109 protein-coding genes and 1 pseudogene (2 of these 110 running past the window's edge) are annotated in these 114,084 nt (G+C 67.7%); 66 read left to right on the forward strand and 44 right to left on the reverse strand.

Translation table 11 applies throughout. The features are described 5' to 3' along the window. Positions 1-3,423, reverse strand: partial view of an NAD-glutamate dehydrogenase gene (locus tag HGB39_RS11355; RefSeq protein ID WP_005568934.1) — the 5' portion only. Its footprint begins 1,287 nt before the window's first position; 3,423 of the gene's 4,710 nt are visible here — the first part of the coding sequence; its start codon is at positions 3,421-3,423; the stop codon falls past the left edge of the window. A gap of 230 nt (positions 3,424-3,653) precedes the next feature. On the opposite strand from HGB39_RS11355, the gene HGB39_RS11360 reads away from it, so the two are divergent. From HGB39_RS11360 to hutG, 4 genes are read left to right on the forward strand one after another with little or no spacing between them, the layout of a single operon-like run. Beyond that, on the forward strand, positions 3,654-5,090 hold the full coding sequence (locus tag HGB39_RS11360; RefSeq protein WP_005568936.1) for a purine-cytosine permease family protein: 1,437 nt from the start codon (positions 3,654-3,656) through the stop codon (positions 5,088-5,090). A 59-nt stretch (positions 5,091-5,149) separates the two neighbouring features. Then, positions 5,150-6,826: a urocanate hydratase gene (gene hutU / locus HGB39_RS11365; protein WP_005568938.1), complete on the forward strand. Its 1,677-nt coding sequence runs from the start codon at positions 5,150-5,152 to the stop codon at positions 6,824-6,826. 47 nt (positions 6,827-6,873) lie between these two features. After that, positions 6,874-8,097: an imidazolonepropionase gene (gene hutI / locus HGB39_RS11370; RefSeq protein ID WP_005568940.1), complete on the forward strand. Its 1,224-nt coding sequence runs from the start codon at positions 6,874-6,876 to the stop codon at positions 8,095-8,097. After that, on the forward strand, positions 8,094-9,056 hold the full coding sequence (gene hutG / locus HGB39_RS11375; RefSeq protein ID WP_064080738.1) for a formimidoylglutamase: 963 nt from the start codon (positions 8,094-8,096) through the stop codon (positions 9,054-9,056). Before hutI ends, hutG begins: the two co-directional genes overlap by 4 nt. Positions 9,057-9,076: 20 nt before the next feature. Here hutG and HGB39_RS11380 read toward each other — a convergent pair whose 3' ends face one another. Further along, positions 9,077-9,910, reverse strand: a complete 834-nt coding sequence (locus tag HGB39_RS11380) for an alpha/beta fold hydrolase (protein WP_005567813.1) — start codon at positions 9,908-9,910, stop codon at positions 9,077-9,079. 232 nt (positions 9,911-10,142) lie between these two features. On the opposite strand from HGB39_RS11380, the gene cspE reads away from it, so the two are divergent. Then, a complete protein-coding gene (gene cspE / locus HGB39_RS11385) occupies positions 10,143-10,346 on the forward strand; it encodes a transcription antiterminator/RNA stability regulator CspE (protein WP_005244612.1) in 204 nt (67 codons plus the stop codon). A 125-nt stretch (positions 10,347-10,471) separates the two neighbouring features. Here cspE and HGB39_RS11390 read toward each other — a convergent pair whose 3' ends face one another. Continuing rightward, positions 10,472-10,849, reverse strand: a complete 378-nt coding sequence (locus HGB39_RS11390; RefSeq protein WP_043790314.1) for a hypothetical protein — start codon at positions 10,847-10,849, stop codon at positions 10,472-10,474. A 183-nt stretch (positions 10,850-11,032) separates the two neighbouring features. On the opposite strand from HGB39_RS11390, the gene HGB39_RS11395 reads away from it, so the two are divergent. From HGB39_RS11395 to HGB39_RS11405, 3 genes are read left to right on the forward strand one after another with little or no spacing between them, the layout of a single operon-like run. Then, positions 11,033-12,184, forward strand: coding sequence for an acyl-CoA dehydrogenase family protein (locus HGB39_RS11395; protein ID WP_005567810.1), 1,152 nt, complete (start codon positions 11,033-11,035; stop codon positions 12,182-12,184). Between the two features lie 12 nt (positions 12,185-12,196). Then, positions 12,197-13,345: a CaiB/BaiF CoA transferase family protein gene (locus HGB39_RS11400; protein ID WP_005567809.1), complete on the forward strand. Its 1,149-nt coding sequence runs from the start codon at positions 12,197-12,199 to the stop codon at positions 13,343-13,345. Between the two features lie 37 nt (positions 13,346-13,382). Continuing rightward, positions 13,383-14,045, forward strand: coding sequence for an IclR family transcriptional regulator (locus HGB39_RS11405; protein WP_005258667.1), 663 nt, complete (start codon positions 13,383-13,385; stop codon positions 14,043-14,045). Positions 14,046-14,052: 7 nt separating this feature from the next. Here the strand turns inward: HGB39_RS11405 and HGB39_RS11410 are convergent, their stop codons facing one another. Beyond that, positions 14,053-14,943: a LysR family transcriptional regulator gene (locus tag HGB39_RS11410; protein ID WP_005571950.1), complete on the reverse strand. Its 891-nt coding sequence runs from the start codon at positions 14,941-14,943 to the stop codon at positions 14,053-14,055. A 205-nt stretch (positions 14,944-15,148) separates the two neighbouring features. On the opposite strand from HGB39_RS11410, the gene HGB39_RS11415 reads away from it, so the two are divergent. From HGB39_RS11415 to HGB39_RS11425, 3 genes are read left to right on the forward strand one after another with little or no spacing between them, the layout of a single operon-like run. Then, positions 15,149-16,624 (forward strand): sodium:solute symporter family protein, encoded by a 1,476-nt coding sequence (locus HGB39_RS11415; RefSeq protein WP_005258664.1) that lies wholly within the window; start codon positions 15,149-15,151, stop codon positions 16,622-16,624. 48 nt (positions 16,625-16,672) lie between these two features. Further along, on the forward strand, positions 16,673-17,302 hold the full coding sequence (locus HGB39_RS11420; protein WP_005258663.1) for a TetR/AcrR family transcriptional regulator: 630 nt from the start codon (positions 16,673-16,675) through the stop codon (positions 17,300-17,302). After that, the gene (locus HGB39_RS11425) at positions 17,299-18,258 is read left to right on the forward strand and encodes a C-terminal binding protein (protein WP_005571954.1); all 960 of its coding nucleotides are present in this window, start codon (positions 17,299-17,301) and stop codon (positions 18,256-18,258) included. Before HGB39_RS11420 ends, HGB39_RS11425 begins: the two co-directional genes overlap by 4 nt. 29 nt (positions 18,259-18,287) lie before the next feature. Here HGB39_RS11425 and HGB39_RS11430 read toward each other — a convergent pair whose 3' ends face one another. Continuing rightward, positions 18,288-19,070 carry a class II aldolase/adducin family protein gene (locus HGB39_RS11430; RefSeq protein ID WP_005571956.1) on the reverse strand — a complete coding sequence of 261 codons (783 nt, stop codon included), beginning with the start codon at positions 19,068-19,070 and terminating at the stop codon, positions 18,288-18,290. Between the two features lie 357 nt (positions 19,071-19,427). Here HGB39_RS11430 and scpC point away from each other — a divergent pair, with 357 nt between their 5' ends. Further along, on the forward strand, positions 19,428-20,963 hold the full coding sequence (gene scpC, locus HGB39_RS11435) for a succinyl-CoA:acetate CoA-transferase ScpC (RefSeq protein ID WP_054246013.1): 1,536 nt from the start codon (positions 19,428-19,430) through the stop codon (positions 20,961-20,963). Positions 20,964-20,999: 36 nt separating this feature from the next. Here the strand turns inward: scpC and HGB39_RS11440 are convergent, their stop codons facing one another. Then, entirely contained in the window at positions 21,000-21,584 is a 585-nt protein-coding gene (locus HGB39_RS11440; protein WP_005258658.1) for a TetR/AcrR family transcriptional regulator, read from the reverse strand. A 97-nt stretch (positions 21,585-21,681) separates the two neighbouring features. Here HGB39_RS11440 and HGB39_RS11445 point away from each other — a divergent pair, with 97 nt between their 5' ends. From HGB39_RS11445 to HGB39_RS11455, 3 genes are all read left to right on the forward strand, one after another. Further along, positions 21,682-23,079 carry a cytochrome P450 gene (locus tag HGB39_RS11445; protein WP_005566588.1) on the forward strand — a complete coding sequence of 466 codons (1,398 nt, stop codon included), beginning with the start codon at positions 21,682-21,684 and terminating at the stop codon, positions 23,077-23,079. Between the two features lie 71 nt (positions 23,080-23,150). Beyond that, a complete protein-coding gene (locus HGB39_RS11450) occupies positions 23,151-24,674 on the forward strand; it encodes an MFS transporter (RefSeq protein WP_005566587.1) in 1,524 nt (507 codons plus the stop codon). Further along, positions 24,664-25,257: an acyl-CoA-like ligand-binding transcription factor gene (locus tag HGB39_RS11455; RefSeq protein WP_005258654.1), complete on the forward strand. Its 594-nt coding sequence runs from the start codon at positions 24,664-24,666 to the stop codon at positions 25,255-25,257. The genes HGB39_RS11450 and HGB39_RS11455 overlap by 11 nt, the downstream gene beginning before the upstream one ends. Positions 25,258-25,267: 10 nt before the next feature. On the opposite strand, the gene lhgD is transcribed toward HGB39_RS11455, so the two are convergent. Beyond that, complete coding sequence (lhgD, locus tag HGB39_RS11460; protein ID WP_005566586.1) at positions 25,268-26,473, reverse strand: L-2-hydroxyglutarate dehydrogenase; 1,206 nt, start codon at positions 26,471-26,473, stop codon at positions 25,268-25,270. Between the two features lie 42 nt (positions 26,474-26,515). On the opposite strand from lhgD, the gene relB reads away from it, so the two are divergent. The 10 genes from relB (at position 26,516) to HGB39_RS11510 (ending at position 35,282) form a co-directional block, all read left to right on the forward strand. Further along, positions 26,516-26,788 carry a type II toxin-antitoxin system RelB family anti-toxin gene (relB, locus tag HGB39_RS11465; protein ID WP_005244633.1) on the forward strand — a complete coding sequence of 91 codons (273 nt, stop codon included), beginning with the start codon at positions 26,516-26,518 and terminating at the stop codon, positions 26,786-26,788. Positions 26,789-26,868: 80 nt separating this feature from the next. Then, positions 26,869-27,438 carry an ATP-dependent Clp protease proteolytic subunit gene (locus tag HGB39_RS11470; protein WP_005566585.1) on the forward strand — a complete coding sequence of 190 codons (570 nt, stop codon included), beginning with the start codon at positions 26,869-26,871 and terminating at the stop codon, positions 27,436-27,438. Between the two features lie 146 nt (positions 27,439-27,584). Then, positions 27,585-29,891, forward strand: coding sequence for a carbamoyltransferase HypF (gene hypF, locus HGB39_RS11475; protein WP_005566584.1), 2,307 nt, complete (start codon positions 27,585-27,587; stop codon positions 29,889-29,891). Between the two features lie 44 nt (positions 29,892-29,935). After that, positions 29,936-30,685, forward strand: a complete 750-nt coding sequence (locus tag HGB39_RS11480; RefSeq protein ID WP_005566582.1) for a sedoheptulose 7-phosphate isomerase — start codon at positions 29,936-29,938, stop codon at positions 30,683-30,685. Next, on the forward strand, positions 30,682-31,374 hold the full coding sequence (locus HGB39_RS11485) for a D-sedoheptulose-7-phosphate isomerase (protein WP_005566580.1): 693 nt from the start codon (positions 30,682-30,684) through the stop codon (positions 31,372-31,374). Before HGB39_RS11480 ends, HGB39_RS11485 begins: the two co-directional genes overlap by 4 nt. Next, positions 31,371-32,471, forward strand: a complete 1,101-nt coding sequence (gene hypE / locus HGB39_RS11490; RefSeq protein ID WP_005566578.1) for a hydrogenase expression/formation protein HypE — start codon at positions 31,371-31,373, stop codon at positions 32,469-32,471. Before HGB39_RS11485 ends, hypE begins: the two co-directional genes overlap by 4 nt. Positions 32,472-32,497: 26 nt before the next feature. Further along, the gene (locus tag HGB39_RS11495; RefSeq protein ID WP_005244643.1) at positions 32,498-32,770 is read left to right on the forward strand and encodes a HypC/HybG/HupF family hydrogenase formation chaperone; all 273 of its coding nucleotides are present in this window, start codon (positions 32,498-32,500) and stop codon (positions 32,768-32,770) included. 25 nt (positions 32,771-32,795) lie between these two features. After that, complete coding sequence (gene hypD / locus HGB39_RS11500; protein WP_005258643.1) at positions 32,796-33,923, forward strand: hydrogenase formation protein HypD; 1,128 nt, start codon at positions 32,796-32,798, stop codon at positions 33,921-33,923. A gap of 24 nt (positions 33,924-33,947) precedes the next feature. Then, a complete protein-coding gene (locus HGB39_RS11505) occupies positions 33,948-34,745 on the forward strand; it encodes a DUF6390 family protein (protein WP_043789823.1) in 798 nt (265 codons plus the stop codon). 36 nt (positions 34,746-34,781) lie between these two features. After that, entirely contained in the window at positions 34,782-35,282 is a 501-nt protein-coding gene (locus tag HGB39_RS11510; RefSeq protein ID WP_005566573.1) for a hypothetical protein, read from the forward strand. 17 nt (positions 35,283-35,299) lie between these two features. On the opposite strand, the gene HGB39_RS11515 is transcribed toward HGB39_RS11510, so the two are convergent. The 5 genes from HGB39_RS11515 to HGB39_RS11535 form a co-directional block, all read right to left on the reverse strand. Continuing rightward, the gene (locus tag HGB39_RS11515) at positions 35,300-36,067 is read right to left on the reverse strand and encodes a DeoR/GlpR family DNA-binding transcription regulator (RefSeq protein ID WP_005244647.1); all 768 of its coding nucleotides are present in this window, start codon (positions 36,065-36,067) and stop codon (positions 35,300-35,302) included. A gap of 11 nt (positions 36,068-36,078) precedes the next feature. Continuing rightward, positions 36,079-38,307, reverse strand: coding sequence for a 4-hydroxythreonine-4-phosphate dehydrogenase PdxA (pdxA, locus tag HGB39_RS11520; RefSeq protein ID WP_043789828.1), 2,229 nt, complete (start codon positions 38,305-38,307; stop codon positions 36,079-36,081). A 76-nt stretch (positions 38,308-38,383) separates the two neighbouring features. Continuing rightward, positions 38,384-39,043 (reverse strand): SDR family NAD(P)-dependent oxidoreductase, encoded by a 660-nt coding sequence (locus tag HGB39_RS11525; protein WP_240482721.1) that lies wholly within the window; start codon positions 39,041-39,043, stop codon positions 38,384-38,386. Positions 39,044-39,069: 26 nt separating this feature from the next. After that, positions 39,070-40,296 carry a sialidase family protein gene (locus HGB39_RS11530; RefSeq protein ID WP_005566567.1) on the reverse strand — a complete coding sequence of 409 codons (1,227 nt, stop codon included), beginning with the start codon at positions 40,294-40,296 and terminating at the stop codon, positions 39,070-39,072. Between the two features lie 60 nt (positions 40,297-40,356). Further along, the gene (locus HGB39_RS11535; RefSeq protein WP_043789819.1) at positions 40,357-41,931 is read right to left on the reverse strand and encodes an ABC transporter substrate-binding protein; all 1,575 of its coding nucleotides are present in this window, start codon (positions 41,929-41,931) and stop codon (positions 40,357-40,359) included. 288 nt (positions 41,932-42,219) lie between these two features. On the opposite strand from HGB39_RS11535, the gene HGB39_RS11540 reads away from it, so the two are divergent. The 8 genes from HGB39_RS11540 to HGB39_RS11575 all read left to right on the forward strand — a co-directional run bounded on the left by HGB39_RS11540 (position 42,220) and on the right by HGB39_RS11575 (position 49,354). Then, positions 42,220-43,266: an ABC transporter permease gene (locus HGB39_RS11540; RefSeq protein ID WP_240482720.1), complete on the forward strand. Its 1,047-nt coding sequence runs from the start codon at positions 42,220-42,222 to the stop codon at positions 43,264-43,266. Continuing rightward, positions 43,263-44,210 carry an ABC transporter permease gene (locus tag HGB39_RS11545; RefSeq protein WP_005565469.1) on the forward strand — a complete coding sequence of 316 codons (948 nt, stop codon included), beginning with the start codon at positions 43,263-43,265 and terminating at the stop codon, positions 44,208-44,210. The genes HGB39_RS11540 and HGB39_RS11545 overlap by 4 nt, the downstream gene beginning before the upstream one ends. Position 44,211: 1 nt before the next feature. Next, a complete protein-coding gene (locus HGB39_RS11550) occupies positions 44,212-45,027 on the forward strand; it encodes an ABC transporter ATP-binding protein (RefSeq protein WP_005244654.1) in 816 nt (271 codons plus the stop codon). Next, entirely contained in the window at positions 45,024-45,881 is an 858-nt protein-coding gene (locus HGB39_RS11555; protein WP_005565468.1) for an ATP-binding cassette domain-containing protein, read from the forward strand. The genes HGB39_RS11550 and HGB39_RS11555 overlap by 4 nt, the downstream gene beginning before the upstream one ends. Beyond that, entirely contained in the window at positions 45,881-46,837 is a 957-nt protein-coding gene (locus tag HGB39_RS11560; RefSeq protein ID WP_005565466.1) for an aldo/keto reductase, read from the forward strand. Before HGB39_RS11555 ends, HGB39_RS11560 begins: the two co-directional genes overlap by 1 nt. Positions 46,838-46,851: 14 nt before the next feature. Then, a complete protein-coding gene (locus tag HGB39_RS11565; RefSeq protein WP_005565464.1) occupies positions 46,852-47,616 on the forward strand; it encodes an HpcH/HpaI aldolase family protein in 765 nt (254 codons plus the stop codon). Positions 47,617-47,737: 121 nt separating this feature from the next. Next, positions 47,738-48,310, forward strand: a complete 573-nt coding sequence (locus tag HGB39_RS11570) for a hemerythrin domain-containing protein (protein WP_005565463.1) — start codon at positions 47,738-47,740, stop codon at positions 48,308-48,310. A 96-nt stretch (positions 48,311-48,406) separates the two neighbouring features. Continuing rightward, positions 48,407-49,354, forward strand: coding sequence for a ScbA/BarX family gamma-butyrolactone biosynthesis protein (locus HGB39_RS11575; protein WP_081276465.1), 948 nt, complete (start codon positions 48,407-48,409; stop codon positions 49,352-49,354). On the opposite strand, the gene HGB39_RS11580 is transcribed toward HGB39_RS11575, so the two are convergent. After that, positions 49,351-49,998, reverse strand: coding sequence for a ScbR family autoregulator-binding transcription factor (locus HGB39_RS11580; RefSeq protein ID WP_005244660.1), 648 nt, complete (start codon positions 49,996-49,998; stop codon positions 49,351-49,353). The two genes, HGB39_RS11575 and HGB39_RS11580, sit on opposite strands and share 4 nt — an antisense overlap. 35 nt (positions 49,999-50,033) lie before the next feature. On the opposite strand from HGB39_RS11580, the gene HGB39_RS11585 reads away from it, so the two are divergent. Then, positions 50,034-51,011: an NAD-dependent epimerase/dehydratase family protein gene (locus HGB39_RS11585; protein ID WP_043789082.1), complete on the forward strand. Its 978-nt coding sequence runs from the start codon at positions 50,034-50,036 to the stop codon at positions 51,009-51,011. A gap of 14 nt (positions 51,012-51,025) precedes the next feature. Here the strand turns inward: HGB39_RS11585 and HGB39_RS11590 are convergent, their stop codons facing one another. Next, positions 51,026-52,051, reverse strand: coding sequence for a LacI family DNA-binding transcriptional regulator (locus tag HGB39_RS11590; protein WP_005565459.1), 1,026 nt, complete (start codon positions 52,049-52,051; stop codon positions 51,026-51,028). A 130-nt stretch (positions 52,052-52,181) separates the two neighbouring features. Here HGB39_RS11590 and HGB39_RS11595 point away from each other — a divergent pair, with 130 nt between their 5' ends. The 7 genes from HGB39_RS11595 to HGB39_RS11625 all read left to right on the forward strand — a co-directional run bounded on the left by HGB39_RS11595 (position 52,182) and on the right by HGB39_RS11625 (position 58,548). Continuing rightward, positions 52,182-53,201, forward strand: coding sequence for an asparaginase (locus HGB39_RS11595; protein ID WP_054246001.1), 1,020 nt, complete (start codon positions 52,182-52,184; stop codon positions 53,199-53,201). A gap of 11 nt (positions 53,202-53,212) precedes the next feature. After that, a complete protein-coding gene (locus HGB39_RS11600; RefSeq protein WP_005244664.1) occupies positions 53,213-54,094 on the forward strand; it encodes a polysaccharide deacetylase family protein in 882 nt (293 codons plus the stop codon). 83 nt (positions 54,095-54,177) lie between these two features. Further along, positions 54,178-55,530 (forward strand): MFS transporter, encoded by a 1,353-nt coding sequence (locus HGB39_RS11605; RefSeq protein ID WP_005569799.1) that lies wholly within the window; start codon positions 54,178-54,180, stop codon positions 55,528-55,530. Between the two features lie 31 nt (positions 55,531-55,561). Then, positions 55,562-56,344: an SDR family NAD(P)-dependent oxidoreductase gene (locus tag HGB39_RS11610; protein WP_005569800.1), complete on the forward strand. Its 783-nt coding sequence runs from the start codon at positions 55,562-55,564 to the stop codon at positions 56,342-56,344. Positions 56,345-56,354: 10 nt separating this feature from the next. Then, entirely contained in the window at positions 56,355-57,092 is a 738-nt protein-coding gene (locus tag HGB39_RS11615; RefSeq protein ID WP_005569801.1) for an SDR family NAD(P)-dependent oxidoreductase, read from the forward strand. Then, positions 57,092-57,730, forward strand: coding sequence for a hypothetical protein (locus tag HGB39_RS11620; RefSeq protein ID WP_005569803.1), 639 nt, complete (start codon positions 57,092-57,094; stop codon positions 57,728-57,730). Before HGB39_RS11615 ends, HGB39_RS11620 begins: the two co-directional genes overlap by 1 nt. 26 nt (positions 57,731-57,756) lie before the next feature. Further along, entirely contained in the window at positions 57,757-58,548 is a 792-nt protein-coding gene (locus HGB39_RS11625) for a hypothetical protein (RefSeq protein WP_005569805.1), read from the forward strand. Positions 58,549-58,557: 9 nt separating this feature from the next. On the opposite strand, the gene HGB39_RS11630 is transcribed toward HGB39_RS11625, so the two are convergent. The 11 genes from HGB39_RS11630 to hypA form a co-directional block, all read right to left on the reverse strand. Next, the gene (locus tag HGB39_RS11630; RefSeq protein WP_005569807.1) at positions 58,558-58,812 is read right to left on the reverse strand and encodes a HypC/HybG/HupF family hydrogenase formation chaperone; all 255 of its coding nucleotides are present in this window, start codon (positions 58,810-58,812) and stop codon (positions 58,558-58,560) included. A gap of 3 nt (positions 58,813-58,815) precedes the next feature. Continuing rightward, entirely contained in the window at positions 58,816-59,328 is a 513-nt protein-coding gene (locus HGB39_RS11635) for a hydrogenase maturation protease (RefSeq protein ID WP_005569809.1), read from the reverse strand. A gap of 7 nt (positions 59,329-59,335) precedes the next feature. Continuing rightward, positions 59,336-59,455: a DUF6893 family small protein gene (locus tag HGB39_RS40195; RefSeq protein WP_009477683.1), complete on the reverse strand. Its 120-nt coding sequence runs from the start codon at positions 59,453-59,455 to the stop codon at positions 59,336-59,338. Next, positions 59,452-60,909 carry a hypothetical protein gene (locus HGB39_RS11640; RefSeq protein WP_005569811.1) on the reverse strand — a complete coding sequence of 486 codons (1,458 nt, stop codon included), beginning with the start codon at positions 60,907-60,909 and terminating at the stop codon, positions 59,452-59,454. Before HGB39_RS11640 ends, HGB39_RS40195 begins: the two co-directional genes overlap by 4 nt. Next, on the reverse strand, positions 60,906-61,553 hold the full coding sequence (locus tag HGB39_RS11645) for a DUF6084 family protein (RefSeq protein WP_005258626.1): 648 nt from the start codon (positions 61,551-61,553) through the stop codon (positions 60,906-60,908). The genes HGB39_RS11640 and HGB39_RS11645 overlap by 4 nt, the downstream gene beginning before the upstream one ends. Beyond that, complete coding sequence (locus HGB39_RS11650; protein ID WP_005258619.1) at positions 61,550-62,194, reverse strand: DUF5947 family protein; 645 nt, start codon at positions 62,192-62,194, stop codon at positions 61,550-61,552. Before HGB39_RS11650 ends, HGB39_RS11645 begins: the two co-directional genes overlap by 4 nt. Then, a complete protein-coding gene (locus tag HGB39_RS11655) occupies positions 62,194-63,150 on the reverse strand; it encodes a NifU-related iron-sulfur-binding protein (RefSeq protein ID WP_052024027.1) in 957 nt (318 codons plus the stop codon). The genes HGB39_RS11650 and HGB39_RS11655 overlap by 1 nt, the downstream gene beginning before the upstream one ends. Positions 63,151-63,160: 10 nt before the next feature. Next, positions 63,161-64,954 carry a nickel-dependent hydrogenase large subunit gene (locus HGB39_RS11660; protein ID WP_005258616.1) on the reverse strand — a complete coding sequence of 598 codons (1,794 nt, stop codon included), beginning with the start codon at positions 64,952-64,954 and terminating at the stop codon, positions 63,161-63,163. A gap of 57 nt (positions 64,955-65,011) precedes the next feature. Further along, complete coding sequence (locus tag HGB39_RS11665; RefSeq protein ID WP_005258614.1) at positions 65,012-66,067, reverse strand: NADH-quinone oxidoreductase subunit B family protein; 1,056 nt, start codon at positions 66,065-66,067, stop codon at positions 65,012-65,014. A 160-nt stretch (positions 66,068-66,227) separates the two neighbouring features. Then, entirely contained in the window at positions 66,228-67,055 is an 828-nt protein-coding gene (gene hypB, locus HGB39_RS11670) for a hydrogenase nickel incorporation protein HypB (RefSeq protein ID WP_005569815.1), read from the reverse strand. 5 nt (positions 67,056-67,060) lie between these two features. Then, positions 67,061-67,390, reverse strand: coding sequence for a hydrogenase maturation nickel metallochaperone HypA (gene hypA / locus HGB39_RS11675; protein ID WP_005244680.1), 330 nt, complete (start codon positions 67,388-67,390; stop codon positions 67,061-67,063). 140 nt (positions 67,391-67,530) lie between these two features. On the opposite strand from hypA, the gene HGB39_RS11680 reads away from it, so the two are divergent. Next, a complete protein-coding gene (locus HGB39_RS11680) occupies positions 67,531-68,793 on the forward strand; it encodes an ATP-binding protein (protein WP_005254498.1) in 1,263 nt (420 codons plus the stop codon). Positions 68,794-68,832: 39 nt separating this feature from the next. Here the strand turns inward: HGB39_RS11680 and HGB39_RS11685 are convergent, their stop codons facing one another. From HGB39_RS11685 to HGB39_RS11700, 4 genes are all read right to left on the reverse strand, one after another. Beyond that, positions 68,833-69,981, reverse strand: a complete 1,149-nt coding sequence (locus HGB39_RS11685) for an acetyl-CoA C-acetyltransferase (RefSeq protein ID WP_005569816.1) — start codon at positions 69,979-69,981, stop codon at positions 68,833-68,835. Positions 69,982-69,994: 13 nt separating this feature from the next. Then, entirely contained in the window at positions 69,995-70,609 is a 615-nt protein-coding gene (locus tag HGB39_RS11690; protein ID WP_005569817.1) for a TetR/AcrR family transcriptional regulator, read from the reverse strand. Positions 70,610-70,708: 99 nt separating this feature from the next. Continuing rightward, positions 70,709-71,509: an SDR family oxidoreductase gene (locus HGB39_RS11695; protein ID WP_005569818.1), complete on the reverse strand. Its 801-nt coding sequence runs from the start codon at positions 71,507-71,509 to the stop codon at positions 70,709-70,711. After that, the gene (locus HGB39_RS11700; RefSeq protein WP_064080033.1) at positions 71,506-72,726 is read right to left on the reverse strand and encodes an acyl-CoA dehydrogenase family protein; all 1,221 of its coding nucleotides are present in this window, start codon (positions 72,724-72,726) and stop codon (positions 71,506-71,508) included. The genes HGB39_RS11695 and HGB39_RS11700 overlap by 4 nt, the downstream gene beginning before the upstream one ends. A gap of 48 nt (positions 72,727-72,774) precedes the next feature. Here HGB39_RS11700 and fadD3 point away from each other — a divergent pair, with 48 nt between their 5' ends. From fadD3 to HGB39_RS11725, 5 genes are read left to right on the forward strand one after another with little or no spacing between them, the layout of a single operon-like run. Then, positions 72,775-74,322, forward strand: coding sequence for a 3-[(3aS,4S,7aS)-7a-methyl-1,5-dioxo-octahydro-1H-inden-4-yl]propanoyl:CoA ligase (gene fadD3 / locus HGB39_RS11705; protein ID WP_005572149.1), 1,548 nt, complete (start codon positions 72,775-72,777; stop codon positions 74,320-74,322). Further along, the gene (locus HGB39_RS11710) at positions 74,319-75,191 is read left to right on the forward strand and encodes an enoyl-CoA hydratase (protein ID WP_005254492.1); all 873 of its coding nucleotides are present in this window, start codon (positions 74,319-74,321) and stop codon (positions 75,189-75,191) included. The genes fadD3 and HGB39_RS11710 overlap by 4 nt, the downstream gene beginning before the upstream one ends. After that, positions 75,192-76,352 carry an acyl-CoA dehydrogenase family protein gene (locus HGB39_RS11715; RefSeq protein WP_005572147.1) on the forward strand — a complete coding sequence of 387 codons (1,161 nt, stop codon included), beginning with the start codon at positions 75,192-75,194 and terminating at the stop codon, positions 76,350-76,352. Continuing rightward, positions 76,349-77,317, forward strand: coding sequence for an acyl-CoA dehydrogenase family protein (locus HGB39_RS11720; RefSeq protein ID WP_005572145.1), 969 nt, complete (start codon positions 76,349-76,351; stop codon positions 77,315-77,317). The genes HGB39_RS11715 and HGB39_RS11720 overlap by 4 nt, the downstream gene beginning before the upstream one ends. Next, positions 77,314-78,363, forward strand: a complete 1,050-nt coding sequence (locus HGB39_RS11725) for an acyl-CoA dehydrogenase family protein (RefSeq protein ID WP_064080032.1) — start codon at positions 77,314-77,316, stop codon at positions 78,361-78,363. Before HGB39_RS11720 ends, HGB39_RS11725 begins: the two co-directional genes overlap by 4 nt. Positions 78,364-78,414: 51 nt before the next feature. On the opposite strand, the pseudogene HGB39_RS11730 reads toward HGB39_RS11725, so the two are convergent. Then, a pseudogene (locus HGB39_RS11730) lies at positions 78,415-79,228 on the reverse strand (HAD family hydrolase). 66 nt (positions 79,229-79,294) lie between these two features. Between HGB39_RS11730 and HGB39_RS11735 the strand changes: the two are divergent. Next, positions 79,295-80,176 carry an aldo/keto reductase gene (locus tag HGB39_RS11735; protein ID WP_043792921.1) on the forward strand — a complete coding sequence of 294 codons (882 nt, stop codon included), beginning with the start codon at positions 79,295-79,297 and terminating at the stop codon, positions 80,174-80,176. Between the two features lie 68 nt (positions 80,177-80,244). Here the strand turns inward: HGB39_RS11735 and HGB39_RS11740 are convergent, their stop codons facing one another. Beyond that, on the reverse strand, positions 80,245-81,420 hold the full coding sequence (locus tag HGB39_RS11740) for a cytochrome P450 (RefSeq protein ID WP_005572074.1): 1,176 nt from the start codon (positions 81,418-81,420) through the stop codon (positions 80,245-80,247). A 141-nt stretch (positions 81,421-81,561) separates the two neighbouring features. On the opposite strand from HGB39_RS11740, the gene HGB39_RS11745 reads away from it, so the two are divergent. The 5 genes from HGB39_RS11745 (at position 81,562) to HGB39_RS11765 (ending at position 87,348) form a co-directional block, all read left to right on the forward strand. Then, positions 81,562-82,413, forward strand: coding sequence for an SDR family oxidoreductase (locus HGB39_RS11745; RefSeq protein WP_211281111.1), 852 nt, complete (start codon positions 81,562-81,564; stop codon positions 82,411-82,413). After that, complete coding sequence (locus tag HGB39_RS11750) at positions 82,410-83,138, forward strand: acetoacetate decarboxylase family protein (protein ID WP_064080031.1); 729 nt, start codon at positions 82,410-82,412, stop codon at positions 83,136-83,138. The genes HGB39_RS11745 and HGB39_RS11750 overlap by 4 nt, the downstream gene beginning before the upstream one ends. 156 nt (positions 83,139-83,294) lie before the next feature. After that, positions 83,295-85,328, forward strand: a complete 2,034-nt coding sequence (locus tag HGB39_RS11755) for a neutral/alkaline ceramidase (protein WP_005572079.1) — start codon at positions 83,295-83,297, stop codon at positions 85,326-85,328. A gap of 147 nt (positions 85,329-85,475) precedes the next feature. After that, entirely contained in the window at positions 85,476-86,324 is an 849-nt protein-coding gene (locus HGB39_RS11760; protein ID WP_005572080.1) for an ACT domain-containing protein, read from the forward strand. A 52-nt stretch (positions 86,325-86,376) separates the two neighbouring features. Next, positions 86,377-87,348 carry a YVTN family beta-propeller repeat protein gene (locus HGB39_RS11765; protein ID WP_005572083.1) on the forward strand — a complete coding sequence of 324 codons (972 nt, stop codon included), beginning with the start codon at positions 86,377-86,379 and terminating at the stop codon, positions 87,346-87,348. A gap of 2 nt (positions 87,349-87,350) precedes the next feature. Here the strand turns inward: HGB39_RS11765 and HGB39_RS11770 are convergent, their stop codons facing one another. Then, complete coding sequence (locus tag HGB39_RS11770; RefSeq protein ID WP_005572084.1) at positions 87,351-88,550, reverse strand: MFS transporter; 1,200 nt, start codon at positions 88,548-88,550, stop codon at positions 87,351-87,353. A gap of 155 nt (positions 88,551-88,705) precedes the next feature. Here HGB39_RS11770 and HGB39_RS11775 point away from each other — a divergent pair, with 155 nt between their 5' ends. Next, complete coding sequence (locus tag HGB39_RS11775; RefSeq protein WP_005254473.1) at positions 88,706-89,149, forward strand: MarR family winged helix-turn-helix transcriptional regulator; 444 nt, start codon at positions 88,706-88,708, stop codon at positions 89,147-89,149. A gap of 41 nt (positions 89,150-89,190) precedes the next feature. On the opposite strand, the gene thpD is transcribed toward HGB39_RS11775, so the two are convergent. Genes thpD through HGB39_RS11795 form a run of 4 tightly spaced genes read right to left on the reverse strand, consistent with a single transcriptional unit; the run spans position 89,191 to position 92,322 of the window. Further along, positions 89,191-90,105: an ectoine hydroxylase gene (thpD, locus tag HGB39_RS11780; RefSeq protein ID WP_005572086.1), complete on the reverse strand. Its 915-nt coding sequence runs from the start codon at positions 90,103-90,105 to the stop codon at positions 89,191-89,193. Between the two features lie 37 nt (positions 90,106-90,142). After that, on the reverse strand, positions 90,143-90,820 hold the full coding sequence (locus HGB39_RS11785) for a GntR family transcriptional regulator (RefSeq protein ID WP_005572088.1): 678 nt from the start codon (positions 90,818-90,820) through the stop codon (positions 90,143-90,145). Beyond that, on the reverse strand, positions 90,807-91,547 hold the full coding sequence (locus tag HGB39_RS11790; protein WP_005254470.1) for a maleate cis-trans isomerase family protein: 741 nt from the start codon (positions 91,545-91,547) through the stop codon (positions 90,807-90,809). The genes HGB39_RS11785 and HGB39_RS11790 overlap by 14 nt, the downstream gene beginning before the upstream one ends. Positions 91,548-91,581: 34 nt before the next feature. After that, positions 91,582-92,322, reverse strand: coding sequence for a maleate cis-trans isomerase family protein (locus HGB39_RS11795; RefSeq protein ID WP_037197713.1), 741 nt, complete (start codon positions 92,320-92,322; stop codon positions 91,582-91,584). A gap of 83 nt (positions 92,323-92,405) precedes the next feature. Here HGB39_RS11795 and HGB39_RS11800 point away from each other — a divergent pair, with 83 nt between their 5' ends. The 4 genes from HGB39_RS11800 (at position 92,406) to HGB39_RS11815 (ending at position 96,763) form a co-directional block, all read left to right on the forward strand. Next, complete coding sequence (locus HGB39_RS11800; protein WP_005572091.1) at positions 92,406-93,380, forward strand: D-2-hydroxyacid dehydrogenase; 975 nt, start codon at positions 92,406-92,408, stop codon at positions 93,378-93,380. A gap of 36 nt (positions 93,381-93,416) precedes the next feature. Further along, a complete protein-coding gene (locus tag HGB39_RS11805) occupies positions 93,417-94,787 on the forward strand; it encodes an amidase (RefSeq protein ID WP_005572092.1) in 1,371 nt (456 codons plus the stop codon). Positions 94,788-94,928: 141 nt separating this feature from the next. Next, on the forward strand, positions 94,929-96,419 hold the full coding sequence (locus HGB39_RS11810; RefSeq protein ID WP_005572093.1) for a protein kinase family protein: 1,491 nt from the start codon (positions 94,929-94,931) through the stop codon (positions 96,417-96,419). Further along, complete coding sequence (locus tag HGB39_RS11815; protein WP_005572094.1) at positions 96,416-96,763, forward strand: YidH family protein; 348 nt, start codon at positions 96,416-96,418, stop codon at positions 96,761-96,763. The genes HGB39_RS11810 and HGB39_RS11815 overlap by 4 nt, the downstream gene beginning before the upstream one ends. On the opposite strand, the gene HGB39_RS11820 is transcribed toward HGB39_RS11815, so the two are convergent. From HGB39_RS11820 to HGB39_RS11855, 8 genes are all read right to left on the reverse strand, one after another. After that, positions 96,737-97,639 (reverse strand): formylglycine-generating enzyme family protein, encoded by a 903-nt coding sequence (locus HGB39_RS11820; RefSeq protein WP_052024060.1) that lies wholly within the window; start codon positions 97,637-97,639, stop codon positions 96,737-96,739. The genes HGB39_RS11815 and HGB39_RS11820 overlap by 27 nt on opposite strands. A 75-nt stretch (positions 97,640-97,714) precedes the next feature. Next, complete coding sequence (locus tag HGB39_RS11825) at positions 97,715-98,656, reverse strand: HAD family hydrolase (RefSeq protein WP_005572096.1); 942 nt, start codon at positions 98,654-98,656, stop codon at positions 97,715-97,717. A gap of 5 nt (positions 98,657-98,661) precedes the next feature. Then, positions 98,662-100,200, reverse strand: coding sequence for an arylsulfatase (locus HGB39_RS11830; protein WP_005572097.1), 1,539 nt, complete (start codon positions 100,198-100,200; stop codon positions 98,662-98,664). Positions 100,201-100,308: 108 nt separating this feature from the next. After that, positions 100,309-100,962, reverse strand: coding sequence for a hypothetical protein (locus tag HGB39_RS11835; RefSeq protein ID WP_005572098.1), 654 nt, complete (start codon positions 100,960-100,962; stop codon positions 100,309-100,311). 61 nt (positions 100,963-101,023) lie between these two features. Continuing rightward, positions 101,024-103,225: a maltose alpha-D-glucosyltransferase gene (gene treS / locus HGB39_RS11840; protein ID WP_005254454.1), complete on the reverse strand. Its 2,202-nt coding sequence runs from the start codon at positions 103,223-103,225 to the stop codon at positions 101,024-101,026. 98 nt (positions 103,226-103,323) lie between these two features. Further along, positions 103,324-103,704, reverse strand: coding sequence for a DUF1937 family protein (locus HGB39_RS11845; protein WP_005254453.1), 381 nt, complete (start codon positions 103,702-103,704; stop codon positions 103,324-103,326). A 46-nt stretch (positions 103,705-103,750) separates the two neighbouring features. Then, positions 103,751-104,539 carry an alpha/beta fold hydrolase gene (locus HGB39_RS11850; protein ID WP_005254451.1) on the reverse strand — a complete coding sequence of 263 codons (789 nt, stop codon included), beginning with the start codon at positions 104,537-104,539 and terminating at the stop codon, positions 103,751-103,753. Between the two features lies 1 nt (position 104,540). Next, entirely contained in the window at positions 104,541-105,059 is a 519-nt protein-coding gene (locus tag HGB39_RS11855) for an RbsD/FucU domain-containing protein (protein ID WP_005572099.1), read from the reverse strand. Positions 105,060-105,311: 252 nt separating this feature from the next. Between HGB39_RS11855 and HGB39_RS11860 the strand changes: the two genes are divergently transcribed. The 8 genes from HGB39_RS11860 to HGB39_RS11895 all read left to right on the forward strand — a co-directional run. Further along, positions 105,312-106,070, forward strand: a complete 759-nt coding sequence (locus tag HGB39_RS11860; protein WP_005572101.1) for an SDR family NAD(P)-dependent oxidoreductase — start codon at positions 105,312-105,314, stop codon at positions 106,068-106,070. Between the two features lie 125 nt (positions 106,071-106,195). Beyond that, positions 106,196-107,833 carry a GMC family oxidoreductase gene (locus tag HGB39_RS11865; protein WP_054246093.1) on the forward strand — a complete coding sequence of 546 codons (1,638 nt, stop codon included), beginning with the start codon at positions 106,196-106,198 and terminating at the stop codon, positions 107,831-107,833. After that, positions 107,830-108,339, forward strand: coding sequence for a hypothetical protein (locus tag HGB39_RS11870; protein WP_005562977.1), 510 nt, complete (start codon positions 107,830-107,832; stop codon positions 108,337-108,339). The genes HGB39_RS11865 and HGB39_RS11870 overlap by 4 nt, the downstream gene beginning before the upstream one ends. 60 nt (positions 108,340-108,399) lie before the next feature. Beyond that, the gene (locus tag HGB39_RS11875) at positions 108,400-109,185 is read left to right on the forward strand and encodes a GntR family transcriptional regulator (RefSeq protein ID WP_005566868.1); all 786 of its coding nucleotides are present in this window, start codon (positions 108,400-108,402) and stop codon (positions 109,183-109,185) included. Next, positions 109,178-110,998 carry a putative nucleotidyltransferase substrate binding domain-containing protein gene (locus tag HGB39_RS11880; protein ID WP_005566866.1) on the forward strand — a complete coding sequence of 607 codons (1,821 nt, stop codon included), beginning with the start codon at positions 109,178-109,180 and terminating at the stop codon, positions 110,996-110,998. The genes HGB39_RS11875 and HGB39_RS11880 overlap by 8 nt, the downstream gene beginning before the upstream one ends. Continuing rightward, a complete protein-coding gene (locus HGB39_RS11885; protein WP_052023980.1) occupies positions 110,977-111,639 on the forward strand; it encodes a 3'-5' exonuclease in 663 nt (220 codons plus the stop codon). Before HGB39_RS11880 ends, HGB39_RS11885 begins: the two co-directional genes overlap by 22 nt. 199 nt (positions 111,640-111,838) lie before the next feature. Next, positions 111,839-113,302, forward strand: a complete 1,464-nt coding sequence (locus HGB39_RS11890; protein ID WP_005566862.1) for an APC family permease — start codon at positions 111,839-111,841, stop codon at positions 113,300-113,302. A 44-nt stretch (positions 113,303-113,346) separates the two neighbouring features. Beyond that, positions 113,347-114,084, forward strand: the 5' portion of a protein-coding gene (locus HGB39_RS11895) for an aldehyde dehydrogenase family protein (protein WP_005566861.1). The gene runs 702 nt beyond the window's last position; only the first 738 of its 1,440 coding nucleotides appear in the window; its start codon is at positions 113,347-113,349; its stop codon lies off the right edge, out of view.

Below are 114,084 nucleotides of genomic sequence, written 5' to 3' on the forward strand. Positions count from 1 at the left end.
AACCTTGATGTTGACCTCGTGGTCGGAGCAGTCCACGCCCGCCGAGTTGTCGAGAGCGTCCGTGTTGATTCGCCCTCCGGTGCGGGAGAATTCGATGCGTCCCAGCTGGGTGAAGCCGAGGTTGCCGCCCTCACCGACCACCCGGGCCCGGACGTCGGAACCGTCGACGCGGACGCCGTCGTTCCCCTTGTCCCCCACGTCGAGATGGGTTTCGGTGGCCGCCTTCACGTATGTTCCGATGCCGCCGTTCCACAGCAGATCCACCGGTGCCTGCAGGATCGCGCGGACGAGGTCCGGTGGGGACAGTTCGGTGGTCCCGGGGCTCAGTCCGAGTGCGCGCCGCGCCTCCTCGCTGATCGGAACACTCTTCCTCGACCGTTCCCACACACCGCCGCCTGCGCTGATCAGGCCGGGCGCATAGTCCGCCCACGACGACCGCGGCAGCGCGAAGAGCCGTTCCCGTTCCGCGAACGATGTGGCTGCGTCGGGGTTCGGGTCGAGGAACACGTGCCGGTGATCGAATGCGGCGACGAGCCGGATGTGCGGGCTCGCCAGCATTCCGTTGCCGAACACGTCGCCGCTCATGTCGCCGATCCCGACGGCCGTGAATTCCTGCGACTGGGTGTCGACACCCATTTCGCGGAAGTGCCGCTTCACGCTCTCCCACGCGCCCCGGGCGGTGATGCCGAGCGCCTTGTGGTCGTAGCCGACGGATCCACCCGACGCGAATGCGTCACCCAGCCAGAACCCGTACTGTGCGGCAACGTCGTTGGCGATGTCGGAGAACGTCGCGGTGCCCTTGTCCGCGGCGACGACGAGGTACGTGTCGTCGCCGTCGTGCCGCACCACTCTCGGCGCCGGGATCACGGCACCGGTCGCGAGGTCCACGTTGTCGGTGACGTCCAGCAGTCCGCTGATGAAACTGCGGTAGCAGCGAACGCCTTCGGCGCGTTGGGCGTCGCGATCGCGGAGCGGGTCGCCGGTGGGAGCGGGCGGGCGCGCGACGACGAACCCGCCCTTCGCGCCGACCGGCACGATCACCGAGTTCTTGACCGCCTGCGCCTTCACCAGGCCGAGCACCTCGGTGCGGAAGTCCTCCTTGCGGTCGGACCACCGCAGGCCTCCGCGCGCCACGGCGCCGAACCGCATGTGCACGCCCTCGACCCACGGCGAGTAGACGTAGATCTCGAAGCGGGGCCGCGGCTGCGGCAGTTCCGGGATCCGCTGCGGATCGAATTTGAACGACAGGACCTGACGTTCCCGGCCCGGGCGGGCGTAGCGGTTGGTGCGCAGCGTCGCCAGGACCACGTTCAGGTAGGCGCGCAGGATGCGGTCGGCGTCCAGGCCGAGCACGTCGCCGATCGCCGCTTCCAGCGAGGCGATCAGTTCGCCACACTCCTCAGCGCCGCCCGGATCAGCGCCGTCCGGATCAGTGCCGTCCGGATCGAACCTCGCGGCGAACAGCCGGATCAGCGCCTGGGAGATCTCCGGATGATCACCGAGGACCGTCGCGATGTGGTTCTGGCTGTAGGGGAATCCACCCTGCCGGAGGTACCGCGCGTAGGCCCGCAGCACCTCCACCTCACGCCAGTCCAGGCCCGCGCGGAGTACGAGTTCGTTGAAGCTGTCCGTCTCGGCGCGAGATGCCCAGGCCGCGGCGAACGTCTCCGTGAAGCGGCGCGGCAACGCGTCGTCCACCGGCCCCGGCAACGCGTAGCGGATCCTGAACTCGTACATCCAGCACACCGTTCCGCGACTGTTCGCGACCGTGTAGGGCCGCTCGTCGAGGACCGCGACGCCCATGCTCTGCAGGATCGGGAGAACATCGCTGAGCGAGGCGGATGCACCGCCGACGAAGAAGGTGAAGCGCCAGTCCGGCGCGTTCGCGTCGAGCCGCGTGTCGATCGCGCCGTCCGTCAGCCTCTCGAACACCACCAGATCGGCGTGGGCGCGCCGGGCGTCGAAGTCGTGCTTGTACACCTCCGGGAAGTGCTCCGAATAGTGCGCGAGGAGTTCGCGTTCGGCGGTGGCGAGTTCGTCGTGGAACCGGTCGTCCCAGGTCCGGCAGACCCGGGAGATCCGACGCTGGATCTCCAGTCGCCGGGTGTCCGTCACCTCGGTGTCCGCCGGGACCCGCATCGTGAAGTGCACCATCGCCAGCGGGTACTCGGACACGTTCGTGGTGTATTCGACTGCGGTGCCGTCCAGTTCGTCCAGCAGGACGCGCTGGGTCGCCAGACGCGTCCGCGTGTTGTACCGATCGCGGGGAATGAACACCAGCGCCGACATGCTGTCGCCCGGGACGTCCGTGCGCAGGAAGAGGTGAATGTGCTCGCGCGCGGTGATGCCGGCGACCTCGGTGAGGGCCGAATGCAGCGAATCCGGGCTCGCCGCGAACAACTCGGTCAGCGGCAGCGCCTGCACGACCTGCAGCACGGCCTGTCCGGAGAACGAGTCGATGTCGAAACCGGCACGATCGAGCAGGGCCCGCACCCGGCGTCCCGCACCCGGGATGTCCAGGACGTTCTCGTGCCTGCCCGCGGGGGTGAACGCGCCGACGAAGCGGTGCTCCACTCCTCCGGCCCGAACCCCGACCACCGACGGGTACGACGACCGGTGCACGGACACCGGAAGCGCCGCCTGCCCGATCGCCAGGACGGGACCGGGTTCCGTGGCCGGCGCCCGATCACCCTCGCGGTCGTGGAGCACGCCGAGACTCTCCTCGGGTGCGCCGTCGGCGCCGTACCGCGCGTACCCGAGGACGGTGAAGTTGCCCGCCTCGCACCACCGCAGGAAGTCGGCGGCCTCGCGGACTTCTTCGGACAGCGAGTCCTGCCCGGTCTGCGAGTCGAGGTGTTCGGAGACCTGGATCTGCAGTTCGCGCATGCGCGCCAGATCCCGGTCCACCCGGCGCACGTCGGCGAGGACGGTGTGCAACGCCTCGACCAGCGCCGCGACGACGGAGTCCGCGGTGTCGGAGCGCAGTCCCACGTGAATCCACGACTCCGTCGTCCCCGAGTCGCTCACAGGCGAGAGGTCGGTGAGGGTGCCCGACTCCGCGCGGCGGGCGACGAGGACAGGATGCAGCGCCTCCTCGATCGGGGCGCCGACCCTGGCCGCGGTCAGCAGTACCGATTCGACGAGCAGTGCCATGTCGTCGGTGACGATCTGCACCGCGGGCCCGATCCCGCTGGGGTCTGCGGCGTCGATTCCGCGCACCACCGCGGTCCCGGGGTTCCGGTGTCGCCCGGTCTCGAGATGCGTGTTCGCGATGCGATCACGCGCCTGCGGATCTGCGCCGTCGGCGGTGGGATGACCGGCGGTGCGGAGGTAGAGGTCGCGGAAACGCTGGGGCGCTTCCGGAGCGGAAAACTGCTGTTCATCGCGCTCGAGCGAATGTGAGGACGTCGAAATTACTCTCATGTCAGTACCTTCCGTCGGAAGCATCGACACTCCCGACTGGTGCAATGGCGGGCCGGCACGCCTCTCGGCTGGGTCCTTGGAGAACGCTTGACAGGGGGTTGTCTATACAGGACTATACATCTAAGGCGATAAAAAACGTGAGTCAGAGCACACTGGATTCAGGACATGGGATAGAGCACCCGGGACCGACCCAGCAGCGCCGGACTCGTCACAGAGAGACAAACAGGCCTATGACACACGAGGGACCTCCCGAGATCAGCCTCGCGCCGGAGCGTCGCACCATCGACGTCGTTCCGGACGACGAGCGCCACGGATCTCCGCGCAGCCAGTTCACGCTCTGGTTCGGCGCCAACATGCAGATCACCGCGATCGTCGACGGCGCCCTCGCGGTCGTCTTCGGCGCCGACGCGCTGTGGGCCATCGTCGGCCTGCTGATCGGCAATCTCTTCGGCGGTGCCGTCATGGCGCTGCACTCCGCCCAGGGACCGCGCCTCGGCCTGCCCCAGATGATCTCGAGCCGGGCCCAGTTCGGCGTTCTGGGCGCCGTGCTGCCGCTGATCCTCGTCGTCCTGATGTACCTCGGTTTCGCCGCCACCGGCAGCGTGCTCGCAGGTCAGGCCGTGAACGAGATCCTCCACATCGACAACCCGACGGTCGGCATCCTCATCTTCGGCGCGATGACCGCGTTCGTGGCGGTGACCGGATACAAACTCATCCATGTGGTCGGCAAGATCGCGACCGTCGTGGGCATCATCGGATTCACCTATCTCGCGATTCGCCTGTTCGCCGAGTACGACGTGGCCGCGTTCGTCGGGAACAAGGGCTTCGACATCGTCACGTTCCTCCTCGCGATCTCGCTCGGCGCCGGCTGGCAGCTGACGTTCGGACCGTACGTCGCGGACTACTCCCGCTACCTGCCGCGCTCGACGAGCGAGCGCAAGACGTTCTGGTCGACGTTCGCGGGCAGCGTGATCGGCTCGCAGTGGTCGATGACGCTGGGCGCACTCGTCGCCGCCGTGGCCGGGGATGCGTTCCTCAGCGACCAGGTCGGCTTCATCGGCGAACTCGCCGGACCCGCCGCGATCGCCCTGATGATCTACCTGGTGATCCTGGTCGGGAAGCTCACCGTCAACTGCCTCAACGCCTACGGCGGGTTCATGTCGATCCTCACCACGGTGACCGCCTTCAACGGACAGTCGCGCATCTCGTCCCGGGCCCGCACCCTGTACATCATCGGGTTCGTCGCGATCTCGATGCTCATCGCGATCGGCGCCAGCGCCGACTTCCTCAACAACTTCAAGAACTTCGTCCTCGTGCTGCTGATGGTCTTCACTCCCTGGAGCGCCATCAACCTGATCGACTACTACCTCATCTCCAAGGAGCGCGTGGACATTCCGGCGCTGTACGACCCGGCGGGCCGCTACGGCCGCTGGAACAAGACGGCGATGATCTGTTACACCGTCGGCGTTCTCGCGCAGATCCCATTCCTCGCCCAGAAGCTCTACACCGGACCCGTCACGGAAATGCTGGGCGGCGCGGACATCTCGTGGATCGTCGGCATCGTCTTCACCGGCGCCATCTACTACCCGCTCGCGCGGCGCAGCAGCAACCCACCCCCGTCGATGATCTATCCGGCCAGTACCGCCATGGCGGATTCGCGACTGTGAATCACGCTGACACCCAGACTTTTCCTTCTTCCTCGTTCGACCATCAAGGAGTACACGACATGACCACCACGACGCCTCCGGTTTCCGGACCCCGCCACGTGTCGGCGCCCCGCGGCACCGAACTGACGACACTCGGCTGGCAGCAAGAAGGCGCCCTGCGCATGCTGATGAACAACCTCGACCCCGAGGTCGCCGAGCATCCCGACTCCCTCGTCGTCTACGGCGGCACCGGCAAGGCCGCGCGCAGCTGGGAGGCGTTCGACGCGATGGTCCGGACGTTGAAGACCCTGAAGTCCGACGAGACGATGCTGGTGCAGTCCGGAAAGCCGGTGGGCGTGTTCCGCACCAGCGAGTGGGCGCCCCGAGTCCTCCTCGCGAACTCGAACCTGGTGGGCGACTGGGCCAACTGGGAGGAGTTCCGCAAGCTCGACGCCCTCGGCCTGATCATGTACGGGCAGATGACGGCCGGGTCGTGGATCTACATCGGCACGCAGGGCATCCTGCAGGGCACGTACGAGACGTTCGGCGCGGTGGGCCGGAAGCGCTTCGGCGGTTCGCTCGCGGGCACCATCACGCTGACGGCCGGGCTCGGCGGCATGGGCGGCGCCCAGCCCCTCGCCGTGACGATGAACGACGGCGTCGCGATCTGCGTCGACTGCGACGTCACCCGCATCGACCGCCGGATCGCGCACAAGTACCTCGACACCAAGGCCACCGACATCCACGACGCCCTGCGTCTCGCGATCGAGGCCCGCGACGCGAAGCGCCCGCTGTCGATCGGCCTCGAAGGCAACGCCGCGGAGATCTTCCCCGAACTGCTCGCCATGAACGCCCCCATCGACATCGTCACCGACCAGACGTCGGCACACGACCCGCTGTCGTACCTGCCGCTCGGGGTCGATTTCGCCGACATGAAGGCGATGGCCGACAAGGACCCGGTGAAGTTCACCGAGGACTCCCGCGCGTCGATGGCACGGCACGTCGCCGCGATGGTCGGCTTCCTCGACAAGGGTGCCGAGGTGTTCGACTACGGCAACTCCATCCGTGACGAGGCCCGCAAGGCCGGCTACTACCGCGCGTTCGACTTCCCCGGATTCGTGCCCGCCTACATCCGTCCGCTGTTCGAGGAGGGCCTCGGCCCGTTCCGCTGGGCCGCGCTGTCGGGTGACCCGAAGGACATCGCCGCCACCGACAAGGCGATCCTCGAACTGTTCCCCGAGAACGAGCACCTCAAGCGCTGGATCACGATGGCGGGCGAGAAGGTGGCGTTCGAGGGCCTGCCGGCCCGGATCTGCTGGCTCGGTTACGGCGAACGGCACAAGGCCGGCCTGAAGTTCAACGAGATGGTGGCGTCCGGCGAGCTGTCCGCGCCCGTCGCCATCGGCCGCGACCACCTCGACTCCGGATCCGTCGCGTCCCCGTACCGCGAGACCGAGTCGATGCTCGACGGCTCCGACGCGATCGCCGACTGGCCGCTGCTCAACGCACTCGTCAACACCGCGTCGGGGGCGTCGTGGGTGTCCATCCACCAGGGCGGCGGCGTCGGCATGGGACGGTCCATCCACGCCGGTCAGGTGTGCATCGCGGACGGCACCGATCTGGCCGCCGAGAAGCTGGAGCGGGTCCTGACCAACGATCCCGGCATGGGCGTCATCCGGCACGCCGACGCCGGATACGACCACGCGATCGACGTCGCCAAGGAGCGCGGCGTGCGCGTGCCGATGTCCGAAGGATGACCGCAGGCCCGAGCGACCGTATTTTCGAACCACTGGAAGGAACAGCAGTGACAGCGAACACCTCCCGCTCCACAGTGCTGACCGGCATCGGCACCCTGGTGACCAACGACCCGACAGTGGGGGAAGGTCCGCTCGGGCTGATCCGCGACGCCGCCGTCGTCTTCGACGGCGGCGTGGTGGCCTGGGTCGGCCGCGCCGACTCGGCGCCTGCCGGCGACGTCGGGCACGATCTCGACGGCCGGGCGGTGCTGCCGGGCTTCGTGGAGAGCCACTCGCACCTCGTGTTCGGCGGGGAACGCGCGGAGGAATTCGCGGCGCGCATGGCGGGACAGCCGTACGCGGCGGGAGGTATCCGCAACACGATCGAGGCGACGCGGAACGCGACCGACGAACAGCTCGAGGCGAACACGCGGCGGTTGCTGGACGAGTCCCTGCGGTCGGGCAGCACCACCGTGGAGTGCAAGACCGGGTACGGGCAGACGGTCGCGCACGAACTGCGCAGCACGACGATCGCGGCGTCCCTCACCGACGAGGTGACGCTGCTCGCCGCTCACGTTCCGCCGCCGGAATACGCGGGGCGCGCCGACGACTACGTCGCCATGGTGTGCGCGGAGATGATCGACGCCTGTGCACCGCAGGCGAAATGGATCGACGTGTTCTGCGAGACCGGCGCGTTCGACCGCGATCAGGCACACGCGGTTCTCACCGCCGGAATGGCGAAGGGGCTCATCCCCCGCGTCCACGGCAACCAGCTCCGCGAGGGCCCCGGAGTCCAGCTCGCCGTCGAACTGGGGGCCGCGTCCGTCGACCACGTCTGCTACACCACGCAGGCCGACATCGATGCGCTGGCACAGAGTTCGACGGTGGCCACTCTCCTGCCCGGCGCCGATTTCTCGACCCGGAACAAGTACCCGGACGCCCGGGCCCTGCTCGACGCGGGGGTCACGGTGGCGCTCGGTGCGGATTGCAACCCCGGCACCAGCTACACCACCAGCCTGCCGTTCTGCATCGCGATCGCGGTGCGGGACATGCACATGACCCCGGACGAAGCCGTCTGGGCGGCGACCGCGGGCGGTGCCCGGGCACTGCAACGTGCCGACGTCGGGGTCCTGCGCCCCGGAGCGCGGGCCGATGCCCTCGCCCTCGACGCACCGTCGTACCTACACTTGGCCTACCGGCCCGGCGTCCCCCTGGTCCGCGATGTGTGGCGGGGCGGCGAACTCGCCTGGTCCGCGCACACCGGTCACGAGAAAGCGAGGGCCCTGCGATGATGGAGAACCTGCTGATTCCCCCACCCCCCTGGATCGGCAGGGTGGACGGCACGTCGAGTCACCACCTCCGCTGGCACCAGGCGGTCACGCCACTTCACGACGACTCCGAACCCGGCGCCTGCGTGTTCGTCGGCTTCTCGAGCGACGAGGGCGTGGAGCGGAACAAGGGTCGCCGCGGGGCGGCCCGCGGGCCGGACGCGCTGCGGGCCGCGCTGGCGTCGATGGCGCTCGCCGAGCCGCTCCGCGCGTACGACGCCGGCACCGTCGCGGTCACCGACAATCGTCTCGAGGCCGGGCAGATGGCGCTCGGCTCCGTGGTCGCCGCGACGCTCGACGCCGGCCAGTTCCCGGTGGTCCTCGGCGGCGGCCACGAGGTGGCCTACGGGACGTACCTCGGTCTGGCACAGGCAGCCGTCCGCACACCCAAGCGGCGGATCGGGATCCTGAACCTGGACGCCCACTTCGACCTGCGGTCCGATCCGGTCCCCAGTTCGGGCACACCGTTCCGGCAGATCCTCGAACAGGAGCACGCGGCGGGCACCGCCCTGCAGTACTCCGTGCTCGGCATCAGCCAGCCGAGCAACACCACCGCGCTGTTCGACACCGCACGCGGATACGACGTCCGGTACCTCCTGGACGACGACTGCTCGGTCTCCGACCGGCACCGGGTGGCCGTCTTCGTCAGCGAGTTCCTGTCGGACGTCGATCTCGTTTACCTCACCATCGACCTCGACGTCCTTCCCGCCGCCGTCGCACCGGGAGTGAGCGCTCCCGCCGCGTACGGCGTGCCTGCGGAGACGATCCAATTCGTCTGCGACGCCGTCGCCGCCAGTGGCAAGCTCGCCGTGTGCGATGTGGCCGAACTCAATCCGTCGTTCGACATCGACAACCGCACCGCCCGCACCGCGGCCCGGTTGATCCATCGGATCGTCACGAAGCGGGTTCCCATCGTCCGCTGAGGTCGCCCGGAACCGTCCGCTCAGCGCTCCCGCAGCACGGCGCGCAGACGGGTGACGAACGAGGCCGGGTCCTCGGCGAAGCCGATGTGGCCGCCGGGGAACATTGTGGGATCGACGCCCAGTTCGGTGGCGAGCGCCCGCGACGTACGGTCGCAGAGCTGACCACCGGACTCCTCGCCGATCCCGACTACGACGCGGGTGGGGGCCGAGCGCAGGGCGGTGATGTCCGGGCACCAGCGGGTGGTCGGGCGCAGCATGTGCGCGTGCTGGAAGTATTCGTCGGCCTCGGTCTGCGGATCCCGTTCGCCCGCGAACATCTGCTGGAACACCTCCTCGGGCAGGTGGATGTTCGCCAGGGCCAGGAACTTCCTCCACGCCCCCACGACGTCCCCGGCGAGGTGCGCGTCGATGATGTCGTCGGTCTTCACCCGCAATTGCTCGCGGTCGGCGAGGAGCTCGTCCAGCGGCGGCTCGTGGGCGATCACGGTGTGGACCAGCTCGGGGTGCGCCTGCACGAGCGCGAGCGCGCTGACGGCGCCGCCACTGGAGCCGAACACCACGGCCGGGCCTGCGTCGAGGTGCATCAGGAGCCGGGCGAGGTCGTCGGCGCGCATCTCGGGGGTCGAATCGCGGTCGCGGTCGTCGACCGGGCTGCGGTGGATGCCCCGCGGGTCCGTCGTGAGCACGGTGTAGTCGGACGAGAGCAGATCGGCGGCGGGCGCGCAGGAGTCGGCGTCCATCGGGGCGCCGACGAGCACGACGACGGGGCCCGTGCCCCGTACCTCGTAGTACAGCCTGGCACCGGGGACGTCGAGGGTCCGGGCATCGGCGGTGGCGGTCGATGTGGGATTCATCGAGTTCTCCTCGTTCGGGGTGGTGATTCTCGGTCGCAGGTAGGACCGCCGCCGACGGGCAGAATCATCGGTTGTCGAGGAAAATTTCTTCCGCAGACCTGGTACGGCGCCCAGGATCCGAAGGAATCGTGGGCGTACCACTGGAAGCACGCGCGCCTTGATGACAGGATATATCCACGCGAACGGGATCTCGATGTGAGTTCCCGGGCGGCAACTGCAGGGAGTGAACGGTATGGCGCAGGGTGTTGTGAAGTGGTTCAACAGCGAGAAGGGCTTCGGATTCATAGCGCCGGACGACGGCAGCGCGGACGTGTTCGTTCACTACTCCGAGATCTCGGGCAGCGGCTACAAGTCGCTGGAGGAGAACCAGCGGGTGGAATTCGAGGTCGGACAGGGCCAGAAGGGCCCGCAGGCCCAGAATGTCCGGGCCGTCTGACCGACGCCCCGATGACACTGTGACGATGTCGCACATGACACTGTGACGATGTCGCAGATGACACTATGACGACGAGGTCGCACCCGAGCGGTGCGGCCTCGTTGTCGCAGTAGGCCCCGGGACAGCTATCTCGAGAGGCCGAAGCTTCCCACCTGGTTGCCGTTGACGTACACGGACCCGGTGTAGGTCCCGTCTGCGTTGGGGGACATCCTGTCGGTCAGGAAGCCCAGACCCGATGGGCTGTAATCGATGACGGTGTCTCCGTTCCCGTCCTGCGAGGTCGTGCCCGCGAGTCCGGTCAGACCGAACGCGAAGTTGTTGACGACCGTGCCGCCCTGGAACGTCTTGCCCTTCCAGATCAACTCGCCCGCCGGCGTGGTGGTCGTTCCCTGATAGGTGCCGGACGGCACGGCGGCGGGTTCCGCCAGGCCCGTCCCCGCGCCGGCGAGAACGGCGCCGATCATCGTTCCTGCGGTGACTATCCCTCGTGCAATCGCGCGCATGATGCCTCCCTCTACCGTGCCGCGCGGGATGTGCGCTGCCCGTGCGGGGTCGAGTACCCGCCTTCCGTGCCGTGGACACCGGCACCCCTGGACAAATCCGACGGTCTCCTTCATAGTCGATATGCCACCAGGTGGCATTGCCATTTCACTAGGTGGCAATTTGATCTTTCGATAGGAGTTTCCGTGACCGATCAGCTGCTCGATGCCGCCGAGTTCCGCTCCACAGTGCGTGGGTTCGCCAACCGTGAGATCCATCCCGGCGCGGCGTTCCGCGACGAGACGCGGGAGTTCCCGGCGGAGTTGGTGAAGCGACTGGGCGAACAGGACCTGATGGGCATCTCGGTGCCCGAGGAGTTCGGCGGTCTGGGCCTGTCCACGAAGACACAGCTGATCGCCATCGAGGAGGTGGCCCGCACCGACGCCGCCCTCGCCTCGATCTACACCGCGCACTACCTGGGGCTCGAGCCGATCCTCGTCGGCGGAACCGAGGAGCAGAAGCGCCGGTGGCTGCCCCGGCTCGCGTCCGGTGAACTGCTCGCCGGGTTCGCCCTCACCGAACCGGACGCCGGCTCCGACATCGCCTCGATGCGCACCACGGCGCGGCGCGAGGACGACGGGTGGCACCTGTCCGGTTCGAAGACGTACATCTCCAACGCCAAGGAGGCCGATCTGGTCGTCCTCTTCGCCAAGACCGATCCATCTGCAGGCTTCCGCGGCATCACCGCGTTCGTCCTCCCCCAGGGCACCCCCGGCGTGAGTTACTCGGAGCCCCAGGACAAGCTGGGCATCCGGTCCGCCCCCACCTACACCGTCTACCTCGACGACGTGGTGCTTCCCCACGACGCCGTGGTGGGAACGGAGGGCCGCGGCGGCAACATCGCGCTCACCGCCCTCAACCGCGCCCGCGTCGACGTGGCGGCGATGGCCAACGGAATCGCCCTGCGCGCTTGGGAACTGGGCCGATCCTACGCCGCCGAGCGCAAGCAGTTCGGACACCCCATCGCCGAATTCCAGGCGATTCAGCTGCTACTGGGTGCATGCGACGCGCAACTCGTCGCCTCCCGCGTCACCGCGGACTGGGCGGCGGACGTGAAGGATGCCGGGGCCGACCTGCGCCGCGCCGCGTCCGTGTCGAAGTACGTGGCCACGGAGGCCTGCTTCTCGATCGTCGACCAGACCGTGCAGATTCACGGCGGTGCCGGTTTCATGCGCGAATCCGAAATCGAACGCCTCTACCGCGACTGCCGGATCCTCCGGATCTTCGAGGGCACCTCGCAGATCCAGCTGCTCACCATCGCCTCCAACGCACCGTCCCCGCGCTCGACCGACTTCTGAGAAGGGCCCGTCATGCCTACCCTGCCTCCCCTCGACGGCATCCGCGTCGTCGATCTCTCCCGCGTCCTGGCCGGACCGTACTGCACGGCGCTGCTCGCGGACGCCGGCGCCGACGTCGTCAAGATCGAACCCGCCGCCGGCGAGGACTCGCGGCACCTGGGCCCGTTCCGCGACGGCGAGAGCATCTATTTCAACGTGCTGAATCGCGGAAAACGCTCGCTGGCACTGAATCTCAAGAACGACGCGGATCGGACGGTGCTGTTCGATCTCCTCGACACGGCGGACGTTCTCGTCGAGAACTTCCGGCCCGGGGTGACCGCCCGGCTCGGCATCGACTACCAGACCGTCCACGCCCGCAACCCCCGGCTCGTCTACGCGTCCATCTCCGGCTTCGGGCAGGACGGGCCGCTCGCGGGTTCGGCCGCCTACGACCTCGTCGTGCAGGCGATGTCGGGGGTCATGAGCATCACCGGTTCCCCCGAATCCGGGCCGACCCGGCTCGGCGAATCGTTCGGCGACCTCGTCGCGGGACTGTTCGCGGCGTGGGGCATCAGTTCCGCCCTGGTCGGCACCCGGGAATCGGGTGTGGGGCAACACCTCGACGTCGCCATGTTCGACAGCATGCTGGCCATGCTCCCCACCGCACACAGCCAGTTGCAGGCATCGGGGGTCGCGCCGATGGGCGTGGGTAATCGCCATCCGGTCTCCACCCCGTTCGACACGTACCGGGCGTCGGACGGCCTGTTCGTGCTCGCCGTCGCCAGCCGGTCCGGATTCGAGAAGCTCGCCCACACCATGGACCGTGCAGACCTTCTCGGCGACAATCGTTTCGCCGACGACACGTCCCGCACCGATCACGAACCGGCACTGCGCGCGGAGATCGAGATCTGGGCGAAGGACAAGACGGTCGCCGAGGTGGTCGCGATCCTCGGCGCGGCCGGACTGGCGAGCTCCGAGATCTGGAACGTCGAACAAGCGTTGTCGTCCGAGCAGAGCCGGCACCGCGGACTCGTGGAGTCGTTCGATCATCCGGTCGCGGGAACGATCGACTACGTCCGGCAGCCGGTCGTGTTCGGCGACAGCGCGCGCCCCGGGGTCCGCCGCAGCCCACTGCTCGACGAACACCGGCAGCCCCTGCTGTCCGAGATCGCGTCGCGGTAGATTCACGCCGACACCCGCGACCGTCAGGAGACGACCCATGGCCCCCGGAGATGTGACCCGCAGCGCGAGCCGCACCTTCGAACTGCTCGGCGCGATCACCGAGCAGGGCGGGTTGACGCTCGGCGACGCCGCGAAGGCGGCCGGTCTCGCCACCAGTACCGCGCTGCGCCTGATCCGCAGCATGGAGCAGAGCGAGTTCCTGGTCCGCGGCGACGACAACGTCTACCGGGCCGGGCCGCGACTTCTCCAGATCGGCGCCCGGGCGATCAGCGACAACCAGCTGCTGTCCCGGGCCCGGCCCGCGATGGTCGCGATCGCGGAGGAAACCCGCGAATCCACGTACCTGTCGACCCACGGCCCGAAGGGCACCGCCCTGTATCTCGCGCAGATCGAGGGCACCCACGCGATCCGGCACATGGGATGGGTGGGGCAGACGGTGCCGCTCCAGGGCACGGCCGTCGGCGCCGCGCTACGGGGCGACCTGCGCAGCGAGGGGTACGCGATCGCCCACGACACCATCGAGGACCACTCGACGGGTGTGGCGGCCCCGATCTACGACGCGGTGGGGCGGATCGTGGGCGCGCTGAGCGTCGTCGGGCCGACGTTCCGCCTCGACGACGCACTCTGCGCGCAGCACGGTCTGGTTCTCGTCGAGCGTTGCCGTGCGCTGTCGACCGAACTGGGCTCCCCGGCCCCGTGACCAGCGGTCAGCTGCCCATGCTGGTCCGGACCAACTCGCGGAACGTGAGGACCATCGGCTCGCGGGCCCGGCCGCGCCGGTAGATCAGCGAGAACGGCGCCTGATAACCGAACGACGCCGGCAGGATCGGACGCAGCCGGTTCCGGTCCACCCAGTACTCCGCGTAGTGCTCGGGCAGGTATCCGATGTACGCGCCGGACAGCACGAGGATGAGCTGCGCTTCCATGTTCTCCACCGTTGCCGAGGGTTGCGGGAACCCCTGGCGGGCGAGTTCCTGCTCGGACCAGTAGCCGCGGGTCACCATCCGCTGTTGCGTGATGACCTCCGGCGGCACCCGCTTCCTGCTGAACAGCGGGTGCTTGTCGCTGCAGTACAGCCAGTGCTGCTCCCGGTGCAGCGCCTGGGAGACGAGGCCGTTCATCGGTGAGGCGAACGCGCCGACCGCGACGTCGATGCGGTCGTCGAGCACGCCAACCTGCAGTTCGTGCGGCGTCTGGATCTTCAGGTCGAGGTAGACGGCGGGGTGGTCCTTGCTGAACACGCCGATCACGTCGGCGAGCGGCAGGGTGGCGTCGGTGACGGTGGAATCGAGAACCCCGATGGTGAGGGTTCCCCTGAGCTCCCCCTGCAGCGCGGCGCCGTAGCGTTCGAAGCCTTCGAGTTCGCCGAGGATGCGCAGGCATTCCTTGTGGTAGAGCTCGCCCTTGCTGGTGAGACCGAAGCCGCCGCGGCCGCGGTGGCACAGCACGATGCCGAGGTGGCGCTCGAGCTGGCTCATGTAGGTGCTGATCGCGGAGGCGGACAGTCCGAGTTCCTGCTGCGCGGGCGCGAACCCCTGGTGGCGGACGACGGCCGCGAAGATCTGGAGGAGCTTCAGATCGGGCAGCGAGCTGCGCATCGCACTCCTCCGGCGGGGTCGAAAACAGGGTGTGAGCTGGCTCGCACCATTACTTCACGATTTTCTGAAGTGATTATTTGTATCAAGTGATTTATTTCACGTCAATGTTCTCCTACCGTCTAGGGCAACGGTCTGACGAGACCGGCACCGACGGGACCACCGCGCCCGTCATCACCGATCCGCTAGGACACGTGAAGGACGCACCATGGACATCACCATCATCCTGATCTACCTGGGCGCAATGCTCGCGTTCGGCTGGTGGGGCAAACGCCGGGCGAGCAACTCCAGCGAATACCTCGTCGCCGGCCGCCGCCTCGGCGGATTCCTCTACACCAGCACGATGGCGGCGGTCGTCATCGGCGGCGCCTCCACCGTCGGTGGCGTCGGCCTCGGATACAAGTACGGCATCTCCGGAATGTGGCTGGTCGTATCGATCGCCGCCGGTGTCCTCCTGCTCAGCCTGCTCTTCGCCGCGCGAATCCAGCGCCTGAAGGTCTACACCGTCTCCGGGATGCTCAAACTCCGGTACGGCATCGACGCCACCGGGGCGTCCGGTCTCGTGATGATGGCCTACACCCTCATGCTCACCGTCACCTCCACGATCGCCTACGCCACCATCTTCAACGTGCTGTTCGGCTTCGACCGGACCCTGTCGGTGGTCCTCGGCGGCCTCATCGTCGTGGCCTACTCCGCGATGGGCGGCATGTGGTCGATCACGCTCACCGACGTCGTCCAGTTCGTCATCAAGACCATCGGCGTCTTCGTCCTGCTCCTCCCGTTCACGTGGAGCAAGGCGGGCGGGTACGCCGGCATCAAGGAGCGCGTGGGCGAACAGGCACTCGGGCTCGGCACCATCGGCACCGGCACCATCATCACGTTCTTCGTCGTCTACACACTCGGCATCCTCATCGGACAGGACATCTGGCAGCGGGTGTTCACCGCGAAGTCGCCGGAGGTCGCACGGTGGGGCGGCGTCACCGCCGGCGTCTACTGCCTGCTGTACGGCGTCGCGGGCGCACTGATCGGGCTGGCCGCGTCGGCCCTCATGCCCGACATCGGTTCGTCCGACGACGTGTACGCCGACGTCGCCGTCCATGTCCTGCCCGTCGGTCTCAGCGGCATCGTCCTCGCCGCCGCGGTGGCCGCGATGATGTCGACCGCGTCCGGCGCGCTGATCGCCACCGCCACGGTCGCCCGGCAGGACGTCCTTCCGCTGGTCGCCCAGATCTTCGGCCGCACACGCCCCGAACTGGACACGTCCGATCCGGAAGCCGACGTGCGCGGCAACCGCCTCTACGTGATCGTGATCGGCCTCGTCAGCATCGTGATCGCCGCGCTCATCAACGACATCGTCTCCGCGCTCACGATCGCCTACGACATCCTGGTCGGCGGGCTCCTCGTCCCCATCCTCGGTGGACTGGTCTGGAAGCGCGCCACGGGAACCGCGGCGATGGCGGCCATGGCAGTGGGCACCGTAGCGACCATCGCGACGATGTTCGTCGTCGGCGACGTCATGGCGAACGAGCCGGTGTACGTCGGACTCGTCAGCGCGCTGGTGGTGTTCGTGGCCACCAGCCTGTTCACCGCACCTACCCCGGCGAACGTGATGTCCGTGTGGAACGCGCGGGTGTCGGGAAAGGCCGAGGAAGACCCGGTACCGGTCCCGGCACCGATAGCCTGAGTGACACCGGCGCACGCGGGTGAGTGCGCACGAGCGGGAGGAAAGAACGTGCCGAAGATCGTCGACCACGACGAGCGGAGACTGGCGCTCGCCGACGCCGTCCTCGCGTTGATCGCCCGGGAGGGGATCTCCGCCGTCACCACGCGAGCGGTGGCGGAGGAGAGCGGGTGGTCGACCGGAGTGTTGAACCACTACTTCGGGTCCCGGCACGAACTGCTCCTCGCTGCGCTTCGCCGGGCCGGCGACATCCAGGGCGACCGGTACCGCACGATTCTCGACGAGGAGGGCGCCGGCCCGATCGAGAAGCTGCGGAACATCACCGCCAGCATCCTGCCGCTCGACGAACGCCGACTGGCGATGACCCGCGTGTTCCTGTTCTTCTACGCGGAGGGCGCGGCCGAGGAAACCGCGCGCGGTGAGATCGCGGCCTTCCTCGCCCGCTGGCGGGGCGTCGTGCGCGAGTCGGTCGTCGCCGCACAGCGGGAGGGCACCGTCTCCGCCGACCTCGACGCGGACGCCGTCACCGTCGCGCTGGTCGCGCTGACCGACGGTCTTGCATTACAGGCCATCCTGGATCCCGTTGTCATGGAAGCGATCAGCGCGGACGACGCGGCAGCCCGCTGCGTCGACGCCGCCGTGCGACGAACCACCGAAGAAGCAGGGGCAGTAGGCAGATGACCGACCGCGTCGTCGTCCTCGACGACTTCATTCCGGCCGACGCACTGTCCGATTCGCTTGCCGCCGCAGGTATTTCCGCGGATGTCGTGCACCAGTCCGAGTTCCCGTCCGGCCCGGGCATCATCGCCCTGCTCGTGGGTCCGGAGACCACCGGACTCGAGCCGCGTCACCTGTCGGATCTCCCGGACCTGCGACTGTTGTCGGCCACGTCCGCCGGGTACGACCACCTGCCGGTGTCGGCGGCCCACGAACGCGGTCTCTGGGTCACGCGGGCAGTGGACTACTGCACCGAGGAGGTCGCGGATCATGCGCTCGCGCTCACCCTCGGACTGCTCCGATCCACTCACACCCTCGACCGCTCCGTGCATGCCGGCGGGTGGGACGTCACCGCCGCGCCGCCGCGGCGGATCGCGGGAACAGTGCTGGGCCTCTACGGCTTCGGCCGGATCGCCGGCGCTTTCGCACTGCGCGCCCGAGCCGTGGGGATGACCGTCCTCGTCAGCGGCCGCGGACTGGGCGACCGCGTAGGGGAACTGGCGGCCGAGGGTATCGAGGTGGTCGGGTTCGAGGACCTGCTGCGCCGTTCCGACGTGCTGAGCCTGCACGTTCCCTTGACTCCCGAGACGCAGGGTCTGATCGACGCCCGTGCGCTGTCGACGCTGAAGCGCGGCGGGTATCTGGTGAACGTCTCCCGTGGCGGGCTCGTCGACCACGACGCGCTCGGAGCCGCGCTGCGCGGTGGACACCTCGCCGGTGCGGCCGTCGATGTTCTTCCGAACGAACCTCCCGCACAGGACGATCCGATCCTGCACATCCCGAACCTCGTGATCACCCCGCACGCCGCGTGGTACTCACCGCAGGTCGCGCACACCCTGGCGCAGCAGTCGGCACGCAATGTCGCGGCGGTCCTGACCGGGGCATCCCCGGTGGGAGTCGTTGCCGCACCGGGGATGTGATCGCCCCTGCCAGTCCTCGTGAGCCGCCGTCAGTCCTTGTAGTCAGGGACGGTGCGGTCCAGCATCCGCAGCAGCGCCGCCCACGCCATCTCGTAGGCCTGATCGTCGGTGTAGTCGTCCGTGGCCTCGCCGGCGAACTGGCGGGCGGTGTGCTCGGCGATCTCGGGCGACGGAACGCGCAGTTCACCGGACGCCTGGGCAGCGATCTGGATGTCACACGCCTTCTCCAGATAGAACATTCGCAGAAACGCCTCGGCGGCGGATGCGCCCACGGTGAGCAGTCCGTGATTGCGCAGGATCATCGCGGGGTGGTCGCGGAGGTCCTCGACCAACCGCACACGTTCGGCCGTGTTGAGGGCGATGCCCTCGTAGTCGTGGTAGCCGACCCGGTTGTAGAACTCCATCGAGATCTGGTTCAGCGGCAGCAGTCCGTGCTCCTGCGCGGCCACCGCGCACCCGGCCTTCGTGTGGGTGTGCAGCACGCACTGCGCGTCCGGCCGGGCCTCGTGAATCGCGCCGTGGATCACGAACCCCGCAGGGTTGACGTGATATTCGGACGGTTCGACGAGTTCGCCGTCGAGTCCGATCTTCACCAGGTTGGAGGCGGTGATTTCTTCGAAGAGCAGACCGTACGGGTTGATGAGGAAATGATGTTCGGGCCCGGGAAGCCGGACCGAGACGTGCGTGAAGATGAGGTCGGTCATCTTGAAATGCGCGAGCAGGCGGTACACCGCCGCGAGTTCACGACGCAGTTCCGCCTCGGTCTTCGCCGGGCTCGTTCGGGCCTGCGACGTAACGGTGGGTGCACTCATGCGGGATCTCCTTGATCACCGAAGGGATTTCGGCTTAAATATATCAACTGATTTATTTACATGCCAGCGTTCTGCCGATCCCGTACCCTCCGCCTCTCCATCGGCGTTCTCGCCGAGCTTTCGCACGGGAAGCGCTCGTCGTGTGACCAGAATCACGATATGAAACGGCCGCGTACGCGATTCGACGGGCGACCTCGCAGAACCGACGAGCGGCGGGCCCGCCGCGACGAACGGTCGCGGACGACGGGCAGTGGCGAACACCGGATGTGATCCGACGAACTTTCGGGTGTTCGGGTCACGCCACTCACTTCTACACTGGCCGCCGTGAGCCTCCAGATCAGTGATCCCGCGTCCCCGTTGCAGTCGAACCGGATACGACATTCGGCGTTTCAGCAGAAGGTGACGTCGGCGGAGGAAGCGGTGAAGGCCATCGGTCCGGGTGACACCGTCGCTGTCAGCGGTTTCGCCAGCGCAGGGACACCCAAGGCGGTCATCCCGGCCTTGGCTGACCGGATTCACTCCGCGCGCGCGGCCGGCGCGAATTTCACCATCGACTTGCTGACCGGGGCGTCCGTGTCGACGGAGACCGAGAAGATGCTCGCCGAGATCGACGGAATCGCCCTGCGGATGCCCTACCAGGCGGAATCCACGGCGCGGCAGAAGATCAACCAGGGGCGGATGGATTACGTCGACATCCACCTGTCGCACGTGGCGCAGCAGGTGTGGGAGGGCTACTACGGCGTGGTGAACGTCGCGGTCGTCGAGGTTTCCGGCATCACCGAGACCGGTGAGCTGATCCCCTCCGCGTCGGTCGGAAACAACAAGACGTGGCTCGACGTCGCGGAGAAAGTCATTCTCGAGGTCAACTCGTGGGTTCCGGACGCGATGGACGGTATCCACGACATCTACTACGGCACAGCGCTGCCCCCGCACCGCCGGCCGATCGAACTCACCGACGTCGAGGACCGCATCGGGCAACCGCATTACCGGGTGGACCCGGCCAAGGTTGTTGCGGTGGTGGAGACGAATGCCCCCGACAGTGCGAGTGCGCTGACGGCGCCGGATGCGGTCAGCGAGGCGATCGCGGCCCACGTGCTGGACTTCTTCGACCACGAGGTGAGGCGTGGCCGGCTCCCGGAGAACACCCTGCTGCCACTGCAGGCGGGCGTCGGAAACGTGGCCAATGCCGTGCTCGGCGGGCTCGATCGCGGCCCGTATCGGGGTTTGACCTGCTATTCCGAGGTCATCCAGGACGGGATGCTGCACTTGATCAAGCACGGCACCGTCCGGTTCGCGTCGGCTACCGCGCTGGCGCTCTCGGAGGCGGGGATCGAGGAGTTGACCTCCAACATCGACTTCTACCGGCAGCACATCCGGCTCCGTCCGCAGGAAATCAGCAACCACCCCGAGGTGGTCCGCCGATTGGGAATCATCGCGATGAACGGGATGTTGGAGGCCGACGTCTACGGGAACGTCAATTCGACGCACGTGATGGGCACCAAGATCATGAACGGCATCGGCGGTTCCGGGGACTTCGCGCGCAACGGGTACCTGTCGATGTTCCTCAGCCCGTCGACGGCGAAGAACGGGGCGATCTCGTCGATCGTCCCGATGACCCCGCACGTCGACCACACCGAACACGACACCCAGGTGCTGGTCACCGAGCAGGGCCTCGCCGACTTGCGGGGGTTGTCGCCGCGCCGGAGGGCACGGGTGATCATCGAGCGCTGTGCGCATCCGGAATTCCGGCCGCTGCTCACCGACTACGTCGAGCGGGCGACGGCCACCCCGGGAGCCGGCCAGACGCCGCACCTGCTCGGGGAGGCGTTCTCGTTCCACCAGCGGTACATCGAGTCCGGCTCGATGCGGCTCCAGGACGGTCCCGCCCGGTAGCCCGGACCCCCGGCAGAGCCGGACGCTGAGCGCGGCTCAGTCGAGCCGCCCACCCAGCATTCCGCGCAGCGAGCGCAGGCAGAGTTCACGTAGCTCACCCTCGGCGATCGACGGGTGATCGAGCCAGTCCATGCACACGGCGCGCACGAAGGCGATCCACCCGCGCACCGCGACGCCGACGAGTTCCCGTTCGCCGTCGGGGGGATCGAGCGCGTCGACGATGCGGCGCTGCTGGGCGTCGAGTTCCCGCTCGACGATGGCCCGGATGTCGGCGTCGGCCGACAGTGCGCCGTGGTTGATGGCCCGGACTCCGTGCCGGTGGCTCGCGACGTGCTCGAAGTACGCGTCGAGGCCGGCCGCGACCTGTTCCTCGACGGGGAGCGTGGAGTCGGGGGCCGTCACCTCGAGCAGTCGTTCGGATTCGCGTTCGACGATCGCGGCGAAGAAATCGCGCTTCGTCGGGAAGTAGTGGTACATCAATCCGCGCGACACCTCGGCGAGTTCCGCGACCTCCTCGATCCACACGTCCTCGTAGGGGCGGTCCGCGAACAGCCGCGCGCCGATGTCGAGCAACTGCGCCCGGCGCTGCTCCGGGGCGAGCCGTCGGCGGGCGCTGGTCATGCCAGTCACCGTACTGCTTGACACCGGTTCAGTAAGGCGTACCTTGCGTACTAGACATCAATTCAGTAACGCAGGCCACATCGACACGGGGGTCGACATGAGCGTCGAATCACTGCACACCACAGCGGAGGCGACCATCCCGCATCCTCGATGGCGGCTTCCCGTCGTCGGCGACGTCTTCGGGATCAGCATCCGCACTCCCGTGCAGAATTCGATGGAGATCGGCAGAAAGCTCGGGCCCATCTTCGAGCGCAACGTCCTCGGCAATCGGTTCGTATTCGCCTCCGGTGCCGACATGGTCGCGGAACTTTCCGACGAATCCCGGTTCGCGAAGCACCTGGCGCCCGGTGTCGCGTCGCTGCGTGAGGTGGGTGGCGACGGGTTGTTCACCGCCTACAACCACGAGCCGAACTGGAGCAAGGCGCACAACCTCCTCGCCCCGGCATTCACCAAATCCGCGATGCGGTCGTATCACCGCACGATGCTGGATGTCGCAGGCGAACTGGCGGAGCACTGGGACGAGCGGGTGGACGGCTCCCCCGTCGACGTCTCCTCCGACATGACGAAGCTGACGCTCGAGACCATCGGCCGCACCGGCTTCAGCTATTCCTTCGACTCGTTCAGACGCGAGCGGCCGCACCCCTTCGTGCAGGCGATGGTCGGAGCGCTGAGCCATTCGCAGCGCACCACGTTCGTGAAGTCCAGCGCGCTCGGGCGCCTGCTGATGCGACGGTCGGATCGACGCAACGTCGCCAACCTCGAACACATGGCCGAGGTCGTCGACGAGGTGATCCGTGCCCGTCGCGACAGCGCCGAGGCCGGCCCCGAGGACCTGCTCGAACTCATGCTGCGGGCGGCCCGGGAGGACGACCCCCATCGGATCGACGAGTTGAACATCCGCCACCAGGTGGTGACGTTCCTGGTCGCGGGGCACGAGACCACCTCCGGCGCACTGTCGTTCGCCCTGTACTATCTGTCGCGACATCCCGACGTCCTCGCGAAGGCGCAGGCGGAGGTCGACGCGGTCTGGGGCGACGAAGAGCCTGCGTTCGAGCAGATCGCGAAACTCCGCTACGTGCGCCGGGTGCTCGACGAATCGTTGCGGCTGTGGCCGACAGCCCCCGCCTACGGCAGGGAGGCGACCGTCGACACCACCCTCGTCGGCAAGTACCCGATGAAGGTTGGCGACTGGGTTCTCGTCCTCATCCCCGCCCTGCACCGCGACCCCGTGTGGGGTGACGATCCCGAGGCGTTCGACCCCGACCATTTCCTGCCCGAGCGCATCCGGTCCCGTCCCGCGCACGTGTACAAGCCGTTCGGGACCGGCGAGCGCGCCTGCATCGGACGACAGTTCGCCCTGCACGAGGCGGTCCTGGTTCTCGGCACGATCCTGCGTCGATACGACATCGTGGGCGACCCGAGCTATCGACTGAAGGTCGCCGAGCGGCTCACCCTCATGCCCGAGGGCTTCACGCTGCAGCTCCGCCGGCGCTGACCGGTCCCTTGACAGCCGCAAAGTGAGAGTTACTATCAAAATATAGTAACTTCCTTTCGAGTGGAGCTGTCATGAGTGAAACGACGGTCATCGAAGTCGCCCCACGCCGCTGGTGGGCGCTCGGAGCCCTGTCCGTGGCCATGCTGACCATCGGTCTCGACATCACGGTCCTGACGGTGACACTGCCGACACTGGCGGTCGATCTCGGAGCGGACAACTCGCAATTGCAGTGGTTCAGTTCCGCATACACGCTGGTCCTCGCGGCCGCACTGCTTCCTGCGGGCGCGCTCGGCGACCGGTACGGCCGCAAGAAACTCCTGCTCGGCGCCCTCGTCCTGTTCGGTGTCGCGTCGCTGCTCTGCAGTTACGCGACCACGTCGGGTCAACTGATCGCCGGACGCACCCTGCTGGGGCTGGGGGCCGCAGTGATGATGCCGCTGTCGATGGCGGTGCTGCCCGTGCTGTTCCCCGACGCCGGCGAACGGTCGCGGGCACTGACCATCTGGGTGACGTCCACCGCGATCGGCCTGCCCCTCGGCCCGATTCTCGGCGGGTGGTTGCTCGAAAACTTCTGGTGGGGATCGGTGTTCCTGATCAACGTGCCGCTGGTCGTCGTCGGCGCGATCGCCGTCGCGACCCTGGTTCCGGAATCGCGCAGCGAGGAGCAGTCGCCCACCGACTATCTCGGCGCCACACTGTCGTCATTCGGATTACTCTGCCTCACTTATTGTTTCATCAAGGCCGGCCAGGACGGCTGGGGCGACACACTGGCATTGACGTCGATCGCAGCGGCCGTGGTCGTGCTCGGACTGTTCGCGATGTGGGAGCGTCGGTCGCGTCATCCCCTGATCGACACGTCGCTGTTCGCCAGTCCCGGATTCCGCTGGGGCACGATCTTCACGACGCTGGTCAACTTCGGGATGTTCGGGCTGTTCTTCACGGTTCCGCAGTACTTCCAGGCCGTGCTCGGGGTCGACGCGCTGGGTAGCGGCCTCCGTCTGCTGCCGTTGATCGGCGGACTGCTGGTCGGCACCCGGCTCTGCGACCAACTGCTTCGGCGCGCCGGCGCCCGGCCGGTCATCGTCATCGGGTTCGCCCTCCTCACGGCGGGACTCGCGACCGGCGCCCTGACCTCCGTCGATTCCGCGTACTGGTTCACCGCGACATGGATCGCACTCGTCGGCGCGGGAATGGGTTTCGTGATGCCGGCGGCGATGGGTGCGGCCCTGGGCGCACTGTCGGCCGAACGGTCCGGTTCCGGCTCGGCGCTGATCCAGGCGCTGCGGCAGGCAGGCGGAACGATCGGGGTCGCGGTGCTGGGCACCGTGCTCGCCACCCGCTACCGGACCGAACTGGGCGCACTCGACGTGGATCCGGTCCGCGACGGCGTCAACGCCGGCGTCGCGGTGGCCGAGGCGACCGGCGACCCGTCGATGCTCGCGCAGGTCCAGGCGTCGTTCCTGTCCGGGATGGGGCTCATGCTGTGGGTGTGCGCGGGCATCTGCGCCGTCGCGATGGTGCTCGCAGCGCGGTTCACGCCCCGCGATACCCCGGCCCGGGAGCAGGATGAGTCAGAATCGGTACATGTCCATTGACGCTCGACCAGGCCTGCGGGAGCGGAAGAAGGCGCGCACCCGGCTGACCATCCGTTCCGAGGCGTTTCGGTTGTTCCGTGAACAGGGCTACGCCGAAACCACGATCGAGCAGATCGCGGAGGCGGCGGACGTGTCGCCGAGCACGTTCTTCCGCTACTTCCCCACCAAGGAACAACTGGTGCTCGCCGACGACCTCGATCCGGTCATGATCGAGGCGATCGAAGCGCAACCGCCGGACGTCCCGCTGATCACCGCATTCCGGAAGGCGGCCGAGTCCGTGTTCGCCGGCCTGTCCCAGGCAGACTTGGACTTCGAGCGGAAGCGTCAGGAACTGCTGTACTCGGTCCCGGAACTTCGCGGTGCCATCATGCAGGAAATGGTGCGCAGCATCGACATGATCGCGGGTGTCATGGCGCGCAGGGTCGGACGCACCGCCGACGACTTCGAGGTCCGCGCGCTCGCCGGGGCGATCGTCGGAGTCATCCTCGGTGTGGTCGATCTGCTTCCCGGTGATCTGCCACTCGCCCTGCGCGCATTGGAGTTCCTCGAGGACGGGTTGCCGCTCGGGCGTGCCACGTCGTAGACCCGGCAGGTCACGCGGTCGCGCGGGCGATAACCTCCGTCACGACGTGTTCGGCGATGGCGAGTGACGACGTCGCACCCGGCGAGGGCGCGTTCCGGACGTGAACGACGCGTCCCGCCCCGGTGATGACGAAGTCGTCCTCGAGGCTGCCGTCGGCGTTCATCGCCTGAGCGCGGATGCCCCGGGGTCCGCGGGTGACGTCGGAGCGGCGCACATCGGGCACGTACTTCTGCGCCTCCTTCACGAACTGTCCCGTGCTGAAGACGGTGCGGGCCTCACGGACTGCCGCCGCGGTGTTGTGCACGGCGAACCGCCAGAACCCGGGAAACCCGACCGCCGACATCACGTCCGACGCCGACCACCCCCGACGGTCGTATGCCTCCCGCCCGAAGGCGAGAAAGGCGTTCGGTCCGAGCATGATTCGCCCGTCGATCCTCTTGGTGAGGTGGACGCCGAGGAACGGGTACCGCGGGTCCGGAACCGGGTAGATCAGCCCCTTCACGAGCGAGGACCGCTCGGGCTCGAGCAGGAAGTAGTCGCCGAAGAAGGGCACCACCCGAGGTGATCGCGGTTCACCCGACATCAGTGCCACCCGGTCGGACTGCAGTCCCGCGCACGTGACCACCAGGTCGAAAGCCTCACTGCCCTGCCGGGTGGTGACCACCGTTTCCGCGGTCCGGCTGTCCAGGCCCACGACCTCCCGGCCGAGGAGGACGCGTCCGCCCGCGGCGGCGATGTCCGCGGCGAGAGCCTCCGCGACCGCCACGTAGTCGATGATCGCGGTGTGCGGCGAGTGCACGGCGGCGACGCCGCGTGCGTGCGGTTCGATCTCGGGGATCTCCTCCCCCGGGACCTTGCGGATGCCGGGGACGCCGTTGGCCACCGCTCTGTCGAAGATGGCGTCCATCCGCGCCACTTCGGACGAGTCGTGGGCGACCACCACTTTGCCGCATTCCTCGTAGGCCACACCCTTGTTCTCCGCGTACTGCTGCAGGAGGGTGACGCCACGGCGGCACAGGCGCGCTTTCAGGCTGCCCGGCGGGTAGTACAGGCCGGCGTGGACGACGCCGCTGTTGTGGCCGGTCTGGTGGGCCGCGACCCGCGATTCCTTCTCGAACAGCGTTACCTCGACGCTGTCCATCCGGTGCAGGAGTTCCCGGGCGACCGCCAGACCGATGATGCCGCCGCCGATGACGGCCGCACGAACCTTCGCCATGAGCACCCCTCCGTATACCGTTCTCGAGATATCATCGATGGTATGTCGACCACCCCTCGACGCACGTCTTTTCCCGGACTGGAGCACCTGTCCGATCGGCGTCGAGCGCTGCTGGACGAGCTCGTCAGCACTCGCCGCGAGCGCGGTCTGACGCAGACGGAGATCGCCGCCCACATGGGCACGTCGCAATCGGCCGTGGCACGACTCGAACGCGGCGACGTCGACCCCCGCCTGTCGACGCTCGAACGGTATGCGGAGGCCGTGGGCCGGACGGTCGACTGGACGATCTCAGCGCACCGGGAGTCATCACCATGATCTGGCCACCACCCACCCCACCACCGGTCCCGCCGTTTCACACGCCCTGGCAGCCGGACCCCCTCCAGCCGCCCGTCCCGATGCCCGTCACGTCCGTGCCCGCTCCCGGTCCCGACTGGCTGGCCGAGCGCCTGTTCGACAAACGAATCGTGTCGCTGACCGGCCGACTCGACGCCGAGGCCACCAACCGCGCGGCGGCGTCGCTGGCATTGCTCGACGCCTCGGACGACGGGGAGGTCCAGCTGTGGCTGCACGGCGTCGACGCCGACATCGACGCGGCCGCCACCCTCCTCGACACCCTCGACCTGATGGGCGTCCCGCTGCACGTCCACTGCCGCGGCGACGTTCGGGGAATGGCGATCGCCCTCCTCGCGCCCGCCGATCGCCGGACGTCGGCGTCGCACGCCACGTTCCACCTCCGCGAGCCGCAGACGTCCTGCGCCGGTCCGGCGTCGGACGTCGCCATCGCCGCGGAACATCACGAGCAGCAACTCCGGAGGCTGCAGCAGCGCATCGCCGACTCCTGCGGGCGTCCCGTCGACACGGTGATCGGTGACATGCGGAACCACCGGATCCTCACCGCCGACGAGGCGCGCGACTACGGGTTGATCGACGCCGTCACCGGCGCGCGCTCGGTCGACGGGGAGTAATCCGGCGGACGCACTCGTTGTCGGCTCCCGCGCACGAATTCGGGCGCAATTTCGAGTGCGCGAACCGAGGAAGGGTGCGGCTGTGCGGCTGGACGTCAACGGGCGGGCTCTTGCGCCCCGCACCTCGACGGGGGAATCATCCGAGGATGACGGTCGAACGATCGCGCATCACGGTCCACGGGGTCGTGCAGGGGGTCGGCTTCCGCCCGTTCGTCGCGCGACTGGCCGACGACCTGGGACTGCACGGCCACTGCGGCAACGACGACGTCAGCGTGTTCATCGAGATCGAGGGCAAGTCGGCGTCGGTGTCCGAGTTCGTGCGCCGGCTCCGCGCGGACGCGCCGCCGATGGCCGTGATCGTCGACGCGACCGCCCAGCCCGTTCCGGTGCGCGGGGACCAGTCGTTCCGGATCATCGACAGCCGGCACGTCCCCGGCGCGCGGACACTGGTGTCGCCGGACGTGGCGACGTGCGCGGATTGTCTTCGCGAACTGGCCGATCCGCACGATCGGCGGTACCGCCACCCGTTCGTCAACTGCACCAACTGCGGGCCGCGGTTCACGGTGATCACCGACCTGCCCTACGACCGGCCCAACACCACGATGGCCGAGTTCCCGCTGTGCGCGGCGTGCCTCGCCGAATACCGCGACCCCGCGGACCGACGGTTCCACGCCCAGCCGGTGTGCTGCCCCGACTGCGGTCCGCACCTGTTCGCCGAGATCGACCGGCACCGGATCGACGGGGACGACGCCGTCCTCACCGCGGTGCAGGGGGCGTTGCGGGACGGCCGGATCGTGGCGGTCAAGGGCCTCGGCGGGTTCCACCTCGTGTGCGATGCCGCCGACCCGACCGCCGTCGAGACTCTGCGGGCGCGCAAGCACCGCCCCGATAAACCGTTCGCGGTGATGACCGCGGACCTGTCCGTCGCCGCCGAGCTGTGCGAGATCTCCGAGCCCGAGAGCGCGCTGCTGCGACACGCGGCCCGGCCGATCCTGTTGTTGCGCAAGAAGAACACTGCGTCGATTGCCGACGGCATCGCGCCCGGGATCGACGACCTCGGGGTGATGCTCCCCTACACCCCGCTGCACCATCTCCTGTTCACCCGGACCCCCGGCAGCGACGTCGACCCACCGCGGGTGCTGGTCATGACGTCGGGCAACCTGAGCGGCGAACCCCTCTGTTTCGACAACGACGACGCCCGTACTCGATTGGCGGACATCGCCGACGTGTTCCTGATGCACGACCGCCGCATCGCGGTGCCCTGCGAGGATTCCGTCCTGGCGGTGGCGGCCGGGGCGGTACTGCCGATCCGCCGCTCGCGCGGGTTCGCACCGCTGCCGGTCGTGCTGCCTGCGCACGGCCCGGAGATCCTCGCGGTCGGCGCGGAGATCAAGAACACCTTCTGCCTGACCCGGCAGGACTACGCGTTCTGCTCGGCGCACCTCGGCGACATGGGCAGCCTGGAGAGTCAGCGCGCCTTCGAGACGTCGGTGCGGCAGTTGACGCATCTGCACGGCATCTCCCCGGAGGCCGTGGTCGCCGACCGGCACCCCGGATATTCGACGCACCACTGGGCCCGGCGCTACAGCGAGAGGACCGGCGTCCCCCTGCTCACCGTGCAGCACCACCACGCGCACGTCGCGTCGCTGATGGCCGAACACGGACTGGTCGGGACGACGGTGCTCGGTGTCGCGTTCGACGGGACCGGGTACGGCTGCGACACCACCGTGTGGGGCGGCGAACTCCTCCTGGTCGGCCCGAACATCCTCGACTCGAGGCGGGTGGGTCACGTCCAGCCCTTCTCACTGCCGGGCGGTGATGCCGCCGTCCGGAATCCGGTGCGGGTGGCGCTGGCTCTGCTGCACGAGTGCGGGATCACCGACGTCGACGGGCTGCCGTGCGTGGAGGCGGTCCCCTCGGCGGAACGCGCGGCCGTGGAGTCCCAACTTCTGTCGGGTCTCGGTTGCGTCAGGACGACGAGCGCGGGCCGCCTGTTCGACGGCGTAGCGTCGCTGCTCGGGGTGCGGCATCGGATCACCTACGAGGCGCAGGCGGCCGTCGAACTCGAGGCCCTCGCCCGGACCGCCCCGCACCCGGCTCCCCTGGCCATGGACGTGGAGAACGACCAGCTCGAGCTGCCTCTTCTGGTGTCCGGACTGGTTGCCGGTCTCCGCGACGGGACCCCGCCCGCGACGCTCGCACTCGGCTTCCACCATGCCCTCGCCGCCGCGACCGCCGATCTCGTCGACCGGGCCGCCACCGCGACCGGCGCGTCGACGATCGGACTCACCGGAGGAGTCTTTCAAAACCGTTTATTCCTCGCACTGGTGAGAGCACACTGGGAGAGCAGCGGTTATCGAGTCCTCACCCACCACCGGGTGCCTCCCAACGACGGAGGACTCTCCCTCGGCCAGGCGGTGATCGGTGCCGCGGCAACCATGCGCGGACCGTGACGTCGGCAGCCCCCGACCGGCCGGTCCGGGACGGGAGCTAGTGAATGACCACCACCGCAGAGGCGGGCGGGCACCTTGTCGACACCGATCTGTCTGCGGATCTCGCTGCCGCAGCATTGTCACTCGCCCGCAGATTCCATGACGGCGCCACGCTCTGGGTGATCTCACCCCAGTGGGAACCGCACGCCCATCACGTCGCCGTCGAATTCGTCCATCCCGTGATCATGGGTAAACGGGCGCTGCCGTCGGTGGCACTCGTCGAACCCGATCCGGTGGCGCAGGCCCGGGTGGCGAGCAGGCCCGGCGACATCCTGCTGGCCGTGGCGTCGGCGAACGAGCCCGCCGTGGTCGACGCGATGCGCCGCGCACCGGCGTGGGGTGCGATGACGCTGTGGATCGGGGCGGGCGCCCGACCTCCGGCCGGTGCGGCGAACCACATCCTCTGGGTCGACTCGGAGGATCCGATGGTGCCGGCCACCGGGCGGTTCGTCCTCATGTATCACCTGCTGTGGGAACTCACCCACGTCTGCTTCGAGCACTCGGGACTGCTGAAGCCCGACGCCGAGGAGTGCGACGAGACGGTCTGCGTCACGTGCAGCGACGAGGGGCGTCTCGGTGAGGTGGTGATCGAGCCGGCCGAACCGCTCGGACCTGCCCTGGTCCGCACCGCTGCGGGCGAGGAGTGGGTGGATGTCAGCGTCCTCGGCGACGTTCGGCCGAACGACCTCGTCCTGGTGCATGCGGGTGCCGCGATCACCAGACTCGACGACGCCGGGCAGGAGACGAACCGATGACGACGCACGATTCGGAAAGCACCAGCTTCCTCTACCCGTTCATCGACTCGGAGGAAACCGACGCCCAGAGCCTCCTCGACGACCTCGCCGCCTCCGCGCGGGGGAAGGCCACCGAGAGCGCGCGGCTGCAGAAGGAGTCCCTCGACGAGTACGGCGACGGCCTGACCGCGGCCGGCATCGACATGGCCGACAGATTCCGTCGCGGCGGCCGGCTCTACACGTTCGGCAACGGCGGCAGCTCCACCGACGCCGCCACGCTCGCGTCGCTGTTCAGCCGTCCCGCCCGCGGACGGCCGGTGGCGGCGTGGTCGCTCGCCGCCGATCAGGCCGTGGTGACGGCGCTCGGCAACGACGTGGGTTTCGATCTGATCTTCAAGCGGCAGATCATCGCGCACGCCCGGGACCGGGACGTCGCGATCGCACTGTCGACGTCGGGCAACTCCGACGATCTGATGACCGCGCTCACCGAGGCGAAACAGCGGGGGCTGCTGACCATCGGGTTCGCCGGGCACGAGGGCGGCCGGATGGCGGCGATGGCGTCCGCCGGCGAACTCGACTTCTGCTACACCGTCCACTCGCAGAGCATCCACCGGATCCAGGAGAGCCACGCGATGCTCGGGTACCGGCTGTGGTCGGTGGCCCAGGAACACATGGCGCGGCCCGCTCCCAACTCCGTGGAGGCTTCATGAGCACCACCGAACCGACAACCTCGGCGGAACGGGAAGACCGGGTCCTCGAGCGGATCGACAAGTTCCGGCAACGCCGGCCGCGGCTGCTGGACGAGGTGGTGACCCTCGCTCACGGTGCGGGCGGGAAGTCGTCGGCGGCCCTCGTCGACGCGGTGTTCGTCGAGGCGTTCCGCAACGAGGAACTCGAGCAACTCGGTGACGCGGCCGCGCTCACCATGCCGTCGGGTGAGCGGCTCGCGTTCTCCACCGACTCGTACGTGGTTCAGCCACTGCGTTTTCCCGGCGGTTCCATCGGGCATCTCGCGGTGCACGGGACGGTGAACGATCTCGCCGTGTCCGGTGCGCGCCCGCGGTGGTTGTCGGCGGCGTTCGTCATCGAGGAGGGTTTCCCGATCGCCGAACTGCGGGAGATCGTCGCCGACATGAGCGAGGCGGCCGTCCTGTCCGGAGTGCAGATCGTCACCGGCGACACCAAGGTCGTCGGCAAGGGCGCCGCCGACGGCGTCTACATCTCCACCGCCGGTGTCGGTGTCATCCCGGAGGGCAGGCGGCTGTCGGCGGATCTCGTGCGCGCCGGCGACAAGGTGCTGTTGTCGGGAACCATCGGCGCCCACGGCATGGCGGTCATGCTCGCCCGCGGTGACCTGGCGATCGAGGCCGACATCGCCTCCGACACGGCCCCGGTGAACTCGTTGGTGGAGACGCTGCTGGACGCGGCACCGTCGACGCGGTGGATGCGAGACGCCACCCGCGGCGGCGTCGGCACCGTGTGCAACGAACTCGCTCACGCCTGCCAGCTCGCCGTGATCGTGGACGAGCAGTCCCTGCCCATCGAGCCGCAGGTGCTGGGCGCCTGCGACATGCTCGGCATCGACCCGCTGTACGTCGCGAACGAGGGGAAGTTCGTCGCGATCGTCGCGTCGGACGAGGCGGATGCGGCCGTCGCGGCGATGCGATCCCACCCGAGGGGAGCCGATGCCACCGTGGTGGGCGAGATCCTGGCCGAACCGCCGGGCATCGTCGCACTGCGAACCTCGTTCGGCGGCAGCCGGATCGTCGACATGCTCGTCGGCGACCCGCTCCCCCGAATCTGCTGAAGAACAGCCCGAGAAGGAGAACCACGATGTGTCTGGGGATACCCGGTCAGGTGGTCGACATCGTCGACGCCGAACAGCATCTGGCCAAGGTGGACGTGAACGGCGTCCAGAGAACGATCAGTGTGCGACTGCTCGCCGAAGAAGGTCTCGTCGTCGGTGACTGGGTGCTCGTGCACGTCGGTTTCGCGATGGCGAAGATCGACGAGATCGAGGCGCAGCTGACGTTGGATCAGGTGCAGAAGATGGGCGCCGACTACGTGAACGAGATCGACGCGTTCAACTCGTCCGAAATCGCGTGACTACAGCAAGAACGAGGTAACAGGGATGAAGTTCGTCGACGAATTCCGGGACCCGGCGGCGGCACGCGCCCTGGTCAAATCCATCACCGAACTGGCCCGTGGCGACGAGTTCAAATTCATGGAGGTGTGCGGCGGCCACACCCACACGATCTACCGGCACGGCATCGAGCATCTCCTGCCGGAATCGGTCGAACTGGTGCACGGACCGGGATGTCCGGTGTGCGTCATCCCCATGGGCCGCGTCGACGACGCCATGTGGCTGGCCGAACAGCCCGGCGTCATCTTCACGACGTTCGGCGACATGATGCGGGTGCCCGGATCCAAGGGCAACCTCATCGAGGCCAAGGCCCGTGGCGCGGACGTCCGCTTCGTGTATTCGCCGCTGGACGCGCTGAAGGTGGCACTCGACAATCCCGACCACCAGGTGGTGTTCTTCGCCGTCGGGTTCGAGACGACGGCACCGTCCACCGCGGTGACGTTGGTGCGCGCGCGGGCGCTGGGCGTGAAGAACTTCAGTGTGTTCTGCAACCACGTCACCATCGTTCCGCCGATCAAGGCGATCCTCGAGTCCCCCGACCTGCGGTTGTCGGGTTTCCTCGGTCCGGGCCACGTGTCCACCGTGGTGGGGCTGCGGCCGTACCGGTTCGTGTCCGAGGTATACGGCAAACCGATGGTGGTCGCGGGCTTCGAGCCACTCGACATCCTCGCGTCGGTGCACATGCTGCTCCAGCAGATCCGCGAGGGCCGCTGCGAGATCGAGAACCAGTACAAGCGCGTGGTGCGCGCGGAGGGCAACGTGCAGGCGCTGAAGCTGATGGCCGAAACGTTCGAATTACGCCCGCACTTCGAGTGGCGCGGGCTCGGGTTCATCTCTCAGAGCGCGCTCAAGGTCCACCGGAACTACGCGGAATTCGACGCCGAGGAGAAGTTCTCGATGCCGGGTGTGCGGGTGGCCGATCCGAAGGCGTGCCAGTGCGGTGAGGTTCTCAAAGGCGTCATCAAACCGTGGGAATGCAAGGTCTTCGGGACGGCCTGCACACCGGAGACGCCGATCGGCACGTGCATGGTGTCCCCCGAGGGCGCGTGTGCCGCGTACTACAACTTCGGCCGGCTCCACCGCGAGACGGCGCAATTGCTGGGTCAGCGAGGCTGACCGGTGATGCCGCGCGAACACAGGATGCCGTCCGGGCATCGAGTGTTCGCGCAGTATGCGCACGCCCCGAATGCCTTGGGCTACTGCGGCCCTCCCGGTTCGGAGCGACTGCAGGCGGTCGCGTGCGGTGCGGCGCCGGATACCGACGTGGTGGCGTTGGCGAAGCAGTTCAGCGGCGCCTGGCCGTACCAGGAGGTGATCGCCCGGCTCGCCGGAATACCGGACCCCTTGGACGAGAGAGTCGTTCGAGCCTACTGGACCTCGGACGAACTCTCCGACCGCGTCGACCGCGCCGAGTTCGGCGCGGCATTGCTCGCCCGCCTCGCGTCGCAGGCCGGCCACTACTGGAAACACCTCACCGAGGACCTGCTCGGGGAGGCGGCGCCCACCCACAACTTTCACGTGTTCGGCGTGTATCCGTGGTCGCGGCTGCTGGACACCGGAATGCCGCAGCCGCTGCAGGTTCTCGACTCGTGCCGCATCCGCTGGGGTGAGGTGGTCGGCATCGATCACGACCGGGCCGTCGTCCGGTCGCGTCGCCTGTCGTGGGACGGCACCCAGCTGTCCCTCGGGCCCGAACAGGACGACCCGGCCGACTACCGCGTGCCCGAAGGTGCTTTCGTCGCCGACCTCACCGTGGGTGACCGGGTGGCGGTGCACTGGGATTTCGTGTGCGACCGTCTCGATCCGGATCGGGTGGACCGGTTGCGCGGGCAGACGGAATGGCAACTTGCACAGACCAATCAGCGACTGCTTCGGCGAGCGACCCCGACCCCGACCTCACGGAAACGGACCGACACGAACGTTTCCCCGCTACCATGACTACAACTCACGGCCTGTGGCCGGATCGGAGCCGATATGAAGAAGATCCTGAACTCGTTGTCCGAAGAAGAGTTCGTGCTGATCCGCGAAACCAAGAAGGCGCAGATGGCCGACTTGGACGAGGACAAGCTGATCACACTGCACACCCGCATCCGCCGTGCCCGCAACAAGCACGTCAAGCTGTACCGCCAGGAAGGCGCAGTGAAGGTCGCGGACAAGGGCGCGCGCGGAGCCGGTAAAGCGGCCAACACGCGCAATGCCGACAAGGTGGAAGTCTTCGAGGCAGCACTCAGCAGGGTGAGCGGCCAATTGGCGACGGCGGCCCGCGCGAGCGCCCGCGAACTGAAAGACGAACGCCTCGCCCGCGCCCGCAGCGACTCCCCGTCCTTCAGCGAACTCGGCGACAGCAACGGCAAGGTCGGCTCGTCCGGCAAGGAACGCGCCGACGCCACCCGGAAATCATCCGGGCGCAAGAAGTTCGAAGCATCCACCATCGCCGCAGGCGCACGACGGCAAGCGAAGAAGGACAAGCGGTAAGGCCCCGTCGCCCGTCGTCAGACGCGCACCACGCGCATCCCCGCAGCTTCGAAAGACGCGGTCTCCCCGGTGTCTGCCGAGTCGTCGGTGACGATCGTGGTTCCCGGAGGGATCGGCGCCCACGCATGGAAGGGGCGCTGCCCGAGCTTCGCCGCGTGCGCGAGCACGTACACCTCATCGGCACGGGCGATCATGATCTCCTTGAGGCGCGTCTGCTCCAGCTCTGCTTCACAGATCCCCAGATCCGCGGTGACGGCGTCCGCGCCGAGAAACGCGCGATCGAACGTGACGCGTTGGAGCGTGGCCTCGGCCAACGGTCCGACGAACCCCTGACTGAGGTGGCGGAGTGTTCCGCCGATGCACTCGACCCGCACGGAGTCCGCGTCGGCCAGCGATTCGAGGGCGGTCAGACCGGCCGCGATGACGGTGATGTCGTCGATCTCGCGCAGAAACTCCCCCATCGCACCCACGGTGGTGCCGGCGTCGAGCAGGATGGTCTCGCCTGGCCGGACCTGGCTCGCGGCCCATTCCGCGATCGCCCGCTTCGCGTCGAATCCCTCGAGAGCGCGCTGGCGGAGTGACGATTCCTGCTGGGGGTCGAGCGCGATCGCGCCACCGTAGGTCCGGGCGATCAGACCCTGGGACGTGAGCTGACTCAGGTCCCGCCGGATGGTGGAGGCGGTGACACCGAACTGCGCCGACAGGTCGTCGACGCTGGCCAACCCGCTCGACCGGGCCAGTCGCACGATCTCGGATCGGCGTGCTTCCGACTCGCGAACCGCCATGTTTCGTCCCCCTACTTCACAACCGCTGTGCTGGTTGCCAATTCGGCAGCCTGACGAAGAGCTTCGACCATACTACCGGCCTCGGCAATACCCTTGCCTGCGATGTCGAAGGCGGTGCCGTGGTCGACGGACGTCCGGATGACGGGCAGTCCCACCGTGATGTTGACCCCCGCCTCGATGCCGAGGACCTTCACCGGTCCGTGCCCCTGGTCGTGGTACATCGCCACGATGAGGTCGTAGTCGCCGCGCCCCGCGAGGAAGAACGCGGTATCCGCCGGCAAGGGTCCGTGGACTTCGATACCGTCCGCCTTCAGCACCTCGACCGCGGGAATGATCTTCTGCTCCTCTTCCCCGTAGCCGAACAGCCCGTGCTCGCCGGCGTGCGGGTTGATGCCGCACACCCCGATCTTCGGCTCCGGGATACCGGAGCGCACCAGCGCGTCGTGCCCACGCCGGATCGTCCGCTCGACGAGCCCGGGTTCGATCTTCGCGACGGCGTCGAGCAGGCCGATGTGGGTGGTCACGTGGATCACCTTCAGCTTGGGCGTCGACAGCATCATGGACACCTCCTCCGTGCCGGTGAGGTGCGCGAGAAGTTCCGTGTGCCCCGGGAAGATGTGGCCGGCGGCGTGCAGCGCCTCCTTGTTGAGCGGGGCCGTGCAGATCGCCTGCACCTCCCCGCGTACCGCGAGTTCGCTGGCGACGCGGATGTACTCGTAGGCCGCGTGACCGGCGACCGAGGACAGTTCGCCCCACGGCAGGTCGTCGGGAAGGAGGTCGAGATCGATGACGTTGACGCGCCCGGGTACCGACTGCGCGTCCGCGACCGACTCGACGGTCACGATGTCGACGTCGATGCCGAGCACATTCGCCGCGAGACGAAGCCGCTTCGCGTCGCCGATGACGACCGGTGTGCACCAGGACCGGGTGGCCTCGTCCAGCAAGGCGGGAACGATCACCTCGGGGCCGATTCCGGCGCCGTCGCCCATGGTGACGGCGACGACGGGAAGGTTCGCGGTATCAGTTGACGCTGTCATGTGAGGTCCTCGCTGTGTGGGGGTGTGGGTGGGCGGCTGAGCGCCGCGCAGGTAGGCCGTGATCGCGGCGAGACTGGTCGCGTCGCCGAAGCTGCCGGGCCTCGTGACGACTCGCCGTCCGTCGGACGCCAGGGAGGCGACGGCGCCGTGGTGCACTTCGTGGACCGGCCGAAGCGACGTGATCCCCAGCGCGTCGACGACGGCGCGGGCCGTCTCACCGCCGGTGAGCACGAGGTCGGCTCGGCGGTCGTTCTGCAGGGCCGCGACCAGCCGTCCGAGCGCCGCCGACAACGCCCGGGCATTCGACGGCTCCACGTCGCCGGAGACCGTCACGACCGCAGGACCGTCGTCGAGAACGTGCCGCAGGGGTGTCGGGTCCACATCGCCGCGGAGAAGTTGCGACGCGTCGACCGGCACGTGCCGCACACCGTCGGCGACCAGCGACGCAACCTGTTGCACGGCAACGGGTTCTGCGGTCCCGACGACGATCAGGACGGATTCCGCCCGCCTGGTCGCTGTGGTGGGGACGTGTCGGAGCGGCAGCGTGCGGGCCACCGCCGCCGCGAGGGCGGAAGTCCCGACCAGTCGCACTCCGGGGATTGCCCGGCAGGCGTGGACGATCGAGTGGAGATCCTCGTCGGTCTCGACGTCGCAGATCGCGATGGCGCCGGCGGACACCGCGCGGGCGAGCGCCCGTTCGACACCGGGACCGCGGTGCACGCACTGCGTGGGACTGTCCGGAAAGAGTTCGGCTATCGACTCCGGCGGCGGCGTGGATTCCGCCGACCACACCCCGGCCCGGTGGAGCGGCGTCGCTCCGACGTGCACGACGCCGTGGCGAACGGTCCGGCCGAGCGCCGGCAGCCCTGCTGCGACGACCACCGGACCGGTGTCGGCGAGGATTCCCACCTCGGGCCCGATGTTTCCGCGGAGGAGTGAGTCGATCTTCTTCACCACGAGCGCATCGGACGGAACTCGGGCGAGCGCGTGCCGAACCGCGCGTGCCGCATCCTCCGGGCTCATCGACCGCGTATCGAGATCCGCGATGACGACTCCGCCCGGTTCATGCGTTTCGGCGGCGCCGAGAAGGAGCGATACGGGCGCACTCCGATCGAGGAACGCGCTCGCCACTTCGGCGGCACCGGACAGGTCGTCGGCGAAGACCGCGACGGTCGGATCGGATCCGATCGATTTCGGTCTCATGATGCCGCCTTCGCCCGGGAATCTGCGCGTTTCGTGCATTTCATGGTAGCAGTTTTGCGCGTTACGCGCAGACTGTTCACAGGGATGCTCCCGCGCACTGCACGATCGCCTGACCCGTGATGCTTCCGCCGTACGGTCCCAGGAGGAATCCGATCAGTCCTGCCACCTCGCCGGGGGCGATGAATCGACCGAGCGGCGGGACCCGCGGAGGCGTCGACGTGCGAGCCGGATCGTTCAGCATCGGAGTGTCCGTCGGACCGGGGGCAACCACGTTGACAGTGATCGCCCGGTCCACCAACTCCGCAGCCCAGGACCGCGACATTCCCACGAGTGCCGACTTGGTGGCGACGTACTGACTCTTGCCCGCCGCTCCGGACATCGTGCGGCTGCCGACCAGGACCACCCGGCCGCCGTTGCGCATCGACGGAGCGAGCGCATTGACGAGAACCTCCGCGGCTGCGACGTGAATCCGCCACATCTTCAGGCCGTCGTCGACCTGCAGTTTCCCGAGAGGTGCTGAGGATTGCAGGCCGGCGGCGTGCACGACGGCGTCCACCGAACCGGCGGCGGCCGCGTGCTCCGAGAGTGCGTCGAGGTCGCCGAGATCGACGGCCGTCCAGGAGAATCGGTCGTCGTCGATGCCGGGGTCGCGTCGGCTGAATCCGGTGACCGACCATCCGTCGCCGAGAAGCTGCCGGGCGGTGGCGGCGCCGATGCCGGAGCTGACCCCGGTCACGACCGCACGCTTCGAGTCGCCGTGCGTCACGACCGGCCCCCGTCGGCGACCCAGGCCTGATCGAGCTCGACGTACTCGATCGCCTGCCGGAACCGGGTGAACGCGACGTGCAGGCGGCCGTCGTTCCCGGCGGTGATGCTGGGGTACGAGTACTCGCGGTTCAGCCCGTCACGAGAATTGTTGGACAGGCAGTACCCGTCGCCGATCTCGATGTCGCGGCGAACCGGCCACGTCCGGCCCCCGTCCTCGGACATCGCCAGCGTCATCGGGGCGCGGGGCGCACCCCAGAACGCGCTGCGACTGTCCCCGTCGTCGAGCGGCTCGAGCTCCGGGTCCGCCTGCTCGGGCACCCCGTCGGCGAGACCGTCGTCGTCGATCTCGTCGTACAGGGACGTCCGCCGCGCGGTGGCGTTCGCCGCGCTGGACTCGTTGAACACCAGGGCGAGACGGTCGCCCGGAAGCACGACGAACTGGATGGACGAGTTGTTGTTGGGAAGCTCGGTGGCCTCCGGCTCGGTCCAGGTATCGCCGTCGTCCGTCGAGACGCTGCGGTAGATCGAGTCCGCCCAGCGGCTGCGATAGAGGGCCACGAGGGTGCCGCCGGCGAGGCGGCCGATGTTCATGTGCACGCAGCCGACGCTGCCCGGCACAGTCACCTCGCGCCAGGAGTCGCCGTGATCGTCGGAGATCATCACGCTGCTGTAGTCGCGATCGCCCACCCACTTGCGGCCCTCGATGCGGACGCAGTGGAACACGGGGAGCAGGAGCCGCCCGGTCGGGAGTGCGACCACCGGCTGTCGCACGAACACACCCCCGGCGTCGGTCTCCGGCAGCAGCGTGTGCGCCTCGCCCCACGTTCGGCCGCCGTCGGCGGAGATGCGCCGCATGACCCGAGCGGTGTCCTGGTTGCCGGCGTGCTGGGACGTCCACAGGAGCCACACGGTTTCCGTATTCGTCACGTGGAGAACAGGATTCTGTTCCGAACGAGTCGGATCGTCGGACAGCTGCACCGGCTCCGACCAAGCGTCTGCATCCGGGGCGAGCCGGGAGAACCAGACGCTGATGTCCGGCACGCCCTCCTGGGTGCCCGCGAACCACACGCATCCGAGGGATCCGTCCGGCAGGACGGTGAGATTCGCCGCGTGGTTCTGCACCTGCGGTGCGGGAAGCAGGGCGTCGCGTCGACCCGCCTCGACGTCACGGACGACGCCGTCGGTGGATCGGGTATCGGTTGCGGGACTCGGTGTGGTCATCTGCGTCTCCAGTGCGTGGATAGGGGCGGGCGAGTTCTCGGTGCGGCGGTCACGTCACGTCTAGGCACGCAGCGCCGCGACACTGAGGTCATAGGAGTTCGTGGGGCGCAGCGCGACACCGTCGATCCGTGAGCGGCGCGCGAGAACCGCTTTCGGAACGAACGCCCACAGGCACGGGCACGTGTCCCAGATCTGGCGCTGCGCGTCCGCGAGGAGTTCGGCGCGCCGGACGGCGTCGGCCTCCTCCGAGGCCTGGGTGATGGTCCGGGTGATCTCGGGAAAGATGTACCCGTGGTAGGTATCCCGGGTCTCTTCCTTCTCCGCGGTGCCGGCGTACATGCCCTGCATGATGGTGAGGGCCAGACCGGTCGGGCTCGGGAAGCCGTTGCCCAGCACGTCCCAGTCGCCGACCTTGCCCTGCCGCCACTGCGAGATGTCGCCACCGGGTTCGAACTGCTGGAGAGTGGTTCGCACGCCGACCGCGGACAGCATCTGCAGCACCGACTCCATGATGTCGGTGTCGGCCGCGAACTCGCCTGTCTCCCAGATGATCTTCAACTCCAGATCCCGGATCCCGAGAGCGTCGAGTTCGCCGCGGGCGCGGGCGGGGTCGTAGCTGTACTCACCGGTCTCGACGGCACCGTCGAGAGTGAGGGGAATGACGCCGCGCGACTGGGTGGCGGAGCCCTGCAGAACCTGGTCGACGAGGGCGCGCCCGTCGATCGCATACGTCAGCGCCCTGCGCACCCGCGCGTCGGCCAGCGGGTGCCCCTGGGGTTTCCGGAAATTGAAGAAGAGCTGATTGAGCCGGACACCGTCGATCCGATCGATCGCCACACCCGACAGTCCGGCGAGCTGGTCGGCCGCATCCGGGGTGATGCTGTCGATCACGTCGACCTCCCCACTCCGCAACGTCACGACGCGGTTCGACTCGTCCGGAACGAAGCGGACGCGCACCGATTCGATCTGTGCCGGTGTTCCCCAGTAGTTCTCGTTGCGAACCAGGGTGTAGTTTCCGGTGCCGCGATCGCTCTCCGTCACGAGGTACGGTCCGGATCCCACCCCGGACTGCAGTTCCTCCGGCACGTTCGCGGCCGCCGGGGTGATGAGGATGTTCGACATGAGGTAGTCGAGGACCGGGACGGGTCGCTGGGTGTTCAGGGTGAAGCTGGTGTCGTCGATCTGCTCGACCGTGGGCCATTCGGGAAAGAACCCCCCGACGAAGGAGCCGTCGACCTGGCTGTACATCTGGAGGGCTGTCGCGACGTCCCGAACCTGCACCGGGGTGCCGTCCGAGTACCGGATGCCGGGACGCAGGTGCACGAACCACTGGGTGGGTGCGACGAGTTCGAACCGGTCGGCCAGCACCAGCTGGGGGCGCAGGTCCCGGTCGATCTCGGTGAGGGCCTGCCGCACTCCCCGCTGCACCGTCAGCGCGGCATCGAATTGGTTCAGCTTATTGTCGAGGCTCACGAGCGAGCGGTTGAGGGCCAGGCTCACGGTCTTCGGTCCGGGCGTTCCGGTCGGCGTCGCACATCCCGCCGCGGATCCGAGCGTGAGGCCGGCTCCGAGCAGGAGACCCGACCTGAGCAGCGTTCTCCTCGAAAAGCGCTGTTCGAAAAGAGAATTGGTCATCATCGACCTCTCGGGACTATGGGTATGGGGCGCAGCGATCAGGCACGGCGCGAGGTGGTTGCCCACCAGGCGATGTGATCGCCGGCACATCCGAACTCTACTCAGAGTTGCTTGAGATGCGCAAGATGGCGGCAAGACTTGCGCACAACGCGCATTAGTGCGATTGTGAGCTGAGTTACAAATGAAGCTGCTGTACCCGACACGCCGCGGTGTCGACACCTCCATCGCCGGCGTTATCGAAAGGTCGACGATGACCCCTCACGCAGACACCGAACGGCCGGTGACCTCATGACGCAGCACGCCGCCGACACGGCATTTGCAGCCCAGCCCACCGGCTCGGCATCACCGGCTCCCCGCCGGACCCCGACCTCCCGTGTCCCGAGGGTGCTGACGGCGGCCATGCCCCGCTACGTCGCAAAACGGCTCGCACAGAGCGCGCTGGCCGTCTTCCTGACACTGACCACCGTGTTCGTCCTCATCCGGATGGCGCCCGGCGATCCCGCCTACTCGATGGCCGGACCGCTGGCCAGCACCGAGGACCTCGCCCGCATCAGGGCGGACATGGGTCTCGACCAGTCCGTGTTCACCCAGTACCTGCTGTATCTCCGCGGCCTTCTCCACCTCGATCTCGGCACCTCGTATTCGTTCCAGGCACCCGCCTTCGACGTCGTCCTCGCTCGGCTGCCGTACACGATCACCCTGTCCGTCGCGGCGATCGTGCTCACCACACTGGTGGCCATCCCGCTCGGAGTGTGGATGGCGCGCCGCGCCGACACGAGGCGCGAACTCGGCGCCAACGTCGTCACGATCGCCGGTCAGTCCATGCCCGACTTCTGGACCGGACTGATGCTCATCACCGTGTTCGCGGTGCTGATCCCGATTTTTCCCGCGGCCGGATTCACCACCTGGTCCAGCCTGGTGCTGCCCACCGTGACCGTGGCCGTGCTGCAGATCGCCCTGATCTCCCGCATGGTCCGCCGCGAGATGGTCGGCGCGTTCGCCTCGCCGTACATGACCGTGGCCCGGTCGCGGGGCGTCCCGGAGCGCGAACTCATCTGGCGGTACGCCCTGCGGAATTCCGCGATCCCGGTGCTGACCGCTCTCGGTACCCGGTTCGCCTCGATGCTCAACGGCGTCGTCGTGGTCGAGGTCGTCTTCGCGTGGCCCGGCGTGGGATCGCTGGTCGTGCGTGCACTCGAGACGAGGGACTACCCCCTCATCCAGGCCACCGTCCTGGTGACCGCGGTTCTCGCCGTCCTCGTCCAGCTCCTCGTCGACCTCTGCTATCCGCTCCTCGACCCGCGCGTCCGACTCGGAAAGGGAACGACGAAATGACCACCGTCATCGATCCCCCGGCACAGGAGCGGCCGAGCGCCGTGACCACCCGGGACATCGCCCGGGCCGGTGCCACCCGGCGCGCCCGCGACAGCCGCGTGAAGATCTGGGTGGGCACCGTCTGCGCCCTCGCCGTCATCATGCCCGTCGCACTGGCGCAACTGCTTCCCCTGCCCTCTCCGGACGCCACCGACCTCGCCCAGCGGCGCCTGCCACCGCTGACGGACGGTCACCTCTTCGGGACCGACCAACTCGGCCGGGACCTCCTCTCCCGCGTCCTCTACGGCGGACAGGTGTCGCTGACGATCGGAATTCTCGCGGTCGTCGTCTCCGGACTGATCGGCCTGTGCCTCGGCGCACTCGCCGGCTACCTCGGCGGCTGGACGGACACGGTCGTGAGCAGGCTGCTCGAGGCCCAGCTGTCGCTGCCGCTCCTCATGATGCTGCTGCTCGTCGTCGCCCTGTTCGGCCCGTCGATCCCGGTCATCACGTTCGTCATCGCGATCGCCCAGTGGCCGGAGATCGCCCGGCTGACCCGCTCACTCGTCCTCGTCGAACGCGAGAAGCCGTACGTGGCGGCCTCCCGGGTACTCGGACTCGGACGCACCGCCATCCTGTTGCGCCACGTGATCCCCAACATCATCAAGCAGGCATCCCTCGTCATCCTGCTGCTGCTCGCGCAGGCCGTCCTCCTCGAGAGCGCACTGAGCTACCTCGGCGCAGGACCGCAACGCCCATTCGCCACCTGGGGCCGGATCATCTCCGACGGCCAGGACTACATCACCACCTCGTGGTGGCTCGTAACCCTCCCCGGCCTCGTCATCGTGCTGCTCGTGATCGGCGTGAACCTGCTCGGCGACGGGCTCCGCGACCGCCCGGCACGGTCGCCCGGGAAGCGCCGCGGGCTCCTGCACCGATTCTCGTTGCGGAAGGAAGAGGTCTGACATGGGGAATCTCCTCAGAGTCGACGAACTGCAGATCGAACTCATCACCGCCCGGGGCGTCATCCGCGCAGTCGACGGCGTGTCCTTCTGCATCGACGCCGGCGAAACCGTGACCATCATCGGTGAGTCGGGGTCGGGTAAATCGACCACCGCGATGGGCATCCTCGGCCTGCTGCCCGACGACCTCGCCGTCCTCTCGGGCGCGGTCCGGTTCAAGGACTGCGACATCCTCGGACAGAAGAAGGCTCTCGCGAAGGTCCGGGGACGGCACATCGCGCTGATCCCGCAGGATCCGATGACGGCACTGAGCCCGGTGCACACCATCGGGTCCCAGCTGCGGGAGGCGGTGCGCCACAGCGGCATCACCGGAAAGGCGAAGGAAACCGCGCGGGCCGTGGAACTGCTCGAGCAGGTGCGGATCCAGAATCCGGCGGGACAACTCGGGAAGTACCCCCACCAGCTGTCCGGCGGCATGCTGCAGCGTGTACTGATCGCCTGCTCGCTCGCGTCGGGTCCCGAACTGATCGTCGCCGACGAACCCACCAGCGCCCTCGACGTGACCGTGCAGGCGAGCATCCTCGACCTGCTGCTCGAACTGCAGGAGCGCACGGGCGTCGGACTGCTCGTCATCACCCACGACCTCGGCGTCGCCCGGTTGATGTCGGACCGCATCTACGTCATGAAGGACGGCCGGTTCGTCGAGAACGGCGGGGCCGAAGACCTCGTCCTCCATCCTCGCAGCGCGTACACCAAGAAGCTGCTCGACGCCGTGCCACGGCTCGGCGACTACACCACGACCGTAGGAGCATCGACATGAGCGCACCGCTGCTGTCCGTCGAAGATCTCGTCGTCGAATACCCGGTCCCCGACGGTGTGTTCCGCGCGGTCGACACCGTCAGCTTCTCCGTGGACAAGGGGGCGACGCTCGCCGTCGTCGGCGAGTCCGGGTGCGGGAAATCGACCATCGCGAAGGCGATCGTCCGACTCCTCACACCCACGTCCGGCCGCATCCTCGTGGACGGTGCCGACATCGCGCAATTGTCGGAGAAGGCACTGCGGCCCTTCCGGTCCCGCGTGCAGATGGTCTTCCAGGACCCGTACGGATCGCTGGACCCGCACTTGACCGCCGTCGACATCGTCGGCGAACCGCTCCGCCTCCAAGGCGTCCGGAGCAAGTCCGAACGGGCGCGCAGGGCGGCGGCGCTGATCGATCAGGTCGGCCTGCCCACCACGGCGCTCCACCGTCGACCCGCCGAGTTCTCCGGCGGTCAGCGGCAACGCATCGGTATCGCCCGGGCTCTGGCGAGCGGACCGGAACTCCTCGTGTGCGACGAGGCCACCAGCGCGCTCGACGTGTCGGTGCAGGCTCAGGTGCTCGACCTCCTCCGCGAGATCCAGCACGACACCGGTCTGACCTACGTCTTCATTTCCCACAACCTCGGCGTCGTCCGCGAGATCAGCGACACCGTGATCGTCATGTCGCGCGGACGGGTGGTCGAAAGCGGTTTCACCACCGATGTTCTCGAACGTCCCGCCGAGCCGTACACCCAGGCGCTCCGCGCCGCCGCGCTCGATCCCACCACCATGGTCGGGATCAAACCCCGTCACATCGTCTCGCGCCCGCCCGGCGCAACCGAGGTTCCCCGAACCGTATCCCGAGGAGTAGCTTGATGCCCGAACTCGACCTGACCTCACTCGTTCTCGGCACGATGACCTTCGGCGACACCGTCGAATTCGACGGTGCCGCCGCTATGGTCGACGCCGCGCTCGACGCCGGCATCACCCATGTCGACACCGCCAACGGCTACGCCGGCGGAGAGTCCGAACGCATCCTCGCCCGACTGCTGGGCACGCGTCGCGACCGTGTCACCCTCGCCACCAAGGCGGGAATGCCCCACCCCGACGCGGGCGACAACTCTCCGCTGTCTCCCGCGGGCCTCCGCGCGAGCGTCGAGGCGAGCCTGAAGCGACTGGACACCGACTACGTCGACCTGTTCTATCTCCATCAGCCCGACCGAGCCACACCTCTAGCCGACACTCTCTCCACCGTCGCCGATCTCGTGTCGGAGGGCAAGATCCGCGCCCTCGGTGTCTCCAACTTCGCGGCCTGGCAGATCGCGGAACTGAACCACACGGCCGACGCCGTCGGCGCACCCCGCCCGATCGTGGCCCAGCAGCTGTACAACCTCCTGGCCCGGCGCATCGACGAGGAGTACGTCGAATTCGCCTCGGTCACCGGACTGATCACGATGGTCTACAACCCACTCGGCGGCGGTCTCCTCACCGGACGGCACTCGTTCGACGCCCAGCCGGCCGATGGGCGCTTCGGCGATTCGCGGTTGGCGCAGATGTACAAGGAGCGGTACTGGAACACCGCGATCTTCGATGCGATCACCCAATTGTCCGTGATCGCCGACAAGGCCGGCATCCCGCTCACCGAACTGGCTCTGCGCTGGCTCGTGTCCAAGCCTGCGGCGGGCCCGATCCTCCTCGGTGGATCCAAGGTGGCACACCTGCAGTCGAACATCGCCGCTGTCGCGAAGGGCACACTCGACGACGAACTGATCGACGCGTGCGACGAAGTGGGCAGCGCCCTGCGCGGACCCATGCCCAACTACAACCGCTAGGAGGCATCGCCCTGATGAGCGCCCAGGAATTCGCCGCCCGACTCCGCGGCCGGGAACGGATCGTCGGCTATTGGTCCGTGATCGACAGCCCGGTGTCGACGGAATGGCTCGCCCACGTCGGCTGGGATTACATCGCCCTCGACCTCCAGCACGGCCTGATCGGATACTCCGGCATGGTCGCGGGGCTCACCGCCATCGATGCCTCCGGCTCCACGGTTGGCATGATCCGGGTCGAGTCGAACGATCCGACACCGATCGGCCGGGCACTCGACGCCGGTGCGGCGGGAGTGATCGTTCCGCTGGTGAACACCGCCGAGGAAGCGGCCCGGGCCGTTGCGGCCGCGACATACCCGCCTGCCGGCGTTCGCTCGTACGGGCCGATGCGCTCCCAACTGCGGATCGGCCCGACCCCGGCGGACGCCAACCGCGACACGGTCGTCGTCGTGATGATCGAGACACCGCAAGGACTGGCGAACGTGGAAGAGATCTGCGCCGTCCCCGGACTCGACGGGGTCTACGTCGGGCCGTCCGATCTGCGCCTCGCCGTGGGTGGTGCGCACCCGCACGATCCGAGCGTGGACGACGAGTTCGAGGCGGCCCTGGTCCGCGTCCGTGAGGCTGCCGCGGCGGCAGGCATCGCGGCGGGCATCCACACCCCCGACGGTGCGGTGGCGGCTCGCCGACTCGCGGAGGGATACACGTTCGCGACCGTCGCGTCCGACCTCACCCATCTCAAAGCCGCCTCTGCCGCGCATCTCAAAGCCGCGACCGGGGAATGACAGGCGCTCCGCGCCCGTGCGCCTTTTTGGTTGTTCGCGCTACCAAAAAGGTGCACGTGCGGCGAAGCCGCCTGATTCTGAATTCCTTGCCCAAGGAAGAGATGCAACGAAGGATCGAATCATGCCTGACATCATCGAGTTGATTTTCGACGACCACGAGTGGTTCCGACGACAGTTCGCCGCACTGGACGAACTGAAAGCTCGCCGCCGGGTGGACATCACTGCCGTAGAGGCGGTGTGGACCCCGTTGGCGAAACGCCTGGATCTGCATGCCGCGGCCGAAGAGGAAATCTTCTATCCCCAACTTCTCCGCGTCAGGGAGGAGGACGCGGAGGAGGAAACCCTCGACGCGATCGGGGACCACAACGACATCCGCGACGGCGTCCGTGCGGCGGCGGGGTATCCGATCCTCTCCGAGGAGTGGTGGGCGGCTGTCGGCCGAACGCGCCGGGCCAACGATGAGCACATGGCCGAGGAGGAACGCGAGGGGCTGGCAGATTTCCGGACCGCCCCGGCAGAACTTCGCGAATCGCTCGGGCGACGCTTCGCCGAGTACTTCCTCGTTCACCGTTCCACGAGGGATGTGGACACCTCGGACAAGGATCCGCAGGAGTACGTCCGGGAGGTCGAAGAGGGGCTCGACGAGGACAGCAGCGCGGGATCGCTTCGGATCGGAAGCTTGAAGGGCCGGTAACGACGCACTCCCCCACATCACAGACCGCGCGGTCTGTGTTCTATAGTTCGGCGGTCCGCGGCATCGGGCCGACCGGTTCTGTGGGGAGATGGGGTTGTGGCGCGAGTTTCCCGTCCGATGCCCGATGCGCTTCCCCCGATGTCATTCGAGCGGAGCGTGCCGCGCAGGTACGTCCATCGCCAATCCGTGGCCGAGGTCTTCCTCACCGACTGTGTGTCGCTGCCGGGGCCGGATCGGTTCGCGGTCGCCGCGCAGTGGCCCCGCCTGCACGGGTTCTACCGCGCCCGGGGCGGGAGCTACGACACGATGCTGCTGGCGGAAACGCTCCGGCAGACCGCGATCTACCTGGGGCACACCCGCTTCTCCGTTCCGCTGCCGAACCGGTTCGTCATGCAGCACCTCCGGGTGCAGGCGGTGCCCGGCGCGCTCGAGGTGGGCGCGGCGGCCGCCGAAGTGATCGTCGAGGTCACCGTGTCCGAGCACGTGCACCGCGGCGGGGCGCTGTCCGCATTCCGCGTGGACCTGCGGTTCCGGCTCGGCGGACAGGACGTCGGCACTGCAACGGGTCACGCGGCAGTGTTTCCTCCGGCCGCGTACTCACGGGCCCGGTGGGGTGAGCGCGGACCGCGGTCGATCGGGGCGTCGTGGTGTCCCGCGCCCGTTCCGGCGGGGCTGGTCGGTCACGTCGACGACGCGCACGTGGTCCTGGGTTCACGGCGTTCCGAGAACGAGTGGGAGTTGCGGATCGACGACACGCACCCCGTGCTGTTCGACCATCCGTGTGATCACATTCCCGGGATGCTGCTGCTCGAGGCATTCCGGCAGGCCTCCTGCGCCCGGCTCGGCGTGCCGGAAGCGCACCTCGTTTCGCTGGGCGCCACGTTCCACCGTTTCGCCGAACTCGACGAGCGGGCCACGATCCGCCTGGACGTGGTGGACGACGGCGCGCTGTCGATCCGCGGATCGTTGGTGCAGGGCGGAGTGGCGGTCGTGCAAGGGACCGCGGCGCTGGCCCCTACCGCGGTGAGCGCATGCGCGCGCTAGTCGGCGTCGTCGGGTGTCCAGCGGGCCCGGCGGATTCGGGCGATGTCCTGATGCCGGGTCGCGGGCATGATCCCGGGGAGCAGGAACCCCCACATGTCGTCGACACGTTGTTCGAGGTCCGTGCGCTGCGTCAGCACCTGGGAGACGGTCTGGACGCCGGTGAAGGCGCCGATGACGAACCGCGCCAACCTCGGCGGGTCGATGTCCGGGAGGAGATCTCCCTGCTCGACGGCCCGCGTGGCGAGCATCTCGCAACTGTTGATCCAGTCGAGATAGGGGTCGGCGGGCCCCTGGTCGTCGGCACTGAGTTCGAGGGTGATCCGGATACCGGCCCGCACGATCGGATCGTTCACGATCTGCCGGGCCATCTCGTGACAGAGCATCACGATCTGCTCGATCGCCGAAACCTGCTCGCGGCCGATCGCCTCGACGGACGCGATGGAGATCCGGTGTTGCTCGCCGATGATGAATCGCGCCAGATCCTCTTTGGAGCGGAAATGGAAGTACAAGGCCCCCTTCGTGATTCCGGCATTCTCGACGATGTTGCCGAGTCTGGCTCCTTCGAACCCCGACTTCTCGAACATCTCCGCCGCCCCGCGGACGATCTGCTGTCGGGTCGCCGCAGCACGCGCCTGCTGAACCACGTTCACACCTTTCCCTGCCGCACGAGAGAAGAACGATGACGATGAAAGCACGGACTACGCGCCCATTGCCCGGAGAGACGGTACCAGCGTCGACCGCGACCGACCGCGGTCGAACACGTTCCACGCCGGTCCGTGTCGCGGTGGTGGGAGCCACGGGCTTCATCGGATCGGCCACCGTGACGGCACTGGCGTCGGCCGGGATCCCCTGCACCGCGGTCGCACGCGCACCTTCACGCTCGGACCTTCCGGACGTGGTGTCCGCCCGAGCGGACCTGACCGACCCGGCGAGCCTCGAAACGGCACTCACCGGCGTCGATGTCGTGATCCATGCCGCCTCCTACACCGGCACCGACCCGGCGCACTGCGCCGCCGTCAACGTCGAGGGCACCGAGAATCTGCTTGCCGCCGCGGCCCGGAACGGCATCGGCCAGGTCATCTACGTCAGCACCATCGGCGTGTACGGGTCCGGTCCGCACAGCGGAATCGGCGAGTTCGACGCCACGCCCGCACCCGTCTCGACGCTGAGCGCGAGCAGGCTGGCCGCCGAACACCGTGTCCTCGAGCGGGGTGGTTGCGTCGTCCGTCCCACCTTCGTCCACGGCCCCGGCGACCGCTGGTTCGTTCCCGGCCTCATCCGGATCCTCGAGGCATTGGAGGCCTGGGTCGACGAGGGTCGATCCCGGATCTCGATCATCGCAGTGCACGACCTCGCCCGGCTCCTCGCCGCCCTCGCAACGCAGCCTTCCGCACGCTCCGGCGACGTGTTCCACGCCTGCCACCCCGACCCGGTGACCGTCCGCGAACTCGGGGAGGCACTCGCGAACGCGGGCCGTCTTCGGCTGCCGGCCACAAGTCTCACCTTCGACGAAGCGACGACCGCCGGCGCCCGGCACGGCCTCACCGACCGACACCTCGATCTGATCGGCCGCGACCACTGGTACGACCCCGCCCGCCTCTGGACCGCCACGGGTTCGACCGTCGGCCACGGCCCCCTGGACCACCTCCCGGTGTGACGGGGTCCGTTCGCTTACAGGCGGAAGTCCGTCGATGCCCGCTCGACGAGTTCCGGAGCCAGCCGCTCGGACGTCACCTCGGCGCCGCCCAGCAGTTCGACGAGTTTCTGGACGCTGCGCCGGCCCATTGCGTGCATCGGTGACCGGATCGTCGTCAGGGCGACGGTGATCTCGGCGGACAGCGGAATGTCGTTGTAGCCGATCACCGCGACGTCCCGGCCCACTTCGCGTCCCGCGTCGCGCAGGGCGCCGTACGCACCGATCGCCGCGAAGTCGTTGGTTGCGAAGATCGCCGTCAGGCCGGGCTCGCGGGCGAGCAGTTCCACTGCGCCGAGACGTCCGCCTGCCGCGTCGAATCCGGTGTAGACGATGTTCGCCTCGGGCACGGGACATCCTGCCGACGCGAAGGTTTCGGCGAATCCGCCGGATCGGTCGACGGTGGTGCTGGCGAACGGTAGACCGGCGATGACGCCCACCCGCTCGTGGCCGCGGTCGAGGAGGTGTCGGGCGGCGAGGGCGCCACCTGTTCGATCGTCGCAGGTCACCGACGGGTACTCGCCCGAGCGTCGGGAGACGAGCACGAACGGTGTTCCCCGTTCGGCGACGCTGTCGAGGAAGCGGTGGTCCATGTGCGCGTCACCGAAGATGAGTCCGTCCACTCGCCGGGCGAGGAGCATGTCGGTGCGTGCGGACTGATTGTCCGGATCGTCGAGGGAGTTCGTGACGAACGTGGACAGGCCGGCCTCCTCGGCCGCTTCCTCGATCCCCTCGTACACGGTGGCGAGCACGTAGTCGGACAGCCTGGGGACGAGGACGCCGATGAGGTTGCTGCGGTTGGTGCGCAAACTCGCGGCGTGCGGGTTCGGCCGGTAGCCGAGACTGTCCGCTAGCGCGCGGATGCGTTCGGTGGTGGCGGCCGACGCGGCGCGTACTCCGGGTTCGGTGGTTCCGTTCAGCACACGCGACACCGTCGAGACATGGACGCCCAGCTCGTCGGCGATCAGGCGCAGCGTGGCGCGCGGCTTCTTCGGATTCCCCACGATGTCGATCCTTCCACGTCGTGTAAACGCTGTGAAACGTATCCCGGGCCCTCTTGACACGTGGCCGCCGTCACGATTCTAATGAACCCAAACGTTTGAGCCAAACGTTTGCGCAACCCGAAGGGAAGTCATGAGCAAGGTTGTCGTGCTGGGCACGGGCGGGACCATCGCGTCCCGGAACGACCCGGCCGGAAAGGCCGTGGCCTCCGATCACGTGTCGGCGTTACTGGACGCCGCGGGCACGTCCGCTCCGGCGGACGTCGAGATCGAGGGCCGCGACATACTCACCACGGGTAGCTACCTGCTGACACCGGCCGATCAACTCGTCATCGTGCGCGAAATCGTGGCCGCACTCCGCGACCCGTCCGTGTCCGGCGTGGTGGTCACGCACGGAACGGACACGATGGAGGAGACCGCGTACCTGCACGATCTCCTCCACGGCGATCCGCGTCCGGTCGTGTTCACCGGTGCGCAGATCACGGCGGGCGAGCCGGACTCCGACGGGCCGCGCAACCTGCGGGACGCGATCACCGTTGCCGCCGACCACCGCGCCCACGACCTCGGCACGACGATCGCGTTCGCCGGCCGGCTGTTCACGGCCGCGGGGACGCGCAAGAGACACACCACCGCACTGGACGCGTTCGACAACGGCGCGACCGGACCTCTCGGCCGGATCGTCGACGGAGTCCTGACGCTCTTCGCCAGACCGGTTCGTCCCCAGCCTCTTCCGATACCGGACGCGCTCCCCCGGGTCGACATCGTGGCCGTGCACCCAGGCGCCGACCGGGCCCTGCTCGACGCCGCCGTCGACGCGGGTTCCCGGGGAATCGTGCTGGAGGCGACGGGGATCGGCAACGCGAACAAGACGTTCGTGGACGGAGCCCGCGACTGCGTCGCGGCCGGAATCCCGGTGGTCGTGGCCACGCGCGTCGCTGACGGAGACATCGTTCCCCGCTACGGAAACGGTGGCGGCGCCGACCTCGCCGAGGTCGGCGCGCTCACTGCCGGTCTCCTGCGGCCGGCGCAGGCCCGGGTTCTGCTCGCCGCGGCAGTCGCCGTGTCCTCCCCCTCGGACGTCGCCGACCTCGTCCGCACCCATACCCACCCCACCGTGGTGCCGCACGCCACGGCGAACCAGACCGACAAGTAGGAGAGGTACGCATGTCCAAGAAGATCTACGTCAACTTCGGAGTCGACGTCGACGCCGTCGCAGGATGGCTCGGCTCGTACGGCGGAGAAGACTCCCCCGGCGACATCTCCCGCGGCATGTTCGCCGGTGAGGTGGGCGTGCCTCGCCTGGTGAAGATGTTCGACAAGTACGACATCACCACCTCCTGGTTCGTGCCCGGCCACTCCATCGAAACGTTCCCCCGCGAAATCGAGCAGGTCGTCGCGGCCGGGCACGAGATCGGCATCCACGGATACAGCCACGAGAACCCGATCGCGATGACGCGCCAGCAGGAAACCGACATCCTCGATCGCAGTATCGAACTGATCGAATCGTTCACCGGCAGCAAGCCCACCGGATACACGGCGCCGTGGTGGGAATTCTCCAAGGTCACCAACGAACTGCTCATCGAGCGTGGCGTCAAGTACGACCACTCCCTCATGCACAACGACTTCACGCCGTACTACGTGCGCGTCGGCGATTCCTGGTCGAAGATCGACTACAGCCAGCCGGCCGAGACGTGGATGAAGCCGCTCGTGCGCGGCCAGGAGACCGATCTGGTGGAGATCCCAGCCAACTGGCTGCTCGACGATCTCCCGCCGCAGATGTTCATCAAGTCCAGCCCCAACAGCCACGGCTTCGTCAGCCCGCGGCACCTCGAGGAGATGTGGCGGGACCAGTTCGACTGGGTCTACCGCGAGATGGACTACGCGATCTTCCCCGTAACGATTCACCCCGACGTGTCGGGCCGGCCGCAGTCGCTGCTGATGCTCGAACGCCTCATCGAGTACATCAACCAACACGACGGCGTCGAGTGGGTGACGTTCGACCACATGGTGAACGACTTCAAGGAACGCTTCCCGCGTCAGAGCTGATCCACCGAAAGGCGGTGGGGTGCAGGCCCGCACTCCCACCGCCGCCCCCAGCATCCGACATCATCAGTCCCGGAAGGACACCCATGAGCCAGACAGCCGAGGGAATCCCAGTATCGCAAACCGGCGGTCCCACCAAGCAACTCCCCCGCTTCAGCATCCGCGAAACCCGTAAGTCCACGATCATCGCCTTCCTCGCCTGGACGGTCGCGGTGTACGACTTCATCCTGTTCGGAACCCTGCTCCCCCGGGTCAAGGAGGACTTCGGCTGGAGTTCCTCGCATGCGCTGCTCATCTCCACGTTCGTGAGCATCGGGACGGCGATCGTCGTGCTCGGCGTCGGCCCGCTCGTCGACCGGCTCGGGCGACGCAAGGGCATGATGATCACCGTCGGCGGCACGGCACTGTCCTCCGCCGCGACAGCCGCCTCGGGCGGTGCGTTCAGCCTCGTCGCCGCGAAGTCCATCGGCGGCATGGGACTGTCCGAACAGGCCGTGAACGCCACGTATCTCAACGAGATCTACGCGGTCTCCGAGAGTGACGCCGTGCGCAAGCACCGCGGGTTCATCTATTCGTTCGTCCAGACCGGATGGCCCCTCGGCGCACTCCTTGCCGCCGGATTCGTCGCCCTGATGGGTTCGATCGTGGGACCCGACGACTGGCGCATCGTCTTTCTCGTCGCCACCCTCCCCGCCCTGATCATCGCGTTCGTCTGCGCACGGCTGAAGGAGTCGCCGCAGTTCGATCTCCAGGATCGGATTCGCCGGCTGCGCAAGGCCGGGAAGCCCGACGAGGCCCGGGTCCTGGCCGAGGAGTACGGTATCGAGCACTCCGAATCGAGCTCGCTCGCCCGGATCTTCCACGGCGCCAACCGTCGCAACACGATCGTCCTGTCGCTCGCGTGGATGGTCAACTGGTTCGGCATCCAGACGTTCAGTGTGCTGGGCACGACGGTCCTCGAGGACGGCAAGGGCTTCTCGGGCAACTTCACGCTGCTGCTCGTCGTGTTCGCCAACGTCGTCGGCATCTTCGGGTACCTCTTCCACGGCTGGGCGGGAGACCGATTCGGACGCCGCAACGCGATCGTGGGCGGCTGGATGGTCGGCGGAATCCTGTTCGCACTCATGCTGCTCGGGCCGTCGTCCGCGGCATTCGTCCTGCCCACCTACATGTTCGGCCTGTTCTTCCTCCTCGGTCCGTACTCGGCGATGAACTTCTTCATGGCCGAGTGCTACACCACCGATTGCCGCGCCACCGGTGCCACGTTCATCGGCGCCATGAGCCAACCGGGCGCGATCATCGGCGGCTTCCTCCTCACCGCCATGGTGTCGGCCAACGTGGGATTCGGTACCGCGGCGTTCTGGGTCGGCGCTCTCGGCACCTTCGCGTCCGGCCTCGTGATGCTGTTCGCCAAGAAGGTCGCGATCACCGCCGGATAGCGGTGTACCACGCACTACGACAGGAACTTTCATGCACAATCCGTACGACAATCTGAAGGACCGGGTCGCCGTCGTCACCGGCGCGGCCAGCGGCATCGGCCGCGAGACCGCGGTCGCGTTGGCCGAGGTGGGTGTCCGGGTGGTCATCGGCACCTTCCCCGGCGACCCCCACGACCCGAAAGAGACGCTGCGTCGCGTCGAGAGCGTCGGCGGCGACGGCGTGATCCACGACGTCGACGTGCGGTCCACCAGCGAGGTCGAGGCGTTCACCGACCGGGCACTGACGGAATGGGGGCGGCTCGACTTCGCCGTCGCGAACGCCGGTGTCCTACGCAAGAACGCGATCGCCGAACTCGACGACGCCGCCTGGTCCGACATGCTGCAGGTCGATCTCACCGGTGTGATGCGGACCCTGCGCGCCGCCGCCACCCGCATCGACGGGCCGGGCTCGCTGATCTCCATCTCCTCGATCGCGGGCGGCGTCTACGGGTGGGGCGAGCACGCGCACTACTCGGCCGCCAAGGCCGGCGTGCTCGGACTCAGCCGCGCCCTCGCCGTCGAACTCGCGCCGCGCGGGATCCGCTCCAACGCCATCGTTCCGGGACTGATCGAGACTCCGCAGTCGTCCGATCCGGTCAATTCACTCGGCCCCGACGGTCTGGTGGCGGCCGGGGCGAAGATTCCGTGGGGACGTGTCGGGACGGCCGCCGAGATCGCAACCGTCATCCGGTTCCTCGTCAGCGACGACTCACGCTATCTCACCGGGCAGTCCATCGTCGTCGACGGCGGCCTCACCACCAAGATGCAGGACTAGGAGAACGATCATGGGAGTTCTGGACGGTAGACGGGCGCTGGTCGCGGGCGGAGCCAGCGGTATCGGCCGCGCGATCGCCGAGGCGTATCTCGCCGAGGGCGCAGACGTGGTGATCGCCGACGTCGACGAAGCGGCGGCGCAGCTGACGGCGAAAGAACTCGGGGCCGCGGCCGCCGTCCGAGTCGACGTCGCGAACGAGGAGTCGGTGCGCGCGGCCTACGCAGGCGCCGTCGAAGCACTCGGACGCGTGGACGTGCTCGTCAACTCCGCGGGGATCCTCGAGGAATCCGAGCTCGCCGACATGTCACTCGACATGTGGCGCCGCACGATCGACATCGACCTGACCGGGATGTTCCTGATGTGCCGGGCTGCTGTTCCGGCGATGGTGGCCGCGGGTGAGGGACGCATCGTCAACATCGCGTCGCAACTCGGGATCAAGGGCGGGGTGGGACTCGCGCACTACGCGGCCGCGAAAGCCGGGGCGATCGCGCTCACCAAATCGCTGGCACTCGAAGTGTCGCGGCACAACGTCCTGGTCAACGCCATCGCGCCGGGTCCGATCGAGACCCCGCTCGTCGACGGCATCACCGAGGACTGGAAGGTCGCCAAGCGGGCGGAACTGCCCCTGGGCCGATTCGGACTACCCCGGGAGGTGGCACCCACCGCCGTGCTCCTCGCGTCCGACCCCGGCGGGAACCTGTACGTGGGCCAGACCCTCGGCCCGAATAGCGGGGACGTGATGCCCTGATGTGTGGCGGATGCCCGGGAGCGAAGGCGGGCGACTGGCTGAGCCCGGTCATCCGCACACACACTCAGCGGGAGGCGGTGGCCAGGCTCGTCGGGTCGGCCGCGGCGCGGGTCCGCTCCACCCCTAGCGGCTGGACCGTGGCCTCGCCCACCGGGCGGACGATCGTCGCGGCGACGATGACCGAACTGTGGTCGGGCCTGCTGGCGTGCGGGCAACCCGAGCCCGCGTGGGAAGGCGTGCGTCTGCCCGAGTCGTTCGACGAGCCGGAGCCGCTCCCCGACCGGCGGACACCCCTGTCGGTAACCGCCGACACGCGTGCCCTGGCCCGGCAGCAGGTCGAGCAACATCTCGCCGCGCCCCACTGCTTCCACGTGCGAGTCGCCGAGGTGCACGACGGCACGGGAACATCCACCGCGGTCCTCGAATTCGACTCCGCCACCCGCGGCGCGATCGTGCTGTCCGGCATGCTGGCCCACGGCCACGGAGACGGACGCGGCCTGGATGCCCGCATCGCGCTGGCCGACTCGGTGGTCACCCTCCAGACCTGGGACGGGCACGGGCTCGGATTCTCCGTCGAGCGGAACGTCCAGTCTTCGTCCGCCGTCCGCGAGCGGGGTGTATACCCGGAGAGAGGATGATGTCCCCCACCTGACGGAGTGTCGAGATGGCCCTTCTCTCCGAGATCGTCGTGGACACCGAAGGCGACAGCCGGGTAGTGGTCCTGTATCCCGTGATGTGGCTGTTCATCGCGGTCCTGGTCACGTTCGTCGTCACCCGGACCATCACCCGCCGTATCCGGGCGCGATCGGGAGCGGCGCCCACGGACGACGGCGCGGAGTCGGGGGGCGGTCTGATCAACGACATCACCGTCGGCGGTGTGCACCTGCATCACCAGGTTTTCGGGATCCTGTTCATGACGCTGGCCGGGCTGGCATTGATCGCCACCACCCCGGAGGGCACCGCGCTCAACGTCTTCGCCGCCCTCTTCGGCGTCGGCCTCGCGCTCACGTTCGACGAGTTCGCGCTGTGGGTGCACCTCGACGACGTGTACTGGAGCACGTCCGGCCGGAAGTCGGTGGACGCGATCTTCTGCGCGCTCATGATCACCGGTCTGATGATCGGGGGCGCCGAACTCGTGACCGGCCGGATCGGCACCCCGGAGTGGTGGTCGTCGATCGGCTATCTGGCCATCTCCCTCGCCGTCTCGGTGATCTGCCTGCTCAAGGGCAAGTTCGTCACGGGGATCGTGGGGATCGTGTTCCAGCCGGTGGCGATCATCGGCGCCATCCGCCTGGCCAAGCCCGACTCGTGGTGGGCGATGCGCCGCTACCCGAACAAACCGCGCCGGATGGCGCGCGCCCAGTCGCGATTCGGCGAGCGCTACCACGCCCGCTGGAACCGGGCGCGCGACTTCGTCGCCGGACCACCGGATGTCCGTGAGGCGGGTATACGGTGATCTGCGCCGTCAGTCTTCGTCGGCCGTCCGCGACCGCCCCATCATCTCCAGCCCGGCCATCGCCTTCTCGGCGCCCGCCTCGTCCACCTTCTCCATGGCGAACCCCATGTGGATGACGATCCAGTCGCCCGGTTCCAGGCTGACGTCCTCGGGCAGCATGCCGACGTTCACCTTGCGCTGTTCGCCGACGACGTCGACGAGCGCGAGCTGGTTGCCGTAGCCCTCCAGCATGCGCACCACCTGACCGGGAATACCGAGACACATGATTCAGCCCTCCGTCGTGTCCGGTTGCAGCGTTGCCGCGGACTCGGACTCCAACAGTTGATCCACGATCTCGAACACCGTGTCGACGGCCGGGTCGACGGCGGCCTGGACCCGCGGTGAGAGCCCGATTCCCTCGGCGGTGTTCTCCACCTGGCAGCCGAGGACCACGGTTCGCGGCAGGGTTCCGCCGAGCGCGCGCAGACTCGCGAACACCGCCCCCGGATCCATGCTGTGCGCGTCCAGCGGCGCCGCCGCGGCGGTATCCGAACCCACCTCGAATGCCCTCAACGCCCCGGGCTCACCGCGGCCGGGCACCGCGTCCACCAGCAGGAGAGCGCCCCACCCGTCCAGCAGCTCGTAGGCCAGATGCGTTCCGCGAATGCCGAAATCGACAGCGCGGACTCCCGGCGGCAGCGACCTCCTCGCGACCGCGCGCAGCACCTCGGGACCGAAACCGTCGTCGCCGAAGAAGATGTTGCCCACACCGGCAACCAGAACCCGCCTGCCCACCGTCACGTGCGACTCACATTTTCCGGATACGCAGATATCGTCTGATGTCGGGAATCGCGATGACGGCGACCGCAACGCCCGCGACCACGACCAACGCCAGAGCCGCGGTGGTCATCTCTCCGAGAATCTTCATGGCTGTCCATCCTTTCCGGTGTCTGCCGAGACCGGCTCCACCTCGTCCGGGGCGAAGTACAGATACCGCCCGTACCACTCGTGCAACTCCGACGCAGGGTCGTCCACCAGCACGACGCCGACGTGGGTGCCACCGTCGACGTCGGCGTGCACGGTCACCACGCGAGCCAACTGTCCCGCGAAGAACAGGTCCTGGGCGTCGGCGCGCCGCGACGGGTGGATCCGCACGACGGTGCCCTTCGCCACCCGGACGCCGTTCACGACCACGCCGTCGACGTCGGGACGTACGGCGGTGTCGGCGTCCGGATCCCACCACGGCATGTCGTCGGTCAATTCCGGGACGAGACCCATGTCGGGGAGGCCCGGGTCCGGGAGGCGCGGATCCGGGAGGTGCGGGTCCGGGACGTGCGGATCTCGGAGGATGCCGTGCATCTGGGCGAGCGTCGCCGGCGACATCTGGTCGCACCGATCGATGATCTGGGCGGCGAGCGGGTCGGTGGCGCGGGCCTGCCGCTTCTCCTCCTCGGTGAGGGTCATGACCCGGAGTGTGAGGATCTCGTCGATCTCGGTGGCGTCGAACAGTGCCCCGTCGCTCTGCTCGGCAACCTCGGGGTGGTCGTACAGGATGATCGGCGACACCAGGACGAGGTCCGTCTCCCCCGGCAAGCCGGCCAGCACGGGGTAGCACCGTTCGTGCGCGCAGGTGCCCGCGAGTTGCTCCGCCTCCACGGGGGGTTCGAGGAGTGAGACGAACTCGGTGTTCTCGGCCGCCAGGATCAGGTGGGCGCCGATCAGCGACTGCCGGATCGCCGAATCCTTGCCCCAGACTCCCGCGTCCCGCGGTTCGGTGTCCCAGCCGGCGACGTCCGGCGCGGTGGTCACGTTCTCGACCGACACCCGCACCCGGTTCAACCCGTCGACGCTGTCGCTTCCCACCGTCACGACCGCATGTGCGGGCCACCGGGTGCGCACCACGCGGCCGGCGAGGGATCCGTCCTCGCCCCGCAGTTCCTCCACCTCCGTTCCGCCGTCGATGTGGACGTCGAGGCGGCGTTCGCCCGGCCACTCCGCGGGATGCAGGATGCCGAGATCGAATTCGCGCTCCACCGCCTCGTCCCAGCTGAGCCAGCTCGCACCCGCGACGGTCAGTTCGTCGACGGGAACGAATTCCGCCGAGTCAGCGACCGCGCGTTCGATGCTGCGCACCTGGAGTTGCAGGAATCGGAGCGTGACGTTCACCCCCGCTCCGGTGCCGGCCCGCATCAGGGTCTGACAGGACATCCGCGGTTCCTCGCCGACCCCCGACTCCGCCGCACCCGACGGTCCGAGGACGCCGAACTGCCACCGCGACTGGTTCTTCGACGAACTCGCACGATACGGATACAGCAGATAACCCTCGTACAGGACCGCGTCGGCCACGGCACGCACTCGCTGCAGGGACGCCGGGGAGATCATGCGATCACCTCCCCGGCTCCCTGCAGCAGGTCCGAAATGGCGACGTCCAGTCCGATCAGACCGTGCGCCGCCTTGTAGCGCGCCAGCGCGGCGAGGGTGTCGTGGTCGAGGCGCACCCACCCCGTATTCGGGTAGTGCGCCTGAACCAGTTCGCGCCACACCGCCACCGGCAGGTCGTAGGTCGACTCGCGGTCCCACGGGATCCGTTCCACCCCGAAACCTGCGACCCCGCGGGTGAAGACCGTTCCGCTGAACAGGAACACCAGCGGCACCGTCGACCCGGCCTCGTCCAGGGCGTGCAGATACTTCGAGGCCGTGACCTCGAAGTCATATGTGCACGGCAGCGGCAACTCCACCACACTCGACCCGGTGAACCCCTGGGCCACGGTGCTGGTCTGCATCCACTGGAAGGGTTTGAGCGTGGCCGTCCACCGCTCGCGGGGCCCGAACAGATCGAGGAGGCCCTCCGCCTCGCCGTCCGTGTAGCGGCGGCGTTGCGGGTCGATGCGGACCTGGCACCGGACGGCCATCGCGTGCACGGCGGCACCGCTCGACTCCGTCACCTCCACTCGCGCAGTGAGATTCGGCGCAACCGCGAACGGTTCCGGAAACACGTCCTCCACGTGGAACGACAACTCGGTCACGTCGGCTCCTTCGCGACGCGACTGCGCGCACGCACCGTCTCGAAGAACGTGTCGATGACCCGGCGAGCATCCTGGCCACCGTCGAACCCCCGCCACACCTGCCGCAACTCGCCCACCAGCTGATAGCAGGCGTCGATGGGGACGAGGTAGCACTCGGGGTCGCCGCCGCCGTGCTCGGGGACCCGCAGCAGCAACGCTTCCGTGTCGGCGGACAGCCGGCCGAGCGCCGGGTTGGCCGCGAGAACGCCGTCCCAGGCGTCGAGTGGCAGCTCCGATTCGGTGGCACCTGCCGGACCGGGATAGAACGCGACGGTCTTGGCCAGCAGCGAGTTCCGGAACACGAAGGCGAGCCCGACGGGGATCTCCAGTTCGTCCCAGCGACCCGGTGCGAGTTCGAAGTCGGGAAACGACAGGTAGCGTTCCGGGACGGCCCGGAAACGCAGTTCAGCGCTCTCGTCGGTGAACAGCAGGTAGCACCCGCGGCACACGCACATCAGTTGCCGGTCCTGGACGTTCACGACGTGCTGATGGGCGTCGGCGATCGGCACGGCGCACATGTCGCACCGTTCGCCGACCACCGGTTTGGGTCGCTCGGATGCGATGCGCTGCAGGATGCGCAGTCCGTTCCCCGACGGGCTCATCACGCCACCTCCGCGGCGGGCACCGCGACGGAGACGACGCCGTCACGCACGAGGACCGGAAGCGGCGACAGCGTTTCGGCGTCCGCGTCACCGTCCAGACGGAGTCCTGCCCGGCGCGCGTCGAAGTGCGCCCGGCACGACGGACAGCGCAGCACCGCATCACCCACCTGCCCGCCCGCCCTTCGTTGCAGCGTGGCCCCGGCCAGCGAGTTGGTGCAGGCGGCGCAGCGGTCGCGGTAGGCGAACAACTGCTCCCCGATCCGGCACACCAGAATCGGGAGCCCGGCGACGGCGAACCCGGCCACCTCCCCGGGCGCGAGGTCCTCGAGTTCGGGCACCGAGATCCACGTCCCGGTGCCACTCGACCCGTCCGTTCCGTTCGGATGAACATGGGAGAACAGCGATTCCGCGGCGATCAGCCCGGAGCCGGCCGCGGGGGTCGCACCCACCACCTCGATGTCCACGGTCTCCGGTGCCGCCGCCAGCACGGCGTCCTTGACGGCGAGTTCCAACGTCACCGCCGAGGACGGGCAGCTCTGACAACTGCCGGTCAGCCGAAGCCGCACCACACCGTTCACCACACCGAGCAGTTCGACGTCACCGCCGTGGGATCCCAGATAGGGGCGCACACTGTCGAGTGCGGTGGCGACCCTCGTCTCGACGTCGTGCGGATGGAGCCCGTTCACCAGCAGCAGGCTCGCGACGAGTTCGTCGGCGGCCAGCCGTTCGACGAGGTCGTCGTCGCGGTCACCGATGATCTCGAGGACGCGCTGCAACCCGGCGCCGTAGAGTTCGACCACCTCGCGGACCAGTTGCTCGGCGCGATCACGTGCCACCGAGCCACCTGTCGAACTCGCGTCCAACAGGCTGTCGATCCTCTCGCCGGCTGTCCGCCACCGATCGGGGTCGTCTCCTACTTCGTCACTCCCCCACGTCTCCGATCCGCCACTCTCCATGCGTACCCCGTCACTCGCCGGTCACGGACTGGGTGGGAGAATGCAGCTTCTCCAGCGTCTTTCCCTCACCGAGATACATGTGCACACCGCAGGGCAGGCAGGGATCGAAACTGCGGACGGTCCGCATGATGTCGATGCCCTTGAAATGCTCCCGGTCGTTCTCCTCGAAGATCGGCTGACCCTGCACCGCATCCTCGTACGGCCCCGGCGTACCGAAGCTGTCGCGGGGGTTGGCGTTCCACGGCGTCGGCGGATACGGGTGGTAGTTCGCGATCTTGCCGTCGCGAATCACCATGTGGTGCGACAGGACTCCGCGCACCGCCTCCGTGAAGCCGCAGCCGATTCCCTCGTCGGGGACCTCGAACTTCTCCCACGTCTTCGTGTGCCCGGCCCGGATCTCGGCGAGCGCCTTCTCCGCGAAGTGCAGCGCACACGCCGCCGCGTACGCCTGGAAGTAGGTCCGCGCCCGGTCACGCTCGATCGTGTTGCTGCCGTACTGCGGGATCTTCCACTCGAACTCGACCGGGCCCTTCAGCGCGGTCTTCGGCAGGTTGATCTTCACGCTGTGACCGGTCGACTGCACGTACCCGATGTCGACGAGGCCGGCGAGGGCGGTACTCCAGAGCCGGGCCAGCGGCCCGCCGCCGGTGTCCAGCGCGAGGTGATCGGTGCCGTCGAACCACCGCGGCGACATCACCCAGCTGTACTTGTCCTCCATGTCGCGTTTCTGCGGGTGCGGGTTGGTGTGCTGGTTCCACGGATGCCTGCGGTCGACCGGATTCCCGAGCGGATCGTTCTTCACGAACATCTCCTGGTCGGTCCAGTCGTCGTAATACGAACTGCCCAGCAGGATTCGGATGCCCAGATTGATGTCGACGAGGGACGTCGTGATCAGTTTGCCGTCCACCACGATGCCGGGCGTCACGAACATGGCCCGTCCCCACTTCTCCATGTCCTTGTAGGAGAAGTTGCACACCGCGGGATCCTGGAAGGACCCCCAGCAGCCGAGGAGAGTCCGGCGCAGGCCGACCTTCTCGTAGCCGGGCATGGCCTCGTAGAAGAAGTCGAACAGGTCGTCGTGCATGGGGACGACCTTCTTCATGAACTCCACGTAGCGCATCAGACGCGTCGTGTAGTCGGTCATCAACTGGATCGTCGCGACCGTGCCCACACCACCCGGATACAGGGTGGACGGATGGACGTGCCGACCTTCCATCAGGCAGAACATCTCTCGCGTCCACCGGCTGACCTGCAACGCCTCCCGATAGAACTCACCGGTGAACGGGTTGAGCGAACGCATGATGTCGGCGATGGTCTTGTAGCCGTGCTCACCGGCATGCGGCGCCTCGGTCTTCTCGGCCTGCGCGAGCACCCCGGGATTGGTCTCGGAGACCATCTTCTCGCAGAAGTCCACACCGACGAGGTTCTCCTGAAAGATGTTGTGGTCGAACATGTATTCTGCGGCCTCGCCGAGGTTGACGATCCACTCGCCGATGTGCGGCGGCTGCACGCCGTAGGCCATGTTCTGGGTGTAACACGAACACGTCGCGTGGTTGTCACCACAGATACCGCAGATGCGGCTCGTGATGAAGTGGGCGTCGCGCGGGTCCTTACCCTTCATGAAGATCGAATAGCCGCGGAAGATCGACGAGGTGCTGTGGCACTCCACGACTTCCTTCTGCTTGAAGTCGATCTTCGTGTAGATGCCCAGGCTGCCCACGATGCGCGTGATCGGATCCCACGCCATCTCGACCAGGCCGTCGGATTCCGACTTGTGCGAAGGTTCCGGAATGATCGTTGTCATCGACGTACCTCTCAGTGTTCGAGGCCGGCGGACTACCGCCCGAGACCCCGAGCGGGACTACCAGGTGCGTGTGGCGCCCGTGGTCAGTTTCGTACCGCGACTGCGCCAGTGCGGCTCTTTGTCCAAGGTGGTCTTGGTGATCTTGCGGAGACTCCGAATGGCGGATCCGTACAGTCCGGACGCCGCGGCGGAGATCTTGCCGCCCGGGGGTTCGTCCATGAACGGCATGAACTTGTCCGGGAAGCCAGGCATCGTGCACCCGATGCAGATACCGCCCACATTCGGGCACCCACCGACACCGTTGATCCAGCCCCGCTTCGGGACGTTGCACTTGACGACGGGGCCCCAGCACCCCAGCTTCACGATGCACTTGGGCGAGCCGTACTCGGTGGCGAAATCACCCTGCTCGTAGTAGCCGGCGCGGTCGCAGCCCTCGTGCACCGTGGCACCGAACAGCCATTGCGGGCGCAAAGCGTCGTCGAGCGGGATCATGGGCGCCTGCTCGGTGGCCATGTAGAGGAGATACGTCAGCGTCTCCGACAGATTGTCCGGTTGGATCGGGCAGCCGGGAACGCAGACGATCGGGATGCCCGCCTTCGACTTCCAATCCCAGCCGAGATAGTCGGGAACGCCCATCGCACCGGTCGGATTACCCGCCATCGCGTGAATACCGCCGTACGTGGCGCACGTCCCGGCCGCGACGATCGCCGTCGCCTTCGGAGCGAGACGATCGAGCCATTCGCTCGTCGTCACCGGCTGACCGGTCTCGGGATTGTTGCCGAAACCGCACCAGTAACCCTCGTCGTGAAGTTGCTCGTTCGGTATGGAACCCTCCACCACCAGGACGAAAGGTTCGAGCTCGCCGCGATCCGCCTTCCAGAACCACTCCAGGAAGTCGTCGGCGCCGCCCTCGGGGCCGTTCTCGAAGTCGATCAGCGGCCAGTGAACGGCCACTTTGGGCAGGCCCGGCAGGGCTCCCAGAGCAATCTCCTCGACACTGGGCTGCGTCGCAGCCGTCAAGGCCACCGAATCGCCGTCGCAACTGAGTCCCGCATTGATCCACAGCACGTGAATCAGGGTGTCCTCGGCGTTGATTGCTTCCTGTGTCGGCATATCAGGTCGCTTTCCGGAGTGAACACAACTCCTGTCGCCACCGGAGTCGACCGTCGGCCCACCTGTGTGGCGCTGATATTTATTTAGCTCCGCCGCCGAGCGGATGTCAACGGTCCTCGGCGCGTCGCACCGCGCGGCTCCACCCGGTCGTGTAGGAGCGTCATTGCTTCGCAATCCAGTCGTACCACTGCGCAATGCCCTGGCCCGTCGTCGCCGACAACGTGATCATCTGCAGGTCGGGGTTCACGGACCGGGCGTATTTCGTGCAGAGATCGACGTCGAAGTCCACGTACGGCAACAGGTCCGCCTTGTTCACGATCACCAGGTTCGCCGCCGCGAACATGTGCGGGTACTTGAGCGGCTTGTCCGTCCCCTCGGTCACCGAGATCACCACCACCCTGCTCTTCTCACCGAGATCGAACAGTGCCGGACAGACGAGGTTCCCCACGTTCTCGATGAACAGCAGCGAGTTCGGCTCGGGGTCGAGAGCGGTCAGCGCGTCCCGCATCATCTCGGCGTCGAGATGGCACCCGGCGCCCGTGTTCACCTGCACCACAGCACATCCCGTCGCCTTGATTCGGTTGGCATCGAGCATCGTCTCCTGATCACCCTCCACCACCGAGACGCGCCGCTGCCCACCGATGTCGGCGATGGTGCGTTCGAGCAGCGTCGTCTTCCCCGACCCCGGCGAACTCATCACGTTCAGCGCGAGCACCCCACGTCCGGCCAGCCAGCCCCGGTTGCGCTCCGCCGTGAGGTCGTTCTTCGCCAGCACCTTCTGTTCGAGGGTCACCGTCTCGGTCGCGTGCTCGTGGGGGTGTTCGTGAGTGTGGGGGTGTTCGTGGTCGTGCGGGTGCTCATGGTCGTGCGGGTGCTCGTGGTCGTGCGAATGATCGTGGTCGTGCGAATGATCGTGGTCGTGCGGGTGCTCGTGGGGCACCGTGATCCTGGTTCCGGTCTCGTCTCCGCATCCACAGGTGGCACACATTTGCGTCAGCTCACTTCCATCGAGAGGATTCGTAGTTCCCGACCCGACGTGACCTCCACGTCCGCACTTCCGCACGGGCACAGCAACACCAGGTCCGTGAGCGCGAAATCCTCGCCGCACTCACGGCAGTGCGCACCGCCCGGGGTGTGGTCGATGTCGAGACGGGCACCGTGCGCAACGGTCCCTTCGGTGACCAGTTCGAAACAGAACTGCATCGAATCGGCGACCACGGCCGTCAACGCCCCCACCTGTACGCGCACACTGTGGACCGTCCGTCCCGCGGCGGTCTCGCAGACGGCGTCGACGACGCTCTGGGTGATTGCCAACTCGTGCATCACGGCCCCGTTCAGGACTCGTCACCTGTGGATTCGAGCGTAGCGCTTCCCGCCCGTGAGTACTTATTAACCGCGGGCGGTTAATAAGTACTCACGGCAGACGTAGTCTGAGGATCCGCCATCCACTACAGGGAGGGCGCATGGACGCCTGGACCATCCGAGACTTCGAACCGGAGGATCTCGAGGCTGTCGTGCGCATGGACAGCAGTTCCACCACCACGGACCAACTGCCCCTGTTCGCGCTCTCGGACGTGGTCGGGAGTCTGTTGAACCGTCACCCCGCGGTCGTCGCGACGAGGGACGGGCACATCATCGGGACGGCGGTCGCTCGCGTCGACGAGGACCGCGCCTGGGTCATGCGGATCTCCCTCGATCCCGAATGGCGTGGGCAGGGGCTCGGCAGCGCCCTGTTGTCGCAGCTCGAGCACCGGCTCCTCGCCAGAGGAGTGCGACGGGTGACCGCCCTCCTCCCCGAAGGGGAGACCGGTGCGACGGCGCTGACCAATTCCGGATTCACGGCCCGCACGGGAGTCACGTACTACGAGAAGCTCGGAACGGTGTCGCCCCGCACGGCCGGGCTTCTGGCGACGCTCGGCGGTGCGGTACCGCCCGCCGGACTGTGGAAACAGGTCGCCGGCATGACCCGGGAGAAATCGCTGATCGAACGCAAGATCGTGCTCCCACTGTCACGGCCGGCGCTGGCCGCCGACCACGGGGTGGCAGCACCCCGCGCGGTGGTGCTGTTCGGGCCGCCGGGAACCGGGAAGACGACGTTCGCGCGTGCCATCGCCAGCCGGCTCGGCTGGCCGTTCGTCGAACTGTTCCCGTCGCGGCTCGCGGCCGCCGAGAGCGGTCTCGCCGCCGGCCTCGGGGAGGCGTTCGCGTCGATGGGTGAACTCGAGCACGTCGTCGTCTTCATCGACGAGGTGGAGGAGGTGGCGGCGCGGCGCCGGCCCGGGTCGCAGTCCGTCGGGGTGGTGAACGAACTGCTGAAGTCGATCGTCAACTTTCGTGAACGCGGCGGGCGGTTACTTGTGTGCGCCACCAATTCCGTTCGAGCACTGGATGATGCGTTCCTTCGACACGGACGTTTCGACTACGTGCTGCCGATCGGCGCACCCGACGCGGAGGCCAGACACGCCCTGTGGGAGCGCTATCTCGGCAACGAGCAGGTCGACGTGTCGGCACTCGTCGCCGCGACCGAGGGCTACACGCCCGCCGATGTCGCGCACGCGGCACGGACCGTTGCTCAGGCGACGTTCGAGTGCAGCGTCGACTCGGGTGGACGCTGCCATGCCGGCACCCAGGACTATCTGGACGTGATCGGCACGGTGCGTCCCACCCTCACCGCCGAGATGATGCGGGCCTTCACGGAGGACATCGCCGGTCATGCCCGCACCTGACCTGTGAGTACTTGTTAACCGCCCGCGGTTAACAAGTACTCACAGGCGTTCGATGATGGTGGCGTTGGCGGTGCCGCCGCCCTCGCAGATGGTCTGCAGACCGTAGCGGCCGCCGGTGCGCTCGAGTTCGTTGAGGAGTGTGGCCATCAGCTTCGTGCCGGTCGCGCCGAGCGGGTGGCCGAGGGCGATCGCGCCGCCGTTGACATTGACCTTCGCCGGATCGGCCCCGATCTCCTTGATCCACGCGAGGACGACCGGTGCGAATGCCTCGTTGATCTCGACCAGGTCGATGTCGTCGATGCTCAGACCCGTCTTCTCCAGAGCGTAGCGCGTGGCCGGGATCGGGGCGCTGAGCATGAAAATCGGGTCGGCGCCGCGGGCGCTGAGGTGGTGGATGCGGGCCCGGGGGGTCAGGCCGTACCTCTCGACTGCTTCCGGTGAGGCCAGCAGCACCGCGCTCGCGCCGTCGGAGATCTGGCTCGCGACCGCGGCGGTGAGTCGTCCCCCGTCGGTGAGGGTCTTCAGGGCGGCCATCTTCTCGAGGCTGGTCTCGCGGGGCCCCTCGTCCGTCGTCACGTCACCGAACGGGACGATCTCGCGGTCGAAGCGACCCTCGGCGATGGCCGTCCGCGCCCGCTCGTGGCTCTGCAGCGCCCAGCGCTCGAGTTCGTCGCGGCTGATGTCCCACTTGTCCGCGATCAGTTCGGCGCCGTTGAACTGCGACACTTCCTGGTCGCCGTAGCGTTCCGTCCAGCCCGTCGATCCGCCGAAGGGGGTGTCGAATCCGTACTGCTGACCGACCACCATCGCCGAGGCGATCGGGATCTGGCTCATGTTCTGCACCCCGCCGGCGACGATCAGGTCGGCGGTGCCGCTCAGGATCGCCTGCGCACCGAAGTGCACGGCCTGCTGACTGGACCCGCACTGCCGGTCGACGGTGACCCCTGGGACTTCTTCCGGGTAGCCGGCGGCCAGCCACGAGGTGCGGGCGATGTTGCCGGCCTGCCCGCCGATCGCGTCGACGCAACCGAAGACGACGTCGTCGACACCGGCCGGGTCAATGCCCGTGCGCTCGACGAGGGCCTTGATGACGTGCGCACCCAGGTCGGCCGGGTGCACGCCGGACAGGCCGCCGTTCTTCTTGCCGATCGGTGTGCGAACGGCGTCGACGATGTAGGCCTCGGTCATGTGAAACTCCTAGTCAGTTACGGGGACTCGCAAGTCCGTCGAGGACGATCGAGAGGTATTGCTTGGCGACGGTGTCGACCGTGACCGAGCCGCCGGGCCGGTACCAGCGGACGGCGACCCAGGCGGTGTCGCGGAGGAATCGGAAGGCGAGCTCGACGTCGATGTCGGACCGGAAGCTGCCGTCCTTCACACCCGCCTCGAGCACACCCATCCACAGCTCGCGGAATTCGGTGTTCAGTTCGGACAGGTACGCGAAGCGCTCGTTGGCGACGAGGTGCTTCACCTCGTCCTGGTAGATCGCGACCGCGGAATGCGACGCGTCGATCGCCTCGTAGGACGTGGTGACCAGCGCTTCGAGGGTGGCGCGACTGTCGAGTCCGGACGCGACGATCTCGCGGTACTTGCCGAACAGGTCGTCGAGGAAGCCCCGTAGGATCTCGTCGACCATCGACTCCTTCGAGTCGAAGTGGTGGTACAGGCTGCCCGACAGGATGCCCGCGGCGTCGGCGATGTCGCGCACGGTGGTGGCCCGCAGGCCGCGTTCGGCGAACAGGGTGGCCGCGATGTCGAGGAGTTCGGTCCGGCGTCCGGACTTGCCGGAAGTGTCGTCGGCGGGGGGTGGCGTCATCGTCACATCCTATCAACCAAGCGCTTGTTAGGGCCTTCGGCCCTGTGCGCGGTTAAGGAGTCCAGACACTCGTCAACCACGCACAGGCGGCGGAGCCGGCTACGCCCTCTGCGACGAGACCGACACGACCTCACCGGTGAGGTAGGTGGTGTAGTCGCTGGCGAGCATGGCGATGGTGGCGGCGATTTCCCACACCTCGGCGGCGCGGCCGAACGCCTCGTCGGACGCCAGCTTGTCGAGGAGTTCCTCGCTGGTCACCTTCGCGAGGAATGCGTGCCGTGCGATGGACGGCGCGACGGCGTTGATCCGGACGCCGTACTCGGCGGCCTCGATCGCACTGCACCGGGTCAGGGCCATGACGCCGGCCTTCGCGGCCGCGTAGTGCGCCTGCGAGTGCTGCGCCCGCCACCCGAGGACGGACGCGTTGTTGACCAGTACGCCGTTGTGCGGGGCCTCCTTGAAGTAGCGCAGCGCGGCGCGGGTGGCCCGGAACGTTCCGTTCAGCGTGATGTCGAGGACGCGGTCCCACTCCTCGTCCGTCATGTCGACGAGCGGGGTCTCGCCGCCGAGTCCGGCGTTGTTGACGAGGACGTCGATCCTGCCCAGCGCGTCGGCGGCCCCGGAGATCAGAGCGTCCACCTGCTCCGTGCTGGACACGTCACACGTCAGCGCTTCGACCGCCTGACCGGGGAACTCGGCGGCCAGTTTCTCCTTGGTCTCGAGGAGTCGACGCTCGTGCCAGTCGGACACCAGCACGTCGGCGCCCTCGAGCAGGGCGCGTCGCGCGGACGCGAATCCGATGCCGGTGCCCGCCGCGGCGGTGACGACGACCTTCTTGCCTTTCAACAGGTCGTGGCCCGGAGTCTCGACGGGCGCGGTGGCGAGCGGAGTAGTAGTCATGAACGGGCCTCTCGGGGAAGTCCGAGCACGCGCTCGGAGATGATGTTGCGCTGGATCTCGTTGGATCCGCCGTAGATGGTGTCGGCGCGGGTGAACAGGAACAGTCGCTGCCACTCGCCCAGTTCCAGGTGTTCGGGGTCCGTGACGTCGGACGACGGATCGGCCGGGGCGAGCAGCGACGCCGCGCCCTGCACGTCCATGGCCAGCTGACCGAGATCGCGGTGCCAGTTGGCCCACAACAGCTTCGCGACGGACGCCTCCGCGCCGGAGGTCCCGGCGTCGACCGCTTCCAGGGTGCGCAGGGCGTGTGCCCGCATCACCCGCAGCCCGACCCACGCGCGGGCGATCTTCTCGCGGATGTTCGGGTCGGTCGCCGCACCGTTGGCCTTCGCGAGGTCGACGACGCCCTGCAGTTCGCGGGCGAACCCGATCTGCTGCCCGAGCATGGACACGCCGCGCTCGAAGGTGAGCAGACCCATCGCGACCCGCCAGCCGTCCCCCGGCTCCCCGACCACCAGATCCGCGTCGGTGACCGCGTCGTCGAAGAACACCTCGTTGAACTCGGACGTGCCGGTCAACTGCTGGATGGGCCGGACCGTGACGCCGGGCTGGTCGAGCGGGACGAGCAGGAAGCTCAGGCCCTGGTGCCGCTTGGATCCCGGTTCGGTGCGGCAGAGGACGAACGCCCACTGGGCGACGTGCGCGAGGGACGTCCAGACCTTCTGCCCGTTGATCACCCACTTGTCGCCGTCGCGGCGCGCGGTGGTGGCGACGTTGGCGAGGTCGGAACCGGCGCCCGGCTCGGAGTAGCCCTGCGCCCACAGTTCGGTCACGGTGTTGATCCCGGGAAGGAACCGGCGCTTCTGGTCCTCGGTGCCGAAGGCGATGAGCGTCGGCCCGAGCAGTTCCTCGCCGACGTGGCTGACCCGCGCCGGCGCCCCCGACTTCGCATACTCCTGATGGAACACCACCTGTTGTGCCAGCGTGGCTCCGCGCCCGCCGTGCTCCGTCGGCCAGCCGAGGCAGGTCCATCCCGCCGCGGCGAGATGACGGTCCCAGGCGAGCCGTTCCTCGAAGAACTCGTGCTCGCTGCCGGGGCCGCCCTTGCCTTTCAGCCGGGCGAAGTCGCCGGTGAGGTTGTCGTTCAGCCACGTCCTGACGGTCTGCGCAAAGTCGTCGTCGGTGATCAGCCCGTCCGGGCTCTCGCTCTGGTCCACGTCTGTAAGATAACCTACCAAGCACTTGCTAGGTAGGTAGGGAGCCCAGTGACCGAACAACCGACAACCACCCCGTCCGCCCTGAAACGGGCCGCACGCGAATTCGGCGAGCTCACAGCCGTGGCGGACGGCGACGTCCGTCTGACCTTCACACAACTGCACGACCGTGTCCGCGATTTCGCCGCAGCACTCAGCTCACAGGACGTGCGCCCCGGCGATCACGTCGCGGTGTGGTCGCCCAACACGTATCACTGGGTGGTCGCGGCGCTCGGCATCCACTACGCCGGCGCGACTCTCGTCCCGATCAACACCCGGTACACGGCCACCGAGGCCCTCGACATTCTCGAGCGCACCAAGACCACCGCACTGGTGGTCGCGGGCAAATTCCTCGGCACCGACCGGTACGCGGCGCTGCGCGACGAGTCGAGCACCCTCGACCTGCCGACCGTCGTCCGGGTTCCGGTCGACGGCGGCGACGTCGAGGTTCCCGGCGTCTTCGACTTCGACGACTTCCTCGCCCTCGCCGACGAGGACACGCGCGCCGAGGCCGACGCCCGCGCGGCCGCCGTCTCCCCCGACGACGTCTCCGACGTCATGTTCACGTCGGGCACGACGGGCCGCAGCAAGGGCGTGATGAGTGCGCACCGGCAGTCGGTGGGCATCGCGCAGGCGTGGGGCGAGTGCGCCGAGGTGACCTCCGACGACAACTACCTGATCATCAACCCGTTCTTCCACACCTTCGGGTACAAGGCGGGGTTCCTGGTGTGCCTGCTGAACGGGGCGACGGTGGTGCCGATGGCGGTGTTCGACGTTCCGAAGGTGATGGCGACCGTGCACGACGAGCAGATCACCGTGCTCCCCGGCGCCCCCACGATCTTCCAATCGATCCTCGACCACCCGGACCGCCCGAAGTACGACCTGTCCAGCCTGCGGGTCGCGATCACGGGCGCGGCCGCGGTTCCGGTCGCCCTGGTGGAACGGATGCAGTCGGAACTGAGCTTCGACGCCGTCCTCACCGCCTACGGTCAGACGGAGGCGGTGGTGGTCACGATGTGCCGGACCGACGACGACCCGGTGACCGTGTCGACCACGTCGGGTCGCGCCATCCCCGGGATGGAGGTCCGGATCGGCGACCAGGGCGAGATCCTGGTGCGCGGCGAGAACGTGATGCTCGGCTACCTCGACGACCCCGAATCGACCGCCAAAACCATCGATGCGGACGGCTGGCTGCACACCGGCGACGTCGGGACCCTGGACGACCGCGGTTACGTCGACATCACCGACCGCCTCAAGGACATGTACATCTCCGGCGGTTTCAACGTATATCCCGCTGAGGTGGAGAACGCTCTTGCCCGACTCGACGGCATCGCGGAGTCTGCCGTCATCGGCGTTCCCGACCAGCGGATGGGCGAGGTCGGGCGGGCCTACGTGGTCGCCAAGCCGGGCTCGACGCTCGCCGAGGACGACGTGGTCGCGTTCTGCAAGGAGCGACTCGCCAACTTCAAGGTGCCCCGGTCGGTGCGCTTCGTGGAGTCCCTCCCCCGGAACCCCTCCGGGAAGGTCATGAAAAACGTTCTGCGTGAGGAGAAGAAATGACGGTTCCGGACGAGGGTGACGTCGTCACCTACGAGGTGCGTGACGGTGTCGCATTCGTGACGCTCAACCGCCCCGACTACCGCAACGCCCAGAACTCGGTGATGACGTACGCCCTCGACGCCGCGTTCGAGCGGGCCGTCGAGGACGACGACGTGAAGGTGATCGTCCTCGCCGGCAACGGAAAGCACTTCAGCGCCGGGCACGACATCGGCACCCCGGGCCGGGACCATCACGTGCACTACGACAACAAGGCCGTGATGTGGTGGGACCACGTCGACAAGCCGGGCGGCGACCAGCGGTTCGCGCGCGAGATGGAGGTCTATCTCGGGATGTGCCGTCGCTGGCGCGAGATCCCGAAGCCGACCATCGCGATGATCCAGGGCGCCTGCATCGCCGGCGGTCTGATGCTGGCGTGGGTGTGCGACCTCATCGTGGCGTCCGACGACGCTTTCTTCTCCGATCCGGTCGTACGTATGGGCATTCCGGGGGTCGAGTACTTCGCGCACCCGTGGATGCTCGGACCGCGGTTCGCGAAGGAAATCCTCTTCACCGGCGACCGGTTCACCGCGCAGCGCGCCTACGAGGTGGGCATGGTCAACCGCGTCGTGCCGCGCGAGGACCTGGAGCAGGAGACCCTCGCCATCGCCGGACGCATCGCCGCCATGCCCCGGTTCGGTCTCGCGCTCACCAAGAAGGCCGTCAACCAGTGCGAGGACCAGATGGGCATGCGGAACGGCATGGACTCCGTCTTCGGTCTCCACCACTTCGCGCACGCGCACAACGCCGAGATCGACACCGATCCGCTCGGCGGCATGGACGCCAAGTCGATGGCGGCCAGTGCGCGCAACTCGAACGAAGGGGCGAAGTAGGTGGATCTCGAGTTCGACGCCGCCACCGTCGCATTCCGCGAGGAGGTGCGGACCTTCCTGCGCGACAACGTTCCCGCCGAGCCGCTGCCGTCGATGGATACCGCGGAGGGTTTCGAAGCGCACCGCGAGTGGGAACGCACTCTCGCCGACGCCCGGCTGTCGGTGGTGTCGTGGCCGGAGGAACTGGGCGGACGCGACGCGTCGCTGCTGGAATGGGTGGTGTTCGAGGAGGAGTACTACCGCTCGGGTGCGCCCGGACGCGTCAGCCAGAACGGCATCTTCCTGCTCGCTCCGACACTGTTCGCGCATGCGAACGCCGAGCAGTTGGCCCGCATCATGCCGCGGATGGCCCGCGCCGACGACATCTGGGCGCAGGCCTGGTCGGAGCCGGAGTCGGGTAGCGACCTCGCGTCGCTCCGTTCCACCGCCCGGCGCGTCGACGGCGGCTGGGTGCTGAACGGGCAGAAGACGTGGAGTTCGCGGGCGAGCTTCGCGGACTGGGGTTTCGGGCTGTTCCGGTCCGATCCGGACGCCCAGCGACACAAGGGCATCACGTACTTCATGTTCGACCTGCGCTCGAAGGGTGTGACCGTGCGCCCGATCGATCAGCTGGACGGCGAGCCCGGTTTCGCGGAGATCTTTCTCGAGGACGTCTTCGTCCCGGACGACCCCGCGAACCCCGGCGAGTCCGGAGTGATCGGCGGCGTGAACGAAGGCTGGCGCGTCGCGATGAGCACCGCGTCCAACGAACGCGGACTGTCACTGCGCAGCCCGGGCCGTTTCCTCGCGACCGTCGACCGGCTCGTCGAACTGTTCCGGGACAGCGGACGCACCGACGACACGGCCCTGCGAAACAAGGTCGCCGACGCCTGGATCGGTGCCCGCGCCTACCAGCTGAATACGTTCGGCACCGTCACCCGGCTCGCCGACGGCGGGCAACTGGGCGCCGAATCGTCCATCAACAAGGTGTTCTGGTCGGAGTGGGACATCGCCACCCACGAGACCGCACTCGAACTGCAGGGCGCCTCGGCGGAGCTCGCGGACAACTGGATGGACGGCTACCTGTTCTCCCTGTCCGGTCCGATCTATGCCGGCACCAACGAGATTCAGAAGAACGTGATCGCCGAGCGGCTGCTCGGCCTACCGAAGGCGGATCGATGAGATTCACACTCGACTCCTCCCATCAGGACTTCGCGTCCAGCATCGACGCCCTGCTGTCGAAGGCGGACATGCCGGCGGTGATCCGGTCGTGGAACACCGGCGACACGGGTCCGGGTCTGAAGGTGTGGCAGCGACTCGCCGAGACCGGCGTCAACGGACTGCTCATCGCGGACGAGCACGACGGCCTGGGAGCCGACGCCGTCGACCTCGTCGTGGCCCTGGAACAACTCGGACACCATGCCGTTCCCGGCCCCGTGGCCGAAACCGTCGCGGTCGTGCCGGTGCTGCTCGCGCAGGTGGCCCCGGACCGGTTGGCGGCGTTGGCTTCCGGTTCGCTCGCCACAGTCGCGGCCGCGCCGCACGTGCCGTTCGCCGTGGATGCGGACTCAGCCGATCTGGTCCTGCTCGTCGATGGTGCGACGGTGAGCCTCGGACAGGCCGGGGTGGTGCAGAACTCGGTGGATCAGTCGCGAAGGCTGTTCCCCCTCACCGCCGGGGTCGCCCTCGGCGACGTCGACTTCGGGCCCGCGTTCGACCTCGGGGCGTTGGCCACCGCGGCCCAGTTGCAGGGACTCGGGCAGACCCTGCTCGACGTCACCACCGACTACGCCAAGCAGCGCAAGCAGTTCGGCAAGGTGATCGGACAGTTCCAGGCCGTCAAACATCACCTGGCCGAGGTCGCGGTCGGGCTGGAGATGTCGAGGCCGCTGCTGCACGGTGCGGCGCTGTCCGTGCGGGACGGGTCCGTCGACAGTTCCCGGGACGTCTCGGCGGCGAGGGTGGCGTGCGGGGATGCCGCGTACCGGGCGGCGCGGGTGGCGCTGCAGGTGCACGGCGCCATCGGCTACACGCAGGAACACGACCTGTCGCTGTGGCTCACCAAGGTCCGGGCACTGGTCACGGCCTGGGGCACGCCGGCGTTTCACCGTGGCCGCGTCGTCGACTCGCTTGTGGAGGCGTCATGAGTTTCGACAACGAGGAGCGGGCGGCGCTCCGGTCGTCGGTCCGGGATCTGCTGGGTAAGCACTCCGACTCCGCCGCCGTCCGCCGGGCGATCACCACCGACCACGGTTACGACGACGCCCTGTGGTCCACGTTGTGCGAGCAGATCGGCGTCGCCGCCCTCGCCGTTCCGGAGAAGTACGACGGCGTCGGGGCGTCGCTACTGGAAGTCCATGTGGTGCAGGAAGAACTGGGCCGCACGCTGACGCCGTCGCCGATGCTGGGCAGCGCCGTGCTGGCCGCGCAGGCGCTGGTGCTGTCGGGGGACGACGACGCGTGCGCCCGACTGTTGCCCGGCATCGCGGCGGGTTCGGTGGCCGCCCTGTGCTGGGCGGGTGCGGACGGCTGGTCCGGTTTCGGGGTCACTTCGTCGGGCGAGGCGCTGTCGGGGACGGCGTCGTACGTGCTCGGCGGTGACGTCGCGGACGTGCTGCTGGTTCTCACGTCCGAAGGCCTGTTCGAGGTCGACCCGGCGGCGGACGGCGTGACGCGTCGTCGCGTCCCGGCGATGGATCCGACGCGTCCGCTGTCGGAGGTGATCTTCGACGGGGTCGCGGCGCGTAGGCTCGTCTCCCCCACCGACCTCGTCGACCAGTTGCGCACGGTCGCACTCGTCGCGTTGTCGGCGGAACAGGTGGGCGCGGCGTCCGCGGCGCTGGAGCAGACGGTCGAGTACGCGAAGTCGCGCAAGCAGTTCGGCCGGGCGATCGGGTCGTTCCAAGCGCTCAAGCACCGCATGGCCGACATGTACGCCCTCGTCGAGACGGCCCGGTCCATGTCGTACGCCGCGGCGCTGTCGGGGACGCGCGAGGACGCCGTCATCGCGAAGGTGTACTGCTCGGAGGCGCTGCAGCACGTCGCGGCGGAGGCCATCCAGCTGCACGGTGGCATCGCGATCACGTGGGAACACGACGCGCAGCTGTACTTCAAACGTGCGCACGGGAGTGCACAGCTGTTCGGGCAGCCGCGGGAGTACCTGCCCGAGCTCGCCACCGCCGCCGGACTGTAGGCGGCTCCGCCGCCCGTGCGTGGTTAACGAGTCTCTGCACTCGTTAACCGCTCACGGGCGCAGCCCCTCCAGGTAGCTGGCGACCCCGTCTTCGTCGTTGCTGGGCAGGACGTGGTCGGCGAGGGCGAGGACTTCCGGCAGCGCGTTGGACGGGCAGAGAGCCGTTCCTGCCCACGTCAGCATCGGGACGTCGTTGATGGCGTCCCCGGCCACGGCGACCTCCTCCGTCGAGATCCCGTCGACCGCGCAGAGCTCGGCGAGCGCACTCGCCTTGGACACGCCCGACGCCGCCATCTCGACGTACGGCGCGCCGGAGTGCGTCAGCTCGACGCCGTCGACCCCGGCCGCCACCGCCGCCCGGTACAGCTCCGCGCTGGGCACCTCCGGGTGCCGGGCAACGATCTTCACCATCGGCTCGTCGATGTCGGGCAGCAGTTCCGACAAAGTCATCTCGTGCGGGGTGCCGGTGGTGGTCGGCGAACTCGCACAACGCCGCGTACGCCGGTTCGGCGACGAAGCGCGTCGGGCCGATGTTCGCGAACACGACACCGGGCATCAACGTCCGCACCCGGTCCATCGCCGCCGCGGCCGACGCCATCGCGATGGTCGTCGTCGCCGTGATCACCGGGGTTCCGTCGGCCAGATCGAGGACCACCGCCCCGTTCGCGCAGATCGCCTTGCCGCGGAATCCGCACGACTGCGCCAGCTCGTGCACCGAATGCCGGGCGCGGGCCGTTGCCCACACCACCTCGACCCCCGACAGTCGCGCATCTTCCATGGCCTGCGCGGTGCGCGGGGAGATCGTGCGGTCCGACCGCAGCAGGGTGCCGTCGAGGTCCGTCGCCAACAGCCGAATTTGCGTCACCTCCGCATGATGCCAGGCGGCGCATGTACCCCTCACGACCCCACCGCAGTCGATAGCCTGGACAGCATGAGTCCTCGAGTACCCAGCATCGTGCTGAATTCCGGAACCATCCTCCCGCAGCTCGGCTTGGGAGTCTGGCAGGCGGACAACGACGAGACCGAACACGCCGTCGGGTTCGCCCTGGACGAGGCGGGCTACCGGCACATCGACACCGCCGCCGCATACGGCAACGAGGAGGGTGTGGGCCGCGGCATCGCGAATTCGGGTGTCGCCCGCGAAGACATCTTTCTCACCACCAAGTTGTGGAACGCGGATCAGGGCTACGAACCGGCGTTGAAGGCGTTCGACGCCAGCCTCGGACGACTCGGCGTCGATTATGTCGACCTGTACCTGATCCATTGGCCGCTGCAGGACGACGACCGCATCCTACGCACGTGGGATGCGCTGGAGAAGATCGCCGAGTCCGGTCGCGCGAAGGCGATCGGTGTGTGCAATTTCGAACCGCGTCACCTGCAGTTGCTGATCGACCGGGGCGGTGTCGTTCCGGCGGTCGACCAGGTGGAGTTGCACCCGCATCTGGCGCAGCAGGACATCCGGACGTTCGCCGTCGAACACGGCATCGCCGTCGAGTCGTGGAGCCCGCTCGGTGGCACCAGCAACTCGGGGTGGGGTGACGACTCGAAGCCGAACACGCTGCTCACCGACCCGATCATCACCCGCATCGGCGACCGGCACAGCAAGAGCGCCGCGCAGGTGCTGATCCGCTGGCATCTGCAGAGCGGGCTGATCGTCATCCCCAAGTCGGTCCACGAGTCGCGGATCCGCGAAAACATCGACGTGTTCGATTTCGAGCTCAGCGAGCAGGACCTCAGCGAGATCGAGACGATGGACGACGGCACCCGTGTCGGCGCCCACCCGGACGAGTTGAACATCGACGCACCGGAGTAGGCGGCTCCGCCACCCGTGCGCCTTTTTGGCTGTTCCAGCAACCAAAAAGGCGCACGGGCGCGGAGCGCCTAGAGCTTCACCGGCATCTCCTCGAGCCCCGACACGAAGTTGGCAGGACGACGCCGCAGCGGGCCGTCGTCGACGAGCACCATGCCCGGCAGCCGCGACAGCAGTTGCTCGAACATGATCTTCGCTTCGAGCCGGGCGAGTTGGTTGCCGAGGCAGAAGTGGGTGCCGAAACCGAACGCGACGTGCGGGTTCGGCGACCGTTCGATGTCGAACACCTCGGGATGCTCGAACACCGCCCCGTCGAAGTTGGCGGATTCGAAGAGCAGCATCATCTTCTCGCCCTCGCGCAGGTCGGTTCCGAAGAATTCGATGTCGCGGGTGACCGTGCGGCACATGTTCTTGATCGGCGACGACCAGCGGAGCATCTCCTCGACCGCCGCCGGGATGCCGTCGGGGTCGTTCACGAGCCGCTTTTGCTGATCGGGGTGCCGCATCAGTTGTTCCATGCCGCCGCTGAGAACGTGCCGGGTGGTCTCGTCGCCGCCGATCAGGATCAGCAGGGTTTCGCCGACGATGTCCGGGTCGCTGAGCCGGTGACCGTGGATCTCGCTGTGCACGAGGATGCTGGTGAGGTCGTCCGTCGGATTCTGCCGCCGCTCCGCGATGGTGCGGAGCGTGAATTCGTTGAATGCCAGGTAGGCGTTGGCCTGTGCCTGGAGTTCCTCCGGGGTGGCGTTGCTGCCGAGGGCGTTCATCAGGTCGTCGGACCATTGCAGGAACGTGTCGCGTTCCTCGGGCCGCACGCCGAGCATGTCACCGACGACGGCCATGGGAAGCGGCGCGGCCAGGTCGCGCACGAAGTCCACTTCGTCCTTGTCACACGCGGCGTCGATGAGGTGATCGCAGATCTCCCGGATCCGGTCGATCTTCGCTTCCACCTGCTTGCGGGTGAAGCCGGCGTTGACGAGTCGGCGATGCTGCAGGTGCTGCGGGTCGTCCATGTCGATCATCTGCGGCAGCGGGCCTACCCCGGGCCGGATTCCGCCCGCGTTGGAGAACAACTCCGGATTGCGTTCGGCCGCCAGGACGGCCTCGTACGATGCGGCGCCGAGAATCCCGTCCGCGCGATACACCGGTTCGTGGGCGCGCATCCATGCGTAGGCCTGCCGCGGGTCGCCGAGCTCGCCCGAGTAGAACCGTCCGTCGATCAGATCGAATTCCGGTCTGTCCGTCATCGAGGTACTCCTCAGCATTGAATCCCGCCAATCGTGCCCTGATAATAGAACGTGTTCTTACTATGACGCAGTGGTATAGCGGCAAGTTTCACAGATCCTCGGCTCGAGAATTGACACGAGTTCTATTACCTGGAGGTGGACGTGGTTACCAACGACGGCAGCAGCGGGCTCGCGAAGACGTCCGTACTCGTCACCGGCGGCGGCAGTGGTATCGGACTGGGCGTCGCCACCGCCCTGGCGGCCGAGGGCGTCCACGTCACGATCTGCAGTCGCAGCGAAGAGAAACTGACGCGCGCAGCGGAGCAGATCACCGCCGACAATCCCGCGGGGACGGTCGACACGATCACCGCCGACGTCACGAACGAGGACGACGTCATCCGCGCGGTCGCCAGGGCGAGCGAGCGCACCGGGCAACTCGACGGCGTCGTCACGTGCGCAGGCGGGAACGAAACGGTGGGACCCGTGACCCAGCTGGACGTCGACGCGTGGCGGCGGACCGTGGACCTGAACCTCACCGGCACCATGCTGACGATCAAGCATTCCGCCCGGGCGCTCGTCGCCGGGGGCGGCGGTTCCATCGTCACCATCTCCTCGATCGCGAGCAGCAACACCCACCGCTGGTTCGGCGCATACGGTCCGTCCAAGGCGGGAGTCGACAACCTGACGCAACTCGCCGCCGACGAACTCGGGGCCAGCAACGTCCGCGTCAACTGCATCCGCCCCGGCCTGACCCGCACCGACCTCGTCGCGCTCATCACCGACGGCGGACCCGTCCTCGACGACTACATGGCCAACACCCCGATCGCACGGGTCGGCGAGGTCACCGACATCGCCGCGCTCGCCAAGTTCCTCCTCGGCCCCGACTCCACCTGGGTCACGGGGCAGATCATCAACGTCGACGGCGGCCAGATGTTGCGTCGCGGGCCCGACTTCACGTCGATGTTCGAGCCCATGTTCGGCGCCGACGGTCTGCGCGGGGTGGTCGCGCCGTGACGTCGCATCAGGTTCTCGGCAAGCAGGTCGACATGCCCGTGCAGATCCGGGCCGCGTCGGCGTTCATGGCGATGTATTCGGTGCCGACCGCCGCCGCCCAGTCGCTGATCGACTACTCCGGACTGGAGATCCTGCAGTTCCGGCCCGGACGCGGCATCTGCGTGCTCGTGTTCGTCGACTACGTGGACGGCGACCTCGGCCCGTACAACGAATTCGGGGTGGCGTTCCTCGTCCGCGACCATCGGGCCGACGGCACCTCGGTCCGCCGGGACCTGAAGGCGCTGGCCCAGGGTCGGGCGGGGGCTCTGATCCATCAACTGCCCGTCGACGGCGACTTCACCCTGGCCGCCGGTCGCGGCATCTGGGGCTTCCCGAAGGTCCTGGCCGATTTCGACGTCGACCACACCGGTTCCGTCAAGCGCGGTTCGGTGAGCCGGGAGGGCCGGCTGATCGCCCAGTTGAGCGTCAACCCGGGCATTGCGGTGCCGGGTTCGGGGGCCGGCACGTCGCTCGCCGCCTATTCGCACCTCGACGAACTCACCCGGTTCACCACCTGGGACATGAACCCGACCGGGGTCCGCTCCCGGCCCGGAGGCGCGGAGCTGAAACTGGGCAGCCACCCGATCGCGGACGAATTGCGGTCGCTGGGACTTCCGAAACGGGCACTCCTCACGTCCTCGATCCCCGAATTGAAGATGACGTTCGGGGACGCGCGGCCCGTCTGACCGCACGTGAGTGGCGAAGCGTGCCCGCGCACGCTTCGCCACTCACATGGGGGTTGCGCCGATTACCGAACTGGGGTCCAATACCGGCTACGGTTCTGGACGCTTGACCAATTCGTGGCACCCCCGGGGGGGCGGCCACCGAAAGGACGATCGGTAGTGCAGATCAGACGACGCAGCGTGCTTGCGGGGGCGGCCCTGACTCCGGCGTTCGCCGCGCTCGGTTCCGGGACGGCGGCCGCAGAACCCGCGACCGACGGCGACGGCGAATTCCTCGTCGGTGTCGGCATTTCCGACGCCACCGGGCCGGTCGCCGACGTCGGGATGATGGGGTACTCCAGTTTCGAGCAGCGCGCCGAGGGACTGCATCAGCGGACCCGTGCGCGGGCGTTCGTGTTCGCCGAGCCCGGCAGGCAGCGCGTGGTCTACGTGTGCGTCGACGTGTGCATGATCTTCCAGTCCGTGCACGACGCCGTACTCGCCCGGCTCGCGGAACTCCACGGCGACCTGCACACCGAGCGGAACGTCATGCTCACGGCGGTGCACTCCCACGCGGCGTGCGGCGGCGCGTCCCACGACTACGCCTACAACCTCGCCGTGCTCGGCCACAACCGTCAGGTGTTCGACGCCGAGGTCGGTGGCATCGTCGAGGCGATCACCGCCGCGCACGATTCCCTCGCCCCCGGTTCGGTGTCGTACGGCCGCAGCGAACTCACCGATGCCAGCGTCAACCGTTCGCGGTTCGCCTTCGACCGCAACCCCGCCGAGGACCGGGACTACTATCCCCTTGGCATCGACACGTCGATGCGGGTCCTGCGAATCACGCAGGGCGGCAGAGACGTCGGGGCGATCAACTGGTTCCCGACCCACGGCGCTTCGCTCACCGACACGAACCATCTGATCTCCGGTGACAACAAGGGCGCGGCCGCCTACTTCTGGGAGCACGACCACGAGGGTGTCCGTTACCTCGACGACCAGAAGCCGCATTTCGTCGCCGCGTTCCCGCAGACGAACACCGGCGACATGTCCCCCAACCTCGATCTCCGGCCCGGCCACGGTCCCACCGACGACGAGTTCGAGAACACCCGCATCATCGGGCAGCGGCAGGTCGCGGCAGCACGCACGGCGTGGGAGGCGGCGTCGGAGACCCTCACCGGCGGCGTGGACAGCCGAATCATGTACCTCGACATGGCCAATCAGGAGGTCGGCGGCGAATTCACCCCCGACGGCCGCACCTGCCGGACCTCCCCCGCGTGTGTCGGCGCCGCCATGAGCGCGGGCAGCACCGAGGACGGTCCCGCCATCCCGATCTTCCCGGAGGGCACCACCAATCCGCTCGTCGACGCACTCGGTGGGATGGACGCGCCGATCCCGCAGTGGCTGCAGGATGCGCAGGCCCCGAAACTCGTGCTGGTGGCCGTCGGTCTGCTGCCACCCGACGGGTGGGTTCCGCACGTGCTGAAAATCCAGATCCTCCGCATCGGCGGCGTGTACGTCGTGGGCGGCCCAGCGGAATTCACGATCGTGTCCGGGCTGCGGATCCGCCGCACCGTCGCCGACAGACTCGACGTCCCGCTGGAGAACGTGATCTTCCAGGGGTACGCCAACTCGTACGCGAGTTACTGCACCACCCCGCAGGAGTACGACGCGCAGCAGTACGAGGGCGGCTCGACCCTGTTCGGCCGATACACACTGCCCGCGTACCAGCAGGGATTCGCGGCGCTTGCGGACGCTTTGCGCACCGGTCGCGACGTTCCCCGCGGCCCGGCACCCCGCGACCTGTCGCAGTTCCAGCCCTACCTCGGTCCGGGCATCGACCGCGACGAACCGCCCGCAGGCCGCGTCTTCGGCGACGTGCTGACCCAGCCCGCCGCGAAAGCGTCGGCGGGCGAACAGATCGCGGCCGAGTTCGTCACCGGCCACCCCCGGAACGACCCGCGCCGACGTGGCACGTTCCTCGAGATCCAGCGCCGAGGCGGCGACTGGGTGCGTCACGCCGACGACGGCGACTGGTCCACCAAGTTCCGCTGGACGCGCACCGGGCCGAACCAGTCGGTCGCGCGCATCACGTGGGACGTCCCCGACGGAACCCCCGCCGGACGCTACCGTGTGCAGCACTTCGGCAACAGCCGCGACGCGGCAGGCACGATCACCGCGTTCACCGGGACGTCGAACGAATTCGAGGTCGGATAGCTCTCGACGTGCCCCCGCTCACAAGCTGCGCCCCGGTGTCTCGCCCACCACATCGACGTTGCACCCCAACGGATTTCACGATCATCCGTCACACCACCGACCGTGCGATGAAACTACTCGGCAATACTTCCGGACGACAGTGGGTGCATGAACGATGCCGCGAGAGAACCCGGAGTTCATGTCAACGCGTGCGAGGCGTGCGGTCGGCTTCCGCACCCCCGCCGTCTCCGCCTGGCGCTCGCGAAACTGTGCGCCGTCTTTCCCGTCGAACTAGTGCTCCATGCCTTGGTCATTCATTTCCACGTCTCCTATCTGATGACCGTCACGGTCCTGACCGTCAGCACCACCGTGTTGGTGATCTGGGTGGTGGAGCCGTCGGCGATGAGACTGCTCGGTGGCTGGCTGCACGGTCCGCCCGACGGCAGGCACGGCCATCTCTCGACCGGGCAGTCACTCTGGCGTATCCGTGCCCGGGTGAGCGACCAACCGGGACAGCTCGAGTCGCTGGCCCGCAACCTCGCGAAGCTGGATGCCAACATCCTGACCGTGCACGTCCATCACCTGGACGGCGGTTCGCTCGACGAGTTGATCGTCGGGGCGGGCCGGGAGACGTCACCGGAGGCGCTGTCGCATGCCGTCCGGGCCGGGGGCGGCCGCAGTGTGGGCATCTGGCCGGCGTCGGCGCTCGCGCTGATCGACGGCCAGACGAAGGCGCTGACGTTGGCATCGCGGGTGGCGGCCGATCCGTCCGAACTGCCCCTGTCGATCGCGGAGCTTCTCGGCGCCCAGTATGTCGATTCGCTCGTGAGCGACCATCCGGCCACGGCGGCGTCCGTCGCGATCCCGTCGGGTGAGGGTGAGCCGCTCGTCTTCGTGCGGCCGGTGGACGAGCCGTTCACTCCGGCCGAGATCGCGCGTGCTCGTCGCCTCAGCGAGTTGGCGCAGCGAACACGCGAGACCGCGAACTCGGGGGGACTCGCCGACCCTGCCACGTGATCTTGCGGACATCCCCGACGACGGCCTGGGTGCGAGAGACACTACGACGGTGATGTTCGCGCGCACTTCGACTGTCCTGACGATCGGCGTCGCCACGCTCGGCCTCCTGGCCACCACCGCCGGCGCGGCGCCGACGTACGCCGTCACCGCCACCGTTCCCGTCGGGCTGACGCCGATGCAGGTGGCGGTCGCACCCAACGGCGCCGTCACGTACGCCACGAACTCCGGGGCCAACAGCGTCTCCGTCATCGACACCGCAACGTACGCCGTCACCGCCACCGTCCCGGTGGGCGGCGGACCCACCGGGATCGCCGTCACCCCGAACGGTGCGCGGGTGTTCGTCGTGAACACCGCAGACCGGACGGTGTCCGTGATCGAGACCGCCACCAACACGGTGGCGGCCACGATCCCGGTCGGCGAATTCGCCTTGGCGGTCGCGGTATCCGCCGACGGGGCCCACGCCTACGTCACGAACGGCGTCGAGAGCACCGTCTCCGTGATCGACACCGCCACGAACACGATGACCGCCACGATCCCGGTCGGCGCCTTCCCCATCCAGCTCGCGGCCAACGGCACGCACGTGTACGTCACCAACTCCTCCGACAACACGGTGACGGTGATCGACACGGCCACGACGACCGTCGTCGATACGATTCCCGTCGCCTCCCACCCCAGTGCCGTGACGGCGACGAACGACCGGGCCTACGTGCGGAGCGGCGCGGAGATGTCGGTGATCGACGCCGCCACCAACACGGTGACCGCCACGTTCGGCGTCGACGGGATAATGGGCGGCGCCGCGGTGACCGGGGACGGAAACACGCTGTACGTCATCGACTCCGAGGGTGGGTCCGTCACGGTCTTCGATCCGGGCACCAACGCCGAGGTGACGTCGCTCGCCGTCGGCAGCAGCGCTGGTGGCGTCGCGGTCTCCGCCGACGGCACGAAGGCCTACGCCACCAGCCAGAACGACAACACGATCGCCACCATCACGCGCGCAGCGGGCGACGCGCCGCGGCCGCGCTGACGCTAGACCGACACCACCGCCGGACCCTCCTCCACCGGCTGATCTTTCGACCGACGGTCGAGGGCGGTGGCGAGGACGAGAACAGCGAGCGCCCCCACGGTCAGTGCGGCACCCATCCAGATCGGCGACGTGAAGCCGAGTCCCGCGGCGATGGTGATGCCGCCGAGCCACGCCCCGAGTGCATTGCCCACGTTGAAGGCGGCGATGTTTGCGCCGGACGCCATCGTCGGCGCCTGTGCCGCGTAGTTCATGATCCGCATCTGCAGCCCGGGGACGGTCGCGAAACCGAAGGCGCCCATGAAGAACAGGGCCATGATCGTCATCGGCTTGCTCCCCGCGGTGAGCGCGAACACGACGAGCACGACGGTGAGCACGGCGAGGATCGTGATCAGCGTGCGGGTGAGTGCCTTGTCGGCGGCCCGGCCACCGAGGACGTTGCCGACGAACAGACCGCCGCCGAAGAGCACGAGGAGCCACGGGACGCTGGTCGACGCGAATCCGCCGACCTCGGTGAGGGTGAACGCGATGTACGTGAACGCACCGAACATGCCGCCGAATCCGAGGATGGTGACGGCGATCGAGAACCACACCTGCGGAGACCGGAAGGCCTGCAGTTCGGTGCGCAGACCGCCGGATTCCGGTGCGTCCGCCGGACGGGACACGGACGGCACCAGCGTTGCGATGCCGATCAGCGCCACGACGCCGATGACGGTGATGGCCCAGAACGTGGAGCGCCAGCCGAACTGCTGGCCGAGGAAGGTGCCGAACGGGACGCCGAGAACGTTGGCGATGGTCAGTCCCGCGAACATCGTCGCGATCGCGCCTGCCCGCTTGCTCGCGGGCACGAGGTCGGCGGCGAGGACCGAGCCGATGCCGAAGAACGCGCCGTGGCACAGGGCTGCGAGGACGCGTCCGCCCATCATGACCTCGTACGTCGGGGCCAGCGCCGACAGGAGATTGCCGCCGATGAACAGCACCATCAGCGCCTGGAGTACGCGTTTGCGGTCGAAGCGGGTGACGGCTGCGGTGATGACGATCGCCCCGATGGCGACGGAGAGGGCGTAGCCGGAGATGAGGTAGCCGGCCACCGACTCGCTCACCTGGAAATCGGCCGACACCTCCGGCAGCAATCCCATGATGACGAATTCGGTGAGACCGATCCCGAAGCCGCCCATTGCGAGGGCGAGCAGACCCAGTGGCATCGCAGCCACTCCTTTCGTACAGACTGGGAGATAAGAGCGCTAGCTCGAATACCGCGTCTGCATTAGTTGCAGGCGCGCCATAAATAGTTGCACACGCCCGCTATGTGCGCAAGCTGGTATTCTGACCTTGCAGTCGTATCCACAGGAGGTGGCCCATGGCAGTCGCTGACGACGCCGTCGAGATCCGGTCGCAGGGATGGCGCACGCTCGCGGCCCTGCACGGGCTGCTCGAGGCGGAGCTCGAGCGCGCCCTACAGCGCGGGCACGATCTCTCGGTGGTCGAGTACACGGTGCTCGACGCACTCAGCCGTCAGGACGGCTGGCACATGCGCATGGCGCAACTCGCCCGCGCGGCGGCGCTGAGCAGCAGCGCCACCACCCGGCTGGTGAACCGTCTGGAGAACCGCGGACTGCTCACCCGCATTCTGTGCGACGACGACCGTCGCGGCATCTACACCGAGCTCACACCCGCGGGCCGGGCCGCACTGGACGAGGCGCGCCCCACCCACGACGCCACGCTGGAAGCGGCGCTCGATCGGGCCGCCGACATTCCCGAGCTCGCCCACCTCGCCCGGGCACTGCACGAGTTCCCCGCATAGGTGAGTGGCAAGGCGTGCCGGAGCACTCCTTGCCACTCACGTCAGGACAGAGGGGTGAAGTCGCGTGACGCGATGTACTCCGGCCGCGGACGCGCCGCGGCGAACGGCTCGACGAGGGTGTTCTCGACACTGTTGAACACGAGGAACAGGTTCGACCGCGGGTAGGGCGTGATGTTGTTGCCCGACCCGTGCATGACGTTCGAGTCGAACCACAGCGCGGTGCCTGCGGCACCGGTGAACTGGTCGATCCCGAACTCCGCCGCCATCCGCGTCACGTCCTCGCGACGCGGAACCCCGACCTCCTGCGCGACGAGGGACGACGTGTAGTTGTCGTCGGGGGTGGCGCCGACGCACTGGACGAACTGCTTGTGCGAACCGGGCATCACCATCAACGACCCGTTGAACGGGTAGTTCTCGGTGAGCGTGATCGAGCAGCTGACGGCGCGCGGGACGGGAAGACCGTCCTCGGCGTGCCAGGTCTCGAAATCCGAGTGCCAGTAGAAGCCGGTGCCCTTGAAACCGGGCATCGAGTTGATCCGGCTCTGATGGATGTAGACGTCGGAGCCGAGGAGTTGCCGCGCGCGGTCGAGAATCCTGCTGTCGCGGATCAGCGCGGCGACCGCGTCGCTGCGCCGGTGCACGTCGAAGACCGAACGAACCTCGTCGGTGCCGCGTTCGGTGATGACGCGCCCGCTGTCGCGCATCGCCGGGTCCCGGGACAGCCGGTCGAGTTCCTCCCGGCACGACATCACGTCGCCCGCGTTCAGTAAGTTGTCGATGATCGTGAAGCCGCGCGACTCGTGTCCGGCAAGTGCCGACGAATCGAACGGCCCGTCGGCGGGTCTGCCCCACACTGCGGGTTCGCTCCGTGGGAGCATGGACGGCTCGGCGTCGATCCGAGTCGGGTAGCGATCGTGGCGGTTGGTGTGTCCCTGAACCTCGGCTACCTGGGTCATTGTCCCTCCTCGGCACTTACCCTCTACTTGACTGTCGCTACGACGACAGGGTCTTCTGGTCGGCGCGGAGCCGCTGGACGGCGTCGTCCAGGTGTTCGGCGAGCAGTTTCTGCACCTCTCCAGCTGTACCCGATCGGATCGCCTCGCGCAGGGTCGCGTGTTCCTGCGCCTGCTCGCGGATGTCGTCGTAGGTGGTCTGCAACGCACCCAGGCACATCCGGGTCTCGATCAGCAGTGTCCGCGCCGCCCGAATGAGCCGGGGGCTCTCCGAACTCTCCACCAGGATCTGATGGAACTGCTGGTCGGCGTCCGAGACGGCGGCGGCGTCGCCGCGCTCGGCCGCGGCCTGCATCACGAGCACGGTGGGTTCGAGCGCCAGGTACGTGGCTTCCCGGCGGCCGTCGTCGAGAATCATTTCGAGCGCCCCGCGCTCGATGACCGAGCGGCTGCGGTACACGTCGACGACGTCGTCGAGGGTCAGCTCCGTCACGAAGATCCCGCGATGACGGATGCTGTGCAGTATGCCCTCGGACACGAGCCTCTGCATGGCTTCGCGCAGGGGTCCGCGCGAGACCTGGAAATGCGCGGCCAGTTCCGCCTCGCCCAGCTGTGCACCGGGTTCGAGCGCCCCCTTCATGATGGCGATCCGCAGGCGGTCCGCGATGAATTCGGCAGTCGATTGACGACTGACGGGTTCCAGGTCAGTCAGAGCCATGACTGTGGCCTTTCTCGAACAAGGTTCCTAACGACGGGTTCACCGCCGTGTGGCCCGCAAGACGCAGGCCTTCCCAGATGGTCACCTGGTTTGCCGTGAGGACCGGCTTGCCGAGGCGCTGCTCGAGAGTACTCAGCGCACCCAGCGTCCTCATGGCCGTGTCGGGGATGAGCAGGGCTTCGGCGTCCGGGTGGTCGTTCTCCACCGCGAGTTCCACCACGGATTCCGGGCTGAGCAGACCGACCTCGGCCGCGGTGTCGATTCCCGCACTCGACATCGACAGCACCTCGATGCCGGCGGCGGCGAGGAACTCGACGAACAGCTTCGCGACGTCCTCCGGGTAGCTGGCGGCCACCGCGACGCGGGTGATCCCCAGCGCGTGCAGGGCGTGGACGAACGCGAAACTGGTGCTGGACGTGGGTACACCGGTGGCCGCGGCGAGCGTCTCGGCCTGCTGCTTCGCCCCGTCGGGGCCGTAGACGAAGCTGCCCGAGGTGCACGCCCACACGACGGCGTCCGGCTTCTCCTCGGCGAGGAGCGCGGCCCCGCCTGCGAGCTTCTCCGGGCTCCCGAGGTCGAGCAGTTCGGGCACGGCGTGCAGGTCGGTGCCATAGATGTGCACGACCGGCAGATCCACTCCGAGCATCTCCGCGGCGAAGGGGTAGTCGTCCTCGGCGGCGTGATCGGGGTAGATGAATCCCACTGTGGGGGTCGGCGTGCTCGTCATGCGTTCTCCTCTTTCCGAGTCGTGAGGGGTGATGTCAGAAGACGTTGCGGAGCCACTTGCCGGGGCCCGTCATGGGGAGCTTCATCCGGCCGAGACAGGCCCAGATCGTGAGTTGGTTGGCGGTGAGGACCGGTTTGCCGAGTTCCTGCTCGAGCGGGGCGATGACGTCGTAGGTCGGCAGATTCGTACAGCTGACGAAGATCGCCTCCGACCTGGGGTCGTCCGCGGCGATGATCCGCTCGGCGATCGTGCGGTAGTTGACCTTCCAGATGCCGCCGCCGAGCCCGAGGTGATCGGAGCGAACCACCTCGGTGCCCGCCTCGTGCAGGAACGCATGCAGCCGTTCGGTCAGGGGGGCGTCGTAAGGCGTGATCACCGACAGCCTGCTCAGCTCGAGGTGTTCGATCGCCTCGACCAGCGCGCCGGACGTGGTGATCGCGTGCTGGGCGCCTGCCTCGCAGATCGCGTCGCACAGGGTTCGCTCGTATTCGAGCCCCTTGATGAAGCTTCCCGACGTGCACAGATAGGCCACGACCTCGGGCTCGACGTGCAGGACGTCGCGCGTCGCCGCCATGAGGTGTCTTCGCTCGGACACGAGTTCGGCCATCTCCAGACTGACGGGCACGGGTTCGTACGGCGTGCGCGCCAGGTGGAGGCTCACCTCGAGGGGAGCCCATCGCCACAGTTCTCGTTCGAGCGCCAGGTCGAACGGGGCGATGATGCCGATTCCCCGTTGCGCGATAGGCCCCTCGAATTCGGGAATGTTCAGTTCCAACACCAGGCCTCACCTTCGTTTCGGCCGCGCCCGAGCATTTTCAGATTGTTGACAATCATACGAGTTACTCATACGGTGTCAACGTGAGTCGGAACCCGATCGTCGCGGTGCTACATGCCCACGTCCTGCCGAGCGACGAACTCATGGCACCCGTCGCGGCCCGTGCCGAAGTTCGCTACACCGGCAAGGCGGGGCTGAGCGATGCCCTCGACGGCGCCGACGTGCTGTTCCTCTACGACTTCCTCACCGACGCGGTGCCCGGAGCCTGGCACGCCGCCGGCTCCCTGCAGTGGCTGCACATCGCCGCGGCCGGCGTCGATCCCGTCATGTTCCCCGAGGCCCGCGACAGCGACGTCACGATCACCAACTCACGGGGCGTGTTCGACGGGGCGATCGCCGAGTACGTGCTCGCCCACGTCCTCTCGTTCGCGAAGGACCTGCCGGGCTCGCTCCGCCTGCAGCAGTCCCACACCTGGCAGCACCGGGAATCCGAGCGGATCGCGGGCCGTACCGCCCTGATCGTCGGCACCGGTCCCATCGGCCGCGCGATCGCCCGGCTTCTCCGCGCGGCGGGGATGAAGGTCAGCGGATCCGGTCGCACCGCAAACAACGCCGATCCCGACTTCGGGTCGGTCACCGCAACGGAAGATCTCCCGAAGCAGCTCGCCGTCGCCGACTACGTGATCGCGGTGGCACCGCTCACCGAGCAGACCCGCCACCTGTTCCGCGACTCGACGTTCGCCGCGATGAAGCCGGGCGCCCGGTTCGTCAACGTCGGACGCGGTGAGCTCGTCCGCACCGACGACCTCGTCGCCGCGCTCCGGGCGGGGACGATCGCGGGCGCCGCGCTCGACGTGTTCGACACGGAACCGCTCCCCGCCGGCCATCCACTCTGGGACATGCCGAACGTCTCGATCACACCCCACAATTCGGGCGACTTCGCCGGCTGGCGAGATGACCTCGTTACCGTGTTCACCGACAATTTCGAACGCTGGGTTACGGGGTACCCGCTCGAGAACGTAGTTGACAAGCACCTCGGGTACGTACCGAGCCGATGAAGACAGGGCCCGAACGTCCAGGCTGAAGGAGTTCTCATGAATCCCACCGACATGACCGCCGTCGAACTGGTCACGGCCTACTCGTCCGGAGAACTTTCGCCGGTGGAAGCGACGCAGGCGATGCTCGACGCCATCACCGAACGCGACCGCACCATCAATTCCTACTGCCTCGTCGACGAGGAGCGGGCGCTCGCGCAGGCCCGGAAGTCCGAGGAGCGCTGGAACACCGGCTACTCCAAGGGACTGCTCGACGGCGTTCCGATCTCGATCAAGGACATCTTCCTCACCGACGGCTGGCCGACACTCCGGGGTTCACAGGCCGTCGACGAGGACCAGCCGTGGAACGTCGACAGTCCCGTGGCCGCCCGGCTCCGCGAGGACGGCATGGTGTTCCTCGGCAAGACCACGACCCCCGAGATCGCCTGGAAGGCCGTGACCGACAGCGCCTTGTGCGGGATCACCCGCAACCCTGCCGACCCGACCAAGACGGCCGGTGGATCTTCGGGCGGCAGCGCCGCCGCGGTCGCGGCGGGTCTCGGTCCCTGCTCCGTCGGCACAGACGGCGGCGGCAGTGTGCGCATCCCCGCCTCGTTCTGCGGCGTCGTCGGGTTCAAACCCACCCACGGTCGCATCCCCCTGTTCCCGGCGAGCCCGTTCGGACCGCTGGCGCATGCCGGCCCCCTCACCCGCACGGTCGAGGATGCGGCACTGCTGATGGACATCCTGTCGCTGCCGGACCCGCGCGACCCGACATCGCTCGCCCCGTTCCCGACCACCTTCCGCGGCGAGATCGGCCGCGACGTGGTCGGACTCGGCGTCGCGTACTCCCCCACGCTCGGCTATGTGACCGTCGATCCGGAGGTCCGGGCGATCGTCGACCGAGCCGTGCAGGCCCTCGACGCCGCGGGTCTGCCGGTCACCGCCGCCGACCCCGGCTTCAGCGATCCGATCGAGGCCTTCGAGCTGCTGTGGGCGGCCGGGGCCGCAGCCATGTTGAAGAACTTCCCGGAGGGTGCGCGCGACAAGGTCGACCCGGGGCTCGGCAAGATCTGGGAGCGGGGCGAGAAGTTCAGCGCGGTCGACTATCTCGACGCTCGCGCGGTCGCCGCGGACATCGGCATCATGATGGGCAAATTCCACCTGACGCACAACGTCCTGCTCACACCCACCGTCCCGATTCCGGCTTTCGAGGCAGGTTTCGACGTCCCGCCGGGCAGCGACTTCACCAGCTGGCCGCAGTGGACCCCGTTCACCTACCCGTTCAACCTGACGCAGCAGCCGGCGATCAGCATCCCGGTAGGCCGCACCGCTGCGGGTCTGCCGGTGGGTCTGCAGATCATCGGCCCCCGTCACTCGGACGACCTCGTACTCGCGGTCGCGCGATATGCGGAGCACGTCCTCGGCTAGGTCGACCGAAAAGCACACGTTTCGCGCCGCATCCGAGGATGATCAGCACTAGGCCCGGTGCGGCGCGAACGTCTGCCCTGCTGCCCGGGTGAGAGTTGCCCGACAGGGATTTTCGGGGTCGGGGAGAGCCCGGGAGGGTAGATGACAGCGACGCCGGTGTCCGGGGTCCCGCCGCATTCGCCGCAGGACCCGGATCCGCTCGCCCCGGGCATGCTCGTCGCCACCCGATACCGCCTCCTCGGCCGGTTCGCCGGCCCCGACTGGGTGCAGTGGTGGCACGCGCACGACACCGAACTGCGCCGGGACGTCTCGCTCAGCCTCGTCGACTCGGCGCACGTCCGCGCCACCGATACGCTCCCGGATCCGGTGGTGCGGTTCTGCCGGAACACCACCGGAACCAGCTTCAGCCACGAGGGGCGGATCGCGCAGGTCTACGACATCGCGGCGGTCGGTAACCGGATCGCCGTGGTCGCGGAATGGACGCCCGGGTGGCGTGTCGCGGATGTCGCGCGCACGGTTCCGCGGCCGTTGGATGCCGCTCGTACCGTGCGGGACCTCGCCGCCGCGACTGCAGACGCACACCATTTCGGTGCCCGCATCTCACTCGATCATCCCAACCGGGTGCGGATCTCCCGGGAAGGACTCGCGGTCCTCGCCTTCCCTGCCACTCTCGCCGACGGCAGCGCGGCCGACGACGTCGCGGGACTCGGGGCGCTGCTGTACGCCCTGTTGCTCGGCACGTGGCCGCTGTCCTCGTCCGGCGCGACCCTGGCAGCCGGATTGCCCCCGGCCGGCAGGCGTGGCGACGGTTCCGTCGTCCCGCCGCATCGTGTGCGGCCCGCGATTCCACGACGTCTGTCCGACGTGGCCATGAATGCCCTCGCTCGACGGCCCGGGATGGCCACCGCGCAGGCGGTCGTCGACGCCCTGGACCGCATCTTGGCGGACGCGCGGGCTCGCTCGGCATCCGCATTCGCTGCCACCACGAAGAGAGCCCGCCCGGCACCCGCCAACCGGGCCCCCCGGCCGAACGCGCCACTTCCCGCGTTGAGCGGCGCACTCGCCCTGGTCGTCGCGCTCGGCGCCGCCGGGTGGGCGGCGGGCGCCACATTCACCTCGTCGGACGCTCCCCCGGCCGCCGTCGCAGACAGCATGCTCAGCCAGATCGCACCGGTTTCGGACCCCCTTCAGATACCGCTCACCCCGTCGTCCGCGGCCGTCTACTCCCCCCTGCGCTTCCCCGACAACGGTGCCACTGCCTCCCTCGCCGTCGACGCGAACCCCGCGACATCCTGGGCGACCGACCGCTACCCGCAGCAACTGTCGGCGACGAAGCGAGGAGTGGGTCTGATCGTGTCGTTTCCCGGGCCCGTCGATCTGAGGACCGTCTTGATCGACTCCCCGACACCGGGCACCACAGTCGAGATCCGGACCGTGCCCGTCGCGTGGGCGACCATCGATCGCACCCAGGTGATCGGCGCCGCCACGCTCGGCGACGGGGTCACCCAGATCGTGGCCCGGACGCCCGCACCCACCGACCGCGTCCTGGTCTGGATCTCGGGACTGTCCGGCGGCGAGTCCGGGTACCAGTCGCGCCTGTCGGAGATCGGCTTCCTGGGTAGCGGCGCATGAGCCGCAACATCTTCGGCCCCACGCAGCCGAACGAGGGAAGCACCGCGCGCGACCATCTGGCGAACGAGCGAACCTACCTCGCCTGGCATCGCACCGGTATCAGTGTCGCCGCGCTCGGTGTGGCGGTGGCGAAATTCGCGCCGAATCGCGGCGGTCACGCCGTGGCTGCCGGATTCATCCTGATCGCCGCGGGGCTGCTGGTATCCGCCTACGGCACCGTCCGCTACCGGGTCATCAGCCGGCAGCTCGAATCCGGGGAGTTTGCGCCGGCAACGTTCGCCGCCGTCGTCACGTCCAGCGTCGTCACAGTGCTCGCGCTACTCGCTGTGGTGGTCCTGATCTGATCCGGGTAAGGCCGTGACGCAGCGGAATCCGATGTGGCTCATCCCGGTGTCGACCATCTGCGGCCGCCGTGCAGCGGGCCGGTACCGCCGGCAGTAGCTGTCGGCGCACAGGAACGATCCGCCCTTGATCACCCGCCGGGGCACCCGGAACTGGGGTTGGCAGGGGTCGAAGCTCTCCGACATGCCGGGACCACGCGGATTGCGTGGCGCGCAGCACGACTCTGCTGTGTCGGCGTGGCGATCCGAGTACCAGTCGGCGGTCCATTCCCACACGTTTCCCGCCATGTCGAACAGACCGTATTCGTTGGGCGGATAGCTACCGACGGCGGTCGTGGTGCCGTACCCGGGGTCCGCGCGCCACGGGAACTCCCCGTGCCAGTAGTTCGCCAGCGGAGGGGATTCGCTCTCGGGGGCGTCACCCCAGGTGAATTCGGCGTGGTCGAGTCCGCCGCGCGCTGCGGCCTCCCATTGCGCCTCGGTGGGCAGGGACCGCCCCGCCCACTGCGCGTACGCTGCCGCATCCTCGTGGGCGACGTGGACGACGGGATGCTGTTCGCGGCCGGTGATCGTCGACGCGGGTCCCGTGGGGTGGCGCCAGGATGCGCCAACAGTCCAGGTCCACCACTGACTGAGGTGACGGAGATCGACCGGGCCCCGAGTGGGGGTGAACACCATCGATCCCGGTTGCAGGTTCTCGGCGGGAGCGCCGGGGAAGTCGGCGGGGTCCAGCGGCCGCTCCGCGACGGTCACATAACCGGTGTCTCGGACGAACGCGGCGTACTGCGCGGTGGTGACCTGGTGGGCCTCGATGGCGAAGGCGTCGATCGCGACTCGATGCGCCGGACTTTCTTCCGGATAGTGCCGATCCGAGCCCATCGTGAAAGTGTGAGCGGGGATGTGCCGGACTTCGGAGACGGTCTGGGTATCCAACACGCCTTCCCTTCTGCCTGATCAGGTGACGGCCGGCGAGAAGATGCTCGTCCAATCGTTCTTCATGCTTACCACGGTCCAGTTCTTTCCTCGTGCGTGTTCGAGGGCCTGCTCCGCGCCGGCGACATAGTCGAATTCGCGATCGGCGTCGTCGTGCAGGATCAGCACCCGAAGCGCCGGGCGGTCGGGTAGCCCGGAGAACGCGAGCATCGGCAGGTCACCGTTGGAGTTGCCGACCGACAGGATCGGCCGTCGCCCGATCCGGCTCCAGATTCGGACCGGTTTCTCCGGCCCGTCGTCGAAGAAGTCCATCGCGGCCTTGTAGAGCAGGTCGCTCGTGTCCGCCCCTTCACGGTAGGAGAGGCCGAGGGCACTGCCGATGACGCGTTCCGGCGGAATCCCGTAGAGGCGTCCGGCGACCGGGCGCATGAAGTCCCGGTCACCACCGGACGCGATGTAGATCGTGAATCCGTTCGCCTCGAGATAGCGCAACAGTTCGACCATCGGCGCGTATCCGCAGCCGGAATACGGGCGGCCGAGCGTCGGGTGGTCCGCGTCGTCGAAGAAGGACCGGACCCGCGCGTCGTAATTCTCGACGGTGATCGAATCGAACGCCTCGGTGACTGCACCCATCAACAGTTTCAGGTCGCCGTCGTCGCCCCGATAGTGCTTGACCATCGCCGCACCGAGCCACTGAAGGTCGTGCTCGTGGGCCGCCTTCCACGGTTGCGTCTGCTGCAGGTCGGAGTCACCCGCGGCCATCTCGGCGAAGCGCCGGATGGTGAAGTCGAGCTGGATGGGCATCGGCTTCTCGCACCAGAGTGTGCCGTCGTTGTCGAATACGGCCACCCGGTCCGCGGGCTCGACGAAGTCCGGTCCCCGTGTCGTCACCCGCCCGACGAAGTCCTCGATCGCGGACCGCGTCGACCCGTCCGCCCAGGAACCACCCAGCCCGGCCCCCACGTCGCTCAGTCCTTCGCCAGGAACGCGTGCAGCTTCGCCACCGCGTGGTCGATCGTGAAGCTCGCCGGCTCCTGCCTCGGGGGGAACTCCTTGAACGTCTCGAGGAATTGACTCGTGATGAATGTCCCGTAGATGGCGATGTAGTCGTGGTCGAGGAACCAGTCCCAGTAGGTGTTCGACGTGATGTCGGCACGCTCGAACGGGTCGGTGCGCAGGTTGAACAGTTTCGGCAACCGCAGTTGGGTGAACGGCTCCGCCCACAGCCCGAGGGTGCCCTGCGCCCGCTGCTCCATGAACACGATCTTCCAATTGTCGAAACGGATGCCCAGCACGTCGCAGTCGTCGGAGAAGTACACCATTCCCCGGCGCGGGGACGTCTCGACCTCACCGGTGAGGTACGGGAGCAGGTTGTAGCCGTCGATGTGCACCTTGAACGTCTTCTCGCCGATCGTGTGCCCGGTCTTCAGTTGCTCCACGACCTCGGGTGCACCCGCGGCGGCGAGGAAAGTGGGAAGCCAATCATGGTGCTGAACGATCTCGTTGGACACCACGCCGGCTGGGATCTTGCCCGGCCAGCGAATCACCTCGGGGACGCGGAACGCGCCCTCCCAGTTGGTGTCCTTCTCACTGCGGAACGGGGTGGTCGCGCCGTCCGGCCAGGTGTTCGCGTGGGGACCGTTGTCGGTGCTGTAGATGACGATGGTGTTCTCGGCGAGACCCAGCTCGTCGACCGCGTCGAGAAGTTGGCCGACGTGCTTGTCGTGATCGATCATGGTGTCGTGGTACGGCGACTGCCAGTGCCCGGCCTGGCCGACGCTTTCCGGCTTCGTGTGAGTCCGCAGGTGCATGTGCGTCGTGTTCATCCACACGAAGAACGGTGTCTCCGCTTCCTTCTGCCGCGTGATGAAGTCGATTGCCGCGGAGACCGTCTCGTCGTCGATGGTCTCCATCCGCTTCTTGCTCAGCGGACCGGTGTCCTCGATGCGCTGCTTCCGGACCGGGCCGTACCGCGGATCGACCTCACCCGCGTCCTCCTCGGTGGCGAAGCAGTGCAGGACACCGCGCGGCATCATCACCTCGTGCAGTTTGGGATAGTCCTGTGCGCTCGGGTAGTCGGGGAGCTCCGGTTCTTCCTCGGCGTTCAGGTGATAGAGGTTGCCGAAGAACTCGTCGAACCCGTGAGCGGTCGGCAGATACTTGTTCAGATCGCCGAGATGGTTCTTCCCGAACTGTCCGGTGGCGTATCCGAGGGGCTTGAGGAGTTCGGCGATGGTGGGGTCGTCGGGCGACAATCCGACGTCGACTCCCGGGATTCCGACCTTGCTCATGCCGGTGCGATACACGCTCTGCCCCGTGATGAACGACGCGCGACCGGCCGTGCAACTCTGCTCACCGTAGGAGTCGGTGAACTTCATGCCCTCGTCGGCGAGACGGTCGATGTTCGGCGTCCGGTACCCCATCAGTCCGTCGCTGTAGCAGCTGAGATTGGTGATACCGATGTCGTCGCCCCAAATGACCAGGATGTTGGGTTTCGCGTCCGTCATCTGTCTCTCCTCGCATCATCGGGGGAATCGCAGTCCTGACGTTGCTCGCGGTGCGCCCGCGACACATCACCCGCACCGGGTGAGAACCTCGTGTCCGAGTACCGGCCGTCAGTCCGGGGGGATCGACGGCGGTCGATCCACGGCGAGGATGTACACGCTGATCACCGTCACCCACGCCGGGAAGACCAACGTCACCCAGAGACTGAAACTCACGACCACCAGCAGGGTGAGTGACAGCAGGTAGGTGCTGACAGCCAGCCATCGCGGCATCAGTCCGGTGCGCAGCCAGATGGTTCCCAGCGAAATCATGAACACCCCGGCCATGCGAACCCCGTAGACGTTGTTCACATGCAACATCACTTCGCGCCCGAAGAAGACGAGGTCGTTCTGCGGAACACCGGAGAGCCGGGACACGGCGAGGAGTCCGCCTGCGATTGCCGTCGACACGAACGTCATGGCGAGAAACAGCAACCCACTGCCGAGGAAGACGGTCGAGAAGAATCGGTCTTCGAGGTCCCCGAGCCGGTCGCGGATGACACCGATGAACCACAGGAACGCGATGCCCGCGAAGGGTGCGAGTATCAGGGCTGCCGTGATCTGCCGTTGGTGGTGTAACCACGGGGTCGCGGCTGCGCCGGGCAGCGCGCTACGCAGCAGAACGATGCTGGAGGCGAACAGGACACCGAAGACGACACCGGCGACGGCCGCGGCCCGTGGAGTCCGTAGCTGGTGGAACTCGGCGTCGCTCTGAGTGCGGGCCATGAGATCAGTCTTCGCCGAGGTCGAGCCCCAGGGCAACAGGGAGCCCGAATCGTACCCGGATTCAGCCCGCGTCGTCCGCCCTGCCCGGCCGCACGACGACAGGAACTCCCTCATAGGGCGCGAGGGAGATCGGGAAGCTGTGGAGTTCGTCGACGGTGCCGATCTGTTCGTCGGTGAACAGGTTGACCGCAGGCGATCCGGCCGGCAGGAACTGGGACTGCACGGTCGCGGCGATCTCCTCGGACGTGAAGTTGAGAACCGTGACTTCGAGACTCGAGTCCGCCAGTTCGTGGACCATGACGAGCAGCCCCTTGTGCGACACGGTGGGCACGTCGAGCTGAACCGCGGTGGCGATGCCGAACCGGTTTCGGATGTCGATGATGCGGGCGAGACCGCGAGCGAAGGACGCCGGATCCTGCAGTTGCACCGGCAGACTCCCGTACAGGCTGGTGCCCCGGGGGATGCCCGACTCCGACCGGGCCGCTTCGGGATTGACCCCCATCAGGTCGTGCGCGCCGCGGTTGATCCAGCGGGTGTCCCCTTCGGCGAGAAGGTCGGCGACCTCCTCGGACGGCACGGGAAGCAGCCCGCACAGATCCCAGCCCGACAGGGCGAAGACACCGGGCTGGAGCGCGTTGAACATCGCCAGGAGCAGATGCGCCTGCTTGACCGTGTCGATGTCGGCGGCATCCATCCTGTCGAGGTCGCGGATGCCGAGCGCAGCGGTGATGACGCTGGCGGTCGTGCAGGCGATCCCGTTGGTCGTGAACGTGCGGTTGTACGGGGCCCAGCGCCCGGTGAGCCGCTCGCACAGATCCTTACGGATGCGATCACCGAGATCGGACCCTGTGACCGACTCACCGCCGTACGCGAACTCGTCGTCCTTGTGCAGCGTCGCGAAGTGGACCAGCTCGAACGTCAGCTCGTCGTGATTCTGCAGCGCATGGACGAGCGACGCGGCGTCCACACCGTGATCGCGGGCGAGGTTCATGGTGAGCCGGAGAAATTCGGTGTTCCCCATGACGAGGGCGTGATGGTAGGCGGGGCGATTGATGAAGTCGTAGGACAGGTCGGCTCCGGTGGTGCCCATCGCCTTGATGTCGTCGATGGTGAGGTTCAGTTCCTGGAACGTGAATCCCCCCATCTTCCGCACGATGCTGGCGATGAGGTGGTTTGCCGCCTCCGACAGTGGATGCCCTTCCGACCAGCCGGGCAGTCCTTCGGTCCGGCGTTCGACCCCGAGGAATCCGTTGGCGTCCAGTCGAAGAGCGCCCGCACCGAGGTCCGCGATGGAGTGGCAGGCGTCCCCGATGACGAGGCGCATGCCCGCGAACGACGGATCCAGCCAATTGATGGAGGGCTGCCCGGCCTTGAAATAGTGCAGGTACACCCACCTGCGCTCGATGCCGTCCACCCCCTTCACGACGGGGGTGACACTCCAGTTGGTTTCCTTGACACCGAGTTCGTAGAAGATGACGCGCTGGAGTTGACCGATGATGTACCCGGCCCGGGCGAGTTGCGCCTCGGTGTCGGCGTCGATGTTGACCGAGTCCCGGCCTTCCGGCACGCGGGGAAGCAGGTGCCAATCCTGTTGTTCGATCTCCACCATGTGATAGATGCCGGGGTAGTCGGCGTACGCCATCTCGGCGAGCCGGAAGTCGGCGCCCTTGCCGGTGTGACCGGGGACGATGTCGTCGATGACAATGCCGTCGTATGCTGCGGCGACGACGCAGAGCTTGCGGAACTCCTCTTCGGTCCCGAAGGCCGAGTCGATCTGCATGCTGATGCGATCGAAATGGCCGTCCACCGACGGCGTGGCCCGCCACCCGTTGATCCCGCCTGCCTGCTTCACCGGCCCCGTGTGGACGGCCGTCACCCCGATCTCGGAGAACGCCTGCCACAGGGACTCGTCGCCGAGCGAACTCAGGAAACTCGCGCCCGGTGCCGTGATGATCGAAATCGGGTACGCCGTGAACCACACCGATCCCCGCTCCACCGCGGCGCGCGGATTCGGGTCGGCATACGGGTTCTGCCACATGCTGCCCTTGCCGGACAGCTGCTCCGCGATCAACTTCGCATCGTGCAGGATCGACTGATTGATCAGCCACTCCACATAATTCGGGTTGTCCGGCACGGGCTCACCCGTCTGCGCATCGACCCTGGTCGCACGGCGGACCGACGGTTTCAACGGCCGCGGGCGCGCCGGGTAGAACTGCTCGTCGTAGCTGATCTCGCTGGGCTCGTGATGGATCTCGGGGTTCATGGTCCTCCGTCGTCATCTCGTCTGCTCCGCCGCACCGGTCGGCTACCCGTCCACCGTCCCACGGAAACGACCGCCTGGCATGCGGAGTTGGATGACTGTCAGCGGACCGCGGAACTTTCGGGTGCGACGAACTCGGCGGAGGCCTCGGACCACAGGCTCACCCGCCTGTCCCGGCTCTCGAAGAACTCGATCTCGCGTCTGATGCCGGAACTCCGATCCCATCCGGGGAGGTCGAGGATGATCAATTCCTCCATCGCGTCCATGAACACCCGGTCGACGGGTCCCCACATCGTGCCGATCGCTGTGTTGTCCTTTCCGGTGAAAGTCAGGTTGACGGGATGAGACATCGACACCTGACTGAACACCGCATGGCCGGATTCGACGATGTATCCCGCTACTTCGTTGCTGGCGAGAAACCGCTCGTGTGTCACCGCCGGATCGGCATGGCTGTAGGGGCAGGCCAGAAAGATCTTTCTCATGGGTTCCTCGTGATTCGTGGGGCGGAGGCCCCGGTACAGGGTGTGCTCATCGAGAACCCGCCGGGAGTGGATGCACGGTCCGGCACCATCCCGAGAGCGCCTCGATCATCAGCGACGCGACCGCCCGGTGGGCGACGTCGTTCGGAATGTCGTGGTAGCCGCCGGGGATGACGACGCTCTGTCCGTGCTGCAGTTCTCGCGCGAACTCGGCGGCGCGGTCGGGCGTTGCGAAGGCGTCGAATTCGCCGTTGACCAACAGGATCGGCATGGTCACCGCGGGCAGACACGCCCGCACTTTTCCTCCGGCCACGGTGAGCGCCTGCCAGAGGTTCGGTTCGGCGGGAGCCGTGTCGAAGCCGAGCGGATCGTTCTCGAGTGCGTCGAGGTACGACCGGTCCTTCGCCATGACGAGGTCCGTCCGGCCCTGCGCCTCACGCGGCAGACCCCACAGGGGCGCTCCCGTCATGATCAATCCGGTGCGCAGGGACGGTGTGCGAACCGAGAGGAGGGCGCCGGTCAGTGCGCCGAGCGAGTGGCCCAGGACGACCACCGGCAGGTCGGGCCCGTCGCCGGCCATGATGTCGACGAGAACTCCTGCATTGGAGGCGAGTTCGTCCACCGAGGGGAAGAACCCTGCCGGTCCGCCGGTGTGACCGTGACCGAGGTGATCGGGCGCCCACACGTCCAGACCGGCCGAGTTCAGCTGCCCCGCGAGCCGGTGATAGTGACCGGAGTGTTCACCGAATCCGTGCAGGAGCAGGATCCGTGCCCAGGGTTGCGAAGCTTCCCAATGCCGGTAGTAGACCTTGTTCCTGACACCGTCGAAGAAGGGCATGTCAGATCTCCGGACTTCCCGGATCGGTCGACGGCGGTGCGGTCGGCAGGTCCTCGAACCAGGTCGGGGACGTGAGCCAGTTCAGCGGAATCGGCGGGCTCGGGTAGCCCGCGACGAGAACGACGTTGCCGTGCACCGAGTAGTCGCCGGTCTGGACGAAGACCTTCACCCGGTCGCGGAGGTTGTAGAACTCGGGTAGGTACCGCAGTTCGTGGACGTTTTCCTCCCCTACCAGTGCCGAGACGAACTTCCGGGCTTCGGGGTTGGCGGTCACCATGTCCTCGGTGACGATGGCTGCTTCGAAATCCCCCACCTCGCACAGCACCGACAGCAGATCCCCGACCGAAGGCAATCCCGGTGCGATGCCGAGATCGATCGTCTCGACCTGCGGCGACAGTGGAACGAGGCTCGCCGAAGACGTGCCGCTTCCCGCGTCCGCGACGTAGATCATCTCGCCGTGCCGGAGCTGGCTCACGACGGCGGCCAGGCGTTCGTGCAGCAATCGGGTTTTTGGTGCCATGGGATTCGTCCTTCGATCGAGTGCGTGAGGTGTGCGGCGCAGCGCACCGGGCACAGAATGTGCTCTGGTCGACAATCGACTAGAAATCTAAGACGCTCCCGCCCGGAGGTCAAGCGCTGGACGAATCCAGATCCAACTCTTGACCGATCGTCCGGAGAGGGAGCACACTTGCCTGGTCGATTGTCGACAAAGAGTCAATCGCTTCCGCGTCTACGCGCTTCCACATCCACATGACCCTCGAGGGAGAACACCATGGGCCAGCTGCTGCAGGGTAAGACAGTCATCGTTACGGGCGCAGGCGGAGGAATCGGCCTCGCCACGGCGTTGCATCTCCACGACGAGGGGGCACAGGTGGTCGCCACCGTGCACTCCGAGTCCAGCCTTCCCCAGCTGAAGGTCGACGACGATCGCCTGATCGGCCGCGTCGTCGATGTCACCGAAGAAGAGCAAGTCAAGGACCTTGTCGACTTCACGGTGGCGAGGTTCGGCAAGCTCGACGGCATCGTCAACAATGCCGGCATCCTGAAGCCCGGCACCATTCTGGATGCGTCGGTCGAGGACTTCCAGAAGACGTTCGACGTCAATGTGAAGGGCGTGTTCCTGGGGTCGAAGTACGCGATTCCCGAGCTGCTGAAGGTGGGCGGCGGGTCGATCGTCAACTTCGGTTCCATCAACTCGATCGGCGCCGAGAAACTGCTGACGACGTACACGGCGAGCAAGGGCGCCGTGCTCACGTTGACCAAGGCCATCGCCCTGGACTTCGGCGCGCAGGGCGTCCGCGCCAACACCCTCTGCCCGGGCTTCGTCGACACCCCGCTGAACGTGCCGCACTACACGGCACTCGGCGGCCGCGAGGAACTCGAGGCCGGGCTCCCCGACTTCCAGCCGATCGGCCGCGCCATCCTTCCCCTCGAGATCGCACACTCCGTCGCCTTCCTGCTGTCGGACCACTCCACCGCCATCACCGGAACGGCATTCGTCGTCGACGGCGGCGTTCTCGCCGGGGCCTGATCACCCACTCTTGCGGTGGGAGCCCTGCCGCCTCGGGCTCCCACCGCAATCCCATTTGACAGCCGACGTGACTCCCATCACCATTGACGCAATGTCGACAATTAGACGAAATGAGGTCGACCCCGATGACTTCCACTGACTCCGATGTCACCCAGCACGACGTTGTCGACGTGTTGGTGATCGGCGCGGGTCCGTCCGGCGCGGTGGTCACGCACACTGCTGCCACGGCGGGACTGAGCACCCTCTGCCTCGAGCAGGGTGACTGGGTCAACCCCAGCGACTTCCCCGCCAACCACCCCGAGTGGGAACTGCTCATCCAGCACGACTGGGCGCACGATCCGAATGTCCGTGCCCTGCCGTCCGACTACCCGGTCGACGTGACGGAATCCGACATGTGGCCCGTGATGTTCAACGCCGTCGGGGGAAGTTCCATCTTCTACGGCGCCGAATGGCCGCGGCTGCTGCCCTCGGACTTCCGGGTCAAGACGCTCGACGGCGTCGCGGACGACTGGCCGATCAGTTACGACGACCTCAAGCCGTACCACGACGAGGTCGACGAATTCATCGGCGTCTCCGGACTCGACGGCGACACCGCCTACCCCGAGGGTCTCGAATACCCGTTGCCGCCACACCCGTTGGGCAAGCCCGGCATGAAGGCGGCCGAAGCCGCGAACAAGCTCGGCTGGCACTGGTGGCCGGGCACCAACGCGATTCCCAGCCAGAAGAACAAGACACTCGAGCAGTGCGGTCGCTGGGGCGTCTGCGAATGGGGCTGTCCGCAGGGCGCGAAGGCCTCGTTCGACTTGATCTACATGCCGCAGGCGCAGCAGGCCGGCGCCCGCGTGGAGACCGGTGCGCGTGTCCGCCGGATCGTCACCGGCGACGACGGCCGCGCGGCAGGCGCCGAATGGGTGGACCGCACCGGCGCCGTCCATTTCCAGCCGGCCCGGGCAGTGATCGTCTGCGCGAACGGCATCGGAACACCGCGACTCCTGCTGCTGTCGGCCGACGAGAAGCATCCGGACGGCCTGGCGAATTCCTCGGGCCAGGTGGGCCGGAACCTCATGCTGCATCCCAACTGCACCGCCGTCGGGTACTACGAGGACAACCTCGAGAGCTGGCGCGGCCCGGCCGGGCAGCTCATTCACTCCATGCAGTTCTACGACACGGACACCTCCCGCGGATTCGTCCGCGGCGCCAAGCTGCACGCCCTCCCGACTCCGGGACCGCTGAACACGATCGAGACCCACCGGCAACTCGATTTCGACGACCTGTGGGGACCGGCCATCCACGATGTCGCGCGCGCGGCGTCCAACGGAATCCTGTGGGCGGCCAACGTGGAGGATCTGCCCGAGGAACACAACCGGGTCACCCTCTCCACCGAGGAGTTCGATGCCGACGGCCTGCCGGCACCGAAGGTCGAGTACCGCGTCAGCGAGAACACCCGCAAGATCCTGAAGTACACCGTCGACCGCATGGTCGAACTCCACGAGGCTGCGGGCGCGAAGCAGATCTTCACGCAGGAATTGTGGGTCGACCAGCCAGGGCACCTCCTCGGAACGGCCCGGATGGGCGACGACCCGGCGACGTCCGTGGTCGATTCGCACGGCCGGGCCCACGATGTCGACAACCTCTACATCGCGGACGGCAGCATCTTCGTCACGTCCGGCTCCGCCAACCCCACCTGCACGATCAGCGCGCTCGCCCTGCGGGTGGGCAAGAAGGTCGTCGAAGACGTCAGCGCACGGAAGGCATCGGAATGAGCACCACATCCCTCGACCTGCAGTCGGCGCCGAAACGGCGGCTGTCGGTACCGGGCAGGCACACGGCACCGCCGCGGCCGCTCACGGACTCCGAACTGACCACGCTGCTGCGGATCGCGGACTGTCTGATCCCCGCGTCCGGTGAGAATCCCGCCGCCAGCGAGGCCGACGAGTACCTCCGCTACCTGAATCTGGCGCTGGCCGCCCGGGCCGATGTCTTCGACGCGGTCCTCTCCGCGGTCGACGAGGCAGCCGGTCTGCACGGTGACGACCTGCGCGCGGAGCTCGAGCGGATGTGGGCCGAAGACAAGTTCACGTTCGATCCGCTGTCCTCGATCCTCGCCGGCGCCTACTTCATGACCCCCCAGGTCAAAGCGCTGATCGGGTACCCCGGGCAGCACCGGGACGCCGCCGGATTCGAGGACGCGGCCAACGAACTGGAAACCGGGATACTCGATCCGGTGCTCGAACGGGGCCACTTCTACGTGTCCGCGAACGGCGAGTAGCCGGCTCGGACGCTCCCCCGCTCCGCACTGGTGATCTATTGTCGACAAGAGGCTCCCGGCGTGGTCAACGTCGAATCAACCACCATCAGAAAGGACAACCCGATGACTCTGTCACCGAATCGTCCACCGGGATCGACTGTGGGTCGGCGCGAGGACGGCGACATCTCCCTCGGGCGGATCCATCAGCGCACCACGCCGGGCACGGTCGCGGGCGTCCTGCGCACGGCGATCCTCGACGGCACCCTGGCCCCCGGCAGTCAGCTCCGCGAGGCACACATCGCCGCCGACCTGGGCGTGAGCCGGGCGCCGCTGCGGGAGGCGCTGAGCATCCTCGCCGACGAAGGCCTCGTGGTGAAGATCGCGTACAAGGGTGCGTTCGTCGCCGAGGTCAGCGCGAAGGGGATGGCCGAGATCGCCAGCCTGCGCAAACGGCTCGAGCCCTACGCGATCGAGTTGGCACTGCCACGCCTGTCGGGCGCCGGCCGGACCAAGATCGTCCGGACCCTCCAGGACATGGCCCGGGGCGCCGACGACGGTGACCTGACCCGGACCATCGACGCGCACATGAGCTTCCATCGGGTGATCTACGAACTGTCCGAGCACGGCCTCCTGCTGGACCTGTGGCGCAGCTGGGAATCCCAGCTCCAGTTGTTCCTCTCGGCGGATCACCAGTCGTTCCCCGATCTCCACGACGTCGCCGCCGAACACGAGCGCCTGCTCACCATCATCGATACCGGCGACCTCGAGGCGATCACCCGCGAGATCGACCGGCACGTCCACGGTTCGACCGACGCCGCCCCGGCCGCAACCGCTCCAATCGACGGTTCTCAACCGTCGAATGCGTGAGTACGTCGATTTTCTCGGCCGTCAGCCGCCCTACGACGAGCTGGACTCCGCCGACCTCGAGGCCCTGGCTCGGACGGTGGAGGTCGAGTACTTCGCCGCCGGCGCACAAATCGTCGAGGCAGGCGCGGCCCCACTCGATCATTTCTTCGTAGTCCGCACCGGGGAGGTCGAGGTGATCGACCGCGGCCGGGTCGTCGATCTTCTCGGCCCCGGCGAAACGTTCGGGCAGATCTCGGTGCTGTCCGGTTTGCCTCCGCCTCTCGCGATCCGCGCCTCCGAAGACACACTCTGCTACCGCTTTCCGGACCCGCGGCCGGTGCTGCGGCACCCGCAGCGACTCCAGTTCGGGCACTACGGCACCCTCGTCACGCGGGAACGGTTGGCCCGCTCCGGTTTGGTCGATCAGGCGTTGCGGGCGGCCCGGCATCAGATGCGCCCTGTCGTCTGGTGCCCCGCCGATGCGACCGTGGGCGAGGCCGCGTCCGTGATCACCGAGGCCGGCCAGTCGTACGCGCTGATGGACCGGGGCGGCGCGATCGGCATCGTCACCGACAACGACTTCCGGCGGGCGTTCGCCGACGGGCACGTCGACGCGCACAGCCCGGCCTCGGTCATCGCCTCGTTCCCCGCCCGGTCCGTCCCCGCCGAGACGCTCGTGGGCGATGCGTTCCTGACGATGGTCGAGTCGGGGGTGCACCACCTGGTCGTGACCGGCACCGGTGACAGACCGGTGGGGATTCTCCGCGTCGTCGACGTCGCGTCGGCCGAAGTGCGCAATCCCCTCGTCGTCCGCCGGGCGATCGACGACGCGACCACGGTGGAGGACCTGGCGGCCGCGGCGGCCCTTCTCCCCGGAACCTGGGTCGAGTTGTACGACACCGGCGCGTCCGTCATGCACGTCGCGGGACTGATGTCCGCGGTGATCGACGCGATCATCAGGCGGCTCGTCGAGCTGACCGACGTCGGCGCCGACCACGTTCCCCACCGGACGTCCTGGCTGCTTCTCGGGTCGGTGGCCCGCCGCGAGCCGCTCCCCAAGTCGGACGTCGACACCGGCCTGGTCTGGGAAGACCTGCCCGGGACGGACTCCCCCGCCCGGAAGTTGCAGAACTGGGCCGGGCGCGTCCTGGACAACATGGAACGCTGCGGCCTGCCCCGCTGCGCCGACGGCGCCAACGCGACCAACCCGCTGTTCGCGCGCTCCCGCACCGACGCGGTCGCCGCCGCGACGTCGTGGATCACGAATCCCACCCAGAAGAACGCTCTGCTGCTGTCGTCGATGATCGCCGACAGCAGACCCGTCAGCGGGATGTCGCTCGGACGTTCGGTGTCCGACGCCATGCTCGCGACCACCCGCAGCCGCGAGTATCTGTCGGCTCTGCTGCGTTTCACCACGTCCCGGCGACCTCCGGTCGGGTTCGTGCGCAACTTCGTCGTCGAGCACTCCGGCGCCAACCGCGGCAACCTCGACCTCAAGGCGGGCGGACTCGTGCCGATCGCGTCCCTGGGCCGGTGGATCGCCGTGGTCACCGGGGACGATCGCGGCTCCACCCTCACCCGGTTGCGGCGCGGCGAGACCGCCGCTCTGCTCACCGCGGACGAAACCGAGACGCTGGTGCGCGCGTTCGAGTACGTGTACGGATTGATTCTGGGCCGCGAGATCGAGGCCATCAAGGGCAGCACGGTCGCGACGACGTGGGTCGCGCCCAACCAACTGGACACGCTCACCCGCCGGTATCTGCGTGAATCGTTCCGCGCGGTGGCCGAGGTCCAGAACCGGCTGGAAAGCGAATGGGTGGCGCGCCTTCCATGAGGGCACACCGGAGGTTCCGCCGCCTCGACACTGTGTCGTGCCCGTGGCGCGATGCCGAGTTCGCGGTCGTCGATCTGGAGACCACCGGACTGGATCTCGTGCGGGACACCATCGTGTCCTACGGGGCCGTCGTGGTCCGGCACGGTCGCATCGTCATGGCGGAGAGTGTCTACGGACTGGTCCACCCCGAGTGCGACATTCGCCCGGAGGCCGTGGCCGTCCACACTCTCCGGGAGGCGGACGTCGCCGATGCCCCACCGTTGAGCGAGGCCGTCGGCGTCCTGCGACATCTCCTCACCGACCGTGTCCTCGTCGCGCACGCGGCGTGGGTCGAGACGGCCTTCCTCTCCCGCGCCTTTCGCGACAGCGGGCTGAAGTTCCGGCCGACGGTCGTGGACACCGCTGCCCTCGCCCGTGCTGTCGGCGTGGCGCCGCGACAGCATCGGTGCGAGCCGAACCTGGAATGGCTGGCCGACACGCTCGGCCTGCCCGTCGTCGATCCCCACCACGCACTGGGCGACGCCGTCACCACGGCACAGGTGTTCCTCGCCCTGGCGTCCCGGCTCGAGCGCCTCGGGCACGACACCGCGCGCTCCCTCGTGGATCTGAGTGCCGGCGACCGTCGCCTCGGGCGCGGTTGACGCAAAGGTAATCCAGCCGAAACAACTGGTGATTGAGGTCACACCGATTTATGGTAGATTGTCGACAGTAGAACAAGCGCGATGCAACCTTTCGCCTTCTTCCACGACAACCGAACCTCGTCTCGGCACATCCCCCGCCGAGATACCCGCGACAGAGACCAGCGAGGTCACGATGGCCATAACCCCGGAAGAGCCCCCGGTGTCCACTCAACCGCCCACCGAGCCCGATCGCCCGCTCCTCGATTCCGGAGCGGACACCGATTCCGCCTATCTGGAGAAGCTCGGCTACAAGCAGGAGCTCAACCGAACGCTGGGGCTGTTCTCCGCCTTCGGAGTCCAGTTCACCTCGATCGCGATCGCCTCCGGAATCTTCACGACCCTGATCGTCGGCTTCGGGTTCTTCGGGCCCGCGTCGTTCTGGTCGTTCCTCGTCGGCGGCGGCCTGCAGGTGTTCACCGTGGGACTCGCGGTCGCGCAGCTCGTCTCGGCCTACCCACTGGCCGGCGGCGTGTACCAGATCACCGGGCGGATCACCGGGAAGCCGTGGCTGGCCTGGCAAACCGGATGGTGGCTGCTGATCGCACACACCGTCGCGGTCACCACCGTCGCCGTGAGCATCGCCCCCTTCGTCGCCGGCTGGTTCGGCGTCACGTTCGAGGACAACACCGACGCCCTCCCGTGGGCGCTCGGCCTGATCGTGCTCGGCACCGTCATCAATATCGCCGGAGTCAAGGTCGCTGCCGTGCTCAACAACATCGGCGTGGTGGCGGAAGTACTCTGCGTCGTCGCACTGGTAGCCGTGCTGCTGATCGTGAAGCATCCGACCCAGCCGCTGTCGTTCCTGAGCGAGTCCGGCGGAACGACCACCGGCGGCAACTGGTTCGTCCCCTTCCTTCTCGCGATGATCCTTCCCGCATACGCGATCTCGTCGTTCGACGCGACCGGAAACGCCTCCGAGGAGACCAAGGACGCCGCCCGGAAGGCGCCGATGGCATCGGTGATGGCCAACGTCTCCTCCTACGTCGTCGGCATCTTCATGGTCGCGTTGATCATGCTCGCCATCCAGGACCTCCCGGCGGTCATGGAGAGCACCACCCCGGTCAAACTGATCCTCGACACCGCGGTCGGCACCGCGTTCGCGAACATCTTCGAAGCCGTCGCGATCGTCGCCCTGTTCGCCGCCCTGGTCATGCTGCAGCTCACCGGCATTCGCGTCCTGTGGTCGCAGGCACGCGACGGCCAGATCCCCGCGGCCTCCTGGCTGCGCAAGGTCAGTGCCCAGCGGATCCCGATCAACGCGACCCTCACGATCTTCGCGATCTCCGTGGTGTTCGCACTGTGGTCCTCGCTGCTGTCCGTGCTCGCAGCGATGACGGCACTCGCCTGGGGAATGGCCTACGGTGTCGTGGTCGTGGTCGGCTTCTACGGACTGATCAAGCGCAAGTTGCCATCCCACCCGTGGCACTACGGCATCGTCAGCCCGGTCATCTTCATCCTGGCGATCGCCTGGTCGGTCGTGCTCTGCGCGCTCCTGATCTACTCCGACCCCACCCATGTCGGCCTCGGCATGCTGCTGGTCATCGCGTCGGGCGCCGTCATCTACATGCTGATCCCCAAGAGCAGGCGCGGTAAGTCCATCGACACCCAGGCCGGACACCTCTGACAGCCCACTTGCCCGACAACCGACCCACATTCGAAAGGAACTTCATGTCATCCACGCTTCGTTCCGTCACCAACATCATCGACGGCAAGGCCGTGGCCGGATCCTCCGAGCAGGTGCGACAGGTCCGCAACCCGTCCACCGGCGAGGTCGTCGCCGAACTCCAGGAATCGACCGTCGAGGACGGCTATCGCGCCGTCGATGCGGCCCGCGCCGCCTTCCCCGCCTGGGCCGCGAAGACACCCGGCGAGCGCTCGCAGATTCTGCACGACCTCGCGAACCTCCTCGAGGCGAACCTGGACGAACTCGCCGACCTCGAGACCCTCGACGCCGGCAAGCCGACGACGGCGGCGAAGGGTGACGAACTTCCGGGCATCGTCGCGGCGTTCCGGCACTTCGCCGGCGCGGGCCGGGCGTTGTCCGCGCAGGCCGCCGGCGAATTCACCGCCGGCAACACCAGCTTCGTCCGGCGCGAACCCCTGGGCGTCGTCCTCGGAATCACGCCGTGGAATTTCCCTCTCTGGCAGGCGGTCTGGAAGCTGGCCCCCGCACTGGTCGCCGGCAACACCGTGGTCGTCAAGCCGGCCGAGCTGACCCCGCTGGCCACCACCCGGTTCGCGGAGCTCGCGCAACAGCTGCTGCCCGCGGGTGTCCTCAATGTCGTGCACGGCAAGGGCAGTGTGGTCGGGGACGCTCTCGTTCGTCACCCCGACGTCAACCTCGTCTCCTTCACCGGCTCGACGTCCGCCGGACAGCGGATCGCCGAGGCTGCGGGTGCCACGCCC

Origin of the sequence: Rhodococcus opacus (assembly GCF_012396235.1) — a bacterium.
In the GTDB taxonomy this organism is placed as follows: Bacteria; Actinomycetota; Actinomycetes; order Mycobacteriales; family Mycobacteriaceae; genus Rhodococcus_F; species Rhodococcus_F opacus.

Excerpts from the sequence above, each read along its gene's own strand:
- HGB39_RS11360 (WP_005568936.1), top strand. The coding sequence starts at position 3,654 with ATGACACACGAGGGACCTCCCGAGATCAGCCTCGCGCCGGAGCGTCGC.
- hutU (WP_005568938.1), top strand. The coding sequence starts at position 5,150 with ATGACCACCACGACGCCTCCGGTTTCCGGACCCCGCCACGTGTCGGCG.
- hutG (WP_064080738.1), top strand. The coding sequence starts at position 8,094 with ATGATGGAGAACCTGCTGATTCCCCCACCCCCCTGGATCGGCAGGGTG.
- HGB39_RS11380 (WP_005567813.1), bottom strand. The coding sequence starts at position 9,910 with ATGAATCCCACATCGACCGCCACCGCCGATGCCCGGACCCTCGACGTC.
- cspE (WP_005244612.1), top strand. The coding sequence starts at position 10,143 with ATGGCGCAGGGTGTTGTGAAGTGGTTCAACAGCGAGAAGGGCTTCGGA.
- HGB39_RS11390 (WP_043790314.1), bottom strand. The coding sequence starts at position 10,849 with ATGCGCGCGATTGCACGAGGGATAGTCACCGCAGGAACGATGATCGGC.
- HGB39_RS11400 (WP_005567809.1), top strand. The coding sequence starts at position 12,197 with ATGCCTACCCTGCCTCCCCTCGACGGCATCCGCGTCGTCGATCTCTCC.
- HGB39_RS11405 (WP_005258667.1), top strand. The coding sequence starts at position 13,383 with ATGGCCCCCGGAGATGTGACCCGCAGCGCGAGCCGCACCTTCGAACTG.
- HGB39_RS11410 (WP_005571950.1), bottom strand. The coding sequence starts at position 14,943 with ATGCGCAGCTCGCTGCCCGATCTGAAGCTCCTCCAGATCTTCGCGGCC.
- HGB39_RS11415 (WP_005258664.1), top strand. The coding sequence starts at position 15,149 with ATGGACATCACCATCATCCTGATCTACCTGGGCGCAATGCTCGCGTTC.
- HGB39_RS11425 (WP_005571954.1), top strand. The coding sequence starts at position 17,299 with ATGACCGACCGCGTCGTCGTCCTCGACGACTTCATTCCGGCCGACGCA.
- HGB39_RS11430 (WP_005571956.1), bottom strand. The coding sequence starts at position 19,070 with ATGAGTGCACCCACCGTTACGTCGCAGGCCCGAACGAGCCCGGCGAAG.
- HGB39_RS11440 (WP_005258658.1), bottom strand. The coding sequence starts at position 21,584 with ATGACCAGCGCCCGCCGACGGCTCGCCCCGGAGCAGCGCCGGGCGCAG.
- HGB39_RS11445 (WP_005566588.1), top strand. The coding sequence starts at position 21,682 with ATGAGCGTCGAATCACTGCACACCACAGCGGAGGCGACCATCCCGCAT.
- HGB39_RS11450 (WP_005566587.1), top strand. The coding sequence starts at position 23,151 with ATGAGTGAAACGACGGTCATCGAAGTCGCCCCACGCCGCTGGTGGGCG.
- HGB39_RS11455 (WP_005258654.1), top strand. The coding sequence starts at position 24,664 with ATGTCCATTGACGCTCGACCAGGCCTGCGGGAGCGGAAGAAGGCGCGC.
- lhgD (WP_005566586.1), bottom strand. The coding sequence starts at position 26,473 with ATGGCGAAGGTTCGTGCGGCCGTCATCGGCGGCGGCATCATCGGTCTG.
- relB (WP_005244633.1), top strand. The coding sequence starts at position 26,516 with ATGTCGACCACCCCTCGACGCACGTCTTTTCCCGGACTGGAGCACCTG.
- HGB39_RS11470 (WP_005566585.1), top strand. The coding sequence starts at position 26,869 with ATGCCCGTCACGTCCGTGCCCGCTCCCGGTCCCGACTGGCTGGCCGAG.
- hypF (WP_005566584.1), top strand. The coding sequence starts at position 27,585 with ATGACGGTCGAACGATCGCGCATCACGGTCCACGGGGTCGTGCAGGGG.
- HGB39_RS11480 (WP_005566582.1), top strand. The coding sequence starts at position 29,936 with ATGACCACCACCGCAGAGGCGGGCGGGCACCTTGTCGACACCGATCTG.
- HGB39_RS11485 (WP_005566580.1), top strand. The coding sequence starts at position 30,682 with ATGACGACGCACGATTCGGAAAGCACCAGCTTCCTCTACCCGTTCATC.
- hypE (WP_005566578.1), top strand. The coding sequence starts at position 31,371 with ATGAGCACCACCGAACCGACAACCTCGGCGGAACGGGAAGACCGGGTC.
- HGB39_RS11495 (WP_005244643.1), top strand. The coding sequence starts at position 32,498 with ATGTGTCTGGGGATACCCGGTCAGGTGGTCGACATCGTCGACGCCGAA.
- hypD (WP_005258643.1), top strand. The coding sequence starts at position 32,796 with ATGAAGTTCGTCGACGAATTCCGGGACCCGGCGGCGGCACGCGCCCTG.
- HGB39_RS11505 (WP_043789823.1), top strand. The coding sequence starts at position 33,948 with ATGCCGTCCGGGCATCGAGTGTTCGCGCAGTATGCGCACGCCCCGAAT.
- HGB39_RS11510 (WP_005566573.1), top strand. The coding sequence starts at position 34,782 with ATGAAGAAGATCCTGAACTCGTTGTCCGAAGAAGAGTTCGTGCTGATC.
- HGB39_RS11515 (WP_005244647.1), bottom strand. The coding sequence starts at position 36,067 with ATGGCGGTTCGCGAGTCGGAAGCACGCCGATCCGAGATCGTGCGACTG.
- pdxA (WP_043789828.1), bottom strand. The coding sequence starts at position 38,307 with ATGAGACCGAAATCGATCGGATCCGATCCGACCGTCGCGGTCTTCGCC.
- HGB39_RS11530 (WP_005566567.1), bottom strand. The coding sequence starts at position 40,296 with ATGACCACACCGAGTCCCGCAACCGATACCCGATCCACCGACGGCGTC.
- HGB39_RS11535 (WP_043789819.1), bottom strand. The coding sequence starts at position 41,931 with ATGACCAATTCTCTTTTCGAACAGCGCTTTTCGAGGAGAACGCTGCTC.
- HGB39_RS11540 (WP_240482720.1), top strand. The coding sequence starts at position 42,220 with ATGACGCAGCACGCCGCCGACACGGCATTTGCAGCCCAGCCCACCGGC.
- HGB39_RS11545 (WP_005565469.1), top strand. The coding sequence starts at position 43,263 with ATGACCACCGTCATCGATCCCCCGGCACAGGAGCGGCCGAGCGCCGTG.
- HGB39_RS11550 (WP_005244654.1), top strand. The coding sequence starts at position 44,212 with ATGGGGAATCTCCTCAGAGTCGACGAACTGCAGATCGAACTCATCACC.
- HGB39_RS11555 (WP_005565468.1), top strand. The coding sequence starts at position 45,024 with ATGAGCGCACCGCTGCTGTCCGTCGAAGATCTCGTCGTCGAATACCCG.
- HGB39_RS11560 (WP_005565466.1), top strand. The coding sequence starts at position 45,881 with ATGCCCGAACTCGACCTGACCTCACTCGTTCTCGGCACGATGACCTTC.
- HGB39_RS11565 (WP_005565464.1), top strand. The coding sequence starts at position 46,852 with ATGAGCGCCCAGGAATTCGCCGCCCGACTCCGCGGCCGGGAACGGATC.
- HGB39_RS11570 (WP_005565463.1), top strand. The coding sequence starts at position 47,738 with ATGCCTGACATCATCGAGTTGATTTTCGACGACCACGAGTGGTTCCGA.
- HGB39_RS11585 (WP_043789082.1), top strand. The coding sequence starts at position 50,034 with ATGACGATGAAAGCACGGACTACGCGCCCATTGCCCGGAGAGACGGTA.
- HGB39_RS11595 (WP_054246001.1), top strand. The coding sequence starts at position 52,182 with ATGAGCAAGGTTGTCGTGCTGGGCACGGGCGGGACCATCGCGTCCCGG.
- HGB39_RS11600 (WP_005244664.1), top strand. The coding sequence starts at position 53,213 with ATGTCCAAGAAGATCTACGTCAACTTCGGAGTCGACGTCGACGCCGTC.
- HGB39_RS11605 (WP_005569799.1), top strand. The coding sequence starts at position 54,178 with ATGAGCCAGACAGCCGAGGGAATCCCAGTATCGCAAACCGGCGGTCCC.
- HGB39_RS11610 (WP_005569800.1), top strand. The coding sequence starts at position 55,562 with ATGCACAATCCGTACGACAATCTGAAGGACCGGGTCGCCGTCGTCACC.
- HGB39_RS11615 (WP_005569801.1), top strand. The coding sequence starts at position 56,355 with ATGGGAGTTCTGGACGGTAGACGGGCGCTGGTCGCGGGCGGAGCCAGC.
- HGB39_RS11620 (WP_005569803.1), top strand. The coding sequence starts at position 57,092 with ATGTGTGGCGGATGCCCGGGAGCGAAGGCGGGCGACTGGCTGAGCCCG.
- HGB39_RS11625 (WP_005569805.1), top strand. The coding sequence starts at position 57,757 with ATGGCCCTTCTCTCCGAGATCGTCGTGGACACCGAAGGCGACAGCCGG.
- HGB39_RS11630 (WP_005569807.1), bottom strand. The coding sequence starts at position 58,812 with ATGTGTCTCGGTATTCCCGGTCAGGTGGTGCGCATGCTGGAGGGCTAC.
- HGB39_RS40195 (WP_009477683.1), bottom strand. The coding sequence starts at position 59,455 with ATGAAGATTCTCGGAGAGATGACCACCGCGGCTCTGGCGTTGGTCGTG.
- HGB39_RS11640 (WP_005569811.1), bottom strand. The coding sequence starts at position 60,909 with ATGATCTCCCCGGCGTCCCTGCAGCGAGTGCGTGCCGTGGCCGACGCG.
- HGB39_RS11650 (WP_005258619.1), bottom strand. The coding sequence starts at position 62,194 with ATGAGCCCGTCGGGGAACGGACTGCGCATCCTGCAGCGCATCGCATCC.
- HGB39_RS11655 (WP_052024027.1), bottom strand. The coding sequence starts at position 63,150 with ATGGAGAGTGGCGGATCGGAGACGTGGGGGAGTGACGAAGTAGGAGAC.
- HGB39_RS11660 (WP_005258616.1), bottom strand. The coding sequence starts at position 64,954 with ATGACAACGATCATTCCGGAACCTTCGCACAAGTCGGAATCCGACGGC.
- HGB39_RS11665 (WP_005258614.1), bottom strand. The coding sequence starts at position 66,067 with ATGCCGACACAGGAAGCAATCAACGCCGAGGACACCCTGATTCACGTG.
- hypB (WP_005569815.1), bottom strand. The coding sequence starts at position 67,055 with ATGTGTGCCACCTGTGGATGCGGAGACGAGACCGGAACCAGGATCACG.
- hypA (WP_005244680.1), bottom strand. The coding sequence starts at position 67,390 with ATGCACGAGTTGGCAATCACCCAGAGCGTCGTCGACGCCGTCTGCGAG.
- HGB39_RS11680 (WP_005254498.1), top strand. The coding sequence starts at position 67,531 with ATGGACGCCTGGACCATCCGAGACTTCGAACCGGAGGATCTCGAGGCT.
- HGB39_RS11685 (WP_005569816.1), bottom strand. The coding sequence starts at position 69,981 with ATGACCGAGGCCTACATCGTCGACGCCGTTCGCACACCGATCGGCAAG.
- HGB39_RS11690 (WP_005569817.1), bottom strand. The coding sequence starts at position 70,609 with ATGACGCCACCCCCCGCCGACGACACTTCCGGCAAGTCCGGACGCCGG.
- HGB39_RS11695 (WP_005569818.1), bottom strand. The coding sequence starts at position 71,509 with ATGACTACTACTCCGCTCGCCACCGCGCCCGTCGAGACTCCGGGCCAC.
- HGB39_RS11710 (WP_005254492.1), top strand. The coding sequence starts at position 74,319 with ATGACGGTTCCGGACGAGGGTGACGTCGTCACCTACGAGGTGCGTGAC.
- HGB39_RS11720 (WP_005572145.1), top strand. The coding sequence starts at position 76,349 with ATGAGATTCACACTCGACTCCTCCCATCAGGACTTCGCGTCCAGCATC.
- HGB39_RS11725 (WP_064080032.1), top strand. The coding sequence starts at position 77,314 with ATGAGTTTCGACAACGAGGAGCGGGCGGCGCTCCGGTCGTCGGTCCGG.
- HGB39_RS11735 (WP_043792921.1), top strand. The coding sequence starts at position 79,295 with ATGAGTCCTCGAGTACCCAGCATCGTGCTGAATTCCGGAACCATCCTC.
- HGB39_RS11740 (WP_005572074.1), bottom strand. The coding sequence starts at position 81,420 with ATGACGGACAGACCGGAATTCGATCTGATCGACGGACGGTTCTACTCG.
- HGB39_RS11760 (WP_005572080.1), top strand. The coding sequence starts at position 85,476 with ATGAACGATGCCGCGAGAGAACCCGGAGTTCATGTCAACGCGTGCGAG.
- HGB39_RS11765 (WP_005572083.1), top strand. The coding sequence starts at position 86,377 with ATGTTCGCGCGCACTTCGACTGTCCTGACGATCGGCGTCGCCACGCTC.
- HGB39_RS11770 (WP_005572084.1), bottom strand. The coding sequence starts at position 88,550 with ATGCCACTGGGTCTGCTCGCCCTCGCAATGGGCGGCTTCGGGATCGGT.
- HGB39_RS11775 (WP_005254473.1), top strand. The coding sequence starts at position 88,706 with ATGGCAGTCGCTGACGACGCCGTCGAGATCCGGTCGCAGGGATGGCGC.
- thpD (WP_005572086.1), bottom strand. The coding sequence starts at position 90,105 with ATGACCCAGGTAGCCGAGGTTCAGGGACACACCAACCGCCACGATCGC.
- HGB39_RS11785 (WP_005572088.1), bottom strand. The coding sequence starts at position 90,820 with ATGGCTCTGACTGACCTGGAACCCGTCAGTCGTCAATCGACTGCCGAA.
- HGB39_RS11790 (WP_005254470.1), bottom strand. The coding sequence starts at position 91,547 with ATGACGAGCACGCCGACCCCCACAGTGGGATTCATCTACCCCGATCAC.
- HGB39_RS11805 (WP_005572092.1), top strand. The coding sequence starts at position 93,417 with ATGAATCCCACCGACATGACCGCCGTCGAACTGGTCACGGCCTACTCG.
- HGB39_RS11810 (WP_005572093.1), top strand. The coding sequence starts at position 94,929 with ATGACAGCGACGCCGGTGTCCGGGGTCCCGCCGCATTCGCCGCAGGAC.
- HGB39_RS11815 (WP_005572094.1), top strand. The coding sequence starts at position 96,416 with ATGAGCCGCAACATCTTCGGCCCCACGCAGCCGAACGAGGGAAGCACC.
- HGB39_RS11820 (WP_052024060.1), bottom strand. The coding sequence starts at position 97,639 with ATGGGCTCGGATCGGCACTATCCGGAAGAAAGTCCGGCGCATCGAGTC.
- HGB39_RS11830 (WP_005572097.1), bottom strand. The coding sequence starts at position 100,200 with ATGACGGACGCGAAACCCAACATCCTGGTCATTTGGGGCGACGACATC.
- HGB39_RS11835 (WP_005572098.1), bottom strand. The coding sequence starts at position 100,962 with ATGGCCCGCACTCAGAGCGACGCCGAGTTCCACCAGCTACGGACTCCA.
- treS (WP_005254454.1), bottom strand. The coding sequence starts at position 103,225 with ATGAACCCCGAGATCCATCACGAGCCCAGCGAGATCAGCTACGACGAG.
- HGB39_RS11845 (WP_005254453.1), bottom strand. The coding sequence starts at position 103,704 with ATGAGAAAGATCTTTCTGGCCTGCCCCTACAGCCATGCCGATCCGGCG.
- HGB39_RS11850 (WP_005254451.1), bottom strand. The coding sequence starts at position 104,539 with ATGCCCTTCTTCGACGGTGTCAGGAACAAGGTCTACTACCGGCATTGG.
- HGB39_RS11855 (WP_005572099.1), bottom strand. The coding sequence starts at position 105,059 with ATGGCACCAAAAACCCGATTGCTGCACGAACGCCTGGCCGCCGTCGTG.
- HGB39_RS11860 (WP_005572101.1), top strand. The coding sequence starts at position 105,312 with ATGGGCCAGCTGCTGCAGGGTAAGACAGTCATCGTTACGGGCGCAGGC.
- HGB39_RS11865 (WP_054246093.1), top strand. The coding sequence starts at position 106,196 with ATGACTTCCACTGACTCCGATGTCACCCAGCACGACGTTGTCGACGTG.
- HGB39_RS11870 (WP_005562977.1), top strand. The coding sequence starts at position 107,830 with ATGAGCACCACATCCCTCGACCTGCAGTCGGCGCCGAAACGGCGGCTG.
- HGB39_RS11880 (WP_005566866.1), top strand. The coding sequence starts at position 109,178 with ATGCGTGAGTACGTCGATTTTCTCGGCCGTCAGCCGCCCTACGACGAG.
- HGB39_RS11885 (WP_052023980.1), top strand. The coding sequence starts at position 110,977 with ATGGGTGGCGCGCCTTCCATGAGGGCACACCGGAGGTTCCGCCGCCTC.